Origin of the sequence: Hoyosella levis (genome assembly GCF_026008515.1) — a bacterium.
In the GTDB taxonomy this organism is placed as follows: domain Bacteria; phylum Actinomycetota; class Actinomycetes; order Mycobacteriales; family Mycobacteriaceae; genus Lolliginicoccus; species Lolliginicoccus levis.
In genome coordinates this window covers 53852-166778 of the sequence record NZ_BQYM01000001.1, presented here as the reverse complement: position 1 = coordinate 166778, position 112927 = coordinate 53852, and the positions used below count along the sequence as shown (strand labels likewise).

At 68.1% G+C, this 112927-nt stretch carries 109 protein-coding genes and 2 pseudogenes (1 of these 111 only partly in view); 52 read left to right on the top strand and 59 right to left on the bottom strand.

Features of this window, described 5'->3' with window-relative positions:
* The 3 genes in view from QC765_RS00850 to QC765_RS00840 are tightly spaced (each overlapping or abutting the next) and all read left to right on the top strand, a layout consistent with a single transcriptional unit that may run on beyond the window.
* Positions 1-248, top strand: partial view of an SDR family oxidoreductase gene (locus tag QC765_RS00850; protein WP_278312524.1) — the 3' end only. Its footprint begins 544 nt before the window's first position; the window shows 248 of its 792 coding nt (coding positions 545-792); the start codon falls outside the window, past its left edge; its stop codon occupies positions 246-248.
* Positions 245-718 carry a hypothetical protein gene (locus tag QC765_RS00845; protein ID WP_278312523.1) on the top strand — a complete coding sequence of 158 codons (474 nt, stop codon included), beginning with the start codon at positions 245-247 and terminating at the stop codon, positions 716-718. Before QC765_RS00850 ends, QC765_RS00845 begins: the two co-directional genes overlap by 4 nt.
* Positions 715-1362, top strand: a complete 648-nt coding sequence (locus tag QC765_RS00840; protein WP_278312522.1) for a pyridoxamine 5'-phosphate oxidase family protein — start codon at positions 715-717, stop codon at positions 1360-1362. Before QC765_RS00845 ends, QC765_RS00840 begins: the two co-directional genes overlap by 4 nt.
* 4 nt (positions 1363-1366) lie before the next feature.
* On the opposite strand, the gene QC765_RS00835 is transcribed toward QC765_RS00840, so the two are convergent.
* Genes QC765_RS00835 through QC765_RS00820 form a run of 4 tightly spaced genes read right to left on the bottom strand, consistent with a single transcriptional unit; the run spans position 1367 to position 6250 of the window.
* Complete coding sequence (locus tag QC765_RS00835) at positions 1367-1708, bottom strand: tRNA-binding protein (protein ID WP_278312521.1); 342 nt, start codon at positions 1706-1708, stop codon at positions 1367-1369.
* Positions 1709-1732: 24 nt separating this feature from the next.
* Positions 1733-2785 carry an NUDIX hydrolase gene (locus QC765_RS00830; protein WP_278312520.1) on the bottom strand — a complete coding sequence of 351 codons (1053 nt, stop codon included), beginning with the start codon at positions 2783-2785 and terminating at the stop codon, positions 1733-1735.
* Positions 2786-2834: 49 nt separating this feature from the next.
* The gene (locus QC765_RS00825) at positions 2835-4598 is read right to left on the bottom strand and encodes an ABC transporter ATP-binding protein (RefSeq protein WP_278312519.1); all 1764 of its coding nucleotides are present in this window, start codon (positions 4596-4598) and stop codon (positions 2835-2837) included.
* Positions 4595-6250, bottom strand: coding sequence for an ABC transporter ATP-binding protein (locus tag QC765_RS00820; RefSeq protein WP_373876635.1), 1656 nt, complete (start codon positions 6248-6250; stop codon positions 4595-4597). Before QC765_RS00820 ends, QC765_RS00825 begins: the two co-directional genes overlap by 4 nt.
* Before the next feature lie 454 nt (positions 6251-6704).
* Between QC765_RS00820 and QC765_RS00815 the strand changes: the two genes are divergently transcribed.
* Positions 6705-7175: a hypothetical protein gene (locus tag QC765_RS00815; protein ID WP_278312517.1), complete on the top strand. Its 471-nt coding sequence runs from the start codon at positions 6705-6707 to the stop codon at positions 7173-7175.
* A 13-nt stretch (positions 7176-7188) separates the two neighbouring features.
* Here the strand turns inward: QC765_RS00815 and QC765_RS00810 are convergent, their stop codons facing one another.
* Positions 7189-7809: a hypothetical protein gene (locus QC765_RS00810; RefSeq protein WP_278312516.1), complete on the bottom strand. Its 621-nt coding sequence runs from the start codon at positions 7807-7809 to the stop codon at positions 7189-7191.
* Between the two features lie 287 nt (positions 7810-8096).
* Here QC765_RS00810 and QC765_RS00805 point away from each other — a divergent pair, with 287 nt between their 5' ends.
* Together QC765_RS00805 and QC765_RS00800 are read left to right on the top strand one after the other, a co-directional pair.
* The gene (locus QC765_RS00805) at positions 8097-8981 is read left to right on the top strand and encodes an alpha/beta fold hydrolase (protein ID WP_278312515.1); all 885 of its coding nucleotides are present in this window, start codon (positions 8097-8099) and stop codon (positions 8979-8981) included.
* A 138-nt stretch (positions 8982-9119) separates the two neighbouring features.
* Positions 9120-12707, top strand: a complete 3588-nt coding sequence (locus tag QC765_RS00800; RefSeq protein ID WP_278312514.1) for a TM0106 family RecB-like putative nuclease — start codon at positions 9120-9122, stop codon at positions 12705-12707.
* Positions 12708-12917: 210 nt separating this feature from the next.
* On the opposite strand, the gene QC765_RS00795 is transcribed toward QC765_RS00800, so the two are convergent.
* The 6 genes from QC765_RS00795 to QC765_RS00770 all read right to left on the bottom strand — a co-directional run bounded on the left by QC765_RS00795 (position 12918) and on the right by QC765_RS00770 (position 19459).
* Complete coding sequence (locus QC765_RS00795) at positions 12918-13496, bottom strand: AMIN-like domain-containing (lipo)protein (RefSeq protein ID WP_278312513.1); 579 nt, start codon at positions 13494-13496, stop codon at positions 12918-12920.
* 199 nt (positions 13497-13695) lie between these two features.
* Positions 13696-14688: an L-histidine N(alpha)-methyltransferase gene (egtD, locus tag QC765_RS00790; RefSeq protein ID WP_278312512.1), complete on the bottom strand. Its 993-nt coding sequence runs from the start codon at positions 14686-14688 to the stop codon at positions 13696-13698.
* A gap of 58 nt (positions 14689-14746) precedes the next feature.
* Complete coding sequence (gene egtC / locus QC765_RS00785; RefSeq protein WP_278312511.1) at positions 14747-15505, bottom strand: ergothioneine biosynthesis protein EgtC; 759 nt, start codon at positions 15503-15505, stop codon at positions 14747-14749.
* Positions 15505-16854 carry an ergothioneine biosynthesis protein EgtB gene (egtB, locus tag QC765_RS00780; protein WP_278312510.1) on the bottom strand — a complete coding sequence of 450 codons (1350 nt, stop codon included), beginning with the start codon at positions 16852-16854 and terminating at the stop codon, positions 15505-15507. Before egtB ends, egtC begins: the two co-directional genes overlap by 1 nt.
* Entirely contained in the window at positions 16851-18083 is a 1233-nt protein-coding gene (locus tag QC765_RS00775; RefSeq protein WP_278312509.1) for a glutamate-cysteine ligase family protein, read from the bottom strand. Before QC765_RS00775 ends, egtB begins: the two co-directional genes overlap by 4 nt.
* Positions 18084-18226: 143 nt before the next feature.
* A complete protein-coding gene (locus QC765_RS00770) occupies positions 18227-19459 on the bottom strand; it encodes an alkane 1-monooxygenase (protein ID WP_278312508.1) in 1233 nt (410 codons plus the stop codon).
* A gap of 231 nt (positions 19460-19690) precedes the next feature.
* Between QC765_RS00770 and QC765_RS00765 the strand changes: the two genes are divergently transcribed.
* Positions 19691-21421, top strand: coding sequence for a SulP family inorganic anion transporter (locus QC765_RS00765; RefSeq protein ID WP_278312507.1), 1731 nt, complete (start codon positions 19691-19693; stop codon positions 21419-21421).
* On the opposite strand, the gene QC765_RS00760 is transcribed toward QC765_RS00765, so the two are convergent.
* The 3 genes from QC765_RS00760 to QC765_RS00750 form a co-directional block, all read right to left on the bottom strand.
* The gene (locus QC765_RS00760; RefSeq protein ID WP_278312506.1) at positions 21422-22075 is read right to left on the bottom strand and encodes a hypothetical protein; all 654 of its coding nucleotides are present in this window, start codon (positions 22073-22075) and stop codon (positions 21422-21424) included.
* Between the two features lie 123 nt (positions 22076-22198).
* Entirely contained in the window at positions 22199-23482 is a 1284-nt protein-coding gene (locus QC765_RS00755; RefSeq protein ID WP_278312505.1) for an alkane 1-monooxygenase, read from the bottom strand.
* 176 nt (positions 23483-23658) lie between these two features.
* Complete coding sequence (locus tag QC765_RS00750) at positions 23659-24204, bottom strand: NADPH-dependent FMN reductase (RefSeq protein ID WP_278312504.1); 546 nt, start codon at positions 24202-24204, stop codon at positions 23659-23661.
* Positions 24205-24446: 242 nt separating this feature from the next.
* On the opposite strand from QC765_RS00750, the gene rox reads away from it, so the two are divergent.
* Both rox and QC765_RS00740 read left to right on the top strand, forming a co-directional pair.
* On the top strand, positions 24447-25874 hold the full coding sequence (gene rox / locus QC765_RS00745; RefSeq protein ID WP_278312503.1) for a rifampin monooxygenase: 1428 nt from the start codon (positions 24447-24449) through the stop codon (positions 25872-25874).
* Positions 25875-25950: 76 nt separating this feature from the next.
* Positions 25951-26931, top strand: a complete 981-nt coding sequence (locus QC765_RS00740; RefSeq protein ID WP_278312502.1) for a patatin-like phospholipase family protein — start codon at positions 25951-25953, stop codon at positions 26929-26931.
* Between the two features lie 164 nt (positions 26932-27095).
* Here the strand turns inward: QC765_RS00740 and QC765_RS00735 are convergent, their stop codons facing one another.
* A complete protein-coding gene (locus tag QC765_RS00735) occupies positions 27096-28337 on the bottom strand; it encodes an MFS transporter (RefSeq protein ID WP_373876624.1) in 1242 nt (413 codons plus the stop codon).
* 85 nt (positions 28338-28422) lie between these two features.
* On the opposite strand from QC765_RS00735, the gene QC765_RS00730 reads away from it, so the two are divergent.
* Positions 28423-29310: a LysR family transcriptional regulator gene (locus tag QC765_RS00730; protein ID WP_278312500.1), complete on the top strand. Its 888-nt coding sequence runs from the start codon at positions 28423-28425 to the stop codon at positions 29308-29310.
* A gap of 18 nt (positions 29311-29328) precedes the next feature.
* Here QC765_RS00730 and QC765_RS00725 read toward each other — a convergent pair whose 3' ends face one another.
* A complete protein-coding gene (locus QC765_RS00725; protein ID WP_278312499.1) occupies positions 29329-30585 on the bottom strand; it encodes a bifunctional alpha/beta hydrolase/OsmC family protein in 1257 nt (418 codons plus the stop codon).
* A gap of 263 nt (positions 30586-30848) precedes the next feature.
* Between QC765_RS00725 and QC765_RS00720 the strand changes: the two genes are divergently transcribed.
* Positions 30849-31538 (top strand): FadR/GntR family transcriptional regulator, encoded by a 690-nt coding sequence (locus QC765_RS00720; protein ID WP_278312498.1) that lies wholly within the window; start codon positions 30849-30851, stop codon positions 31536-31538.
* Position 31539: 1 nt separating this feature from the next.
* Positions 31540-32394 carry a sterol desaturase family protein gene (locus QC765_RS00715; protein ID WP_278312497.1) on the top strand — a complete coding sequence of 285 codons (855 nt, stop codon included), beginning with the start codon at positions 31540-31542 and terminating at the stop codon, positions 32392-32394.
* On the opposite strand, the gene QC765_RS00710 is transcribed toward QC765_RS00715, so the two are convergent.
* Positions 32328-33497 carry a DUF2306 domain-containing protein gene (locus QC765_RS00710; protein ID WP_278312496.1) on the bottom strand — a complete coding sequence of 390 codons (1170 nt, stop codon included), beginning with the start codon at positions 33495-33497 and terminating at the stop codon, positions 32328-32330. The genes QC765_RS00715 and QC765_RS00710 overlap by 67 nt on opposite strands.
* A gap of 62 nt (positions 33498-33559) precedes the next feature.
* On the opposite strand from QC765_RS00710, the gene QC765_RS00705 reads away from it, so the two are divergent.
* The gene (locus QC765_RS00705; protein WP_278312495.1) at positions 33560-34228 is read left to right on the top strand and encodes a TetR/AcrR family transcriptional regulator; all 669 of its coding nucleotides are present in this window, start codon (positions 33560-33562) and stop codon (positions 34226-34228) included.
* Between the two features lie 8 nt (positions 34229-34236).
* On the opposite strand, the gene QC765_RS00700 is transcribed toward QC765_RS00705, so the two are convergent.
* A complete protein-coding gene (locus QC765_RS00700; protein WP_278312494.1) occupies positions 34237-35205 on the bottom strand; it encodes an NAD(P)/FAD-dependent oxidoreductase in 969 nt (322 codons plus the stop codon).
* A gap of 91 nt (positions 35206-35296) precedes the next feature.
* Here QC765_RS00700 and QC765_RS00695 point away from each other — a divergent pair, with 91 nt between their 5' ends.
* The 8 genes from QC765_RS00695 (at position 35297) to QC765_RS00660 (ending at position 43498) form a co-directional block, all read left to right on the top strand.
* A complete protein-coding gene (locus tag QC765_RS00695) occupies positions 35297-35887 on the top strand; it encodes a helix-turn-helix transcriptional regulator (protein ID WP_278312493.1) in 591 nt (196 codons plus the stop codon).
* A 132-nt stretch (positions 35888-36019) separates the two neighbouring features.
* Positions 36020-37120: a winged helix DNA-binding domain-containing protein gene (locus QC765_RS00690; RefSeq protein WP_278312768.1), complete on the top strand. Its 1101-nt coding sequence runs from the start codon at positions 36020-36022 to the stop codon at positions 37118-37120.
* Positions 37121-37203: 83 nt separating this feature from the next.
* Positions 37204-38373, top strand: coding sequence for an LLM class flavin-dependent oxidoreductase (locus QC765_RS00685; RefSeq protein ID WP_278312492.1), 1170 nt, complete (start codon positions 37204-37206; stop codon positions 38371-38373).
* 10 nt (positions 38374-38383) lie between these two features.
* The gene (locus QC765_RS00680; RefSeq protein WP_278312491.1) at positions 38384-38836 is read left to right on the top strand and encodes a MarR family winged helix-turn-helix transcriptional regulator; all 453 of its coding nucleotides are present in this window, start codon (positions 38384-38386) and stop codon (positions 38834-38836) included.
* Positions 38833-39513 (top strand): CE1759 family FMN reductase, encoded by a 681-nt coding sequence (locus QC765_RS00675; protein WP_278312490.1) that lies wholly within the window; start codon positions 38833-38835, stop codon positions 39511-39513. Before QC765_RS00680 ends, QC765_RS00675 begins: the two co-directional genes overlap by 4 nt.
* Before the next feature lie 156 nt (positions 39514-39669).
* Positions 39670-40530: an AraC family transcriptional regulator gene (locus QC765_RS00670; RefSeq protein ID WP_278312489.1), complete on the top strand. Its 861-nt coding sequence runs from the start codon at positions 39670-39672 to the stop codon at positions 40528-40530.
* Positions 40531-41029: 499 nt separating this feature from the next.
* A complete protein-coding gene (locus tag QC765_RS00665; RefSeq protein ID WP_278312767.1) occupies positions 41030-42133 on the top strand; it encodes a ferredoxin reductase in 1104 nt (367 codons plus the stop codon).
* Positions 42134-42145: 12 nt separating this feature from the next.
* Entirely contained in the window at positions 42146-43498 is a 1353-nt protein-coding gene (locus tag QC765_RS00660; protein WP_278312488.1) for a fatty acid desaturase family protein, read from the top strand.
* A 126-nt stretch (positions 43499-43624) separates the two neighbouring features.
* Here the strand turns inward: QC765_RS00660 and QC765_RS00655 are convergent, their stop codons facing one another.
* Together QC765_RS00655 and QC765_RS00650 are read right to left on the bottom strand one after the other, a co-directional pair.
* Complete coding sequence (locus QC765_RS00655; protein WP_278312487.1) at positions 43625-45859, bottom strand: sensor histidine kinase; 2235 nt, start codon at positions 45857-45859, stop codon at positions 43625-43627.
* A gap of 61 nt (positions 45860-45920) precedes the next feature.
* Positions 45921-46367, bottom strand: a complete 447-nt coding sequence (locus QC765_RS00650; protein WP_278312486.1) for a hypothetical protein — start codon at positions 46365-46367, stop codon at positions 45921-45923.
* A gap of 307 nt (positions 46368-46674) precedes the next feature.
* On the opposite strand from QC765_RS00650, the gene QC765_RS00645 reads away from it, so the two are divergent.
* Entirely contained in the window at positions 46675-47964 is a 1290-nt protein-coding gene (locus QC765_RS00645; protein WP_278312485.1) for a condensation domain-containing protein, read from the top strand.
* A gap of 22 nt (positions 47965-47986) precedes the next feature.
* Here the strand turns inward: QC765_RS00645 and QC765_RS00640 are convergent, their stop codons facing one another.
* Positions 47987-48901 carry a hypothetical protein gene (locus QC765_RS00640; protein ID WP_278312484.1) on the bottom strand — a complete coding sequence of 305 codons (915 nt, stop codon included), beginning with the start codon at positions 48899-48901 and terminating at the stop codon, positions 47987-47989.
* Between the two features lie 929 nt (positions 48902-49830).
* Between QC765_RS00640 and QC765_RS00635 the strand changes: the two are divergent.
* A pseudogene (locus QC765_RS00635) lies at positions 49831-50143 on the top strand (site-specific integrase); the annotation flags it as partial.
* Between the two features lie 118 nt (positions 50144-50261).
* On the opposite strand, the gene QC765_RS00630 reads toward QC765_RS00635, so the two are convergent.
* Positions 50262-50804, bottom strand: coding sequence for a TetR/AcrR family transcriptional regulator (locus tag QC765_RS00630; RefSeq protein ID WP_278312483.1), 543 nt, complete (start codon positions 50802-50804; stop codon positions 50262-50264).
* Between the two features lie 274 nt (positions 50805-51078).
* Here QC765_RS00630 and QC765_RS00625 point away from each other — a divergent pair, with 274 nt between their 5' ends.
* The 4 genes from QC765_RS00625 to QC765_RS00610 all read left to right on the top strand — a co-directional run bounded on the left by QC765_RS00625 (position 51079) and on the right by QC765_RS00610 (position 54666).
* On the top strand, positions 51079-52029 hold the full coding sequence (locus QC765_RS00625; protein ID WP_444979973.1) for an alpha/beta hydrolase: 951 nt from the start codon (positions 51079-51081) through the stop codon (positions 52027-52029).
* A gap of 506 nt (positions 52030-52535) precedes the next feature.
* Positions 52536-53096 (top strand): GrpB family protein, encoded by a 561-nt coding sequence (locus QC765_RS00620; protein WP_278312481.1) that lies wholly within the window; start codon positions 52536-52538, stop codon positions 53094-53096.
* Positions 53097-53227: 131 nt separating this feature from the next.
* Positions 53228-54154, top strand: a complete 927-nt coding sequence (locus QC765_RS00615; protein ID WP_278312480.1) for a trypsin-like serine peptidase — start codon at positions 53228-53230, stop codon at positions 54152-54154.
* A gap of 92 nt (positions 54155-54246) precedes the next feature.
* Positions 54247-54666: an MmcQ/YjbR family DNA-binding protein gene (locus tag QC765_RS00610; protein ID WP_278312479.1), complete on the top strand. Its 420-nt coding sequence runs from the start codon at positions 54247-54249 to the stop codon at positions 54664-54666.
* Between the two features lie 28 nt (positions 54667-54694).
* On the opposite strand, the gene QC765_RS00605 is transcribed toward QC765_RS00610, so the two are convergent.
* Positions 54695-55663, bottom strand: coding sequence for an NAD(P)-dependent alcohol dehydrogenase (locus QC765_RS00605; RefSeq protein ID WP_278312478.1), 969 nt, complete (start codon positions 55661-55663; stop codon positions 54695-54697).
* A 146-nt stretch (positions 55664-55809) separates the two neighbouring features.
* On the opposite strand from QC765_RS00605, the gene QC765_RS00600 reads away from it, so the two are divergent.
* Entirely contained in the window at positions 55810-56313 is a 504-nt protein-coding gene (locus tag QC765_RS00600) for a winged helix-turn-helix transcriptional regulator (RefSeq protein ID WP_278312477.1), read from the top strand.
* Between the two features lie 32 nt (positions 56314-56345).
* Positions 56346-56942 (top strand): dihydrofolate reductase family protein, encoded by a 597-nt coding sequence (locus QC765_RS00595; RefSeq protein WP_278312476.1) that lies wholly within the window; start codon positions 56346-56348, stop codon positions 56940-56942.
* Between the two features lie 10 nt (positions 56943-56952).
* Here QC765_RS00595 and QC765_RS00590 read toward each other — a convergent pair whose 3' ends face one another.
* Complete coding sequence (locus tag QC765_RS00590) at positions 56953-57303, bottom strand: thioredoxin family protein (RefSeq protein WP_278312475.1); 351 nt, start codon at positions 57301-57303, stop codon at positions 56953-56955.
* A 149-nt stretch (positions 57304-57452) separates the two neighbouring features.
* Here QC765_RS00590 and QC765_RS00585 point away from each other — a divergent pair, with 149 nt between their 5' ends.
* The 3 genes from QC765_RS00585 to QC765_RS00575 all read left to right on the top strand — a co-directional run bounded on the left by QC765_RS00585 (position 57453) and on the right by QC765_RS00575 (position 59908).
* On the top strand, positions 57453-58538 hold the full coding sequence (locus tag QC765_RS00585) for an ADP-ribosylglycohydrolase family protein (RefSeq protein ID WP_278312474.1): 1086 nt from the start codon (positions 57453-57455) through the stop codon (positions 58536-58538).
* Positions 58532-58894 (top strand): hypothetical protein, encoded by a 363-nt coding sequence (locus QC765_RS00580; protein WP_278312473.1) that lies wholly within the window; start codon positions 58532-58534, stop codon positions 58892-58894. Before QC765_RS00585 ends, QC765_RS00580 begins: the two co-directional genes overlap by 7 nt.
* A gap of 204 nt (positions 58895-59098) precedes the next feature.
* Entirely contained in the window at positions 59099-59908 is an 810-nt protein-coding gene (locus QC765_RS00575) for a pentapeptide repeat-containing protein (protein ID WP_309297283.1), read from the top strand.
* Positions 59909-60140: 232 nt separating this feature from the next.
* On the opposite strand, the gene QC765_RS00570 is transcribed toward QC765_RS00575, so the two are convergent.
* The 8 genes from QC765_RS00570 to QC765_RS00535 form a co-directional block, all read right to left on the bottom strand.
* Entirely contained in the window at positions 60141-60953 is an 813-nt protein-coding gene (locus QC765_RS00570) for a GIY-YIG nuclease family protein (RefSeq protein WP_278312472.1), read from the bottom strand.
* A 288-nt stretch (positions 60954-61241) separates the two neighbouring features.
* Positions 61242-62297 (bottom strand): hypothetical protein, encoded by a 1056-nt coding sequence (locus QC765_RS00565; RefSeq protein WP_278312471.1) that lies wholly within the window; start codon positions 62295-62297, stop codon positions 61242-61244.
* A 22-nt stretch (positions 62298-62319) separates the two neighbouring features.
* The gene (locus QC765_RS00560) at positions 62320-62946 is read right to left on the bottom strand and encodes an HD domain-containing protein (protein ID WP_373876623.1); all 627 of its coding nucleotides are present in this window, start codon (positions 62944-62946) and stop codon (positions 62320-62322) included.
* Positions 62947-63191: 245 nt separating this feature from the next.
* On the bottom strand, positions 63192-64112 hold the full coding sequence (locus QC765_RS00555) for a hypothetical protein (protein WP_278312469.1): 921 nt from the start codon (positions 64110-64112) through the stop codon (positions 63192-63194).
* Positions 64109-65443: a hypothetical protein gene (locus tag QC765_RS00550; RefSeq protein WP_278312468.1), complete on the bottom strand. Its 1335-nt coding sequence runs from the start codon at positions 65441-65443 to the stop codon at positions 64109-64111. Before QC765_RS00550 ends, QC765_RS00555 begins: the two co-directional genes overlap by 4 nt.
* Complete coding sequence (locus QC765_RS00545) at positions 65436-65666, bottom strand: DUF6403 family protein (protein ID WP_278312467.1); 231 nt, start codon at positions 65664-65666, stop codon at positions 65436-65438. The genes QC765_RS00550 and QC765_RS00545 overlap by 8 nt, the downstream gene beginning before the upstream one ends.
* Positions 65667-65834: 168 nt before the next feature.
* Positions 65835-66491 carry a response regulator gene (locus tag QC765_RS00540; RefSeq protein WP_278312466.1) on the bottom strand — a complete coding sequence of 219 codons (657 nt, stop codon included), beginning with the start codon at positions 66489-66491 and terminating at the stop codon, positions 65835-65837.
* On the bottom strand, positions 66488-67621 hold the full coding sequence (locus tag QC765_RS00535) for a sensor histidine kinase (protein WP_278312465.1): 1134 nt from the start codon (positions 67619-67621) through the stop codon (positions 66488-66490). Before QC765_RS00535 ends, QC765_RS00540 begins: the two co-directional genes overlap by 4 nt.
* Positions 67622-67732: 111 nt before the next feature.
* Here QC765_RS00535 and QC765_RS00530 point away from each other — a divergent pair, with 111 nt between their 5' ends.
* The 6 genes from QC765_RS00530 to QC765_RS00505 are packed head-to-tail and all read left to right on the top strand — an operon-like array spanning position 67733 to position 72226.
* Positions 67733-68431, top strand: coding sequence for an ABC transporter ATP-binding protein (locus tag QC765_RS00530; protein WP_309297282.1), 699 nt, complete (start codon positions 67733-67735; stop codon positions 68429-68431).
* Positions 68428-69186 carry an ABC transporter permease subunit gene (locus tag QC765_RS00525; protein WP_278312464.1) on the top strand — a complete coding sequence of 253 codons (759 nt, stop codon included), beginning with the start codon at positions 68428-68430 and terminating at the stop codon, positions 69184-69186. Before QC765_RS00530 ends, QC765_RS00525 begins: the two co-directional genes overlap by 4 nt.
* A complete protein-coding gene (locus QC765_RS00520; RefSeq protein WP_278312463.1) occupies positions 69183-70256 on the top strand; it encodes a serine hydrolase domain-containing protein in 1074 nt (357 codons plus the stop codon). Before QC765_RS00525 ends, QC765_RS00520 begins: the two co-directional genes overlap by 4 nt.
* Before the next feature lie 55 nt (positions 70257-70311).
* A complete protein-coding gene (locus QC765_RS00515) occupies positions 70312-71313 on the top strand; it encodes an alpha/beta hydrolase (RefSeq protein WP_278312462.1) in 1002 nt (333 codons plus the stop codon).
* Positions 71314-71336: 23 nt separating this feature from the next.
* Positions 71337-71999 (top strand): DNA alkylation repair protein, encoded by a 663-nt coding sequence (locus QC765_RS00510; protein ID WP_373876634.1) that lies wholly within the window; start codon positions 71337-71339, stop codon positions 71997-71999.
* Between the two features lie 17 nt (positions 72000-72016).
* Complete coding sequence (locus QC765_RS00505; RefSeq protein WP_278312461.1) at positions 72017-72226, top strand: hypothetical protein; 210 nt, start codon at positions 72017-72019, stop codon at positions 72224-72226.
* A gap of 36 nt (positions 72227-72262) precedes the next feature.
* Here the strand turns inward: QC765_RS00505 and QC765_RS00500 are convergent, their stop codons facing one another.
* The 4 genes from QC765_RS00500 to QC765_RS00485 all read right to left on the bottom strand — a co-directional run bounded on the left by QC765_RS00500 (position 72263) and on the right by QC765_RS00485 (position 76028).
* Positions 72263-72547, bottom strand: a complete 285-nt coding sequence (locus QC765_RS00500; protein ID WP_278312460.1) for a hypothetical protein — start codon at positions 72545-72547, stop codon at positions 72263-72265.
* 72 nt (positions 72548-72619) lie between these two features.
* On the bottom strand, positions 72620-74236 hold the full coding sequence (locus QC765_RS00495; protein ID WP_278312459.1) for an SGNH/GDSL hydrolase family protein: 1617 nt from the start codon (positions 74234-74236) through the stop codon (positions 72620-72622).
* Positions 74237-74289: 53 nt separating this feature from the next.
* Entirely contained in the window at positions 74290-75312 is a 1023-nt protein-coding gene (locus tag QC765_RS00490; protein ID WP_278312458.1) for a YdcF family protein, read from the bottom strand.
* Positions 75313-75503: 191 nt separating this feature from the next.
* Positions 75504-76028, bottom strand: coding sequence for a putative glycolipid-binding domain-containing protein (locus QC765_RS00485; RefSeq protein ID WP_278312457.1), 525 nt, complete (start codon positions 76026-76028; stop codon positions 75504-75506).
* 183 nt (positions 76029-76211) lie between these two features.
* Between QC765_RS00485 and QC765_RS00480 the strand changes: the two genes are divergently transcribed.
* Positions 76212-77210 (top strand): LLM class flavin-dependent oxidoreductase, encoded by a 999-nt coding sequence (locus QC765_RS00480; RefSeq protein ID WP_278312764.1) that lies wholly within the window; start codon positions 76212-76214, stop codon positions 77208-77210.
* Here the strand turns inward: QC765_RS00480 and QC765_RS00475 are convergent.
* Entirely contained in the window at positions 77179-77871 is a 693-nt protein-coding gene (locus QC765_RS00475; protein WP_278312456.1) for a hypothetical protein, read from the bottom strand. The two genes, QC765_RS00480 and QC765_RS00475, sit on opposite strands and share 32 nt — an antisense overlap.
* Positions 77872-78021: 150 nt before the next feature.
* Here QC765_RS00475 and QC765_RS00470 point away from each other — a divergent pair, with 150 nt between their 5' ends.
* A complete protein-coding gene (locus QC765_RS00470) occupies positions 78022-78708 on the top strand; it encodes a hypothetical protein (RefSeq protein WP_278312455.1) in 687 nt (228 codons plus the stop codon).
* Positions 78705-79202, top strand: a complete 498-nt coding sequence (locus QC765_RS00465) for a hypothetical protein (RefSeq protein WP_278312454.1) — start codon at positions 78705-78707, stop codon at positions 79200-79202. Before QC765_RS00470 ends, QC765_RS00465 begins: the two co-directional genes overlap by 4 nt.
* A 153-nt stretch (positions 79203-79355) precedes the next feature.
* On the opposite strand, the gene QC765_RS00460 is transcribed toward QC765_RS00465, so the two are convergent.
* The 3 genes from QC765_RS00460 to QC765_RS00450 are packed head-to-tail and all read right to left on the bottom strand — an operon-like array spanning position 79356 to position 82710.
* Positions 79356-79715 (bottom strand): DoxX family protein, encoded by a 360-nt coding sequence (locus QC765_RS00460; protein WP_278312453.1) that lies wholly within the window; start codon positions 79713-79715, stop codon positions 79356-79358.
* Positions 79716-79732: 17 nt separating this feature from the next.
* The gene (locus tag QC765_RS00455) at positions 79733-81811 is read right to left on the bottom strand and encodes an AMP-binding protein (RefSeq protein ID WP_278312452.1); all 2079 of its coding nucleotides are present in this window, start codon (positions 81809-81811) and stop codon (positions 79733-79735) included.
* Positions 81808-82710 (bottom strand): 1-acyl-sn-glycerol-3-phosphate acyltransferase, encoded by a 903-nt coding sequence (locus tag QC765_RS00450; RefSeq protein WP_278312451.1) that lies wholly within the window; start codon positions 82708-82710, stop codon positions 81808-81810. Before QC765_RS00450 ends, QC765_RS00455 begins: the two co-directional genes overlap by 4 nt.
* A gap of 137 nt (positions 82711-82847) precedes the next feature.
* Here QC765_RS00450 and QC765_RS00445 point away from each other — a divergent pair, with 137 nt between their 5' ends.
* The gene (locus QC765_RS00445; protein ID WP_278312450.1) at positions 82848-84806 is read left to right on the top strand and encodes a serine hydrolase domain-containing protein; all 1959 of its coding nucleotides are present in this window, start codon (positions 82848-82850) and stop codon (positions 84804-84806) included.
* A 19-nt stretch (positions 84807-84825) separates the two neighbouring features.
* Here the strand turns inward: QC765_RS00445 and QC765_RS00440 are convergent, their stop codons facing one another.
* The 8 genes from QC765_RS00440 to QC765_RS00405 form a co-directional block, all read right to left on the bottom strand.
* Positions 84826-85236 carry an ATP-binding protein gene (locus QC765_RS00440; protein WP_278312449.1) on the bottom strand — a complete coding sequence of 137 codons (411 nt, stop codon included), beginning with the start codon at positions 85234-85236 and terminating at the stop codon, positions 84826-84828.
* A complete protein-coding gene (locus QC765_RS00435; RefSeq protein ID WP_278312448.1) occupies positions 85226-85564 on the bottom strand; it encodes an STAS domain-containing protein in 339 nt (112 codons plus the stop codon). The genes QC765_RS00440 and QC765_RS00435 overlap by 11 nt, the downstream gene beginning before the upstream one ends.
* Entirely contained in the window at positions 85561-87522 is a 1962-nt protein-coding gene (locus tag QC765_RS00430; protein ID WP_278312447.1) for a glycosyltransferase, read from the bottom strand. The genes QC765_RS00435 and QC765_RS00430 overlap by 4 nt, the downstream gene beginning before the upstream one ends.
* Positions 87519-88763 (bottom strand): PP2C family protein-serine/threonine phosphatase, encoded by a 1245-nt coding sequence (locus tag QC765_RS00425; RefSeq protein WP_278312446.1) that lies wholly within the window; start codon positions 88761-88763, stop codon positions 87519-87521. The genes QC765_RS00430 and QC765_RS00425 overlap by 4 nt, the downstream gene beginning before the upstream one ends.
* A 1-nt stretch (position 88764) precedes the next feature.
* Positions 88765-89778 (bottom strand): glycoside hydrolase family 26 protein, encoded by a 1014-nt coding sequence (locus QC765_RS00420; RefSeq protein ID WP_373876622.1) that lies wholly within the window; start codon positions 89776-89778, stop codon positions 88765-88767.
* Between the two features lie 248 nt (positions 89779-90026).
* On the bottom strand, positions 90027-90920 hold the full coding sequence (locus tag QC765_RS00415; RefSeq protein WP_309297281.1) for a HEAT repeat domain-containing protein: 894 nt from the start codon (positions 90918-90920) through the stop codon (positions 90027-90029).
* Positions 90914-91585, bottom strand: coding sequence for a HEAT repeat domain-containing protein (locus QC765_RS00410; RefSeq protein ID WP_278312444.1), 672 nt, complete (start codon positions 91583-91585; stop codon positions 90914-90916). Before QC765_RS00410 ends, QC765_RS00415 begins: the two co-directional genes overlap by 7 nt.
* A gap of 97 nt (positions 91586-91682) precedes the next feature.
* Positions 91683-92147 (bottom strand): hypothetical protein, encoded by a 465-nt coding sequence (locus tag QC765_RS00405; RefSeq protein WP_278312443.1) that lies wholly within the window; start codon positions 92145-92147, stop codon positions 91683-91685.
* 166 nt (positions 92148-92313) lie between these two features.
* On the opposite strand from QC765_RS00405, the gene QC765_RS00400 reads away from it, so the two are divergent.
* Positions 92314-93165 carry a VOC family protein gene (locus QC765_RS00400; protein WP_278312442.1) on the top strand — a complete coding sequence of 284 codons (852 nt, stop codon included), beginning with the start codon at positions 92314-92316 and terminating at the stop codon, positions 93163-93165.
* Positions 93166-93206: 41 nt separating this feature from the next.
* On the opposite strand, the gene QC765_RS00395 is transcribed toward QC765_RS00400, so the two are convergent.
* On the bottom strand, positions 93207-93875 hold the full coding sequence (locus QC765_RS00395) for a hypothetical protein (protein ID WP_278312441.1): 669 nt from the start codon (positions 93873-93875) through the stop codon (positions 93207-93209).
* A gap of 153 nt (positions 93876-94028) precedes the next feature.
* Between QC765_RS00395 and QC765_RS00390 the strand changes: the two genes are divergently transcribed.
* From QC765_RS00390 to upp, 3 genes are read left to right on the top strand one after another with little or no spacing between them, the layout of a single operon-like run.
* Positions 94029-95309, top strand: a complete 1281-nt coding sequence (locus QC765_RS00390; protein WP_278312440.1) for a GTP cyclohydrolase II — start codon at positions 94029-94031, stop codon at positions 95307-95309.
* Positions 95302-96492 carry a URC4/urg3 family protein gene (locus QC765_RS00385; protein WP_278312439.1) on the top strand — a complete coding sequence of 397 codons (1191 nt, stop codon included), beginning with the start codon at positions 95302-95304 and terminating at the stop codon, positions 96490-96492. The genes QC765_RS00390 and QC765_RS00385 overlap by 8 nt, the downstream gene beginning before the upstream one ends.
* Before the next feature lie 13 nt (positions 96493-96505).
* On the top strand, positions 96506-97135 hold the full coding sequence (upp, locus tag QC765_RS00380) for a uracil phosphoribosyltransferase (RefSeq protein ID WP_278312438.1): 630 nt from the start codon (positions 96506-96508) through the stop codon (positions 97133-97135).
* A gap of 82 nt (positions 97136-97217) precedes the next feature.
* Here the strand turns inward: upp and QC765_RS00375 are convergent, their stop codons facing one another.
* From QC765_RS00375 to QC765_RS00355, 5 genes are all read right to left on the bottom strand, one after another.
* Complete coding sequence (locus QC765_RS00375) at positions 97218-97877, bottom strand: hypothetical protein (protein ID WP_278312437.1); 660 nt, start codon at positions 97875-97877, stop codon at positions 97218-97220.
* A complete protein-coding gene (locus QC765_RS00370) occupies positions 97874-98701 on the bottom strand; it encodes a class I SAM-dependent methyltransferase (RefSeq protein WP_278312436.1) in 828 nt (275 codons plus the stop codon). Before QC765_RS00370 ends, QC765_RS00375 begins: the two co-directional genes overlap by 4 nt.
* Positions 98702-98784: 83 nt before the next feature.
* A complete protein-coding gene (locus QC765_RS00365) occupies positions 98785-100431 on the bottom strand; it encodes a helix-turn-helix transcriptional regulator (RefSeq protein WP_278312435.1) in 1647 nt (548 codons plus the stop codon).
* Between the two features lie 173 nt (positions 100432-100604).
* Positions 100605-101747 (bottom strand): RNA polymerase sigma factor, encoded by a 1143-nt coding sequence (locus QC765_RS00360; protein ID WP_278312434.1) that lies wholly within the window; start codon positions 101745-101747, stop codon positions 100605-100607.
* Between the two features lie 6 nt (positions 101748-101753).
* Positions 101754-102161 (bottom strand): YciI family protein, encoded by a 408-nt coding sequence (locus QC765_RS00355; RefSeq protein WP_278312433.1) that lies wholly within the window; start codon positions 102159-102161, stop codon positions 101754-101756.
* Positions 102162-102312: 151 nt separating this feature from the next.
* On the opposite strand from QC765_RS00355, the gene QC765_RS00350 reads away from it, so the two are divergent.
* The 4 genes and pseudogenes from QC765_RS00350 (at position 102313) to QC765_RS16515 (ending at position 106729) form a co-directional block, all read left to right on the top strand.
* Positions 102313-103242 carry an SDR family oxidoreductase gene (locus QC765_RS00350; RefSeq protein WP_278312432.1) on the top strand — a complete coding sequence of 310 codons (930 nt, stop codon included), beginning with the start codon at positions 102313-102315 and terminating at the stop codon, positions 103240-103242.
* A 209-nt stretch (positions 103243-103451) separates the two neighbouring features.
* The gene (locus QC765_RS00345; protein WP_278312431.1) at positions 103452-104132 is read left to right on the top strand and encodes a response regulator; all 681 of its coding nucleotides are present in this window, start codon (positions 103452-103454) and stop codon (positions 104130-104132) included.
* A pseudogene (locus QC765_RS16520) lies at positions 104129-105139 on the top strand (HAMP domain-containing sensor histidine kinase); the annotation flags it as partial. The gene QC765_RS00345 and the pseudogene QC765_RS16520, both read left to right, overlap by 4 nt.
* A 45-nt stretch (positions 105140-105184) precedes the next feature.
* A complete protein-coding gene (locus QC765_RS16515) occupies positions 105185-106729 on the top strand; it encodes a DUF4153 domain-containing protein (protein ID WP_444979972.1) in 1545 nt (514 codons plus the stop codon).
* A 22-nt stretch (positions 106730-106751) separates the two neighbouring features.
* Here QC765_RS16515 and QC765_RS00335 read toward each other — a convergent pair whose 3' ends face one another.
* From QC765_RS00335 to QC765_RS00325, 3 genes are all read right to left on the bottom strand, one after another.
* Complete coding sequence (locus QC765_RS00335; RefSeq protein WP_278312429.1) at positions 106752-107216, bottom strand: hypothetical protein; 465 nt, start codon at positions 107214-107216, stop codon at positions 106752-106754.
* A gap of 28 nt (positions 107217-107244) precedes the next feature.
* Entirely contained in the window at positions 107245-108435 is a 1191-nt protein-coding gene (locus QC765_RS00330; protein ID WP_278312428.1) for a Fic family protein, read from the bottom strand.
* 185 nt (positions 108436-108620) lie between these two features.
* Positions 108621-109907: an RNA polymerase sigma factor gene (locus QC765_RS00325; RefSeq protein WP_278312427.1), complete on the bottom strand. Its 1287-nt coding sequence runs from the start codon at positions 109905-109907 to the stop codon at positions 108621-108623.
* A 149-nt stretch (positions 109908-110056) separates the two neighbouring features.
* Here QC765_RS00325 and QC765_RS00320 point away from each other — a divergent pair, with 149 nt between their 5' ends.
* Both QC765_RS00320 and QC765_RS00315 read left to right on the top strand, forming a co-directional pair.
* On the top strand, positions 110057-110428 hold the full coding sequence (locus QC765_RS00320) for a hypothetical protein (protein WP_278312426.1): 372 nt from the start codon (positions 110057-110059) through the stop codon (positions 110426-110428).
* Positions 110429-110477: 49 nt separating this feature from the next.
* Positions 110478-110705: an EF-hand domain-containing protein gene (locus tag QC765_RS00315; RefSeq protein WP_278312425.1), complete on the top strand. Its 228-nt coding sequence runs from the start codon at positions 110478-110480 to the stop codon at positions 110703-110705.
* A 4-nt stretch (positions 110706-110709) separates the two neighbouring features.
* On the opposite strand, the gene QC765_RS00310 is transcribed toward QC765_RS00315, so the two are convergent.
* Positions 110710-111129 (bottom strand): YciI family protein, encoded by a 420-nt coding sequence (locus QC765_RS00310; protein WP_278312424.1) that lies wholly within the window; start codon positions 111127-111129, stop codon positions 110710-110712.
* A 100-nt stretch (positions 111130-111229) separates the two neighbouring features.
* The gene (locus tag QC765_RS00305; RefSeq protein ID WP_278312423.1) at positions 111230-112693 is read right to left on the bottom strand and encodes a flavin-containing monooxygenase; all 1464 of its coding nucleotides are present in this window, start codon (positions 112691-112693) and stop codon (positions 111230-111232) included.
* Positions 112694-112927: the final 234 nt, after the last annotated feature.

Here is a 112927-nt window from a genome sequence, read left to right as displayed (position 1 = left end):
GGCCCCTGTTCGTCGATACCGCGATGATCACCACCGAGAAGACCAGCTCCATGAAGTCCCTCGGCGTGCACCTGGACCCCGAGGACGTGGCGAACAAGATCATCGCCGTCGCGCGGCCCCACCGGTGGCGAGTGCCGCGGGCCGTGCACGTACCCGTCGGCGCCCAGGCCTCCGCCATGCTCGCCAGCGCCCAGGTCACCCCGCTGCGGCTGCTGCGCGCCATTAATCGACGGATCGATCGCGCATGACCGGCCCCGATCCCACCGCCGGGAGCTCGCGGGGCAGGCGCCCGCACGGCATCGACGACGAGACGGTAGCCGCGCTCGGCAAGCTCTCCGAGGCCCTCGAGATGGTCGAGCGGGCCCGTGGCCACCTCTACTCGTTCCACCAGCTCATCGGCGGAGCGGACAAGCGCCTCAGCGATGCTGTCGAGCAGTTCGCCGATGCCGGGCACGAGCAGCTCGCCGAACGGCTGCGCACCGAGCTGATCGGGCTCAATGTGCTGGATGGCCGCTGGACCTTCCAGGTCGTCGAGGAGTTCGACGACGGCTACTGGACCACCTTCCGCGAGCTCGAGCAGCATGCCCGGGACACCCTCGCCGAGGGGATCCGCCACATCCTCGAGGCCGAGGTGAAGGAGAGCAACCGGACCCCCGGCAGGCCCGGGCACGAGCCCGCGCCGCCGCGCCGCGACGGTGCTGCGGATGATCCGCGATGATCAACAACCGCTACCACCATCTAGTCCTCGGCGAGCACGCCCTCGAGCGCCAGCACCGCAGCGGCTCCTACGTTGCCTACGGCACCCACCTCGAGCGCCCCGACGACGGCCCGCAGGATCTCGGCGACCGCGAGCTCGCCTTCCTCGCCCGCGCCTTCCAGTTCCACCTTGCCACCATCACCCCTGCCGGATGGCCCTACCTCCAGTACCGCAGCGGGCCCCGCGGCTTCCTCCAGCACCTCGGCGGCAATCGCATCGGTTTCGCGGACCTGCGCGGCAACGCCCAGTACGCCTCGGTCGGCAACATCGAGCACAACGGGCGCGTCGCGCTGATCCTCATCGACCACCCTCGGCGGCAACGCCTCAAGCTCCTCGGCACCGCCACCGTCATCGACCGCGACACCGACCCGGACCTGCTCGAGCGGCTCGTGACGATCGGCACCACCCGAATGACCGCCCAGGCCGAGCGCAGCATCATCCTCGACATCGAGGCGCGCGACTGGAACTGCGCGCGCAGCATCGTGCCGCTCTACGACCGTGACTACATCTCCGAGCTCTCCGGCCTCTACCAGGCCCAGATCGTGGAACTGCGCAGCGAGGTGCAGCAGCTGCGCGCCGAGATCGAGCGCCTGCGGGCGGGGTAGCCCGCTACGCCAGAACGCTGCCGTCGGGGCAGGGATGATCCACCGTCACCAGCGTCACCGCCCCATCCTCGCGATGCGCGCCGAGGGTGAGCACCTCCGACTTGATGCCCGCCACCCGCACCGGCTCGAGGTTGCACACGCACGCCACCTGCTTGCCGACGAGCTGCTCGGGCTCGTACAGATCGGTGATCTGCGCGCTCGACGTGCGGATGCCCAGCGGCCCGAGATCGATGCGCAGCACCAGGGCAGGCTTGCGGGCCCTGGGGTTGGCCCACGCCTCGATGATCGTGCCGATGCGCACCTCGACGGGCCCGAGGTCAGCCAGAGTAGCGCCACCGATCGCCATGCGAGCTCCTTCGTGGTCGGTGAATCACTCGCCGGGCGCGCGGCCGGACTCGGTGTAGGCGATCCCCTTGCCCTCGAGCGCGGCGAGCGCGGCCTCGATGCGGCGCGCGGTGAAGTCCGCGCACACCCGCCGCACCTGCTCGATGCTGCAGAACTGGGCGCCGCGGATCTCCTTGGCCTCGAGCACCATGCGATCGACGATGCTGCTGTCGTGGATCCCGCCGTCGAACACCAGGCACACGGCATCATCCCAGCCACCCCAGGGGGGCAGCCAGTCGGTGAGCACGAGGGGACCGGCGTCGAGGGTGACGCCCAGCTCCTCCTCGGCCTCGCGGCCCGCGGCGAGATGCGGGGACTCGCCCACTTCCACGACCCCGCCCGGCAGGTCCCAGTCCCGCTTGTACGTCAGCTGGCAGAGCAGAACACGCCCCTCCTCGTCGCGGACGATCAGCTGCGCGATGGCGCGCTTGCGGGGCAGGAACGCGTTGAGGATCTCCCGGAATCCGGCCGGGTCGTAGAGGGGACGGTCATCGGCGAGGCGCGCGAGCACCACCGCATCGCGCCGCCGCTCGGTCGGCTCGGTGTTCGCGTCCGCGCGGATCGCGCCCTGCCGCAAGGTTCCCTCGCGGCGCATCCCGGCGCGGGTGGCCAGGCGGATCGACCGCTCGTCGTCGGGATCGACGTGGGCCTGCAAGCGCGCGTAGCCGAGCGAGTCGAAGGCGTACTCGGCGAGCAGGGCGAGCGCACGGGTGGCCAGGCCCCGGCCCCGGTTCCCGGCGAAGAGCAGCCACGCTAGCTCCCCGGTGCGATTGGCGGCGCGCCGGACCTCCACGTAGCCCACGGGCAGTTCCTCGTGCTCGATGACGAGGCTGAGCAGCTCGCCCGTGCGGAAAGCCTCGGCAGCCTCGTGGGGCGCCTCGGCGATCCGCCGGGAATCGGGCGTGCCGATCCAGCGGTGCGCCTCGCCATCGTGTCCGCGCAGCGCCACCTCGATGTCGCTCTCGCGCCACGGTCGCAGCGTCACCACCCCATCGGTGAGCACCGGGGGTTGCTGCTGCTCGATCGATTCTGAGCCCACGGGTGCTAGCTTATCGTTCCGCGCGACCCGGGGGCCGCTCCGCGGTGGCTCACCGGGCGCTCGTCCCGGCATCAGCCCAAGCGGCCCACAATCGCGCGTACGTCCCGGAGCGGGCGAGCAGCTCGTCGTGGGTGCCCTCCTCGACGATGCGCCCCCGCTCGAGCACGATGACGCGGTCAGCGGACTGGGCCTGGTTGAGCCGGTGCGCGACGATCAGCGACGTGCGCCCCGCGCACGCCTCCCGCGCCGCCGCCTCGAGGGCGCGCGCGCCCGCGCTGCCCGCCTCCGCGGTGGCCTCGTCGAGCACGACCACTGGCGGATCGGCCAGCATGAGCCGGGCGAGCGCGAGCTGCTGGGCCTGCGCGGCAGTGAGCTGATGCCCACCTTCCCCGACCTCGGTGGCCAGGCCGAGCGGCAATGCCGCGATCCATTCCATCGCACCGGCGCGGGCCAGCACCGCGACGACCTGGTCCTCGGTGGCGGTGGGATCGGCGAGGCGCACATCGTCAGCGATGGTGCCGGTAAAGACGTGCACCTCCTGGCTGAGGATCGCCACCACCTCGCGCAGGCGGTCACCGAGGCTGGCGACGGGCTGCCCGCCGATGGTCACCGAGCCGCGCGTCGGCGGATGGCTGCCCGCGGCGATCTGCGCGAGCGTGGACTTGCCCGCCCCGGTGGCGCCGACGAGCGCGACCCGCTGTCCCTCGGGAATGACCACAGTGATGTCGTGGAGCACCTCGTGGGCGCCATCATAGGCGTGGTGGATCCCGGTCAGCTCGACGTCATGCCGGTCGGGGAGGCGTGCGGGAGCAGGCGCGCGCACGGCATCGGGGTGGGTGATCACGCCGACGAGGCGCGCGAGGCTCGCCGTCGCCGACTGCATGTCATCGAAGGTCCACAGCACCAGGCCGATCGGATTGAACAGCCGATGGAACAGCAGCGCCGCCGCCGCGGTCTGACCGACCGACACCTCGCCGGCATCGACGAGGAGGAACCCGACCGCGAGGATGGTGGCGAGCCCGGTGAACTCGGCCCGGTTGCCCCGGCCCACCAGGCGCGTGAAGAGGCCGAACACCGAGATCGATAGGTCGCGCGCCCGGGCGGACGCGGTGTCGATCCGCTCGATCTGGCGGGGCTCGAGCTGGTAGGCGCGGATCGTGCGGGTCGCGTGGATGCTGCTGACCAGCGCCTCGGAGCGCTCGCCCATCGCGATCCGCTCCGCCCGGTACATCGGCCCGGAGCGCGGCAGGTAGAACCGCAGCGCCAGCCAGTACATGGGGATCGCGACCAGGCCGGTGAGGCCGAGCCGCCAGTCGAGGCCGAACATCGCGCCGATGCTGAGAATGACCATCAGCAGCGCGGTCACGAGATTGGGCACCACCTGCGTGACGGCCTTGCCGATGGTGGCGACGTCATCGCCGGACCGCGACAGCACATCACCACGGCCGCTGGCATCGAGCGCGGCGAGGGGAAGCCTCAGGACGGTCGCGACGAACCGTTCGCGCAGGTCCGCGAGGATGGTCTCGCCGAGCCGCGCGACGAGGTAGTAGGAACACCCGGCGAGGCTTCCGGCCAGGAGCGCGGCGACGACAAGGACCGCGATGTAGGGCGCGATGCGCGTGCCCGGAGCTCCGTCCCGCACGGCGTCGACGAGGATGCCGAGCACGAGCACGGGAACGATGGCGGCGATGGTCGCGCCGAGGGACGCGAGCAGGGCGAGCGCCCCGGTCCGCCACCGCGCGCGCAGCTCGGCGCCCAGCCAGCGGGAGGTGGCGCGCGGGGTGGCAATGGGCAGGAGATGCTGCTCGCTCATCGGGCCACCTCGGCGCGGTACGCGGGGTCGTGCTCCATCAGCCAGGCATGCGTCGCGCTCGATGCAACCTGGCCGTCCTGCAGCGCGACCACCCGATCGGCCGCGGCGAGCAGCGCCGGGCTGCGGGTGATGGTCACCGTGGTGCGTCCTGCCCGCAGCGCCCGGATCCCCGTGGCGATGGATTGCTCGGTGACGGCATCGACGGCAGTGGTGGGGTCGTGCAGGACGAGGATCGGGGGCACGGCGTGCAGCGCGCGGGCGAGGGCGAGCCGCTGCCGCTGGCCCCCCGACAACGTCGCGCCGCGATCGGCAACGGCATGGTCGAGCCCATCGGGGTGGGCAGCAACGACATCGGCGGCAGCGGATGCCGCGAGCACCCGGTCGAGATCGCTGCCCGCCTGGCCGAGGGTGATGTTGTCACCGATGGTGCCGGCGAACAGCTCGGTGTGGTGCGGCTCGACGAGCAGGGCGCTGCGCGCCCGCGCGAGCCCGAGCTGGGAGATGTCCGTGCCGTCGATGAGAACGGTGCCGCGCTCGGGCGCATGGCTGGCGAGCACGGTAGCGAGGGCGTCGGCGTCGCCGGGGTCATGCGCGAAGACCGCGACATGCTCGCCCGCGCCGATGGCGAGGTCGATGCCGGACAGGCCCTGGTGCGAGACGCCGCGCAGCTCGAGGCTCGTTCCGGACGGGGGCGGAGCGCTGCCGGGGCCCGGCGCGGAATCGAAGGGGGCGTCGAGCACCAGCGCGATGCGGCGCGCGGACCCGCGCGCCGCGGCAAGCATCGGCGGGATCGAGGCGAGCAGCCCGAGCGGCTCGAGGAGGAACTGCGCGAGCCCCGCCACGATGATCAGCTCGCCCGGCGTGAGCGTGCCGGTCAGCGCCATCCAGCCCGCGCCGCCAACGACGCCGACCGCGAGCAGGGCGCTAGCGGTCACGCCGAGGGCGGTGACAAGGCTATGCGCCCGGGCAGCCCGCAGCCGTGCGGAGAGCGCCGCCTGGCTGCGCCGATCGAACAGGGCAGTCGCGCTGGCCTCGGCGCCGATGCCGCGCAGGGGGCGCATTCCCGTGACCACATCGGTGGCGGTGGACGTTGCCTGGCCGACGGAGTCCTGCTGCTGCTCGGTGCGGCGGATCAGGGCGGGGGAGCCGAGCTGGACGAGCCCCATGATCGCGGGCGTGCCGAGCAGCACGATGAGGCCAAGGGGCAGCGTGGTCACCAGTAGCGCCACGGAGATGATCGCCAGCGCGGTGAGGGCCGCGACGGCGCGGGGGATCAGGTCGAGGAACCAGGCCGTGTTGTCGGCATCGGTGGTGGAGATAGTGGTGAGCTCGCCAGCCTTGAGCGGCGCGCGGATGCCGCGCGGATCGAGGATCCGCCCCGCGACCTCGACGCGCAGCGCGTGCGACTCGCGCTGCACCGCGGCGACGACGATGCGCGCGCCGAACCGCCAGGAGTAGGTGAGCACGAGGAAGAGGGCGGCGAGGGCGGCGAGCGCGAGGACGAGGAAGCGGAGGTCGCCGCTGGCGATCGCGCGGTCGACGATGATGCCGATAGCGATCGGTACTGCCGCCTCGGCGGCCTGGTGGAGGCTGACGAGCACGGTGGCGCCCACGAGGGGCCGGCGGTGGCGGGAGAGGGCGCGCGCGAGCAGGCGGGATTCACCCCGGTGGGCGGGTTCCGTCTCCGAGGGTGCTTCCGTCTCGGCGAGGCTGGCCGCGGGGGCGGGCTGGGTGTCGTGCTGCGTGGTCGCCACAGTTAGGCAAGTCAACCCTAAAGCAGAAGATTTTGCATCCCTGCAGCGTGCTGCGGCGCGCAGCGCGCCGCGTCTTCCGGCAACGAGGTGATCAAGATTACGTACCAACACCCGACGGCCTGCCCGGAAGCGCCCTACGATAACCCTAAAGTAGACCTTTAGCCCTGGGAGGACGTGGAGCATGGATCGCCAACACCACCACGCCCCTGGTCGGCGCCGGACCGATGCCCGCGCGGCCACGAGCCGGCGCGCCCCCGCGCCGACCCAGCGCCATGGCCTCCCGCCCTTGCCGCCCCGCGTGAACCCGCGCGTGGCCAGTCAAAGGTCGGCCGGAAGCGGGACAGGTCGCGCCATGGCAGGGCGCAGCGGGAGAGGCGCGCGGCACCCGTCGCGGCCCATCCGTGTCGAGGAGTACCGCAGCGGTTACCGCGACACCGCTCGCCGCGAGCGCGGCACGAGGTCGGTCGGCACGCCGCGCTGGCCCTGGAGCGGGCGCGCGCGGCAAGCACGAGCCGCCGCGGATCCGCGCACGGCCGCCGCCGCGGCGGCGCTCGCCGAGCGCCGCGCCAAAGCACGCCGGGCCAGGTCCCGCAGCACCACGTTGCACCTCGACCTCCATGCGACCGGCCTGCCCGGCCGGCCGCATGTCAACCCCATCGGCCTCTCGGTCACCCTGATACTCGCGGTCATTACCTGGGTCGTCCTGCTCGCCCAGCCCTTCGGTGGGGCCATGCTGGGGCCGACCATGCCCTCGAGCGCGTTCATCATCATCGTCGGGCTCGGCCTTCTCGTGATGTGGCAGCTCGACAACAAGTACGACTAGCAAGTGGCCCGCGTCAGCGAACGAGCGTGCGGTACGCGTCGTAGAGCTGCTCGATCGTGGTATCGATGCACAGCCCCGGGCACTCCGGCTCATCCTGCAGCCCGGCCCCGGCCAGGGCTTCCGTGCCGAGGATGATGATGACGCCGGGCGCGTCCGCCTCGTCCGCCTCCACCGCGCCGTCCGCATAGGTATTGCTCAGCGGATTGCCGCCGCCCGCCACGAGGAAGCGGGCGTCCTGCTCGCTGGCCTCGGTGTGCACGGCGGACGCGCCGCCCTTGCCCGGGCTGGCGACAAACACGCGGATGCTCCCGGCAAGGTCGGTGAAGGTGCTCGTCGCCGTGGTGGCTCGATCGAGGATCGCGCCGGAGTCCGTGTCGGTGGTGTGCGCGCCCGTCGCGACGATCGTCGCGGTCCCTAGCTCCGCGGGAACCTCCAGGGCATGGCGGCCAGGCTCGTTGAACACGCAGGTGACCTGCTCGTCGTGGGCGAGGCATTCCTCCGGCAGCGCCGCCTCGGAGGGCATGGGGCCCGGTTGCGCGACGGGCTCGGCGAGAGCGAGCGCGGGCACCGCGAGTGCCAGGCCGCTGGCAGCGGCGAGCGCGAGAGCGGAACGGACGTGCGGGAAGTGCTTCATGGGATTCCATCCTTGGTGCTGCCGCGAGCGCGGTCGTCGAACGCCTGTGGCGCGACGTTAGAACGTAGAATGAAGGTGCAGGGCGGCGGCGGGCCAGGAGTTGCGCAACCGATGCCAAACGGTGGCCGGATCGCATGCGTGATTGCTCCGACACGCAATCAGTGAACACTTGTGCACTCAATGTGGGTCCAGGTACATTCGTTGACAGTGCAGCTAGAACACATGTCGCGCTTCAGGAAAGTTCACACCTGATCGTGCGCGACGGCGCAACAGGACAGGAACCCCAGATGAAGCACAACCTCAAGGCCGTGGCGTTCCACGGTGACGCCCTCCGCTACGTCGATATCGGCGAGGGCACCCCGATCATCCTCGTCCATGGCCTGCTCGGCTCGCATGCCTCCTGGGGCGAGCAGATCTCCTGGCTGGCCGAGGACTTCCGCGTGATCGCCGTGGACCTCTACGGCTGCGGCGCCTCCGACAAGAACCCCGGCGACTACACGCTCAGCGCTCACGCGGCAAGCCTCCGCGACCTCATGGACCACCTCGGCATCGACCGCGCACCCGTGGTCGGGCACTCCTATGGCGGCGGCGTCTGCATGCAGATGCTCTACCTCTTCCCCGAGAAGGTCGAGCGCCTCGCCCTCGTCAGCAGCGGCGGCCTTGGCCCCGAGGTGAGCCTCTTGCTGCGCGCGGCGAGCCTGCCCGGCAGCGAATTCGTCCTGCCCGTCCTTGCCTCGCCCTTGCTCCGTGGCCTCGCCAGCACCGCCGGTCGTCTCGCCGCCATGGTCGGCCGACCGATCTCCGCGAGCCCGAGCACCCTCGAGATCTGGCGGACCTTCGGCACCGTGGCCGACCGTGACTCCCGTCGCGCGTTCCTGCGCATCACCCGGGGCGTCATCGATCCGTTCGGCCAGACCATCTGCGCCGTCAAGCATTTCCCCGACTACCGGCACATCCCCGCCATGGTCATCTGGGGACGCCACGACAACATGATCCCGAGCCACCAGGCCGAGCGGAACCGCGAGGCCATGCCCCACGCCGAAGCAGTCATCCTCGAGGATTCCGGGCATTTCCCGCAGCTCGATGAGCCGGTCGCCTTCCATGCCGCGCTGCACCCGTTCCTCGCCGCCGCGGCGGATGCTGCCGGGCCGCGCGCGCAGATCGCGAGCTGATCCCTCCAGGCAGGCCCGGGGGCCTGCGAGCGGCGGCCAGAACGGGGGCGGCAGGAAAGCGGAAAATGTCGGCCAGGCCACGTAGGGTGGCCCCCGATCCCGCACCGCCTGCCCCCGTGGCCGAATCCTGGAGCCGCCGTGTTCATCCTCGACCGCACCATCCCGACCCGGGTCGTGTGCAGCGCCACAGACCTCGCGCTCGCCGCCACTAGCGAGTTCGACCTGCTGCGCACCCTCGATGCGAAGCTCGGCCGCTACACCCTGCCCGCGGCGGGGGAGGACGCGATGCTTGCCCGCGCGGCCGAGCTTGGCGACGAGCACGAGCAACGACTCCTCCAGCGCTACCGGGGAGAGCACGGCGACGCTGTGGTGGAGATCCCGCGCCCCCGGTTCGCCCACGAGGACCTCGTCGCGGCGCATGAGGCGACCCTCGCGGCATTGCGCGGCGGGGCGCCCGTCGTCTACCAGGGCACCTTCTATGATGGGCAGTTCGCGGGATTCTGCGACTTCCTCGTCCGGGCCGACGTCGCCCAGCTCGACGCTGAGAGCGACGACGGCGAGCACCACGACGGCCACGAGCAGCGCGGTGCCGACGGCCCCCGCTACACCGTCTACGACACCAAGCTGTCCCGCCACGCCCGGGTCACCGCGCTGCTGCAGCTCGCCGCCTACGCCGACCAGCTCGAGCACGCGGGCATCCCCACCACCGGTACGGCGCGCCTCGTCCTCGGCGATGGCACCATCACTCACCATCAGCTCGCCGACATCCTGCCCGTCTACCGGCAGCGCCGCGCCCGCCTCGACCACATCCTTGCCGAGCATCTCGCCGAGGACGGCCCCGTGCTGTGGGGGGACCCCCGCTACACCGTCAACGTGCACAGCGACCTCGTCGCCGAGGATGTGCTCGCGGCCCGCGACCCCAGCCTCGTCGCCGGGCTCACCAGCGTGCAGCGCGCCCGGCTGATGGCCGTGGGCATCACCACCATCGACGCGATCGCCACCCTGCCCGGCGAGGACCGGGTGCCCGGCGTATCGGTGCCCGCGCTCGAGCGGCTGCGCGCCCAGGCCCAGGCCCAGCTCATCGAGGAGGAAACCGGCGCCCCCTACTACCTCCTGCACGCGCCCGACGCGCTCGGCGAGCTGCCCGAGCCCAGCCCCGGAGATGTGTTCTTCGACTTCGAGGGCGATCCGCTCTGGGCGGACGGCGCGGACCCGGACTGGGGGCTGGAATACCTCTTCGGCCTCGTCGAGTCCCCCGACGAGGACCTCGACGCGCAGGAACCCGGCATGGAGACGACGTTCGTGGCGTTCTGGGCGCATGACCGCGCCGAGGAGAAGCAAGCGCTCATCGACTTCGTCGACTACGTCAGCAAGCGGCGCGCACGCTATCCCGACATGCACGTCTACCACTACGCGCCCTACGAGAAGACCGCGCTGCGCCGCCTCGCCGGTCGCCACGGCGCGTGCGAGAACGAGATCGACGATCTCCTGCGCGCCAACGTGCTGATCGACCTGTACCCGATCGTGCGCCGCGCCCTGCGCGTCGGCAAGCCGTCCTACAGCATCAAGAAGCTCGAGCCGCTGTACATGGGCGACCACCTGCGCGGCGGCGACGTCACCACCGCCGGCGACTCCATCGTGGAGTACGCGCACTTCACCGACCTGCGGGCACGCGGGGAGCTAGCCGAGGCCTCCGCCATCCTCGACTCCATCGCCGACTACAACCGCTACGACTGCGATTCCACCCTCCACCTGCGCAACTGGCTGCTTGGCCACGCCCTCGACCACGGCATCGAGCTCCGCGCCCCGACCGGGCTGCTCGGCCCCGACGAGACGCTCGACGACGACTCGACCACCGCGCTCGAGCAGTCCCTCCTCGCGCATTCCGGCGAGCGTCCCCGCGACGATGTGCGCCAGGCCGCCGCCATGCTCGCCGCCGCCCTGAACTACCACAAGCGCGAGCGCAAGCCCTTCTGGTGGGCACACTTCGACCGCCTCACCGCCGCGGACGCGGACCTCGCCGACGCCAATGATGCCCTGCTCATCGAGCGCGCCACTGTCATCACCGACTGGGACAAGCCCACCCCCCGGTCCAGCTACTGCCGCTACCTGCACCTGCGCGGCGACATGCCCACCGGATCCGGGGTCCGCGAGGGAGCCGACGTGCACACCCTCTACGCCCCGCCCGCCCCCGACACGCTCAACCAGCCAGTGCCCCAGGGACGGGCCGTGGGCAACGCGCACCTGTGCACCGAGGACGAGTGCGACGACGCCGGGATCCGCTACCCCAGCACGGGCGCGGTCCTGCGCGAGCGCGCCCCCCGCGGAGCCGGGCCGCACGAGGACCTGCCCGTCGCGCTCGCCCCCACCGCGCCGCCCGCCACCGCCAGCCTCGAGGCCGCCATCGCCACCCTCGCCGAGGAATGCGACAGCACCTGGCCCGGCATGCCCGCGAGCGCGGGGCTCGACATCCTGCAGCGCAACACCCCCCGCACCCGCAGCGGGCGCCCGCCCGCGCCCGCGAGCAACGGCGACACGGCCACCGCCATCACCGCCACCCTGCTTGACCTCGCGGACTCCTACCTCGCCGTGCAGGGCCCGCCCGGCACCGGCAAGACCTTCACCGGGTCCCGCGTCATCGCCGCCCTGGTCAACGATCACGGCTGGAAGGTCGGCGTGGTCGCGCAAAGCCACTCCGTCGTCGAGAACATGCTCGATGGCATCGCCGAGGCCGGTGTGCCCGCCACGCAAGTGGTCAAGGCCGAGAACCGGCTCCATTCCGAGCTATGGACCACCGTGGCGAAGAAAGCACTGCCGGGGCTGATCGATCAAGCCCACGGCGGCATCGTCGTCGGCGGCACGGCCTGGACATTCTCCAACCCCAACCAGGTGCCCGAGCAATCGCTCGACCTGCTCGTCATCGACGAGGCCGGGCAGTACTCGCTCGCCAACACCCTCGCTGTCACCGCCAGCACCCGGAACCTGCTCCTCCTCGGCGACCCGCAGCAGCTCCCGCAGGTCAGCCAGGGCACCCACCCCGAGCCTGTCGACCTCTCGGCGCTGGGCTGGATCCTCGCGGGCCGCGCCACGATGCCCGAGAGCCACGGCTACTTCCTCCAGACCACTTTCCGCATGCACCCCGCCCTGTGCGAGGCAGTCTCCACGCTCTCCTACGAGGGACGCCTCGGTTCCCAGGCCGCGGTGACCACTGCTCGCCATCTCGCGGGCATCGCGCCGGGCATCGCGGTAGAGGTCATCGATCACCGCGGAAACGCCACCTCGTCGATCGAGGAGGCCCACGCCGTGCGCGACACGATCAACAGGCTGCTCGGCATCGCCTGGACGCCTGCCCGCGATGAGCCCGACCGCCCCCTCGGACAGTCCGACATCATCGTCGTCGCCCCCTACAACGCTCAGGTGGACCTGATCGGGGCCGTGCTGCGCGAAGCCAGCCTCGGCGAAGTGCTCGTGGGCACCGTCGACAAGTTCCAGGGCCGCCAGGCCGCCGTCGCCATCGTGTCCATGACCGCCTCCGCTGTAGAGGACGTGCCGCGCGGCATGGGGTTCCTCATGTCCCGCAACCGGCTCAACGTCGCCATCTCGCGTGGCCAATGGCGCGCGGTGATCATCCGCTCGCGCGCGCTGACCGACTACATGCCCTCCACGCCCGATGGCCTCGCCGAACTTGGCGCGTTCCTCGGTCTGTGCGCCGCCGCGCCAGGCTGAAGCCCCGGCCGGGCTGGACCGGGGTAGGCCGGGGTGGTTTGCGGCCGCCGCCACAAGCGCAAACGCGATAGAAGCCGCGGAAAATCCAGGGTTGCTTCTATCGCGTTTGACTGCTTCCGGTGCTTTTGCTTCCACGCTGTCGAGCGACCACGCGGTCACGCCGACTCCTGGCCCCGGCCCTTGCCAGGGCCAGGCGCCGACCGCGGCAGGCTACTGCCAGTAGTGCGCCACGTCGATCACCACGCGGGACGACGTGCCGGGGCCCTCAAGGGTGAAGACCCGGAAGGGCAGCCGTGCCCGCACACCGAGGCCCACTGATGTCTGGCCCTCGAACGTTCCGGCGAACGCTGCCTGGCGGAACGTGTCGTAGCCCCGGACGTTCACCAGCTCGCTGCGATTGGCTGGCGAATAGGTGGGGTTGCCGTGCTCGTTGTAGGCGGGGGCGTGAACGATCACCTGCAGCCGGGCGCCCCCACGCAGCGGCACCTCGAAGCCGGAGCCCTGGGCCCGCACCACATCGACATAGCGGACGTTGTAGCCCGCGACCGGGCCCGCGACATCAACGACCAGACGGTCGTAGCAGGCGTGGCGTCCAGAGCGCACATTGGTCACTGTGCCGCTGGAATAGTGCTGCCAGGACTTGTCGAGCGAGCCCCAGGTGATCCCGCAGTACGGGGAGGCGCCCGCTACTGCCGAGCCCAGCACGCCTGGCCCTGCGACCAAGCCAATGGCTAGCAGCATCGAGCCCATCAACGACGCCAGAACGCGTCGAATTGTTGTCGTGCGCATAAAGCATCACCTCTGATCAGGTTGTTTCCCGACCTACCAGACATGGTAGTCCTCAAATCGGACATCCACGAGGGGTGCATTGCAACGTTCCCGCATCGGATGATCATGAAAGCCGAGCCACCTCCAGCGTGGCTGGATCTTCATGATCGGCACGCGCGGCGGTTCCCGGAGGCACGCGCGGCGGGCCAGGATCCGAGCCCTACTCCACGCGCGCGAGAAGCAGCGCGAACCGCGAGCCCGGATCCTGCCACGCGTGCACCACCGGCAGGCCCTGCGCGGCCATCTCCGCCTCGAGCGCGGGCCGGTCGAACTTCGCGGAGATCTCCGTGCGGATCTCCTCCCCGGCAGCAAGATCGACCTGCAGCCCAGCGCCGGGGATGCGGACGGTCATCGCGGACCTCGCGCGCAGCCGCATCTCGATCCACTTCTGGGTCGCGTCCCACACCGCGACGTGCTCGAACTCCTCGACGGGGAAGTCCGCGCCGAGCTCCCGGTTCATCACCGCGAGCACATTGCGGTTGAACTCCGCGGTCACCCCGGCGGAATCATCGTAGGCCGCGACCATGGCGGCCTCGTCGATGATCAGCCCCGCCCCGAGGAGCACATGCTCGCCGGGGCGCAGGGCCTCGCGCATCGCCGCGAGGAACGCGGCCCGCTCGGCGGGGTCGAGGTTGCCGATCGTGCCGCCGAGGAACACCATCAACCGGTCGGGGTAGCCGGGGACGAACCGCAGGCCGTCGCGGAACCCGCCGGCGGAGAAATCGCTGACCACTCCATGCACGGCCAGCCGGGGATAGTCCTGCTCGAGCTCGGTCATCGCTGATTCGAGCGCGGCGGGCGAGACGTCCTGGGCGACATAGGTGGCGAGCGTGCCGGACTGGCCGAGGGCATCGAGCAGCAGCCGCGTCTTCTCCGAGGACCCGGACCCGAGCTCGACGATGGTGCGTGCCCCGGTGATCGTGGCGATCTCGGGCGCGCGGTCGGTGAGCAGGGCCTTCTCGGTTCGGGTGGGGTAGTACTCGGGCAGGCGGGTGATCTGCTCGAACAGCTCGCTGCCGGTGGCGTCGTAGAACCACTTCGGGGGCAGGGCGCGGGGGCGCGCGGCGAGCCCGTCGCGCACGTCCGCGACAAGCGCCTCCGCGCGGGCATCGTCGGCGAGATGGACGTCGAGGCGCTGCGTGCTGTTCACCATGGTGCTCCGTGATCTTGAAATTGGGGTGGCTGCGAAGGGGGGCGTGCGGGAGGCTAGCTCAGGGCGGTGGGCTGGCCGTGCTGGCGATAGCGATGGTCTCCACGCCGCCGGGCCGGGCGACGAGCAGCTGGCCGTCGGGAACCCATTGCCATCCGGGCGCGTCATCAGTGGGCTCGCTGGCCACGACGATCTCGCCGCCGTCGCGCCACCAGGCGAGACTGTGCCCCCAGGCCGTGGCGAGGATGGTCGTGCCGTCGCTGAGCAGCAGGTTCATCCGCGAGCCGGGCGCGGCCTCGGCGACGCGGGAAACCAGTTCGAGCAGCAGCGCGGCGGGATCAGCCTCCGTGCGCAGGCGATGGCGCAGCCACGCCCACAGCACCGCCGAGTCCACCGACGCGTCGAGGGTCATCAGGTCCGCCAGCGGGATCTCCCCGGCGAGCGGCACGAGGCTGCCGGGCCAGCCGGTGGCATACCCGTTGTGGGAGAACGCCCACTGCTCGGCGGTGAACGGCGCGCAGGCGTGCTCGCTCAAGGGCATTCCCGTGGTGGCGCCCCGCATCACCGCCATGACGGCGGTGGCGGTGACCGCGCCGAGCACGGCCTCGCCGGACGGGTCCGCCCACGGTGGCACGGCCCGCCGGTAGCGCTGCCATCCCGCGCCGTTGCTCCAGGCCACGCCGTAGCCGTCGACGTTGAGGGTGCCGGTGCCGCGCATGTACCGGGGCGCGTGGGCCTGGTGCGCCAGCGAGTGCGCTCCGCGAGCAGGCACATCGCCCACCGTGATGGGCCCGCCGATGCGGGCGAGGTGGCGGCACATCAGCGCGGCCCGGTGCTGCCGGTGTCCCAGGCGAGGCGCAGGCCCGCGAAGATCTGCCGCCGGATCGGATAGTCCCAGTTGCGGAACGTGCCGCGGATCGCGACCTCGTCGGTTCCGAACGAGCCGCCGCGCAGCACGCGGTGGTCGCTGCCGAAGAACACCTCCGAGTACTCGGCATAGGGGAAGAACCGGAAGCCCGGGTAGGGCAGGAAATGGGAGGAAGTCCATTCCCACACGTCCCCGATGAGCTGCTGCACCCCGAGCGGCGACGCTCCGGCCGGGTACGCGCCCGCTGGCGCGGGACGGATGTGGCGCTGCCCGAGGTTGGCGTGCTCGGCGGTGGGTTCGGCATCCCCCCACGGGTAGCGTCGCGATCGTCCGGTAGCGGGGTCGAAGCGGGCCGCCTTCTCCCACTCATGCTCGGTGGGCAGCCGTGCCCCGGCCCAGCGGGCGAATGCCTCGGCCTCGTGGAAGCACACGTGCATCACGGGCTCATCGGCGGGGACCGGCTCTTCGCGGCCGAAGCGCCGCCGCCACCATTGCTCGCCCTCGCGGCGCCAGAACAGCGGCGCGGAGATGCCGGCCTCCTTCCGGTGCCGCCAGCCCTCGCCAGACCACAGCTCGCGGCGCTCGTAGCCGCCGTCGGCGAGGAATGCCATGTACTCGCCGCAGGTGACGGGGGAGCGGGCGATAGCGAACTCGTCGATCCACACGGTGTGGGCGGGACGCTCGTTGTCCAGCGCCCACGGCTCGTGATCGGTGCCGATCTCGCAGGGGCCCGCGGGCACCACTACCCGGCCGCTGGCGTCGATCCGGGCCCGGGGCGGCTCGGGATCGGCGAGGACGGGCGCGCCGCGGCGCAGCTGGTGGGTGGCGAGCATCGTCTCGTCGTGCTGCTGCTCGTGCTGGGCGATCATCCCGAACGCGAAGCCCCCCTCGATCAGGGGCGCGCCCTCGAGCGGCGTCGCATCGAGCACATCGAGGGTCTTCTCGCGGACCACGCGCACGTAGTCGCGCGCCTCGCGCGGCCCGAGCAGCGGCAGCCGGGGCCTGGTCGACCGGGGATGCTGGAAGGCGTCATAGAGCTCGTCGATGTCCGCGCGCAGCGGCTCGCGCCCGCCGACATCGCGGACGAGCCACAGTTCCTCCTGGTTACCGATGTGCGCGAGGTCCCACACCAGGGGGCTCATCAAGGGGGAGTGCTGCGCGACGAGATCGCCCTCGTCGACGGCATCGGTGAGCAGCGTGCTGCGGGCGCGGGCACGCGCGAGGGTAGTGGCGATGCGCTCGCGGACGCTGCCGGGCGAGCGCTGGTCCAGTGGAGCGGGGACGGACTCGTCGGTGGTCATGAAGCTCCTGCTCGTGCGGTCGTCATCTGCGGCCGGGCCAGTTGCTCGATGCGGGCCGCGAGGGTGGCGTCGTCGCAGTGGCGCGCGGCCAGCATCAGCAGCTCGCGCGCCGCGCGGGCCAGCTCGGGGTTGCTGGTGCCGAGCCGGGCGGCACGCGCCCACAAGGTGGATACGGGCTCGGCGATCGCGTGGGCCTGCTCGACGGTAGCGGGGGAGGAGACCAGTGCCGCGATAACGGCGACGGGAAGGTCCCACCGCTGATCGGGCTGCTGGTCGAGGTAGCGGATCTCGAAGAAGCCCTTGGGCCGCACGGGCGGGAAGAGCGTCGTCAAGTGGTAGTCGACGTCATCGACGGTGGGGGCGCGCCCGATCGGCGACCCGGCGCCCTGATCGATCCAGGTGCCCAGCGCCAGGCCCGGGGGAGCGCCCCAGTCCTGGCTCTCGGAGTGCACGCACAGCAGCGGCACCCCGAGCGCCCACGTGGCATAGCCCTCGCCGAGATCGCACCCTGCTGGCAACCGCGTGCGGGCGGGATCGAGGGTGAACCAGGCCCGCATCCGCTGCGAGGCCCACCGGCCCGCCGCGCCGCCCGCTACCCGCGGGGATGCCGCGAAAGCCGCGATCAGGGCCGGTCCGATGGCGTTGAGCATCTGCCATCGTGACTCCGATTCGGTGGCGGTGCTGCCCGGTCCCACGCAGGGCTGCACCGCAGTGGTGTTGTTCATCATGATCCGGCCCATTGGCCCGTTGCGGTCGAACACGGCCTCCATGGCGCGGTAGCGGGGCGCGTCGAGGATGCGCTCGGGCGCGCGGCAGGTGTCGGCGGCGGCGCAGCCGAGGACGAGGCCCTGGACGCTCAACCGGGCGGCGAGCAGGCGCGCGTCCTCGTGCAGCGCGGTGAGCAGTGCGCGCGCGGACGGCGCGGGCGCACTCGATAGCTCGATCTGGCCACCCGGCTCGATGGTGACCACCGAGCCGCCCGGCAGGGGAGCGGAGCGGCCGGCGAGCGGCGGTGCCCATGGGCCCAGCGCCGCCTGGATCTCCGGGAGCCGGGGCCTGCGCCGGGGATCAGCCGGGTCGAGGACGAGCCATTCGATCTCGGCGCCGACCGTCGGATCAGTGGCAGTGGCCGTGATGCGGGAGGTGATCAGCTCCCGCGCCGCATCGCGGGTACGCACGAGCTTCGCGGGTTCCGCGGTCCGCCTGGTCGCCGGTGGGGGTAGGCCCATGGTGTCGAAACTACCGGCGCCCAAGCGATCCGCGCCACACTTTGCCCTCAAGCGGATGGTCCCGGGCCGCGCGGGGCTGGTGGTGCAACGAGTCCGGGGCCAGCGCGGCGATGCGCTGGCCCCGGAGTTCGTCGGGTTGCTGGCTAGCTGTCCTGGCTTGTCGCGGCCCCGTACTTGGCGAGGTACTTGTCGCGCTTGCGGGGGTGGATGTTGGCCTTGGTGATGTCGCCGCCGTAGTGGGCGAGCACGCGCTTGTCCATGACGCGCCTCCACAGGGGCGGGAAGTACGCGAGCACGATCATGCTGGCGTAGCCGCTAGGCAGGTTGGGAGCGCCGTCCCAGGAGCGCAGGATCTGGTAGCGACGAGTGGGGTAGGCGTGGTGGTCGCTGTGGCGCTGCAGGTGGTACAGGAACACGTTGGTGCAGATGTGGTCGCTGTTCCAGCTATGCTGCGGCGAGCAGCGCTCGTAGCGCCCGCTCGCGGTCTTCTGCCGCACCAGGCCGTAGTGCTCGAGGTAGTTCACGACCTCCAGCAGCGAGAACCCCAGGATCGCCTGCAGGACCAGGTACGGGATGACCCCAGCGCCGAAGATCGCGATGGTGGCCCCGAACAGGACCACGGACATCAGCCAGGCGTTGAGCACATCGTTCTTGATCGTCCAGTGGCTCTTGCCCATGCGCTCGAAGCGGATCTTCTCGAGATGCCAGGCCGACTTGAGGCTGCCGAACACCGTGCGCGGCCAGAAAGCCCAGAACGTCTCGCCGAGGCGCGAGCTCGCGGGATCCTCCGGCGTGGCGACGCGGACGTGGTGGCCGCGGTTGTGCTCGACGTAGAAGTGACCGTAGAAGGTCTGCGCGAGGGTGATCTTCGACAGCCAGCGCTCGAGGTTCTCCTTCTTGTGGCCGAGCTCGTGGGCAGTGTTGATGCCGATGCCGCCGACGAAGGAGACACTGATGGCCAGGCCGATCTTGTCAACGAGGCCGAGGCCGTCGTCGAAGCCGAGCCAGCCTAGGTCACTGGCAGTGATCAGGTACATCGCCATGAAGAACGTGATGTACTGCAGCGGGATGTAGGCGTAGAGGATGTACCGGTAGTACTTGTCGTTGTCGAGCCGCTCCATCCATTCCTCCGGCGGGTTCTCGCCGTCGGGACCCAGGAAGATATCGATGAGCGGGATGAGGATGTACACGAGGATGGGGCCTGCCCACCACAACACGTGCGTGACGGACGTGAGCCCGATCTGGTTGAGCCCCCAGACGAGGCCGAGCACGATGACCATCGCGCCGGGAACGAGCATGCCCAGGGTCCACCAGTAGCGCTTCTTGTCGCGCCACTCGCTGACCGGGCTCTTGGGAACAACTTCTGCTGACGACACCTTTGTCCTCTCCAGCGAAACGGACACACGCAGACAAAAACGTGTGATCTGTATACATCGCTGACGATAGCGCGAGAACGTGCAGGATGCACAACAGTTCGGGCGTTTTGTCCAGAAGAAACAAGCTCCGCTGCTTGATGTGGGGGCCTCGTCAGGGGAGACCTGCCCGCACGCTGCCCGGGCATGGAAAGATCACGGATACGCCACATTTCTCGAGCCGGGAGTGTCGCCATGGCCACGGCTAACGGAGTGCCCCGCAACTACGTCGCGCTGCGCCACTACCGCCGACGCTGGCTGCGCGCCGACGTGCTCGCCGGCATCACCGTCGCCGCCTACCTCATCCCGCAGGTCATGGCCTACGCCGCTGTCGCCGGACTACCTCCGGTGGTGGGGCTGTGGGCCATCGGTGCCGCCCTCGTGGTCTACGCGATCCTCGGTACCTCGCGGCAGCTATCGGTCGGGCCCGAGTCCACCACCGCCCTGATGACCGCAGCAGCGATCGCGCCGCTCGCCGCCGGGGACCCCGCGCGCTACGCCGGTCTCGCCGCGCTGCTCGCGCTGCTTGTCGGCATCATCTGCATCCTGGCGTGGGCAGCCCGCCTCGGGTTCCTCGCGAACCTGCTGTCGCGCCCCGTTCTCGTCGGCTACATGGCGGGAATCGCGCTGATCATGATCGTCAGCCAGCTCGGCACCATCACCGGCACTCCCGTCAACGGCAACGCGGCGACCACGCGCGCGATGTCCTTCCTTGGCCTGATCGACGATATCCACTGGGCGACCTTTGCCCTCGGTGCAGCCACCACAGTGTTCCTGCTCGCCGGGCACGCGCGCTGGCCGCTGCTGCCGATCCCGCTCGTCGCTGTCGTCCTCGCCGCCACGGTGACCGAGGTGTTCTCGCTGCGCGGGATCGGCATCGCCGTCGTCGGGTCGGTGCCCGAGGGCCTGCCCGCTCCGTCCCTGCCCGCCATCACTGGCGGCGATCTTGGCACGCTGCTGCTGCCCGCTGTCGGAGTGGCCATCGTCGGCTACTCCACCAATGTGCTCACCGCGCGATCCTTCGCAAGCCGCCACAACTACCGGATCGACGCGAACAAGGAACTGCTCGCGCTCGGCAGCGCCAACCTCGGCGCCGCGGCCCTGAGCTCTTTTCCGGTGAGCAGCAGCGCGAGCCGCACCGCGCTCGGCGATTCCATCGGCAGCCGCACCCAGGTGCATTCCCTCGCCGCGCTGTCGATCGTGATCGTGGTGCTCTACGCGGGCGGGCCGCTCCTCGAGACATTCCCCACCGCCGCGCTCGGCGCGCTCGTCATCTTTGCCGCCACGAAGCTGATCGATCTCCGCGAGTTCCGCCGCATCGCCGCCTTCCGGTCCAGCGAGCTCGTCCTCGCCCTCGCCACCACCTTCTCCGTGCTAGTGCTCGGCGTGCTCAATGGCGTCATCGTTGCCATCGTGCTGTCCATCCTCGACCTGCTCCGGCGCGTCGCCCGGCCCCACGACGGTGTTCTCGGCCAAGTGCCCGGGCTCGCGGGCATGCACGATATCGAGGACTACCCGAACGCCCACCGGATGCCGGGACTCGTGGTCTACCGCTATGACGCGCCTCTGTTCTTCGCTAACGCAGCCGACTTCCACCGCCGCGTCGTCGCCGCCGTCGATTCCGCGCCCACCCCGGCCGAATGGCTCGTCGTCAACACCGAGGCGATGGTCGAGATCGACCTGACCGCGACCGACATGCTCGAGGAGCTGCGCCGCGAGCTCGAGAAGCGCGGCATCACCCTCGCCCTCGCGCGCGTCAAGCGGGAGCTGCGTGCCGACCTCGAGGCGGCGGGCCTGCTCGGCAAGATCGGCGAGGAGCAGATCTTCCCGACCCTGCCGACGGCCGTCGACGGCTACCTTCGTGCCTACAAGACGCGCCACGGCCACCCGCCGCAGGAGCGACCCAAAGGGCCAACCCCCCCGTGACTACACGGCATGTTCTCCGCGCGAAGGGCGGAGAAGCAGCGCCCCCGCTGCGACGAGCCACACCGGCCCGGTCACCAGCACCGCGTACCCCGCGGGCGCGAGCGACTCGACCGCAAACACCGCGATCGCAGTCGCCCCGCACGCGGCCGAGACGATGCCCAGCGCTCGTAGCCAGCCGGGCGCCCATGCGCCGGACCAGCCGAGCAAGGCGGGAGCGAGGCCGAGCAGCAGCGCCGTGGTGACCCAGTCGGCGCGCGAGGCCAGCCAGCCGAGAACGGTCGCTAGCTCCACGGCGTCCTCGTCGGCCGCAGCCACCACGAGGGTCATCACCAGCAGGTAGGTGGGCAGGGCCAGCGCGGCGGCGATCACCGTGACGGCTGCCCCCATGATGCTGGCGAGCGTCCGGCTCGCCACGGCCAGCGCGACCGAGCCAAGAGCGACGAGCAGCGCGGTGACGATCCACAGGCCGTAGTTGGCGACCAGCGCGGCACTGCCCGAGGCGGCATCGAGGTAGTCGGCCATGGTGCCAGCCCGGACGGCCTCCTCGAGGTCGATGCCGGTGCGCGCATAGAGCACCATGCCGCCAATCACCACCGCCGCGGCCAGCAGGTACAGGACCCCAGCGATGCGGTGCGCCCGCGCCAAGCCATTCATGCCTGCCATTGTGCCCCGCGGCGGCTAGCGCTGGTGCCCCGGGAACGACGCTGTCCTACGAACGGCGCTGCCCTCCCGGTCCGCAAGGACCAGGAGGGCAGCGTCAGCGCAGCGAGGACAGGGTCAGGATTCCCCTGCGTCCGACTTTCCTGGGTCCGGCTGCTCGGCGTCTGATGTGCCTGCGTCGGAATCTCCGGCGCCGTACTTGGCGAGGATCTTCTCCCGCTTGGGCGGGTAGATATTGGCCTTGGTGATGTCGCCGCCGTAGTGAGCGAGCACTCGCTTGTCCATCACCTTGCGCCACAGCGGCGGGAAGTAGGCGAGCACGATCATGCTGGCATACCCGCCTGGCAGGCTCGGCGCCCCATCCCAGGAGCGCAGGATCTGGTAGCGACGGGTGGGGTAGGCGTGGTGGTCGCTGTGGCGCTGCAGGTGGTACAGGAACACGTTGGTGCAGATGTGATCGCTGTTCCACGAGTGCGACGGCGCGCAACGTTCATAGCGCCCGCTCGCGGTCTTCTGCCTCACCAGGCCGTAGTGCTCCAGGTAGTTGACCACCTCCAGCAGGGAGAACCCCCACACTGCCTGGAAGATGATCCACGGGAGCACTGCCCAGCCGAAGATCGCGACCATAGCGCCCCACAGCACCACCGAGATCAGCCAGGCGTTGAGCACATCGTTCTTGATGGACCAGGGACTCTTGCCCATGCGGTCGAAGCGTTGCTTCTCCAGGTGCCAGGCCGACTTGAATCCACCGATCACCGTGCGGGGGAGGAACATCCAGAAATTCTCGCCAAACCGAGCGCTCGCCGGATCCTCCGGGGTGGCGACGCGGACGTGGTGGCCGCGGTTGTGCTCGACATAGAAGTGGCCGTAGAAGGTCTGCGCGAGGGTGATCTTCGACAGCCACCGCTCCAGCTGCACCTTTTTGTGGCCGAGCTCGTGCGCGGTGTTGATGCCGATGCCACCGATCATGGCCATTGTTGCCATTACGCCGACCTTGTCGATGAACGACAGCGGACCGTCGTAGCCGATCCAGCTCGGGTTGCTGGCCGTGACGAAATAGCAGGCAAGCACGAAGCCGGTGTACTGGATCGGGGTGTAGGCGTAGAGGATGTACCGGTAGTACTTGTCGTTCTCCAGCTTCTCCATCCAGTCATCCGGCGGGTTCGAGCCGTCCGGCCCGAGCGCGATGTCGATGATGGGGATGATCATGTATACGAGGATCGGTCCGATCCACCAGGAGACCGACGCCGCGGTCGTCCAGCCGAGGCTGTTGTACAGCGCGACAAAACCCATTCCCACAAGGAACAAGGCAGGGACCGCCATCCCGAGCATCCACCAGTAGCGTTTCTTGTCGTGCCACTGCGAGACGGGAGTCTCGTGCAGCGAATCCGATGAAGTCATTGGCCCTCCTTGGCTCACCACAAAGGCACCACAACTCTGTGTTGCCGCTACTTCCGACACTACGCCCAAATCGCCGATTTGGTGACGTGAATCACAGCAGGATGATCTTCCCCGGAGCGGCCCATGAGCCGTCATACCAGCACGGAAACGTCACGGTGAGGGAGAGGGTCCCAGCGTCAGGAGAGGCGCTCGGTCAACGACACGAGCTGGTCGAGGAGGGTCGCGAGCTCGCCTTCGCGGCGATCCTGCAGGGCCAGGCCTGCCTCGTCGAAATCGGTGAACAGGCCGAGCGCGACCTGCGCCCGAACGTCGTGCATCTGGAAGTTGGCGATGATCTGCCGCCAATGCTCGACCGAGCGCACGCCACCGTCCGCGCCGTAGGCGACGAACGCGACGGTCTTGCCCATCCACTCGGGGCCGATGCTGTCGAACGCGTTCTTGAAGCCACCCGGCACGCTGTGGTTGTACTCGGGCGTGACGAACACAAAGCCGTCGCACTCATCGATCGCCGCGCCCCAGGCGGTGACGGCCTCGGAATCGTACTGCCGGTTGGCCGCGCCGGGAACGGTCGCCGAGGTCAGCAAGGGAACCTCGAACTCCTTCAGGTCGATCACGACGAAGTCAGCATCACCGCGCGCTTTCGCGGCCCCGCTCACCCAGGAGCCAACAAGCGCTCCCTTGCGATCGTCGCGAATCGAACCGATGATGATGCCAATCTTCATTGCGCTCCTCGGGGATGCAGGGAGTCAGGGACTCCGCGCTGATCGTGGACGACCCCCACCGTAGTCCTCGTCGCGCGCTGATGCTCCCCGGAAACAGCAATGGCAGGAAACGCTTGACGTTCCCTGCCCCTTTCAACATATAGCGCATGGGGGGTCTTGCGGCAAGGCCCCGGTAGGGGAGCACAATCACCCTTCATGGTGCGGGCATGCGGTAGCGCGGCCCAGATGAGCAGGGGGATTCCATGCTTGATGTGATCATTGCCGGGGCGGGACCGACGGGCCTGATGCTGGCGCGCGAGCTGCGGCTGCACGGGGTCGAGGTGCTGGTCGTCGAGCGCGATGCCGAGCCGCCGCCGTACGTCCGCGCGCTCGGCCTGCATGCGCGATCCATCGAGATCCTGGATCAGCGGGGCATGCTCGGTCCGTTCCTCGCCAACGGCCAGAAGCATCCGCTCGGCGGCTTCTTCGCCGGCATCGCGCAGCCCGCCCCCGAGCACCTCGATACCGCGCACGGCTATGTGCTGGGCATCCCGCAGACCACCACCGACCGGCTGCTCGCCGAGAGCGCCAGCGAGCGCGGCGTGGAGGTGTGGCGCGGCTGCGCCCTCACCAGCCTGGAGCAGGACCAGGCAGGTGTGACCGTTGAGCTCGCTGACGGGCGCGAGATGCGTGGACGCTACCTCGTGGGCTGTGACGGCGGCCGGTCCACCGTGCGCAAGCTGCTCGGGGTCGGGTTCCCCGGCGAGCCCTCCCGGGTCGAGACGCTGCTCGGCGAGATGGAGCTCAGCGAGCCGATCGAGACCATCATGGCCGTGACGGCAAAGGTGCGCGAGACCGAGAAGCGGTTCGGCGCGATGCCGCTGGGCGACGGGGCGTACCGCGTCATAGTGCCCGCGGCCGGGGTGGCCGGGGACCGCTCGGTGGCGCCGACCCTTGACGAGTTCGCCGAGCAGCTGCGCGCGACCGCGGGCACCGATCTCGGCGCGCATTCGCCACGGTGGCTGTCACGGTTCGGTGACGCCACCCGGCAGGCCGTGAGCTACCAGGTCGGGCGGGTGCTGCTCGCCGGCGACGCCGCCCACATCCACCCGCCGGTGGGCGGGCAGGGCCTCAACCTGGGCATCCAGGACGCATTCAACCTCGGCTGGAAGCTTGCCGCCGAGATCAACGGCTGGGCGCCCGCGGGCTTGCTGGAGACCTACCACGCCGAGCGGCATCCGGTGGCGGCGGACGTGCTCGACAACACCCGCGCGCAGATGCAGCTGCTCTCCACCGAGCCGGGCCCCCAAGCAGTGCGGAGGCTGCTCGCGGAACTGATGGACATCGATGAGGTGAACCGCCACCTCACCGAGAAGCTCATCGCCATCGGGATCCGCTACGACCTCGGCGAGGGGCCCGAGCTCGTGGGCAAGCGACTGCGCGATGTGGAACTCGGGCATGGACGGCTCTACGACCGGCTGCACGACGGCCGCGGCACGCTCCTTGATCAGGCGGGCACGCTCTCGGTCGATGGATGGACGGACCGGGTGGACCGGATCGTCGAGACCAGCGCCGAGGTGGATGCGCCCGCGGTGCTGCTGCGCCCCGATGGGCACGTGGCCTGGGCGGGCGAGGATCAAGGCGAGCTCGAGCGCGCGCTGGGGCGGTGGTTCGGGGATGCTGCCGGATAGGCGGGGCCCGCAAAGTTCACGAGCGTAGTAACCGTCGTTACAGCGCGGTTGGTCGATAGGCGCTACGGTGCGTCTCATGCACAGCTCCTCCCGCCCGCAGGGCAGCGTCGTCGAGATCCTGCAGCGCCGCCGTGCGACCGCCACCACCGCCCACGATCGTGCGGACGAGCACAAGGTCGCGCTGGTCATCGAGGGCGGGGGAGCGCGCGGTGCCTACTCGGGCGGCATGGTCGCCGCGCTCGAGCGGCTTGGCTACAGCAATGCCTTCGACGCCGTGTTCGGAACCTCCGCCGGAGCGCTCAACGCCGCCTGGTTCCTCGCCGGGACCGCGAACGAGCACCTGTGGACCTGGTGGGAGCCCCGCGTGGTGCATCGCATTCTCGAGCCGCGCCGCTTGTTCACCGGTGGCCGCGCCTTCGATGTCGAGCATCTGGTCGAGACGATCTACACGACGATCGCCCCGATGGACTTCGCCGCGATCGGCGCGCACCCCACCACGCTGCACCCGGTGGCGACCGAGCTGGCCACCGGCGCTGCCGCGGACCTGCATCCTCACACGCGCACGCCCGCCGGGATCAGGGCCGCCCTGCGCGCGAGCTGCGCCCTGCCGCTGGTGGCCGGGCCGCCCGTGCACCTCGGCGGAAGCAGGTACCTCGACGGCGGGCTCGCCGAATCCGTGCCGCTCGATACCGCGCTCGCCTGGGGCGCCACGCACGTGCTCGTGCTGCGTACTCGCAGCGCCGCACATGCCATCGCCGGAAATAGCGGCTTCTCCGCGATGATGGAGCTGCTGGCCGTGCACGGATACCTCGCGCGGCAGTCCCGCGCCGCGGTCCACGCCTGGACTGGCCGTGCCGAGCGCGCGCAGCATCTCGAGGATCTCCTAGCGGTTCCAAGCCCGGGGCTCGCGGTCATCCGGCCACCCGATACCGCTCCCAGGGTCGGCACCGGCGAGCGCGACGAGAAACTCCTCCGCACCGCCGTCACGATCGGCGATGAGCAGGTCGAAGACGTTCTCGGAGATGATGCTCGGGCGCTCGATCCCGTCCAGGGCTAGCTAAGCCTTCCCGGGGGCCTCGTGGAGGTCGTGCCCGAGGCAGAGGTCCTAGTGGGACCTGCAGCTGCTAGCCAATGTCACGCCCGAGCCAGGGGTGTCGCGGCGTGTCGCGTGACAATCGCTAGCAGATCCCGGAGCGGTGGCCTGCCGGTGTTGCACCTTGCTCACGCACGACGAGCGACCGAGCCCGGAAGCGCGCTCATGACGACGACCAGCGCCAGCGTCACGCACACACCGACGTGAACCACCAGGCCTGCCCAGCCGCCGTGGTCGAACATGATGCCCGCGCCGCCACCGAGAACCGCGGAGCCGGTGTAGTAAGCCGCGAGGTACAGCGATGATGCCTCGGCCCGGTCGCGCTGGGCGAGCGCGCCCACCCAGCTCGAGGCGACCGCATGGGCGGCGAAGAACCCGGTGGTCAGCACCGCCACCCCGGCGAGCAGCGTGGGCAGCGTCGTTGGCAATGCGAGCGCGGTGCCGAGCAGCATCAGCGTGATCGCGGCGAGCAGCACCCGGCGCCGACCGCACCTGTCAGCGAGGCGACCCGCGCGAGGCGAGGAGAACGTCCCCGAGAGATAGAACAGGAACACCAGGCCCGCGAGGGCAGGGGCGAGACCGAACGGCTCGCCGAGAAGCCGGTAGCCGAGGAAGTTGTACATCGATACGAACGCGCCCATCAGCAGGAAGCTGACCGCGAACAAGGCGAGCATCCGCGCATCGCGCAGGTGCCCCCATACCTGGCTGGCGGTGGCGCGCAGGGAAACGGGCTGGGCGACGAACATGCGCGAGGGCGGCAGCATCCGCATCATCACGATGGCGCTGCCCGCGGCGACGAGCGCCGTCGCCTCGAGCGCCCACCGCCAGGTCGTGACGTCGAGCAACCCGGAGGCGAGGATCCGCCCGAGCAACGCGCCGACAGTGGTACCGGCGATGTAGCGGCCCATCGCCTGGCCCAAGGAGGCGCCCTCGATCTCCTCGGCGAGATAGGCCATCGCCACCGCGGGCACTCCGGCGAGGGCGATGCCCTGCAGGGCGCGCAGCACCAGGACAGTACCGAGCGTGGGGGAGAGCGGCACGAGCAGGCCGATCACCGCCGCGGCGATCGCGGAGATCGTCATCACGCGGGTGCGGCCGAACCTCGACGACAGCGCGCTCGCCGGGATGATCGCGAGCGCGAGCGTTCCCGTGGTCACCGACATCGCGAGCGCCGAGGTCGCGGGCGTCACCCCGAACGCGCGGGAAAGCTCCGGCAGCACGGCTTGGGTGGAGTACATGGACCCGAAGGTGGTGACCCCGGCGATGAAGAGGGCCACGGTGATCGCCCGGTAGCCGGGCGAGCCCACGGCATGCGGCACGGCGCGAGGCGAGGTCGTGGTTGCCGTGGTCGTCGGGGACATGCGGTCCATCGTCGACCGCTACCGGTGGTGAAGGAAAATGCATGAATCCGCTACAGTGCATGCATCAACGGCATACTAGCTGATAGGGGTGCTTATGCCAGCGAGCGCGAGTGACGCGCTTCACGAGTTCATCGCCATCGCCGAGCACGGCCAGGTCTCCGCCGCGGCAGACGAGCTCGGCATCGCCCAGCCGACGCTCTCCCGCAGGCTCCGCCGCCTCGAGGTCGACCTCGGCGCCGCGCTGTTCGATCGGCGCGGGCACCACCTCGAGATCACTGCCGCGGGGCGCATCCTTCTCGACCATGCCCGCCGCGCCTGTGCCGAGCTCGACACCGCACGACGCCGCATCGCCGACCTCGCCAACCCCGCGCTGGGCACCGTGCGGCTGGGGTTCCTGCACTCCTTCGGCTCCTGGCTCGTCCCGCGGTTGATCCGCGAGTTCCGCGCCACCGAGCCGCGCGTCACGTTCACCCTCGCCCAGGACGCCGCCTCCACCATCACCGATCGGGTCCTCGACGGCACCCTCGACCTCGGCCTCGTCTCCCCGCGGCCGCATGCCACCGGCGTCGCCTGGACCCAGCTCATCGAGCAACAACTAGCGCTGGCCGTCCCCGATGACCACCCGCTCGCCACCCGCCAGGCCGTGGACCTCGCCGAGGCGTCCGCCGAGCCGTTCATCACCATGCACCACGGCTACGGCATGCGCCGCATCCTCGAGGAGCATTGCGCCACCGCAGGTTTCCGGCCCCGCATCACCTTCGAGACCTCCGAGCTGCTCACCATCGCGGGAATGGTCGCCGCCGGGCTCGGCGTGGCCATCATGCCCGTCGAGCAGCATCCCCTGCTTCCCGAAGGGCTCGTCCAGGTGCCGCTCGCCGGTGCCCGCGCGACCCGAGACGTCGGCCTCGTCCGCAGCGCGGAGGCGCCCCTTCCACCTGCGGTGCGGGCGTTCCACGACTTCGTCATCGCGCGGCCCGGCTAGGCCGAGGCGGAATGGCGATCAGGTGGCCTCGCGCGTGGTCACGTGGATCTCTGAATGAAGGGTGCGGTGCACCGGGCAGCGGTCCGCGATCTCCATCAGGCGCGCCCGCTGCTCGTCGTCGAGGTCGCCGGTGATGCGGATGTCCCGCTCGATATGAGCGACATAGCCAGATGTCTTCTCGGAGTCGGCACAGTCCCGGGCGTGGACGCGAGCATGGCGCAGCGACACATGCACGCCGTCGAGCGGCCAGTTCTTGCGATTGGCATACATGCGGATGGTCATCGACGTGCACGCACCCAGGGAGGCGAGTAGCAGGTCATAGGGGTTGGGCCCGGTGTCGTCCCCGATCGGCGCGGGCTCATCAGCGCGCAACCGATGCTTGCCCGCGGCGATGTGCTGCGCGTAGGTGCCCTCGTTGGCCTCGGTGACGGTGACCGTTCCCTTTGGAGCGGCGAGATCGGGCTCGGCGGGCGCGGGCGCCTTCTCGGTGCGGGTGTAGCGCGACGACCAGGCCGCGATGATCGACGCCACGTAGGAGGCATCGCGGCGATCGGTGAGCAGGTGGTTGGCGCCGTCGATGGTGACGAACGACTTCGGGTGCCGGGCGGTGTCATAGAGCTGCCGGGCATTGTCGATGGCGACGATCTCATCGATCGGGGAGTGCAGGATCAGCAGCGCCGCGTCGAGGCCACGGATGCGATCGCGCTGCGGCTGCGACTCGATGTCATGGAGGAACTCGCGCCGGATCGTGAACTTGCGCCCGGCGAGGGTGACGGTGGCGTGCCCGCACTCCTCGATCTCCTCCCGCGACTCATCGAACAGGTGCGCGACGTGCGCGGGATCAGCGGGCGCGCCGATCGTGACGACCGCCCGCGCCTCGGGAATGCGGTGCGCCGCGCCGAGCACCGCGGCGCCGCCGAGGGAATGGCCGATGAGGATCGAAGGGGCCTCGTAGTGATCGCGCAGGAAGTTCGCGGCCGCATCGATGTCGGCGATGTTGGAGCTGAAGTTGGTATCGGCGAACTCGCCCTCCGAGGAACCGAGGCCAGCGAAGTCGAAGCGCAGCACCGCGATACCGGATTCGGTGAGGGCCCGGGCGATCCGCGACGGGGCGACGGTGTCCTTGCTGAAGGTAAACGCGTGCGCGAACACCGCGAACGCCTGCGCGGGCCCATCCGGCACATCGACATGGCCAGCGAGCGTCACACCATCGGGGCCGGGGAACTGCACCGCCCCACCGGTGATGACGCGTCCCTCGCGTGATTGTCCTTGCATCGGTGTGCTCCTTCGCTTCGTGCCTGGGCTGCCTGCACGCTACCGCGCCGACGCGGGCTGCCACTGCAGCGAGGGGGCTCGTCGCACACCGCGCTGTGATCCGGCCTGGCCTGGCGCCCTCGCTGCTGGTGGAAACTTTTCCCGTTGTGGCGAGGAAAAGTTTCCACTCGCGAGGGGCGAGCGGCCGCTGCTCCGCCTTGCCGCCCTACCCGACTGGTCCAACCAGTTGACACGTCGGGCATAGCTGGGTCATTCTTGACCTCATGGACATCGCCCCCGTCGCCCGCGCCGCCGTTTCCGACACGGTGTTCGCCACGCTCGTCGACGAGATCCTCTCCGGCCGCGCCGCGCCAGGTGACGCGCTGCCCTCCGAGCGCGAGCTCGCCGTCGCCTTCGCGGTCAACCGCCACGCCATCCGCGAAGCGCTCAAGCGCGTGCAGCAGGTCGGCCTCGTGCGCATCGCCCAGGGCGGCAAGACCCGCATCGAGGACTGGCGCCACACCGCCGGGCTCGAGGTGCTCCACGCGCTGGCCACCAGCGGCGCCGTGCCCGCCGACCGGGTGCTCCGCGACATCCTCGCCCTGCGCGCCACCGTCGCCGCCGACGCCGCCTTGCTGTGCGCCACCACCGCCACCGACGAGGAGCTCGCCCAGGTGCTCGCCACCGCGGACGGCTACCCGGCAGGACCGGCCTCCGTCGCCGAGCTCACCACCGCCGACCTCGCCTTCTGGACGGCCGTGATCGACGGAACCCACAACATCGCGTTCCGCCTCGGCCTCAACACCCTCGTCAGCGGGATCTCCGCCATCGGGGTGGAGCGCATCCCCGCGCTCGTCGCGGAGTACGCCGACCGCGACAACCACCTCGCCCTCGCCCGCCTGATCGCCGACCGCGACGGGGACCAGGCCAAGGCGCTCACCGAGCGACTGCTCGCACCGATCCTGGAGCCGTGAGATGTTCGATCTGATCCTGCACGCCGTACCGGTCTTCGTGCTGCTGCTGGCCATCGAGGCGTTCTCGTTCCGCTGGCGCCCCGACGAGGAGCAGCGCGGCTACGACCTGCGCGATGCCCGCACCAGCATCACCATGGGCCTCGGCAACGTCGTCATCAACCTCGGCTGGAAGCTCGCCGTCGTCGCGATCTACGCCGCCGCCTACCTGCTCACCCCGCTGCAGGTGGATCCAGCGAACCCGCTGACCTGGGTGGTGCTGTTCTTCCTCGATGACTTCCTCTACTACTGGTACCACCGCACCCACCACACCATCCGGGTGTTCTGGGCCAGCCACGTGGTGCATCACTCCAGCGAGTACTACAACTTCTCCACCGCCCTGCGCCAGCCCTGGACACCGTTCTCGTCGATGCCGTACTGGCTGCCGCTGGCGCTGCTCGGGTTCCCCCCGTGGATGATCCTGCTCGCGCAGTCCTGGAACCTGCTGTACCAGTTCTTCATCCATACCGAGCGGGTGGGGAAGCTTCCCGCTCCTCTCGAGCTCGTGCTCAACACCCCGTCGCACCACCGCGTGCACCACGGCTCGAACCCGCAGTACCTCGACAAGAACTACGGCGGCATCCTCATCATCTGGGACCGGCTTTTTGGCACTTTCGAGCCCGAGGGCGAGCGCGTGCGCTACGGGCTGACCAAGAACATCAGCACCCACAATCCGCTGCGCGTGGCCACCCACGAGTTCGTCGCGATCTGGCGGGACATCCGCGGCGCTCGGACATGGCGGGACCGGGCAGGCTACCTGCTCCGCGGGCCCGGCTGGGCCCCCGCCGCCACCGAGGACTCGGAACCGGCGCGGCCCTGACTCGCGCGGCGCACGACGCGATGCTTGACGAGCACGATGGCCAGCCCGATGGTCAGCACGGCAGGCGGGGCGGTCAGTGCTGCGCCATAGAACGCCTCGAACGTGGTGAACGGAATCGAATACACGAGCCATAGGGCGAGGAACATCGGCGGGGCGAGCGTGAGCGCCCTTCGATGGATGCGCCAGTCGGCGAGAGCCCGCTGATCGGCAGCCCTGCCCGCGATGTTCTCGGCGAGCACGAATCCGGCGAGGAACACCGCGAAGCTCACCATCAGCGTCACGGTCAGGATAGTGACGCCACCGATCCACCGGTGATGCAGAGCGATGATCACGCCCACGCCGAGCACGGTCGACGCCCAAGCGGCTGCATCCACCCATCCCATACCTGGGGCCGGTGTCCTGCCGGGTGCGCTGAATTGCCGGGATGCCAGGATCGCGCCGCTCACGACGGCGAAACCGAGCACGATCGCTGCCATCATGTTGGTGAGCTCCTGCGAGTAGCTAGGATCCATCGCCCCGTAGATCAGGTATTGCACGCGCAGAAGAGGGGCGCTCAGCAAGAGCGCGAAGGCGTAGGCCATCAGGCTCTGGTGGATCCAGAGCTGCCGTGCCCGGATCGCTACCACCGCTGCGATGGTGGCCGTGAGGGTTCCGATCGCGAGGAACCAGAGCTGCAGGTGGAAGGCCGGCCCGTCGAAGGTTCCCGCGGGGCCGACGCGGACGAGGTAGATCATCGAGGTGATCATGCTGATCACCACGAGCCCGACGAAAATGCGACCAGTGGCGCGGTGCAGGGCGAGGTGGCGGGCGCGGAGGCGGCTGCTGAACTGCGCGATGGCCAGCAGGATCGCCAGTCCGCCGGTCGTGGTGTGGAGCAGCAGGGCAATGCGGTTCGCGGTGTAGACGGCAGCCTGCTCGTGCTCCACCGATCCGGGGCCGGTGGCACGGTCCTCGCCGACGACCTGCGACAACGAGGTGATCCATAGCTGGGGGCTGCGCATGCCGAAGAACGTCCACATGTACTCGATCGCCATGGGGGCATAGACGACGCAGACGATCGCGAGGACGAGCCACGTTGCCCGGCCGGTGAAGGTCTTTCTCACAGTTGCTCCTAAACGCTTGGTATAACATCTGTTATACCAGGTGCGATGCAAGGATGGAAGACATGGCAGGAACACGGGATGGCCACCACATGCGCCAGAAGCTGCTCGACAGCGCCGCTCGGCTCCTCGCGGAGGAGGGACCGGCGGCACTGACCACCCGGCGCGTAGCCGCGGAGGCGGGCACATCGACAATGGCCGTCTACACCCACTTCGGCTCGATCGCACTGCTCGTCGAGGCCGTCGTCGAGGAGGCATTCACCAGGCTCGCCGAGGCCATGGCGCGCGTGGGCCGCACCGATGACCCCGTGGCAGACATCGCTGGACTGACGCGCGCCTACCTCGCCAACGCCCGGGCCAACGGCAATCTCTACGCCATCATGTTCGGCACCGCCTCGCTCGGCCCCTACCGCAGGCACGCCCCCGAGGAGCTACGGATCGGCAGGGCCGAGACCTTCGGGCTCGTGCTCGAAGCTGTCCAGCGGGCGCTCGATGCGGGCAGGTTCCGGCCCGCGAGCACTGTGCGCGTGGCGACCCAGTGGTGGGCGGCCATCCACGGCTACACCATGCTCGAGCTCGGCGGCTACATATCAAGCCCGGGAGGGGTGGCCAAGGTCCTCGCGCCGCTGCTCGAGAACCTCTTCACCGGCCTGGGTGATGAGCCTGAGGACACCGCGCGCTCGATCGCCCGGCTCGAGGGGGATTCGCTCGACGAGGCAGGAGTCGATGCCTGACGCTGCTGTCACATGACTAGCGCGTCATTTTTATCGGCGAGCATGGACCGCCTCCGGGACACTGCACCGCGAGCATCCTCGGCCACGAGATCCGCATTGAGCCCTGCCGCGACCGCCACGCCATCCCCGGCCGATGCGGTCACCATCGCCTTGAGGTCGCGGACATTGCCTGCCGCCCATACGCCCTCCACAGCGGTGCGGCCCATCGGATCGGTCTCGATGAACCGACCCATCGGATGCTCGGAAGCCGCGCCGCCAAGCTGCTCGTAGACGCCTGTCCGCGCCAGGAAGCGTGGCGCCACCGCGAGCGCGTCCACCTCGCGGCTGCTGCCGTCGCCGAGGCGAAGCCGCAGAGGGCCGTCGCCGCCCACCTCCAGCACAGGGCCTGGGATGACGCTGATTCCCAAGGCATCAAGCTGCTCGCGCTCCTCGGCATCGAAGCTGTCCCGCTCATGCAGGACCACCGTCACCGAATCACTGAGCTGGCGGAACAGCAGCGCCTGGTGCATGGCCATCGGCCCGGTCGCGAGCACCCCGATCTCCTGGCCGCGCGCCTCCCACCCGTGGCAGTACGGGCAGTGCAGCAGCCGGGAGCCCCAATGCGCTTGCAGGCCCGGAACGTCTGGCAGCTCATCGACGATGCCGGTGGCGATCAGCACCCGCCGCGCGGTGATCTCGCTGCCATCACCGAGCTGGAGGGCGAAGGTGTTGGGCGACGCTGCTGTGGGCCGCGCTCGCGTGACTGTTCCCTCCACGATGTTCGCGCCGTACCCGCGAGCCTCGGCGCGGCCACGCGCGAGCAGTTCCGCGGGCGCGATGCCTTCCTGGCCGAGCACGTTGTGCGCCCCCTCGGCGAGGGCGTTGCGGGGCTCGCCGCCGTCGATCACGATCACTGATCGCAGCGAACGGCCGAGGGTCACTGCGGCCGCGAGGCCTGCCGGGCCGCCACCCACGATCGCGACGTCGTACTTGGTCATGGCATCTCCTTGTGCGCTGGACGTGCTCTCATTCTGCGATCTAGTCTTCCGCAGTGGCAAGAGGAGTTGCCGGTATGGCAAACTGTCTGCTGTGGACGAGACCGTCGAGAACACCCTCACTGCCGTAGCGGGCCGCTTGCGTGCCGCCCGCACCCAGCGCGACCTCACCCTCGCCGACGTCGCCGCGCGGACCGGGATCTCCACCAGCACGCTCTCCCGCCTCGAATCCGGCCAGCGCAAACCCACCCTCGAGCTGCTGCTGCCGCTCTCGCGCATCTACAACGTGCCGCTCGACGACCTTGTTGGCGCTCCTTCCGCCGGTGATCCCCGGGTACACATCCGGCCCCTGCGCCGCGAGGGCCGCACTATCCTGCCGCTCAGCCACGGGTCCTCCGGCCTCCATGCCTTCAAGCACATCCTCCCCGGTGCCCCCGCCCACCCCGGTGCTGCTGCCGCGCCGCGCCTGCGCGTCCACCCAGGCCACGAGTGGTTCTACGTCCTCCGCGGACAACTCCGCCTGCTCCTCGGCGACAAGGAATACATCCTTGGCCCGGGCGAGGCCGCGGAGTTCGATACCCGCACGCCGCACTGGTTCGGCAGCGCCACCCCCGACGGCGTCGAGTTCCTCGGCATCTTCGGCCCCTCCGGGCAGCGCATCCACATCACGCCCCTCGAGGAGTAGCGGGTCCTCGGTCGTGTGCGGTTCCGCACCCTCTCGAGCAGGTGATGGGGTGCACAAGCGCACAGAACCGGGCTGGGGCAGCCCATCCGGCGGCGAATGTCAGGGCAGGGGAGTAGAACCAAACCCGTGGAGATGAAGCCCCGCGAGGTCCTAGCCCGACGCATGCACAGCCTGCTGCTCGCCCCGTCGTCCCCAGCGACAAGAACAGTCGCCGAGGTGGTCGAATGGTTCGGGGCCATGCAGGCCCAGGATCTCGGCAGCGGCCTGTGGTCGTTGGGCGCGCGACTGCCTGGCCACACCGTCGAGGACGTCCAGCAAGCGCTCGAGGACAAGCAGGCGCTGCGGACGTGGCCGATGCGCGGCACCGTGCACTTCGTGCCGTCCCGCGATGCCCGCTGGATGCTGGAGCTGACCGGGGCAAAGGTCCTGGGAGGAGCGGAGCGGCGCCACGAGCACCATGACCTCGACCGCCAAGCGATGACCAAAGCGGTCGATGTGCTGGGCGCCGCGCTGTCCGGAGGCGGGCGCATGACTCGGGCGCAGTGCCTCCAAGCGCTCGAGGAAGCCGGGATCGGCACGCAGGGGCAGCGCAGCTACCACTTCCTCTGGTATGCCAGCCAGATCGGCGTCACCTGCATCGCGCCCAGCATCGGCAGCGAGCAGACCTTCGTCCTTCTCGACGAATGGGCGCCCGATCCGGCGCGGCCCGGGCGCGGCGAGGCGCTCGCCACCCTTGCGATCCGCTACTTCCGCAGCCACGGGCCAACGACCCGCAAGGACTTCATGGGCTGGACAGGCCTGAACACGGCCGAGGCGAAGGAGGCGATCGCGGAGGCCGGCGAGGAGCTCGCCACGGTGACGTGCGAGGGCGTTGAGATGTACTGCCCGCCAGCGTTGCTCGATGCACCCGCGACACCGCCGCGGACGGTTCGCGCGCTGCCCGGCTTCGACGAGTACCTGCTCGGGTTCAAGGATCGCGCGCTGATGGTCGACCCGGCACACTCGCAGGCCATCATCCCCGGCAACAATGGCGTCTTCCAGGCGACGATCGTGCGCTCGGGGCGGGTGATCGCCACCTGGAAGAAGAAGTCCCTCACCCGCAAGGCGCAGCGCATCACCGTGTCCCCGCTCGTGCCCGTGAGCGACTCGGCCCGCGCGGCGATCACGAGCGCGTTCGCTCCCTATGAGAAGTTCCTCGGCACGCCGGTGGAGCTGCTGTGGCCGGAGTCGTGAGCCAGGCGCCGGGGGAGCGGGAATAGCCGCGCGCCGCCCCCGTTAGAATAGATGCAAACGCATTGATCTAGGGAGGCATCACGATGCAGTTCGGAATCTTCTCCGTCAGCGACATCACCCGCGACCCCACCACCGGCGCGACCCCCAGCGAGGCCGAGCGCATCAAGGCCTCCGTCGCCATCGCCCAGAAGGCCGAGGAAGTCGGGCTCGACGTCTTCGCCATCGGCGAGCATCACAACCCACCGTTCTTCTCGTCCTCGCCGACCACTCTGCTCGCCCACATCGCGGCACTCACCGAGCGGCTCATCGTCACCACCTCCACCACGCTGATCACCACCAATGACCCGGTGAAGGTCGCCGAGGACTACGCCATGCTCCAGCACCTCTCGGGTGGACGCATGGACCTCATGCTCGGCCGCGGCAACACCGGCCCCGTCTACCCCTGGTTCGGGCAGGACATCCGCCAGGGCCTGCCGCTCGCGCTGGAGAACTACAACCTCCTGCACCGGCTGTGGCGCGAGGACGTCGTCGACTGGGAAGGCCAGTTCCGCACCGCCCTGCAAGGCTTCACCTCCACCCCGCGCCCCCTCGACGATGTGCCGCCGTTCGTATGGCACGGCTCCATCCGCACCCCCGAGATCGCCGAGCAGGCCGCCTACTACGGCAACGGCTTCTTCGCCAACCACATCTTCTGGCCCACCTCCCACTCCAAGCGCCTCATCGACTTCTACCGGCAGCGCTTCGAGCACTACGGCCACGGCACCGCCAAGCAAGCCATCGTCGGCCTCGGCGGGCAGGCCTACATCGCCAAGCGCTCCCAGGACGCCTGGAACGAGTTCCGCCCCTACTTCAACGCCGCCCCCGTCTACGGCAACGGCCCGTCGCTCGAGGAGTTCGAGGACATGACGCCACTCTCGGTCGGCAGCCCCCAGGAGATCATCGACAAGACGCTGACCTTCCACGACGCCATCGGGGACTACCAGCGGCAACTGTGGCTGATCGACCACGCCGGGCTCCCGCTCGGCACAGTCCTCGACCAGCTCGAGCTGCTCGGCGGCGAAGTGGTGCCCGTCCTGCGCAAGGAGCTCGCTGGCCGCAAGGATCCCGAATCCGCCGAGGCCCCCACCCACCAGTCACTGATCAAGGCCAAGTACGGCGATCAGCCCGCCCGCCAGCCACGGCCCAACGCCAACCGCGGCGACAACCTCACCGGCACCTCGCCCTACCAGGACACCGCCAAGGCCGGGCAGTAGGGCCGCGACAGTGACACGCACTAGCAGCCAGCAGGCCAACGCCGCGTGGGAGGCACTGCTCACCGCCCACGCGGCGCTGATGAAGCGCTTCGCCGCGAACGACATCTGGGACGGCGCGACCATGCGCGAGTACGACGTGCTCTACGCCCTCTCCAAGTGCGAAGAACCCTTGCGGCTCGCGGAGCTCAACGACTACGTCCTGCTCAGCCAGCCCGCACTGTCGCGCATGGTCGACCGGCTCGTCGAGCGCGGCCTCATCCACCGCGCCCGCGACCCCCACGACAAGAGGGGAGTGCGCCTCGCCCTCACCGAGGACGGCAAGGCCACCCAGCGCAGCATCGGTGGGCGCCACGCCGTCGACGTCGCACGGGCCATCAAGAACCCCCTCACCGACGATGAGGTGCGCGAGCTCGAGCGACTCTGCCGCAAGCTCGCCGACCAGTACCAGGAGGACACCCCATGACCGCCACCAAGCCCTACCGACTCGTCGTTGTCAGCGGCGGCACTAGCGACCCGTCCTCGACGCGGCTGCTCGCCGACCGCATCGCCGCCCGCGCCGCCACCCTCGCCGAGCAGCACGGACACGAGACCACCGTCACCATCATCGACCTGCGCGAGCTCGCTACCGAGATCACCACCGCACTGGTCTCCCAGCTCACCGGCCCCCGCATGACGAAGGCCATCGAAGCCCTCGCCGCCGCCGACGGCATCATCGCCGCAGCCCCCGTCTACAAGGCTGCGCCGAGCGGGCTGTTCACCTCGTTCTTCCACGTGCTCGACAATGACCTGCTCATCGCCAAGCCCGTCATCCTCGCCGCCACTGCCGGAACCGCCCGCCACGCCCTCGTCGTTGACGAGCAGATGCGGTCGCTGTTCGCGTTCCTGCGCACCATGACCGTGCCCACCGCGCTGTTCGCCTCCGCCGAGGACTGGTCCGACAGCGACCTCAACAAGCGCATCGACCGCGCCGCCCGCGAGCTCGTCATCCTCATGGAAAGCGGCTTTGCCGAGAAGGTCCGCGACAATTCCTGGGGGCACTACCAGCACGAGTTCGGCAGCGCCGGGGGAGCGGAGACCGGGATCGACCTCGATACGGATCTGATGCGGCTCGCCACCGGTGGCAGCCTGCCCAAGCGCTAAGGCGGCTTCGAGGGTTCGCCGAGTGGAAGCTTTTCCCGGTTCGAGCGGGAAAAGCTTCCACCGCGTGGTCCCAGCCGACAGTTCCGGGCACAGCAAGTCGGGTGCACCGATGCGGCCCGACCCTACGGTCGAAGGCGAACAACAAAGGAGTTCGCAGTGCTAGATCGCCTCAACGACGCGATGGACCACATCGAGAACAATCTCGAGCATGTCATCGACGCCGCAGACCTGAGCCGCATCGCTCTCACATCCGAGTATCACCTTCGCAGAATGTTCTCGGCGCTCGCCGGAGTGCCGTTGTCGGAATACATCCGGCGGCGGAGACTCACCGTCGCGGGAGCCGCGGTGCTCGCCAATGAGGAAACCCTGCTCGACATCGCGGTGCGCTACGGCTATGGATCGGGCGAAGCCTTCGCGCGGGCCTTCAAGGCATTCCACGGCATAGGACCAGGCGAGGCACGGCAGAAGCGGTCAGCACTGCGATCACAGCCGCGAATGTCATTCCGGCTGATCGTAGAAGGGAGCACCGAGATGGACTACCGAATAGAGGACAAGCCCGCGTTCCGCATCGTGGGCAAGAAGGCGCGGGTACCAATCGTGCATGAGGGCGACAACCGGGCAATAATAGATTTCGTCCGCGGCATCGATCCGGCGGTATCGCAGCAGCTCGCCCAGCTGTCGGACCAGCAGCCGGAAGGGATCGTCGGAGTGTGCGCCAGCATCGCCGACAACCGCGCTGAGGGCAGCGAGATCGACTATTACCACGCGGTCGTCACTGGCGCCGAAGCGCCAGAGGGATTCGACTCGCTCGATGTTCCCGCCGGAATGTGGGCCGTGTTCGAGGTGTCCGGAGCGTTTCCGCACGCCATCCAGTACCTCTGGCGCGATGTGTTTACACAATGGTTCCCGTCGAACCCCTATCGCAGTGTCGCGGGTCCCGAGATCCTGCGAACTCGGATGTCTAGCGATGGCAATGGCGAGGCACAGTTGTGGCTACCAGTGGAGAGGACGGGCTAGCCCGGCGGCTTTGGTGTTTGGCTGGCTAGGCGGTTCGTGAGAGTGGAAGCTTTTCTCGGTGCGAGCGGGAAAAGCTTCCACTGCTCGCGTTGGGGCGGGTCGCGTGGAACATTCTTGACCACCGGGGGAACGCGGCGGGGGTTGCGGTGGAGCTACGCCTCGGCGCTGAGTCCGCTCGGGAGCTCTCCACCGGCAGGCCCCGGATGCGCTGGCCGGGCACTTTGCAGTCGACATCCGCTACGCCGCCCCTGGATCCTTCGTAGCCAGGCGCAACGCGGCGACGAGGCGGAACAGCACCGCCAGCAGGAATCTGCGAGCGGAAGTCAACAAATCGGCCCCCAGAATCGGACATCTGTTGACTTTCGCCCGCAGATCCGGGGGAGGACCGACTCTGCCAGTGGCCTCACTAGTAGGCAGTTCTGCCTACGTTTTCGCGAACTTGTGGCGTGAGCTGCATCACATTGTTACTGTCGAGCAACGGCGACGGAAGGTGCGCGACATGGTCGAACACGCGGCAATCCCCCAAGTCCCCCAGGTGCGCAAGCGCCTCCTGCGCGCGGGCCGGGTCCTGACGACTCCGCTGCTGCCGGATGACTACCTCGAGCTGGTCAATCCGCTGTGGTCGTCGCGGCAGATGCAGGGCAAGGTCGTCCAGGTCAAGCAGGAGACACCCCGTTCCGCGACGGTCGTTGTCAAGCCAAACTTCCCCTGGCCGGGCCACAAGGCGGGGCAGTATCTGCGGATCGGCGCGGAGATCAACGGCATCCGCCATTGGCGTGCTTACACCCTGACGTCGGATCCTGACCATCCGGATGGCCTTCTGAGCATCTCGGTGCGCACCGTCGAGGGCGGCCGGATGTCCACATTCTTCACTCGGCACATCCAGCCCGGGGCGCATGTCTTTCTCGGCGAGGTAGAGGGAACCTTCTGCCTGCCCCATCCGCTCCCGTCAAAGTTCCTGATGTTCAGCGCGGGCAGCGGGGTGACGCCGATATTCAGCCTGCTCCGCGAGCTCGCCCGCCGTGGCGCGCTGAGCGATGTGGTCCACCTGCACAGCGAGCACACGCCTGATGAGGTGATGTTCGATTCCATCTTCGAGCAGATGGAGGAAGCCTTCCCGGGCTATCGCCGCCATGTGCACCTGAGCGAGGAAAAGGGCATTCTCACGCCGCCCATGCTCGACGATCTCTGCCCCGACTGGCGCGAGCGCACGACATACCTGTCCGGCCCGCCGCCCATGCTCGATGCGATGAGCGCCCACTGGGACGCCGAAGGGGTCTACGACAAGCTCTCGATGGAGCACTTCCAGCCTTTCGCCGGCGATGGCGGCGCGGAGGGGCTTGGCGAGGGCGGAACGGTGCATTTCCGTGTCACCGAGATGCTCGCTGAGTGCGACGGTGCCACATCGATCCTCGTCGGCGGGGAGAACTGCGGCGGCGACTTGCCCTTCGGTTGCCGGATGGGCGTCTGCCACACCTGCATCGGCCGGCTCGAACATGGCCAGGTTCGCGATCTGCGCACCGGCAAGGTCTACGGATCACCCGGCGAGATGGTTCGAACCTGCATCAACGCGCCCGAAGGTCACGTTGAAATCGACCTGTGAAAGGACTTTTCCATGACCCAAACCGTTCTGAACGGTCACGCAAGCAAACCTACTGCCAATGCTCCCGCCAACGGCCACCCGCTGCACTCGCTGACCCCGGAACAGATCGAGGAGCTCGGCAAAGAGTTCGACGCCATCCACGAGCAGGTATACAGCGAGCTCGGCATCGATGACGCGCAATACATCAGGGGCATGATCAAGCTTCAGCGGCGCCTGCTCGCAGTGTCCCGCGGGGTGCTTATCACCTCGCGATTCTGGCCGACCTGGATTCTCGGAACCGCGGGGCTCTCTGTCGCGAAGATCCTGGAGAACATGGAAATCGGCCACAACGTGATGCATGGCCAATGGGACTGGATGAACGATCCCTACATCCATTCGTCAACCTGGGACTGGGACAACGTCTCACCGGCCGCAGCCTGGAAGCACTCGCACAACTACCTCCACCACACCTACACCAACATCGTGGGCCTGGACAAAGACGTCGGCTACGAGATCATGCGGGTCGACCCGAAGCAGCCGTGGCATCCCCGGTACCTGGGCCAGCCGCTCTACAACGTCCTGCTCGCGCTGCTCTTCGAGTGGGGTGTCGGGGTCCATGACATCGATGTCGAAGCGATCTTCAGCGGCACCAAGGACAAGCAGCAGCTCAAGGATGAGCTGAAGGTCATTGGCAAGAAGGTGCGGCGCCAGGCCGTCAAGGACTACGTCGCGTGGCCAGCGATCAGTGCGACAGCCATGCTGGTGGTCGAGCTCGGCGTGATCACCCTGTTCGACAGGAAGGCCGAAGGCGGCCTGAACCGGTTCCGCAACGCCAAGGCGCGTGCAGGCGGCGGCCTCAAGAAGGGCAATGTCCTGGCGAGGCTGATCGAGCGCCGGGCGTTCCGGGAGCCATTCTTCGCGACGCTCACGGCGAACGTCACCGCGAACCTCGTCCGGAACGTATGGGCGTACGCGATCATCTTTTGCGGCCACTTCCCGGACCAGACCTACACCTTCACGAAGGAAGAAGCCGAGGGCGAGTCCAAGGGCGGCTGGTACGTCCGGCAGCTGATCGGCGCGGCCAACATCGAGGGCAGCCCGCTGTTCCACATCATGAGCGGCAACCTGTCCTTCCAGGTCGAGCACCATCTCTACCCGGACATGCCAAGCTCCCGCTACAAGGAGATCGCGCCACAGGTTCGCGAGATCTGCGACAGGTACGGCTTGCCCTACAACACGGGGCCCTTCTGGAAGCAGATCGGGACCGTGCAGCGCACGATCCTGCGCCTGGCCTTCCCCGGAGGCTCCGAGCGGCCCAAGCCCGGGCCGCACCAGGAGCCGAAGCGCCTGAGCAGCAACGAGGGGGTCCTGCCAGCGTTCCCGTGATCTGCGTCGTTTGGCGTCGTTCCGCGGAATCTGCGAGTGAAAATCAACAAACCGGGTGCCTAATTCGGACATTTGTTGACTTTCGCTCGCAGATCGGATTCCGGGGGAGCGGGCGATCGCGGCACGCTACCTTGATCGAACGCCTTCACCACCCACCGGCACCTCGATGCGCTCCACCCCACGGGGCGAGTCCTCGACGATCGTGCACACCGACGGCCGTCCCGGGGGCAGGATCCGCACGGTGATCCGGCCTGCACGGATCTGCTCGAGCCGCGAGACAACCGTCGCGCGCACCGAACGGACCAGGTCGGGATCGCGTGCGTCGAGGCCACCGTCATCGAGGAGCGTCACCTCCACGCCTCGGGCACGTGCCCGCTCGGCCGCATCGAGAACCTCCTCCGACGCGAGCGCCCGTGCCCGGATGCGGTCGCGAAGCCGGGCCTCGACGAGCCGTGCCTGCTCCGCGAGATGGTCAACGCTGCCGTTCCCGCCCAGTGCTTCGAGCAGGGGCCGGGCCGTGGTGGCGAGGTAGGCGAGCTGCTCGTCCCGCTCGATACCCCGGGCTGCAGCGTCAGCCTGCTCCGCGGCGAGCTGGACGGTCAGGGCGCGGGTGGTGTTGATGCGTCCGACCTGGCGGCGCAGGGTCACCGCGAACAACGAGCACACCATCAGCAGGAGGAAGTGCCACAGCAACTCGGTGATGATGGAACGGACCAGGTCAATCTGGGGCTGGGCCTGCCAGTACCAGTAGAACACCCCGAGAGCGACGGAAGCTATCCACGCCAGGCCCACTCGCCCCCGAACGGCCACGAACGCCAGCACAACGGTGGAGAAGGTCCACGGCCACATGCTTGTCACCGAGTACGCCCCCGCCGCGTTCTGCGTGCCCACCGCTGCGAAGGCCGCGAGGAGGAGCATCGCCCCGCAGGCCACCGACGGTTGCACCGGGATGGGATCGCTCGATGGCAGCAGCAACAGGGCGAGCGCCACAGCGAGGCACAGTGCGGCAACGACCGAGCCGGAATGGAACTCCGCGTGATGCACGCTGGCGAGCGGTAGGGATGCCTCGGACAGCAGAAAGGACACGCCCAGCACCCACGCTCCGAGGCTGCGCAGCCCCAGGATGTCGCTTGCCGTCGTTGGCCGGGTCTCTGCGCTGCCACCACCAGGCTCCACCTCAACATGATCCTGGCCAGCCACCGACAACGGCGACTCCACCACGATCCGCGCTCCAGCACCAGGAGCGGAATCGATTAGCACCCGCGCGCCGGGAAGCTGCGCCACGCGCTGCAGGATGCTGACCGAGACCCCCAACCTGTTCACCGCGATCCGTGCCGGATCGAAACCCACGCCGTCATCGTGGATCTCCAACCTCGCGCCAGTGGCGCCAATGCCGATTGCCACGCGACGCCGCACGGGCCGACCATCGGGGCCCGCATGCCGGAGACTGTTGCGGACTGCTTCACCGAGGACCTCGAGCAGCGCTGCCGCGATCCGTGCATCGACCACGAGCGCGCGATCATCGACCACAGCGTGCACGGGTATCGATTCATCGAGATCACCGCATGCGTGCCGCAACCGCGCCACGACCTCATCTACTGCCAGCGACCCGTCGAGCACCGCTACCGACAACTCGTCGAGATCATCCAGGGCACGCCGAGCAGCACCACGCGCCACGCCCCGGTCCCTGCCAGCAAAACCGGCGAGCAGCGCCGAGAGCACGGAGTCGTGGATCAAGGCATCAATACGTCTGCGCTCGCCTACCGAGGCAGTGTCCCGAGCGCGCTCCGCCGCCGCCCGCCGCAACGATGCCGTGGCCAGATCACGTTTCGCGCCCCCGCGCAGCGCGCCCATCGCAACGGCTGCGAACACCAGCCCGAACACGGGCGCCGCGATCGACTCCCGCGCGACCCACACGAGCGTCGCATCGCGCGTAACCCACAGGAGGCAGGCCGAGTACGCCGCGCTGAACGCGGGGATGTAGGGGAGCATCAACCACGCTCGGCCCGTCACCGGCACTGCGGTGATCGCAGCGGCCGTGGTCGCGCCCGCCCAGATCCACCCCTGCTCGGTGACAAATACCTCGCGCTCGAATCCGACAGGCACGAGCGCGAGCACAAGGACGTGCCCCACGGCGTACAGCGCGGCCATCCACTGCAGCGCCCGGATCGGTAGCAGCGCCGCACCCACCGCCATCACAGCTGGCGGGAGGATCACCGAAGCAACCGCGAGCAGGTTCCACCAGGTATCAGCAAGCGGCCACTGCTCGGTCACGGGCGGAACGATGATCAGCAGGAATAGCACGCCCGTGCTCCCAATGACGAAGCACAGGACGCGGATCATCCGATCGCGGGCACTCATCGGGGCAGCGCGGGGCACGAGCCCAATCTAGACGTATCGGTCACCGTGGACCGTGGGAAAGTCAGGAACCGCTGAAACTGAGCTGTGGCGGCACGAACATCGAGCCCAAGCTGCCCAGCGAACCGAAGTCCAGAGAACCGAAGTCCAGAGTGCCGCCGCTTGTTTCCTTGCATCCTGGGACCTCGATGCTCTGCCATTCCTCGACATAGTCATTCGCCTCGGGCCCGAGGATCACCCGGTACTCGACGAGATATGTCTCCGTAGGCGGCTTGGGCGGATACCCCCGAGCCTCGAGATCCTCGGTCTTGGTGCTGGTGAATGGCGGTTCGATGTCATTGCGGTACGGGTTTCCGGGCCACGGCGGAGTGTCAGGCGCGATCTCGGAGCGCACGCTGCGCGGGCCGACAGGGCCCGTGCCGAAGTCGTCTGGCCCGAGCGGTTCATTGTCCACCCGGAAATCGAGCGTGAAGAACGTCGAGTTGGTGCGGTTGTCCATCTGGAACGTCACCAGGCAAGGGCCAGGGGATGAAGCTGAGACCTCGATGCCCGGCGAATCCTGCGCCGCGGCAACAGCGGGGACCGTCGCAGCAACCAAGGCGGCAGCGCATGCGGGCAAGGCAAGTCTGGAATATCGGTTCATGGCGGTCCTCGCTAGATCCTCGGCTTCACCTGCCAACGGTATCGCTCAGACAGCTATCTGTGACTGGAAAGCCAGATTCCTCGTCGAGCGCGGCGGAGCTCGCTTGCCGAATCACCTGCGCAGCCACCACCGCTTCTGCATACGATGGCACCAGCAAACCCGCAAGGAGACATCCATGGCGCAAACGCTCACGGTCACTTCGCTCGACGAGGCCTTCATCAACCTGGCTTCGAAGGTCATCATGTCGGTGCAGTTCGAGGTCCGCGTGGCAGGCAGCCTCGACGAGGAGCGATTGCGCCACGCGCTGCGGCAGGCTGTGGCGACGCACCCGATCGCGCGGGCGAGGCTCGCGCCGCCACGCCTGACGTCCACTCGCGTGACCTGGGAGATCGCTGATACTGCTGATCATCTCGCGCTCGAGGTGACCGATGAGCCGGTGGGCCTGGTCCGGGACAGGCTCCAATCGCGTGTCCCTGATCTTGCCCGCAGCCCGTTGTTCTTCGTCGCGCTGGTGCGGGACCCTGGCGGCGACTACCTGATGTTCAACTTCCACCACGCCGGATTCGATGGCATGGGTGCGGTGCGCTTCGTGACGTCGGTGGCGCGCGCCTATTCGGGAGTCGAGGACATCGCTGGTGGACCACCCATCGAGCAGGCCCGTGACCTGCGGGCCATCGCCGGTGCCCGTTCCATCAGCGACGTGATCCCACGAGCGCAGAAGCTCGCCCAGGACGTCGTGGACCGCAGGCGAGTCACCCGAGTCGCGAGCGATGGAGGTGACCCTGCCGAGCCCGGCTACACGCTCGCCGCCGTCACCCTCACCGCCGAGCAGACTGCCAGGATCGTGGCCAGCAAGCCAGAGGGGGCGACGATCAATGATGTCGCTCTCGCCGCGCAAGCACTGACCGTACTGCGCTGGAACGAGGCCCATGGTGAGAAGATCGGCGACTCCGTGTCGATCATGATGCCGGTCAACCTGCGGCCCGCGGAGTGGTCCACCGAAGTGATCTCCAACTACGCTAGCTTCCTGGCGATCGTTGTTCCCACCTCGGTGTCGCGTGACCTTGCCGAAGCCTCGAAGGTGGTGCGTGATCGCACGAAGAAGCTGAAGGAGAACGGCGCGGCGGGCTGGATCGTCGATGTGCTCGACCGCGGCAACATGTTGCCCGTACTGATCAAGAGGAACCTCGCCGGGATGCTGCCACTTGTGCAGCATCAGTTTATCGAGACAACGGTCCTGTCCAACGTGGGACGCATGAACATCCCCAGCTTCGGCGATGCGGGCGACGTCACCGAGGTGTGGTTCAGCCCACCCTGCTTCGGGGATCTCATGAGCCCCGGTGTCGGGCTCGCAGGCGTGGGCAAGGAACTATTCATCACGTTCCGCGGCATTCGGCAGTTCCTCAGCCCAGAGGCCGTGCAGCGCTTCGCCGACATGTATGTCGAGACGATCACCGGGCAGTGAGGCGCACTGGTTGCTGGTCGGGTCAGCTTGGCAGGTCGGCGAGCGCGATGCCTGTCAATCCCGGCTCGAGCGTGATGAGGGTGCGATCCTCGCCCGTGGCCACGTTGATCGCGCGGATCGTGCCGCCACGCAGGCTCGTCACGTAGTAGGTGACGCCATCCTCAGTCGCGAGCCCGATGGCCTCGGTGAATCCTCGCGCGAGGATCTCGTACGCCTGGATCTCTGGGGACGCAGCGGCAGAGGGGGAGAGGACCGCCCGGTTGAGCGTGTTGCCGTCAGGCTCGGCTCCCCGGTCCGTCCACACCAGCCGCAGGCCCGCGTTGGGATCACTGCGATCAAGGTGCAGGTCGATCGGCTCGGGCAAGCCGTCCCGAAGCACGATGATATCGTCACGATCCTCGGCCGAGCGGCCCCTAGGCATGTCCAGCGATGCGCGGAAGATCCGGCCCTGACCAGCTTTCGGGGCGCCTTTCTGCGTCCAGTACAACGTGCGATTGATCGTGTCGATGGTGATGCCGACGCAATGATGGCGCGGATCCCGCGCATCCTCGCCCCGGCCCGCGATGACCAGCGTCTCGACGTGCGATCCGTCGAGTTCGCAGCGCATCACCCGCATGCCCTCGCGGTCGCACCAATAGAGGTAGCCCGCCTCGAAATCGGCGGTGAGCTGCTTGCCTGTGGTGAGCGTGCCACGCGGCACGATGGTGCGCCGGTTCGAGCCGTCGAGATCCACGCGTTCGATCGAGCCGTTGCGCGTGGAGAACTTGGGTTCCTGGCCAGGTTGGGCGCCAGGATCGGGCGAGCCCATGTTCGTCCAGTAGATGTGGCCACGCGTCTGGTCAACGACGATGCCGTCGGGGGCCTCGGCCGTATTGTCTACGAGTACGCGTATGTTCGAGCCGTCGGGGGAGACAGCCACGATTTGTCGCTGCAACATGCTCAGCACCACGAGTTCCCGCACGATCACCCTTCCCGTCGCCTGCTCGAACCTGGATCGACACTACGCCGAGAAGCGTGGCGGTGCCGGGCTGGATCCGCTGGGCTGGTTCCGCCGAGCTGGCTATGCGGGGCGGCGTGGGTGGTTCGCTCATGGGGTTCGCTGGACGACTTCTGGAGTCCGCTAGATGAATTTGCTAGCTGATGTCACATGGCGCGCCGCGACACGAACGCCGACGCGTGACATTAGCTAGCAGATGCACGAGCGACTGGCGGCCAGTGGCCGACGGAGCGGGATCAACTGGGCGAGATCTGCGAGCGCATGTCAACAGATCAGGTCCCAATCGCCGCGATCTGTTGACATGCGCTCGCAGATTGCAGGGCGGCGCCCAGGGTAAAGCGTCACAGTGACGGATTGATCGTAGGGGCAGGCAAGGCTAGGAGGGGCTCAGGTTGGGCGGATTCAGTGGTGTTGGATGCTTGCCCGGCGTGCATTGCTTCCGGTCGATTGGAGCTCGAAAGGCTGGCGGCTCGATCGAGTGGTCGGTCGCAATCAGGGCGCTCACGAAGTCAACGAAGCCAAGCGGCGATGCAAGGCAGCATGCAAATCGGCCCGGTGCGCGACGCCTGCGACAGGCTGTCCGGTGCGCAGCATCCCAAGTCGCGCTGGTGCATCGTCATGCGGACGACTGGATGAACCGGCGAGCACAGAGGATGGCGATGAACCGAGCCGAGGGAACGCGCGTCGCAGTAGAATCGGCGCGGATCCAGACCCTAAGGGTTGGAACCGGGCGCGTGTTGCGCAAGAGGCGGTTCGGGCATCGGTTCGTCGTCGCCGTGGACCGCTCTCCGGCCACCCCAGATATATAGCCGATAATCTACATTATGTTAAGTAACACCGGGCGTGGTGCATCAGATCAGCTAGCCCCTGGACTGCGATTCAACGAGCTCCGGCACCTACAGGCCGTCGCCTTCGCACGTAACCCCTATGACCCCGAGTTCGGCCGCTAAGGATTGGTGAAAGTGCGGTACGGCGAGGCCAAACGAGGGGCACCACCGAAACGGCGCAGCGTCCTGACCGTGTTCGACTGGACATGCAATATCGTCGAGGACTGGCCTACCTCGATGCCGGACTCGACCTGTTCCCTCCGAACGAAGCGCCCTGGTCGCCGAGTCGACCCTGTTCCGCCGCTTCCGGGGATCCTGCATCGAGCTTCGGCTCTCCCCTGGCCTGGACCTGCACCTTGCTGCACACCTGCATTCTGGCCGCGCAGCCACGGGCGCAGTAACCGGCGCAGCGGAAGGAGATCAAGTGCTCGGTCCGGGCGAGTTGATCAACTGTGAGCACCGCCGGAGAGCGGTTAACGAGATATGGCTTTGACGAGTTGGTCGATCACCGCCCGGGAAGCTCCGGGCGGCGGTGCGTGCGTGAGAAGACCTTCGACGACGAATGTTCCGATGCGGATCATGGCGTCGGCCTCCGGTCCGGACAGGCCCGCGGCGGCAATATCGGCAGCGAATAGCGATTCGGCGTAAGCGTGAAATCCGTTGTGCCAGTTGTTGATTATCTCCGATTTGGCCGCGCGTTCGTGCACCGTGGAGACCAACGGCCCCACCCGCTGTAGACGGTCCACAAGCCATTCCAGCCGATCGGTCAGAGGGCGATCCGCCACACTCGCGTAGTGAGCCGCATCTTCGGTGACGATCGCGGAGAGAACGGCGACCAGAATGTCGTCCTTGTCCTCGAAATACCAATACAACGTGTTCGGGGTGATGCCGACAGCTTTGGCCAAGCGGCTGAGAGACGTGCGCTCGAAGCCGTCGGATAAGAACAGCTCACGAGCGGCACCGACAATGTCCGCCCGCTTTGCTTCCTTGTCGTGCAGTCCGCGGTTCCTGGGCATGCCCGACATCCTATCTTGAACGGCCTTCAAGAGCATGGTACCGTTCTTGATGACCGTTCAAGAGTGTGGAGGACGCGGGATGACGAAGGCTGGACGAACAGCGTTGATCACCGCCATCACCGAACTCGCCCACTTGACGGTCCCCGACATGGAGCTGCGCCCGTACGGGACCAAGGTGACCGCGGCCGCCGTCAAGCCGATTCCCACCATCGGGTACCACGTAGATCGACACAGGCGACCAGTGCCGCCGCTGAACAGAGGAGATCATTCACCCATGACCACGAACGAACATCCCGATTTCACGCGTACCGAAACATCGTTCACCTCGGAGGGAATACGGTGCGCGGCTACGGTCTTCCGTCCCGGCACCGCGGCCGCCATGCCGCTGCCAGCGATCGTGATGGCACACGGGTTCGGCTCTCCCAGGGCAATGCGCCTGTACGCCTACGCGGAAAAGTTCGTCGCGGCCGGCTACATCGTGTGCGTGTTCGACTACCGGCATTTCGGGGACAGTGACGGCGAACCACGACAATTGTTGAACGTACCCGCTCAACTCGTTGACTGGCGCAATGCTGTCGACTTCGCGCGGACGCTCGACGGAGTCGACAGGAACAGGATCGTCGGCTGGGGCACGTCCTTCGCAGGCGGCCACGTGCTGACCCTCGCGGGCAACGGCGTCGACTTCGCTGCTGTCATCGCGCAGGTACCTCATGTCGACGGCATCGCCGCAGTCCGCGCAGTTGGGTTGCGGCACACGCTGCGCGTGGCACCCTCGGCCATCAGGGACGGTATCCGAGCACTCCTCCGACGCCCACCTCACTACATCGACAGTGTCGGACTACCTGGGACGCGTGCGGTGATGGTCTCACCCGACGCGATCACCGGACGCGATCAACTGATTCGCGAGTCAGGCTTGTCCGACGGTGACTACCCCGAGACCGTTGCCGCCCGGATCCTGCTCAAGATTTGGCGCTACTCCCCCGGCCGAACAGTATCGGCAATCGAGTGCCCCACGTTGGTGCAGATCATGTCCGAGGATGCGGTGACACCTGCCGCGGTCGCGAGGCGTGCTGCAGAGAAGATCCGCAGGGCAACGATCCGCAATTATCCTGGTGGCCATTTCGATCCGTACGTCGATCCCCTCTTCCCGGCCGTGGTGGGCGACCAGTTGGCATTCCTCACCGAGAACGTGCCGCTGGCGCCGCGGGCTCTGCCCACCGCCTGACTGCCCGGTTCGCAGCGCTTCGTCTCAGAGTCGCGGTGGCCATTCTCGTCGTCAACGGTGCTGTCCTGTCGCTGTCGGCCTGCTCGAGTGCAATCTTGAAGTCCAATCGGGTCTACCTCTCCGACTCGATGACCGACCCTCTGACCGGTGTGTTGAACCGACGCCGAATCTGAGAGCGTTCGGCGCGAAGGTCAACGACGTGCGCCCCGCCGCCGACGAGGCCCTTTGCCGCGCCAAACAGAAGGGATGCAACCGCACCGCACTCGCACGCCCCACCAAGACCGAAACACCCTGAACAATTGGGCAGCGTGACATATGTGTGCCCACGGGCATCGCCGTCGAAGCGTGCGCAATACGGCCAGTTTGGAGAGGCAGCTGCCCGCGCCTACTGCTCATCGCATGTGTACCAAACTACTTCGGTCGCAGATATGTCCGCGGAGGCGAACAGGCCTCGAGCGCGATCTCAGATAGAGCACCCCCCGCGACCCGCTGCTAACGTTCAGCTTGTGACTGGCGAGGCGGAACTGATCGGTGGCATCGAGAAACGGGACATTCGTCTCGTTCCGCACGATTCAGTGTGGTTCAGCCACTTCGGACGTGAGCGTGACCGCATTGCCTTGGCATTGGGTGGCTTTGCGCGTCGGATCGACCACATCGGTTCAACTTCCGTGGCCGGTCTTGCGGCGAAGCCGATCATTGACATCAACGTCAGCGTCGTCGAACCGGAGGACGAGGACACTTATCTCCCCCAGCTTGAGGCAGTCGAGTATGTGCTCCGGGTTCGTGAGTTCGGCCACCGGATGTTCAGGACGCCTGACCTGGGGGTGCACGTGCATGTTTGCAAGGCCGGAAGCGATTGGGAGCGTCGGCACCTGCTGTTCCGTGATTGGCTTCGCCGTAGCGATTCCGACCGTGACCTGTACGGGAGCGTCAAGCATGACCTGGCATCGCGCGACTGGTCGGACATGAATGCGTATGCAGCGGCCAAGACCGACGTCATCGCGGCCATCATGCCGCGGGCCGAGGCGTGGGCGCGCACGATTGGCTGGTCGGTAGCGGGCTCGTAGTACTCGTTAAGAGGCTAGTCCTCGATTTTGCAACAATCACTCGCGTTATTCGGCCATACTGACAACGATGGTCGATCCGAAATCGACTGTGCGGCAATAATACTCGTCCACTTCCCGAATCGAGGACCCCCGTGAGATCCAGTCATCGCCTGCGCGCCGCTTCTGCCACCGCACTCGCAGCAGCCTTCGTGCTGTCCGCTGTTCCCGCGTCCGCGGATTCGGCAGATCAGCCGTCCCCAGAGGGGGCACCGCTGTCGGATCGCCTGCAGTACGACGAGCAGGGCGAGCTCCGCACCAATGGAACAGGCGGCTACTTCGTACAGACCCCATACACCGCGAACCCGATCTCGCAAAAGATCGGATCAATGTACGTCGGCGAGGAGTTCGGTCCGTCGGGATGCACCGCGTCAGTCATCGAATCGGCCACCCGCACCCTGGCAATCACCGCAGATCACTGCACCGTCAACATCAAGCCCGGCAGCACGGTGAAGTTCGCGCCAGCCGCCGAGGAAGGCCAGCAACCGTATGGCGGGTGGTTCATCGACAAGAAGTTCTCCTCCCCGGACCCGGTCGACGGATCTGTTCCGGATGCCGCCGTGCTGGTCATCCGCCCCCAGGACGGCAAGCGGATCGCCGATCTCACTGGCGGTGGGCTGAAGATTCATCCAGGGCTCGAGGCGGGGCAGGCGGTGCGCGGATCATTCATCGGCTACCCCGGCCCGTCCCCCTATAACGGCCTGCGCCAGTCCATCTGCGTCGGCGACTACACCTACCACCCCGGCAAGGGTCGCGGTGCGATCAGCCGGGTCTCTGACCAGACCGAGTGCTGGGTCGGTGGCGGCTCCAGCGGCGGCCCCTACCTGGCATTCTCCGATGGCGAGGCAAAGATCATCACGGTGCTCAACAGCAACGGCGGCTCGCGCATCAGCGATGTCGTTCCCGATCTGATCGACCAGGCCGATGCATGGGCGACCGCTGAGTACAACCTCGACGAGACCCCGACCGTGCCACCAGTCCCCACGCCCGGCACCGGAAGCCTCTCCGGACTAGGACGCTAGCGGAGATCCCTTGCACCGTTCCGGCTTTAGGCCGCAACGGTGCAAAGGCGGTCGGGGCGACGCGTGGTCCCGGATCCTCGTAGGCTGAGCGAATGACCGAGGACGACAGGCCGGCATCGGTGTCCGACGTTCACGACGTCGCAGGCGGGATGCCGCATGTCACGGTGGCTCAAGCGGGCAGCAACCCGGTCTATCAGGTGGGTGGCAAGTCGTTCGTCTTCTTCCGCAATGCTCGCCCCGACGCCGTCGATCCGGAGACTGGCGAACGGTATGACGATGTGATCGTCATCTGGGTGGCGAGCGAGAGCGAGAAGAAGGCGCTCGTCCAGGATCGCCAGCGCCCCTACTTCACGACATCGCATTTTGATGGGCACCTGTCCGTTCTCGTCAGGGCGTCGGAGCTGCACCAGGTACCTCGCGCAGAGCTCGTCGAGCTGGTCCAGGACGCGTGGTTGTGCCGCGCGTCGCGCCGACGTGCCCGCGTTTGGCTGGCGGAGCACGGACTGGCTTGAGCGGGGGCGACAGCGGGGGCGGGCGCTTCTAGTCGCGGACTTGCAGCACGAGCTTGCCGCGGGTGCGGAAGGTCCGGCTCTTGCGGTGCGCCTCGGCCGCCTCGGCGAGTGGGTAGACGCTGTCGACCACGGATCGGAGGTGTCCTTGCGCCATGAGCTCGGCGAGTGCGCTCAGCTCATGGCCGCGGGCTTTGACGGTGATGACTGATGCGCGTTGTCCTCCGAGCACGCGGGAGCGCAGGCTTGTCTGAGCCCAGCGTGCGATGGTGGCCAGGTTGGGCACGGTCGTGATGTAGATCCCATTGGGATTCAGGACGTTGCGGCAGCTGTCGAGGCTTTCCTTGCCGAGGGTGTCGAACACGACGTCCTGGCCGCGCACCACGTCGGTGAATCGCTCGGCGGTGTAGTCGACGACCTCGTCTGCCCCGAGGTCGCGGACGAAGTCGGCGTTGGCCGTGCTGCACACGGCGGTGACCCGTGCGCCGGCATGGTGGGCGAGCTGGACCGCGTAGTGCCCGACGCCTCCGGAAGCACCCACCACCACGACCTTGTCGCCGGGGCCGATCCGCGCGATGTCGAACAGGCTCTGCCATGCGGTCAGCCCTGCCACCGGTACGGCGGCCGCTTCGATGTGGCTGATCTCCTTGGGCTTGAGCGCCACGCAGGCGGCCTTGACCGCCATGTACTGGGCGTAGCCGCCCATGTGTCCGAGCTGGCTCTGCATGGCGAAGACCTCGTCACCGACCGTAAAGCCTTCCACCTTCTCGCCTACCTCGGCGACCACGCCGGAGACGTCGCTGCCCGGGATGATCGGCAATCGACCGGCGAGGGGGCGGCCGACGTAGGTGCCTTGCCGCAGCATCCAGTCGCGGGGGTTTACTCCTACCGCGTGGACCTCGATGAGGACTTGGTCGGGCGCGGGCCGAGGCGTGGCGCGCTGCCCGTAGCGCAGGACCTCGGGGCCTCCGTGGTGCTCGACGTACACCGCATCCATCATGGGATCTCCTTCTGCTCGGCTGTTCCCTGCTGATGCGCGCCGCGATTGCTGGCCGCGATCAGCGAACCGCCCGATGTGGTTCTATTTCGAGACTGAACGCTAGCACGACTAGTCTCGTTTTAAAACCAGGCAGGTAGGATCTACACATGCGCTACGACGACCTCGCCGACTTCCCCTGCTCGATCACCCGACCCCTGGTGATCCTCGGCGACCGCTGGACACTGCTGGTGCTCAAAGCCTCGTTCACCGGCATCCGGCGCTTCAACGAGTTCCAGCGCGCGCTCGGCATATCCCGAAGCCGCCTGCAGGACCGCCTCGACCGGCTCGTCGACCACGCGATCCTGGTCAAGCAGAAGGCGCCCGGTAGCGCGCACGAGGAGTACCGCCTGACCGCGAAGGGGCATGACCTCTACCCCATCCTCATGGCGATCAAGGACTGGGGCGACGACTACATGGCCCCACAGGGCCCGCCCGTGCACTACCAGCACCGCGGCTGCTCCGGCGAGGCGCACGTACGCCTCGAATGCGACTGCTGCGGAAGCGAGCTCACGGCGCGCGATATCGAGCTCGCGCCTGGCCCCGGATTGCTGGACGAGGACGCGGACCGCCGCGATCCGGAGCACCAAAGCCCGGGCGGGGCGCTATCCTGAGCTAGGTCGCCACCGCCGGTGAGGAGCAGGTCATGTCTCGAATCGTCGCGATCATGTCCATGTCCCTCGATGGCTTTGTCGCCGACGCCAACGATGGCGTGGACGAGGTCTTCGATTGGTACTTCAATTCGGGTGACGTCGAACTCCACACCGGCGGCTCGGATTCGATGAAGCTCAGCCTTTCCGAGCCGAGCGCCGCTTATGTCCGTGATCGCACGGCCGAGCTTGGCGCGGTCCTCACCGGTCGACGGACCTTTGAGGTCGCGCAAGGCTGGGGCGGCAATCACGCGTGGGGGCCCGCGTTCGTCCTGACCCACCACATCCCCGAAGGATGGCCGCGCCCTGGCTCGACCGTCCACTTCGTCACGGACGGCCTCGAGAGCGCCGTCAACCAGGCCAAGGCTGCCTCTGGCGGGAAGTCGGTCGCGGTCCACGGTGCTGACACCATCCAGCAGCTCCTCAACGCTGGCCTCCTCGATGAGCTCCAGGTCGACATCGCGGCGTTGCTACTGGGCTCCGGAGTTCGACTCTTTGACCACCTAGCCGGCGCTCCAGCTGTTCTCGGCGATCCGACGGTGGTTCAGGGTGTTGGTGTCACGCACCTGCGCTATCCCGTGCGCAAGGCCTAGACCGGGGGCACTACTCCCCCGCTGGCGCTGCTGGAACTCGCAGGAAGTCGGCGAGCTCGCGATCAAGCTCGGATCGGGACCTCACACCCTTGATGGACCGCACGACTTTGCCGTGGTGGAAGACCAGCGTGGTCGGCGTCGAGGTCACCCCGTACTCCCGCGCGATGTCCGGCTCGTTGCCGACGTTCACCGCGAATACCCGCAGCCTCGCGGCGTTGTCGTCAGCGAACTGCTCGAGCGTTGGTGCGAAGGCCCGGCACAAGCCGCACCAGGTGGCCCAGAACTCCACGACGGCAGGTTCCTCGCTGTCCCGGACCTTCGTCCAGAAGTCTGAGTTTCCTACCTGGGTGATGGCTGGCATTTGCAGGCCTCCTTTGCTGGGGCTCGCCGCTGTGCCATGTCGGCTGGAGCGGTGCGGCTGCCGCTCTGGCGGGGAGGGGCAGCCGCACCAACGATTCTACGAGCGCGAACAGGCATGGGTGAGTCGGTCGTCCATGTAAGACTGATGTCATGGATCTTGTGGATCACGCTGTCTACGCCTCGCGTGTGCGTGGCTGCTTGCTCGGTGGCGCTGTCAGCGATGCACTCGGCAACCCCGTCGAGTTCAGCACGACTGCCGAGATCCTCAGCGCGTTCCCGAACGGTGTCCGGGATTTCGCGAAACCCGTCGGCGAGATCACCGACGATACGCAGATGACGTTGTTCACCATGGAAGGGATGATCCGCGCGAACGTCCGGACCGAGCGCGGGCTCGGCTTCACCCTCGGTGTGATCGACCATGCCTATCACCGCTGGCTCGACACGCAGACGCTGGCAGGGCCCAGTGGCGAGCACGACGGCTGGCTCCAGGCACAGCGATGGTTGTACGCCCGCCGCGCTCCCGGCAACACATGCTTGAGCGCCCTGGCAGCGATGAGGGGGCAGGGCTACGGCAACGCGGCATCGAACAACTCGAAGGGATGCGGCGGCGTGATGCGCAGCGCCCCGTTCGGCCTGGTACCGCTGCATCTCGTGGACAACGGAAACGGCGAGTGGCCGTTCGACGCGGCCGCAACATGCGCCGGCTACACCCACGGCCACATCACCGGCCAGCTCGCGTCGGGCGCGCTAGCAGCGATGGTTCAGCACATTATCGCGGGTGCCAGCCTCGAGGACGCACTGGACGCGACGGCACGGATCCTGGCCACGCGGGACGGCCACGAGGAGACACTCGAGGCGCTCGAGTCGGCTCGGATCGCAGCCCGGTCGGGCGGGCCATCGGTCGCCACGCTGGAGGGCCTGGGTGGGGGCTGGATCGCGGAGGAAGCTCTCGCCATCGCCGTGTATGCCGCTCTGGCATTCCCCGATCCAGAAGAGTTCCTGGACGCGTTGTCCTTGTCGGTGTCGCACAGCGGAGATAGCGACTCCACCGGCGCGATCTGCGGGAACATCCTGGGGGCGTTGCATGGCCAGCTTGCTGTGCCCGCGGACCTGGCGGTTCGGCTCGAGGGCAGGGGAACGATGCTTGCGATCGCGGAGGATTTCATTGCCGAGTTCACCTCTGAGCGGGATGAGGATCGCGGCATTTTCTGGGGGGAACGGTATCCAGGATGGTGACGACGATCCACGACCTTCCCGAGGATGCCAGGGTTTCCTTGCTGGCGGGCTACGACCTCGGCGAGAGCGAGATCCGCGGCCTGCTCCACGAGGGCCTTGATGCCGCGAAGACCCAGCACGCCGATCCGCAAGCATTCGAGGACGGCCTTCGTCTCCGCGACGCGATCTATTTCATCGGGTGGGCTGACAGCGTTGACTTCGAAGCAGCCGAGAGCGAGTATTCCCAGATCGCGCGGGAAGTGAACGAGCGCTATGGCGATATTGTGATGGGGCTCGGAGAGGCATGGGCGGCTTCGAAAGCGGCTTCGACGAGCACTTCATTGGGCTTCATATTCGGGCTGCGCGGATACCAGTAGACCGGTCCTGGTCGTCGAGGCTCGCGACTGTGCGCGCCAAACCCTTGCGCGGCGTCTGCGAGAATGGCAGCAAGCTCGGAGCAGCGTGACCACGATGCTCGTCGCAAGTCAGGAGCATGCACGGTGTCGCCACAGCACGGAACTCCCCCTTCGCGGGGGCGCACGCGGACCCAGCCCGATGGCGCGAGCAGTCGATCGCGAGCCGTGTCCGGGCTGGTGGGAAAGGAGCTGCAAGCTGACTGTGCCAACTGCTTCGGCCTGTGTTGCGTCGCTCTCCCCTTCGCCCGGTCCGCCGACTTCGCCGTGAGCAAGCCCGCGGGCACACCGTGCTCGAACCTACGCTCGGACTTCCTTTGCGGCATCCACGGAGAGCTGCGCGAGAAGGGCTATCCGGGCTGCACCGTGTTCGACTGCTTCGGCGCTGGTCAGAAGGTGTCGCACGTGACCTTTGGTGGCGTCGATTGGCGCGAGGCCCCGGAGTCGGCGAGCTCGATGTTCGAGGTCTTGCCCGTCATGCGACACCTGCACGAACTGATCTGGTACGTCACTGCGGCGCTCGACCTGGCATCCGCCCGCACGCTTCACAGTGACCTGCGGCGGTGGCTGGCCGACCTCGATGGGCTGACCCGAGGCAGCGCCGAGTCGATACTCGAACTCGATATCAATGCCTTGCGCGGCGAGGTCAACACACTGCTTCTGCGGGCCAGCGAGCTCTGCCGAGCGACGGTGCGAGGCGGCAAGAAGGACTATCGCGGGGCCGATCTGATGGGTGCAAAGTTCTCGGGAGCCGATCTCCGGGGCGCGAGCCTGCGTGGAGCCCTCCTCATAGCCGCCGACCTGAGTGGGGCTGATCTGCGCTATGCGGACCTGATCGGCGCTGACCTGCGTGACACCAACATTCGGGGCGCCGATCTCACCGATGCCCTGTTCCTCACCCAGTCGCAGCTCAACGCGGCCAAGGGCGACTCGGCTACGACGTTGCCTCCTGCGCTCCACCACCCTGCTCACTGGTAGCCGGGGCGCGGCGCCAGCGGGCATATCCTGTGTCCATGCGTCGAACCTCGGTGTTGCTCGTTGCTGCGTTGCTGGTGGGCGGTTTCCGGCAGGTCGCCGAGAGTGCGGCTGCGGCCGTGTGCGGCCTACCTGCGCTACAGCCTGATCCGCAGGGCCGGGTCCGCTTTTCATGTTTTCCGGATGTCCGCGCACCGAGCGATCGGTGACAGCGCAGCGAGGTTCATCGTAGCTATCAGTTGCGGTTCAACCCGTGCCGCCGCGTATCGAGCGCCAACTTGAAGTGACTTTCCGCCTCGTCGATCACTCGCGTAGGAGTCGCAGGGTCGAACACACGCAGGAGCGAGAAGCGAAAGCTGACCGGGTCGATACTGCGCAGCTCGACGTTGCCGCCGTGGCCGTTGCTCGCGTAAGCGGTCCAGCGCTGGCGAATGCTCTCAGCTCCGTCGGCCTTGCCGACGTACTGGCGTCCGTCGCGGGTATCGGTGATTAGGTAGACGCCCACCACCGACGAGAGCGCCGTGCGCCACGAGGCGTAGCGATGGTCTCGTATCACCGCCTGTAGTTGCTCGTGGTCAAGAACGAGTTTGTCGAAACCGGGGAATGGAACGGGCTCCGCGTCCGCTATCTCCATGACCGGGTACTCGGCGGCCGTGGGGCCGTTCAGCCTCCATGTGCGTGGCGATCTCCAACCGATCACTAGCCGGTTTCTGAGGTCGGCCATGTGCTCCGCCTCGACGAGGTCGAAGACTCGGAGGGAGCCGTCATTCGAGATCTCGCCGCAGTTCTCCACCACTGACCAGAGCCGGGCCCGGTCGCCGCCCTCGCGGACGAAGACGACCCAGATCCTGGGCGGGACGACAGGGAAGATCCGTGAGTTCGCTGACTGGTGGCTCGTATATGCCAGGATCTGGTCGTCCGTGGAGTCGGCGTGGATGCCCTGAAGGCCGGTATCCTCGTGCTCCTTCACGTACGCATGGCGAATCACTAGTGCGTTGGCGGGGTCGATGCGGGCGCTGCGCAGGATCGGTTCGAGCGTCAGAGTCATCAGGATCGTCTTCCTCCACCTGGTTCGCAGTGCAACCTGTAGTGATAGCTGACCATGCGGGGGCTGGTCCGTTCAGTGCGATTGTTAAAGCGGGGTGTGTATTGAGCATTGCGCGGTGCTGCACGGAATTGGTCGAATTGCCCAAGGCGCAGCAATCTAGGGTTCGGCTGACCCGGTTGCTCAGTTGCCACGTGGCACAGCCCGTGCCGGATACCGGCTACCGAGGACCGTTCCAAGCGAGCACCATCTGCAGGAACCAGCGCGGTTGACAGCGACGTAGTGCGCTCCTCAAGTGCGCACCTTCTCCTTCACGTCATGCTCATCAACGGGTGCGACGAGAACGTCCTCGTCGTCGTCTCCCCCGTCATCGGTGCGAAAGATCTGCAGGAAGTAGGCGTCGTCGGGCTGCGCGCCGAGGTGCTCGTACGCCGCTTTCTCCAGCGCGCCAGCGATTGTCGGCAGACCATCGACGTGCCAGTCGAGTTCCTGGACGAGGTTGTTCTTCCATTCACGGCGGCTCTCGAAGTCCGTGTGGTTATCGGGGATCGAGTCAGGATCGATCCATCCGTCCGACATGGCAGCCCGCATCACGGCCGGTGGTTGCGCGCCGAACTCGATCAACCATGATGTCGGGTAGTACATGCCTTGCACATATCGGGAGTCCCCGTCGAAGGCGACGACAAAGACAACCCCCGATGGCCAGTCGGAAACGACGGCGTGCAGCACGGTGCGCATCGCGTCGCCGAAGCGTGTGAGGCCGCCGGGGCCTTGCGGGGTGACGGTCAGTTCTATCGACTGGATGGCCGGTGGGCGGTGCCGGGCCAGGTACGCTCCGAGATCCTCGGCGGGCAGGTAGTCAGTAGATTCCATAGCGGTCTCCTCGGGCTTGGGTGTGTTCTTCGCCTCTAGCTGCCGCTTGAGGGCGAGCCGTTTCCTGCGCAGCCAGGCGCGGTGCACCTTCCGATGCTTGTCGTCTGCCTCGTGGTACCGCAGGAGTTCTTCCTCGATCACGACGCAGCCAGGCGGCACTGGTGGCAGCGGCGGCGGATACCCGGAGTAGTTCACCGGCTCGGGCAGCAGCATGGCCACTAGATGGCCCAGGGCCAGGTGATCGTGGCGCGACTTAGGCTGGTAAGAGTAGGAGAAAGCGAGCTCGATCGGCTCCTGGTAATGCTCGGTCCAAACGCCATCAGTGCTTGGCAGGTACCTGTCGAACTGCTCGGTGGTCACGGCATCGGCGTGCCAGTTCCCTTCGACATCGACGGTGATCCATCGATTCGGGTCGACCGCGGAGCGTGCCTCCCAGAAGATCTCGTCGGCCCCCAGATCGCTTGGTGCTCCCATTATCCCCCCTAGAACGTGCTGGTCACTGACCGCCGAATTCCTTCATCCGGGAAACGAGGCGATGCAGTTCCGCGGCCCGCTGCTCATCAGCGCGACCGTCCTTCGCGTGGTCGGTGTAGGCCGCGGAGAGCGAGCTGTACCACCACAGCTGGTCCTCCACGCCAGCGTTGAACCTGTCCCACACCGAAGGGCCATCGGTCTCGAGGTCGCTGACGGTCGAGCGTGCGTTGTGGACCTTGTCCGCGAGGGAGACGCGCACGGTCCCTTCGTCGCGGGTGGTGGTGAGGTGATCAAGGTAGGCCTGCTTCCGTGTCCGGAAGTCGGGGATCTGTTCCTTCTTCGGGCCGGAGCATCCGATCACGATGTCGCGGATCCGCACGCAGAACCGCTGTTCGAGCTCGTCCGCCCCGTTCTCATCGATGTCCTCGATGTAGTCGTGCAGCAAGCCCGCGATGGCCTCGTCAGTGTCTCCGCCGTCCTCGATGACCATCCCGGAGACTGCCATCAGGTGACTGATGTATGGGATACGCGGACGCTGATCCCCCTCCGCGCGCTTGCGGGTCTGTTCACTGTGCTTTTCGGCCGCGAACGCCACTGCCTCGGCCAGCCGTACCGGATCGATCCTCTGGGTCTGCTCGGTCACAATCATCACCTTTCATCGGGATGGTCTGGTGTCGAGGAGAACGAGATCGAGCACTAGTCGGCGCGGCTGCCGATCAGAATGGCGGACCCATCGCGTAATGCTCGATGGGGCGGTGCGCATCGTGCCGGTGAACTCGGTGGAGGGGAGAGCAATCCCCGTCGGCTCCTGACAAGATTCATCGTGGCATAGGGGTACGACAGATTTTGGTCCTTCGGTGGTCAGGCACTACTGAAGGGGTGGATCGGGCCAGGTCACCGTGGCTTGTGCGCGAAAGGTGGGCGGCTTGCCCGCTCGAGCGCCCGGCAACGGTCCACGAGATCGTCTACTCGATCTGCCAGGTCCTCGACGGAGCCATGCTCTTCGGCCAGGTCGTCGAGGAGCGCGGTGTAGTCGGACACGATGGCGCGGTACTTGATGCCAAAGTCCAGGTGCGGGGCGCTTCCCGAGTAGCGCCGGTCGAGGTCGATGATCTGCCGCGCCAGCACTGCTGCTTGAGCATCGAGCGATGACTGCGCATCGTTGGTCATGGCGCGGCCCTGCGCGCGCTGCGCGGCGAGCTTGCCCGCGCGGCGCGCGGTCAGGTAGGCGAGGGCAGATCCGCCGAGGACGGCGGCGACGGCGGCGAGCGCGATGAGGTATCGCGGCAATGAGGGGCTGATGGTGCGCGCGTGATCTGGCACGATGTCAGCCTTCACCAGCATGTCGTAGTTGACGACGATGACCTTGATCGCTTCGAGCGGACGGTCGGCGAACACGTCGATGCCCTGCCTGATCTGGGACTCAGCGACGAATGCCTGGCCGAGGTTGTCATCGTCCGCGCCGGGCAGCTGCGAGCATCCGTAGGTGCCGTAGTCCTCGCCGCCGTCCTGGCTCAGCAGCAGCGCGAGCGTCCCTTTCGCGGGACCGGCGATCTGATCGCATGCGTCACCGAGGTCGGTGCCTGGCTCAAGGAAGCCCACGAAGAGCCTCCGGTTGCCGATGATCGTGGCGGCTTCTTCGGTATCGAGATCGACTCCGTCGGCGGCATGGACCGAGCCGGTTCGAGCTGCGCGCTGCAAGTCGTTGTCGAGGAGACCCGCGGTCCATAGTGCCCATCCCGTGAGCACAACCAGCGCGATGACCGCGATGCCGAACGGTGTGCGGAGGAAATCCTTGATCCGTGCAGTGCTCACACGACACCGCCTGCCACATAGTTGCGCGGGCGCAGATCTTCCCGTCCGATGTTGCGCGCGGTCTCGTCGAGCTCGGCTTCCGCCTTGCCGATGAGACGCTCGACGTGGGGCAATGGCAGCCCCTCGTCGAGAGCGGACGACGCGGCCTGGAGCTGCTGGATGCCGCGAGCCAGCGCTGGGTCAAAGGACAGGCCTGAGATCTCGATTGCGAGCGTGTTGAGGAGCGCGAGGCGAGCAGGCGCGGCGCGCGGCGGCCGTGCGCCTGGGCCGAGCACCTGGCGCGCTGACAGGGCGAGGAACATCAGGACGCTGGCGCCGAACAGCCACGGCATCGCGGGCATGGCCACGCGCATCGGGTCGAAGGGCTGGTACGGGAGCGGACGGTCGAACACACCGGAGTAGCGGATGTCGGTCACCCGGTTCAAGTAAGCATTGAGGATGTTCTGCTGCGGGTAGTCCCAGCGGCTCAGTCGGCTCCCGAACTGCGCGTAGAAGCTTGCGGTAGCGATCTCGGCGAACGCGTCGGCCTGCGGGCCGTGGTACTCGATCCAATTGCCGTGCATCACCACGATGGGCTGCCCGGGGAAGCGTTCGGCGAGCGCGGGGCCGTACTCGGGCATGGGTTCGCCGAACTCCTGCCGAGGGAACGCTGCGACCATGATCGCGCTGTCCGGGAACGCCCGGCGGGCACTCTCGGGCACCGCGTCCAGTGTCGTGCCGGCAGCGAGGTGCGGGCGTCCCGCGCTCAGATCGGCTATGACGGCGGCAAGCTCGGGACCGGTGGGCGCGCGGCGCTCGAGAACGTCGACATCGTCCGGGATGGTCTCGTCCTGCTCCACCGCGATGAGCGTCAGCATCAGGCTGGTGACGTCGCCGGTCGCGTACTCGCCGCGCCAGCCGGGGATGTCGTCGTGGCGCGCGCCGGTGATCCCGCTGACGACGCTGGTACCGATAATCTCGAAGTCGATGCCGTCGACCTCGCTGATCTGGGCCTTCTGGTCCGGGGTCAGGCCGGGCGGCGCGACTACGATCTTGGGCTCATTATCTCCGACAGCTTCCGAGACCAGCTTCTCGTCCCAGTGCGCGATCGCCCCCGGGAGCCGCACCACGCGTTGCTCCTCGGCCATGGCCTGGATCTCCGCGGTCGAGGGGATGGCGTGGTCGGTCAGCTCGACCGGGTCGCCGTCCATGACCCCGTCCTTCGCCGACGGTGACTGGCCGTAGCTGACATCCACGTTCTGGCTCTGGCGCTGCGCGACGAGGAAGACAACGAGAACCGCGATGGCGACGGCAAGGAATGCCCATCGGATCCAGGAAAGATGTTCACGCATCGGCCGCCGCCCGCCACAATCGGTCTGCGCGGACGGCGCATTGCTCTGCTTCGGATGCGGCCGTGATTCCGCCGCGGGCAGCGATGAGCAGCTCGGCCTTGTGGAACAGCTCCTCCGCCTCCACTACGGGGCGGCTTACAGCGTCGCGGCTGATGGCGGCGTAGTCGACCGCGGCGCGGGCGGCCGACCAGGCGGTGCGTCGGTGCGCTGCGCGCGCCCGCATCCGAGGAGCGTAGGCGGCTCCGAACCCCGCTGCCACGAGCAAAATGCCACCCGCCGCCCACAGCATCCATCCCACGGCAACCTCCCAGTGCTCTCCCAGGTATTGTGCCAGCCGCGATTGTGATCGCAAGTTGGGATCGAGCCCGTGAGAGCTGCGCGGAGGCAGCGATCAGCTAGTGAATCCTGTCTGGTAGGCGATGACGACGAGCTGGGCGCGATCGCGGGCGTGCAGCTTCATCAGCAGTCGGCTGACGTGGGTCTTGGCGGTGCCGATGCTGACGACGAGCCGCTCAGCGATCTCGGCATTGGATAGCCCATCGGCGACCAAGGCCAGGACGTCGCGCTCCCGCTCGGTCAACGATTCCAGCGCCTTCGGCGTGGGTCGGCGCGATTCTGGCGAGCGGACGAACTCGGCGATCAATGTGCGGGTGACACTGGGCGACAGCAGTGCCTCGCCCGCGGCGATCACGCGGACGGCATCGAGGAGTTCATGAGGGCGGGTGTCCTTCAGCAGGAACCCGCTGGCCCCGGCCCGCAGGGCCCCGTAGACGTACTCATCGAGCCCGAAGGTGGTGAGCATCAGCACCCGCACCGAGGACGTGGCCGAGGTGGCAGCGATCTCGCGAGTCGCCTCGAGGCCGTCCATCACCGGCATCCTGATGTCCATCAGCACCACGTCGGGCAGGTGGCGGCGGGCGAGGTCCACGGCCTCCTGGCCGTTGCTGGCCTCGGCGACGACGCTGATGTCGTCAGCGGAGGCGAGCAGCATGCTGAACCCTGACCGCACTAGCGCCTGGTCGTCGGCCACGATGACCCGGATCGTCATGACATCACCGCGGGCAGGGGAATGCGCGCGGTGAGGCGGAAGTCGCCGCCGTCGTCGCCATGCTCGAGCGAGCCGTCGAACAGCTTCACGCGCTCCTGCATCCCTAGCAGGCCCACGCCGGCACCGCCGACGCTTGCAGGACGGCCAGTCCGCGCGTTGCGCACCTCGATGTGCATCTCCCCCTCGTGGCACCCGATCGAGAGCTGCACGTCGGTGGGACCGGCGTGCTTGGCGACGTTGGTCAGCGCCTCCTGCACGATGCGATAGACCGTCAGGGCCAAGGCATCCGGGACCTCGCAACCGTCGAGGTCGATGGCGAGCCGCAACCGCAGCCCTGCTCGCTCGGCTTGCTCGATCAGCCACGGGAGATCGTTGAGGCCTGGTGCCGGGCGCAGCTGGTCCGGGCCCTCCTCGCGGAGGACGCCGAGCATGCGGCGAAGCTCATCGAGCGCCTGGCGGCTGATGTCGGAAATGCTGACGAGCGCCGCGCGGGTCTGTTCCGGGTTGGTGTCTATGAGGTGTGCTGCGACCCCGGACTGCACAGCGATGGCGCTGATGCTGTGGGCCACCACGTCATGCAGCTCGCGGGCGATGCGGGTGCGCTCCGCGGCCACCGCCTGCGCCGCCAGCTGGCTCTGCGCGTGCTCCAGCTGGGAGGTGCGCTCCTCGAGGGCGGCGATGGTCACCCGGCGCGCCCGGTGGCTGTCGCCGAGCATCCATGCGGCGAGCGTGACGACCCCGGCGACGAGGAGATCGATCAGCGCCCACTCCGTGAACGCCGTCAGGGCAGTCATCACGGCCCATGTCCCGACCAGCGCGGGTAGCGAGCGGCTTCGTTCAGCGTGCGCGCCCACGCTATACATCGCGAGGGCCACCGCCATGCCCAGGCCGGGATACGGGTAGCCGAGCGCCGCGTACAGCACTTCACCAGCAAGGACCGCGACGAGCACGACCAGCGGCGCCCGCCGTCGCACGATCAGCGGCAGCGGGATGAGCAGCGCCAGCACCAGCGCTGCGGGCGGAGGATCGGCCGCTGCCAGCGGGAGGACCTCGACGACGCCGATGAGCACCGCGACAACACCGTCGACCAGCAACGGGTTCACGCGCTTGAGGCGCCTGGTCCACTCCACGGCGATCATGTTACGACCACGATGCGGCGCGCACATCTGCCTGCAGGCGGACTCGCAAGATCGGTCTGGAGGCAGACGACGGCGGCGGCGGTTGACCGGATCGTGGAAACCATGAACGACACCATTACCGTCACGGGCCTGACCAAGCGGTTCGGGGACGTTGTCGCCGTCGACGACCTCACCTTCTCGATCGGCCGCGGCACCGTCGCCGGGTTCCTCGGTGCCAACGGAGCCGGCAAGACCACCACCCTTCGCGCCCTGCTCGGGCTTATCACACCGACCTTGGGCAGCACCGCCATCAACGGCACCCCCTACCGCGAGCTCGCCGAGCCGACCCGGACCGTCGGCGCCCTCCTCGACTCCGCTGGCCACCATCCGGGCCGCACCGCGCGCGACCATCTGCGCGGCCTGGCGATCGCGACGGGGGTGGATCTCGGCCGCGTCGATGACGTGCTCGCCGAGGTCGACCTGACGCATGCGGCGCGCCGCCGCGTCGGTGGGTACTCCCTGGGAATGCGGCAGCGCCTCGGCCTGGCCGCGGCGCTGCTTGGTGATCCCGAGATCCTGATCCTTGACGAACCGGCCAACGGGCTCGACCCGGAGGGAATCGCCTGGCTCCGCGCCTTCGTCCGGGACTTCGCCGACGCCGGTCGCACCGTGCTGATCTCCAGCCATGTGCTGACCGAGGTGGCACAGACAGTCGACCAGGTCGTCATCATCCGCCAGGGCCGCCTCGTCGCCCACAAGCCGATCGAGGCTGGCGAGAACCTGGAACGCACGTTCTTCCAATTGACAGGAGACCTGGGATGACCCGCTTGCTCCACGCGGAACTGTTCCGCCTGCGCACCACCCGGACCACGTGGGCGCTCCTCGCCGGTGCCGTCGGGCTGGTCGGGCTGGTTCTGTACCCGCCGCTCGCCAATGCCGGCATTGGCACCTACCCCTCCCTGGGCACCTCGCACAGCCTCGAGACGATCATCGGCGCCCCGCGCTACGCGATGTACTTCGCGGCGCTGCTCGGAGTGCTGGCGGTGTCCGGCGAGTACCGCCACCGCACCATCACCCAGACGTTCCTCGCCACCCCCAACCGCCTGCGTGTCGTCGTGGCCAAGCTCGCCGCGTACGGGCTCGCCGGTCTCGGGTTCGGCGCCGTGGCCACGGTCGCGGCATTGGGCACTGCTGCCGCGTGGCACGCCGCCAAGGGGGTACCCCTGGACCTGTGGCAGTCGGAGATCCTGCTGTCGGCCGTCGGACTGGTGGCCGTCGCCGGGCTGCTCGCCATGATCGGGGTGGGCGTCGGCGCGCTGGTCCCGAACCAGGCCGCCGCCCTGGTCGGTGTCATCGTCTGGCTCCAGATCATCGAGTCGGGGCTGCTCACTGGCTTCGCGCCCCAGCTCTACGGCTGGACCGTCAACGGCGCCGCTCTCGCGGTCGCCGGCATCGCCCCGCCCTCGCCGGCACTGCCCCTGCTGGCCCCGCTCCAGGGCGGGCTGCTGCTATCCGCCTACGCGCTCGTGATCGCCCTGGTCGCCACTCGCGTCACGCTGGAACGGGATCTGGCATGAGACGCCGACTCAGCGTGATAGTCCTCCTCGTGGCACTGGTGTCCGGATGCGCCCCGGACCCGGTCAACGCCGCGGACGATTTGCCGGAGCTGCTCGCCGCCTGGCACGCCCGTGCGGGCGCGGTCGGGGTGGCGATGGCCGTCGACGCACCCGGGCAGCCCACGTGGATCGGCACCGCAGGCCTTTCCGACATCGACGCCCAGGCACCGTTGGCCGCCGACGATCAGTTCCGCATCGGCAGCGTCACCAAGACGTTCACCGCGGTCGTGATGTTGCAGCTGGCAGAGGAGGGAAAGGTGGGCCTCGACGATCCCGTCGCCCGCCACCTCGACGGCTTCCCGTGGGGCGAGGACGTCACCGTGCGCCACCTCCTCGCTCACACCAGCGGCATCCCCGACTACCAGCGCGTGCACGGCTTCCTGGACGGGCAACGCACCGACCGCGACCGCCGCTGGACCCCCGACGAGCTCATCGGGCTCATCGCCGACCGCGACCTGGGGCACGCGCCGGGGAGCCGGTTCGCGTACTCCAACACCAACTACACGCTGCTCGGCCAGGTGATCGCGGCCGTCTCCGGCAATCCGTGGGCGACCGAGGTGCGCCGACGCATCCTCGAGCCCCTGGGAATGCACGAGACCTCGATCCCCAGCGTCGAGGGCGTCGCGGCCGAGCTGGTCGCGGGCTACGCCGACATCGATGCCGACGGGCAGCTCGATAATGTCGGCGGGGGTTCCTGGCCAGCGCTGGAGTCCGAGGGCGAGGCGGTGGGAAACATCATCTCGACCGTCAACGACCTGCAACGGTTCGCTGCTGCCCTGTTCCGCGGCCGCCTTCTGCAGCCCACGTCGATGGCGACGATGCTCGGCGAGGACGACGGGACGCCCCTGGGCGTGTACCGCCAGGCCTACGTCGATGACACCGCGATCGGGCACTCGGGCGCGGACCCGGGTTTCGCCGCCACCATGACCTACCTGCCTGATCGCGACATCACCATCGTCGTGCTGACCAACCACGGCTCGGTCGATCCCGTTGACCTCGTCTCAGTCACCGCGCGCTTGCTCCGCCGGTAAGCACCGCGCAGCTCCTGCCCCGCGCGGCCGGGCTCGCCTATGGCACTATCGAGTGATGCGCCCAGTGACTGCTACGAGGCTTGATGAACTGCGCCGCGCCGCGCTTGCAAGGGGTCGGTACGCTGCTGGCCAGTACGCCCGTCGCATGGGCTCGCGCGGAACGATCACGCTGGCCGAGGTGCGCGCCATGCGGATCATGCTCGACCGGTACTTGAACCGGCCTGAATTCCGCGCTCACGCGGAGACACGCGTCGAAACCGTCCACGCGCGCTTCCAAGGTGGTCAGGTACGTGGCGAGTGGGTGGAGCGCCCTGGTGCTGGTCCACGGGATGCCGCTGTCCTGCTGTATGTGCATGGCGGCGGGTTCGTGGTGGGGTCGCCGTTGTCGCACCGGGGACTGACCAGCGAGCTGTCGGCCCGCACGAAGCGACCAGTGTTCTCGGTGGACTACCGCAGGGCCCCCGAGCATCCCTACCCTGCTGCTGTTGATGACGTGCTGCGTGCCTACGCATGGCTTCTCGCTTCCGGAATGAGCGCCGAGCAGATCGTGGTGTGCGGCGACTCCGCGGGCGGGCATCTCGCTCTGGGCCTCTCCCCGCGGGCGCACCGGGCCGGGCTGCCGGTCCCAGGGGGCGTTGTCGCGCTGTCTCCGGTGGTTGATCCCACGATGGCGATGAGCCGCCGCTGGCTCGAGAGCAACCACCCGAAGGCTCCCCTGCACTACACCGATGCCGGGCGGGCACTGATGGAACCGCACTGGCGCGGCGTCGCGCCTGCCGACCCGGAGCTGTTGCTGACCAACGACGACCTGTCTGTGATGCCGCCCGTGCTCGTCCAAGCGAGCGACGCCGAGTTGCTGACCGGTGACGCCAAGCACTACGTCGAGAGCCTGAACTCGGTTGGCGGAAAGGGCCAGCTGACCCTCTACCACCGCCGGATCCACGTTTTCCAAGTAGCCCACCGGGTATCGAAGACCGCTTCACGGGCGCTCGACGAGATCGCCCGCTTCGTCGATTCCTTGAGCGCGATCCAGGAGCCGGACGGCCCACAGGACTGATCGAGGAGGCTGAGGTGAGTGACATGACGGTGGCCGAGGTGATGGCCGAGCTGGCAGACCTCGAGGACCCGAGGGTTCGCCAGGTCAATGAGAAGCATGGCGACGACCACGGCGTGAACCTCACCAAGCTGCGCGCGATCGCGAAGCGCATCAAGTCCCAGCAGGAGCTCGCGCGCGAGCTATGGGCCACGGGTGACACCGCAGCGCGATTGCTATCGTTGCTGGTCTTTCGACCGAAGGCGTTCGAGCGCGACGAGCTCGACTCGATGCTGCGCGAGTCCCGCACCCCGAAGGTTCACGATTGGCTCGTCAACTATGTGGTGAAGAAGAACCCGCATGCCGAGGAACTGCGCCAGGCATGGCTTGCCGATGCCGATCCTGTGGTCGCGAGCGCTGGCTGGGCCCTGACCATTGAGCGGGTCTCCAAGAAGCCTGAGGGCCTGGACCTCCCGGGGCTGCTCGACGTCATCGAGGCGGACATGCAGCAGGCCCCGGACCGGTTGCAATGGGCGATGAACCACTGCCTCGCCCAGATCGGGATCGACCATGCCGAGCATCGCGCCCGCGCTCTTGCGATCGGTGAGCGGCTCGAGGTGCTCAAGGACTACCCGACTCCCCCGGGCTGCACGTCGCCGTTCGCGCCCACCTGGATCACGGAGATCGTTCGCCGACGGTCTAGCGTGTAGGAGGGGGTGGGAGCATCATGGGTGCACTCGGTTCGCAGTACCTGGGTACAGCGATCACCTTTGGAATCTGTGCCGGGGTCCTGATCTTCGCGATAACGGGCAATGCGATCTGGATCGCGGTGGGCACTGCGCTGGGAGTGGTGGCTGGATCGGTTGGCAGCGGCATGAAGCATGACGACCATTCCGAGGATAAGCCTTCCCCTGCCGATCCGGATGACATGCTTTGAGCGACGCTGTAACGGCACGCACGCGGCCAGGCTCCGTCAGGCGCCGCTGAACCCGTTCAGCAGGAACCAGAAGATCCCGAGCCCGAGGATCGCCATGCCGACCCCCGTTGCCGCTCCGACCACCACGCGGCGGGTAGTCGAGGCGTCCTCGCGGGCCAATGGCAGGAGCGATCCCACTCCCGCGCCGAGCAGCGCCATCGCGCCGAGCTGCACGGGCATGATCCAGTTCTCGGTCCGTTCCCCATCGAGGAAGAGTGCCGAGACGGGCAGGCTGAGGATCCCCAGCGCGAGAAGGATCGCAAGTGCGGGCAGGCGCTTCACTCTCGCCAGACTAGGCGCTCCGCTTCCCCGCTGCCGCGCAATGGGCCCGGATGCGCCTAGGCCCGGATGCGCCTAGGCCTGGGTGCCGAGGACCCCTCCACCTATGGAGCTTCCGGTGAGGTCGAGGATCTCGTCGATCCAGCCGATGATGTCCTTCGTGGAGCCGATGTTCTGCGGTGGATGGCGGACGAGGGTGTCGCGCAGGATGAGCCGGTTGAAGTCCACGTGGATGGGATCGTTCCTCGGCGTTCCATCCGGGTAGCGGAAGGGCACTCCTGCGGCGCGCATGGTGTTGATGGCTTCCTGGGCGAGGATGCCGTAGCCGACCGTGGTGGGGTGCACGCCGTCGAGGGAGAACAGGCCCCCCGCAGCGCGCCCGCCTTGCCCATCGGCGGCGAGGAACCTCGTGGTCAGTGGCGGGTCGAGTGCTGCTAGCGCGCCAGGAAGCTCGTACCCGGTCCACCACTGCGGGCGCGCGGAGGGATCCTCGTGGAAGCGGCGGGAGGCGACGTTGTCGAGGATCGCGGCCGAGTCGAGCAGGAGCCAGTCCTTGCCGTTGGCCCGGGCCTCGCGGACGGTGGACTCGATGTGATCGTTGTAGGTGTCGATGGCGTAGTCGATCGCGCGCGCGTCGGCGCCGGTGAGGTGCTTGTCCTTCTTGCTGCTGAACGAGGATTCCGTGACCCAGGGATGCACGTAGTGGCTGAAGTACCGCGAGCGGGGGCCGATCTTGCCGCCGATGCCGTTGGTGATCGGTGCGATGGTCACGTGGGGCACCGTGCACAGGATCACGTGGCGCGCGTTGATCCTGTGCACCCGCTCGATGATCTGGTCGTATTCCTCGCGGAAATGCTCGGGCGTCCACACGGTGTAACGGCTCTTGGCGGACAGCCGCCGGAAACCCTCCCCGGACCACCTCACCTCGAGCTTGGTGGCCGCCTTCAACGCATTGTTCGCGCCGAGGAAGACAATGAGCGTCTCGATCCCGCTCTCCGACGAGCCGTCGCCCTGCTCCCCCAGTGCCCGGGCGGCGTCGAACAACGTCATCCCGCGCTGCTCCGCCGTCGCTCGCGGATACACCCGCAGCGCGGCCCGGAACGAGGCGTTCTCCACTCGCTGGTCGAGGAGATCGTCGCTTGGTGGATTGGCGTCCAGCACCCCGGCGCATCGATCAAACGTCCATTCGAGGCTGTCGCGCAGGTCCCAGCCGAACATCGACAGGTTGTGGTTGATCGGCGCGGGCGGCGGGGTGACGCTGCCGGGGCCGCGTTCCCAATAGTCCTCCACCTCCGCCATCCACGACTGAACGGTGAACGGCGCGAGCGGCAGGTCCCACCAGTCAAGCGTCGCGCCATGCCTTTCCTCGAGGGCGCGCAGCAGGTATTCGAGATTGAGGGGCAATCCGCCGTGGCTGCGGTAGCGGGGAATCCGGAAGGAGCTCGCCCAGCCCAGCTCGCGCGCGATGATCGCCGGGAACGAGAGGTCGGTGTTGTGGATGGCGAAGCTCTGGAATCCCTGCGACAGGGAATCACCAATCACAACGAGCCGGTGAGGCGGGGTGCCTGATCTCTTGGCGGCCACTGTCGCGGGCAGGGGCATGCCCAGCGTCGGGTCGGTCGCGGGCTCGCGCGGACCCCTAGCGGCACGGTCGATCACGGATCGAGGTGTTCCCTCGGGAAACAGGATCACGGCGGGCCTCCCGTCGGCTGGGACGGTTCTTCTCTCATTGTGCGCCCGGCGGGCTATTGCACGGGCTCGAGTGATCCACTGCTGCGCGTGAGCGTGGTGAGCAGGTCCGCGTCCGGGAATCCATCGGAGCCTGTGCCCGTGACGGGAGGGGGTGGGGCTTGCTTGCTCTTGGGGATCCCAGCAGCACGCGTGGCTTCGAGCCGGATGCCCGCTTGCTGCGCCTTGGTGTAGGGAGCGAGGAACGCCGCGAGCTCGGTGTCGGTGGTGGTGGTTCCGGCGACATGCGTCCCGGTTGCCGCGAAGTTGGCCGCGGCCCGCCGGACGTGGCTCGGTGACGTCACCAGGACCACATCCTCGATTCCTTCTTGCTGCAGCAGCCTGGTGGTGTTCTGCGCGTTGGCCACCGTCGAGGTGGAGCGGTCCTCGGTAGTGATCCTCGATGCCGGTACACCGTGGTCGAGCAGCCATTGCTTCATCGCGGCGGCCTCGGTGATCCCCCGCTTCGGAGCGCCGCCGGTGACGTAGATCGGGGCGCCGGGCGAGGCGTAGGACTGCGCGAGGCCAGCGGCAAGGCGCTTGACGAGCTCGGGTGCCATGGTGCCGTCATCGCGGAGGCCGTGGCCGAGGATGACGATCGCGATCGGTGATGCTTCTACAACAGCGGGCGAGGTGGAAGGAACGATCCGCGCGGCGGCATCGACGCCGTTGATGACATCGCGTGCCGCCTGCGCCGCTGCAGGATCGATGCTCGCGAGGCGGCCGAGCGCTGCGTCACGAGTGACGGCATCGTTGGCCTGCTCGGCCCAGATCGCTTGCAGCGCCAGCGCTTGCGCATCGTTTGGAGTGATCGCGAGAACCCGCTCGAGATCGGCAAGCCCGCCGATGGCATCGTGCGCCGCGAACTGGAGCTGCGCGGAGTTGTACAACGTGGTGGCGTCGGCCTCGGACGCGGTATTGACGACACTGACCGGGCCGCTGGGAGGCATCGAGGCGCTCGGCTGGGCAGCGATGGTGAGGCTGGCGGCGGCAGAGAGCACCACCATGCCGAGCGTGCTGGCGCGGGCGAGGGAGAACATGCCGGCAACGCTATTGCGGCAAGGGGCTGGCCGGGGTGCCTTGCAGCAGCGTCTCGATAACGATGTCGCGCTGTAGTTTTGTGGACGTGTATTCGGATTGGCTTGCCGAGGCGGGCATCAGTGACTGCGTCAGCGCGGGCCACCGCCGTGCTCTGCGTCGTCGTCGCCTGGTTGCGCAGATCGGACGCGCCCTAGCGAACTCCTCGAATGAATAACCCCGGGTATTCGATGACCAGACCCTCCCCGTCCACTGTGATGAATCGACGAAAATCGGAGTCGAGGGACTCATAGAGGTACTCGTTCGTGCCAGTGCGTGTGTACCGCTGCGGATCGGTCGCAACATCAAGCTCCGGAAGACGGATGTAGGCAGTGGTGATTTCGGCGCTCTCGCCAACAGCGAGGTCAAGTCGTCGGATCGGCAATGTGTTGCTCAGCGGGGACACCGAGATGTCGACCTCTCGCGCCGCTTGAAGGTCAGGGCGATCCTCCCCATTCACTTCCCATCCTCGTTCGGTGAGGCGCAGCTCGAGCTCGCGTCCGTTCGCGCGAATCACGAGGTCGATGAACTCCCAGGCCGCCGTCATCTGCAACCTGTACGAGCACGCGCCGACCCCGCCCTTGATATCGCTGACGGCGGTCACGCCATGCGGGTTGCTCTCGATCCGGCATGACTCGTGGGAGGGCTCTTCCAGGCCAGTCCACACGATCTCAGTCATCGTCAGCTCCTTGAATCCTCGGGGGCGGGTCAACCTTGCGGCAGACCAGTCACGCGCGAGAACAACTCTGGCATCGCTCTAGGGGGTGCGCAGTCGTCTCCGCCCGCCGCCTAGCTGAACGGGATGGTTCTCCCGCCGCTATGTGGCAGGCGCGGAAATACTCTGGCTAGCAGTGCCGTTGCACTGAGGGTGCCGCTATCAATATTTGACCTCGCGTCGATCTCCGAGGACGAAACAGCCAGTGACAGCTTCGCCGCCAGCGTAGAGATGGCGCAGCATGCCGAGAAGTGGGGCTATACGCGCATCTGGTACGCCGAGCACCACAACATGAAATCCATCGCGTCCTCCGCGACCAGCGTGCTCATCGGCCACATCGCGGCGCACACCTCGTCGATCCGCCTCGGCGCGGGCGGGATCATGCTGCCGAACCATTCTCCGCTCGTGATCGCCGAGCAGTTCGGGACGCTCGCGACGCTGCACCCGGGCCGCATCGACCTCGGGCTCGGCCGGGCGCCCGGGACGGACCAGAAAACGTTGCGCGCCCTGCGGCGGACCCCTGCTTCCGCGGACAGCTTTCCCCGTGACGTGCTCGAGCTCCAGGGCTACCTCTCCGACCAGTCCGTGATCCCGGACGTGGAGGCCACCCCGGGCAAGGAAACCCACGTTCCCCTCTACATCCTCGGCTCGTCCCTCTTCGGCGCCAGGCTCGCAGCAGCGCTGGGCCTGCCCTACGCCTTCGCGTCGCACTTCGCACCGGATGCGCTCGAGGCCGCGGTCACCGCATACCGGCGCGAGTTCCAGCCGTCCCAGCAGCTCGAGCACCCCTACGTCATCGCGGGGGTGAACGTGATCGCCGCGGACAGCCAGCGCGACGCGATGCGCCTGTTCGAGGATGCGCAGCGCTACCGGGTCACCCGGCTCGTGGGAAAGGGACGAACGTTCACCCGCGACGAAGCGGACCTGCTCCTCGATTCGCCAGCGGGCCAGCAAGTCCGGCAGATGGGCAGGTACTCGGCTGTCGGTACCGCCTCGGACGTCAAGCAGTACCTCGATGAGTTCACCGGCCATGCCGACGCTGATGAGCTGATCGTGCTCTCCGCCGCCACCGATCGTGATGCGTGGCTGCGCTCGCTCGAGATCGTGGCCGAGGTCAGCGAGCTTGAGCGTGGTGGTTCGCGGTAGCGAGCTCCTTGATGGTGAGCAGCATCTTCCGGCTCATCACGAAACTGATCGGCTCCAGCAGCATCCGGCCGAACGCCAGGCGGCTGCGTACCGAGTCGCCGTGAGTGCTGCCGCCGCGCTCGATGAGCCTCGTGCGGCCACCTGCTAGGGGAAGCAGGTGGAACCCCCAGACCGTCGCCTCGCCCGAGTCCGCATCCGAGGCGAACAGCACCAGGTGGCTCTGCGCTTCGATCAGCGCGACGGGCATGGGTGGCGCCTTCGGGTGCAGGCGGATCGCATCCCCCACCTCGAGGTGCTGGAACCGCGGCAGGATCTCGTGCGCGTTCGTGATGCGGCAGCCGACGAGATTCTCGAGCGCTTGATAGCTGTAGAAGCCGCCCCGGCCCTGCCCGAGCTGCACGATCCACGGCCACACCTCGCGCGGCCCCGCATTGATCGTCACGCCGTGCGTATAGTGCCACTTCGGCTCGGCGAGAAGCTCATCGCCCGGATACGCGCGTTGCCGCTCGGCCGCCGTGGTTCCCCAGGTGGTCCGCCACTTGCGGAGCGGTCGGCCCAGCAGCACGTGGATCTTCATCAGGGCAATAGCGCTGAACGTCTCGATGAAAGTCCGCGCCAGGCGGCGGACTAGGTCGAGCTTGCTGCGGCGAGTGGGCCTCATGCTGCAAGCCTTGCCGCAGCGAGCAGTTCGGGCAAGTATCGAGAGTCCCCTTTCGGTGGGTCGAAAGCCTGTTCCGTTGATGCCCGCACGCCCTGGCATCCGGCGCGCGTTCGGTCCACGCTGGATCCAGGGCCCACGATTGGACGAGCAATGGACGCACCGGCAAGTGGATCAAGTGCCGATCTCTACTGGCTACCACTGGGGGCGGGCGGTCGAGTCGTGCGCTGGAACGGGCGGGCCTACGAGGCGCTCGCCTCTCGGCTCAGCCATCGGCCTGCCGCGCAGATCTACCACTCCGCGCTCATCGTCACCTACCGCGGCACCGCGTTCACGATCGAGATGGGGCCGGTGTGGAACATCAAGGACGTGCAGCGGGGGGTTGTCGGGGTCGGTCCGGTGGGTTCGCGCTGGCTGGGACGTTTCCGGCTGTTCCGCTACGAGACCCGCTGCTGGAGGGACGGTCGCATCCCCGATATCACCGAGGCCGTTGATAGCCCACAGCGTCTGAGCAGCGATGACGCGCGCGCGGCTGGGATGCTGGAGCTCGTGCGGATAGCGCCGCCTCTGACGTGGGGCCGGGATGAATTGCGCACGGGCGAGATGTGGAACTCGAACTCACTGGTCTCCTGGTTGCTCGCGAGGACCGGGCATGACACTTCCGTCATAACGCCGCCGAGGGGAGGCCGCGCGCCTGGCTGGGATGCGGGTCTCGCGCTCGCGGTGTGGGTCCAGGCGAATGGGAACACCGGTCGAGGGAAGCCACCCGTCGGGCATGCGGCCGCCCGATGGTCGAGCGAGACCACGGCATGCTTTGACGACCTTGAAACGATGCCATGAGCGCGCCCAGGCCTGCGTTGTGGATGATCGAGGACCTCGAGCCGTTCCCGGACGCTCCGCGCGTGGGCGAGGTGTGCGAACCGTCCACCTACTGGGCCTCGCCCGGCATGGTGGAAGTGCCGGACGAGATGATCTGCGAGGTCACGGCTTCTGTCGAGGAAGTGACAGTGCACGGCCGGAGGGAACGCGTCGCGCATCTCGGCGAGGGGTTCACGACGGAGATCCCGGACGGTATCGAGGCATTGGGTGAAACGACACTCACGGGGTGCCTGGTGTGGGACCGCTACCTTTGGCTCGACTACCGCACGCAGCCGGCAGGCCGGGTCCTGGTGACCGAACGCGCATCCCTCTACCGGCGGGCAGTCCGCGTGCCAACCGGGGATCTCGGCTGGTACAGCGTGCACCACGTGGGTCCGGCGAGGCGGCTGCGTGGTGAACGCCTCCCGGAGAGCCACGACGTCGTCGCCCACGCGCTGCTCGTGGCACTCGTGTGACCCTGGCCCTGCTCCCCCGGCCTCCCTGCACCCACGCCCCCGGAAGTGTTACCAAATGCACCCACTCGCGGCCGCAATAGGGTGCAAAACCGCACACAACCGCGGCAACGAGGACGCGCCACCGCGGGCTCCCAACCCACAGCGCAAGCCCCGCTACACCAGGTAGGAGCCGACGAATACTGCCGTGGAGAGAGCGAGCATCCCGAGGCAGTTGAACCAGAAGACGCTGCCGAGGAATCGCGCCCGGATGTGGGAGTACGCAGCCGCGAGGAAGTATCCGATGACGGCGGCATTGGTGGCCGCGGCGATGCCTGGATACGCCAGGCCGACGACCAGCCCGGCCGTGGCCAGCAGCTTGATGAAGACCAGCGCCCACCCCCAGTCCAGCGGGAACCCGACGCCCTCGAGGCAGTCACGGACGAAGCGTGGTGGCCGTATCGAGATGAGGGCATCGCCCAGCAGGATGGCGGCGAGGAGCAAGGTGGGCCACACGGGGTCCGGTATGTCGAACATTGCTCAATGACCTCCCACTACGGTTGCGCGAGCTCGCTCTTGATGATCTTGCCCGTGGCGTTGCGGGGCAGCGCGCTGAGGAACTCGACGTCGCGGGGCACCTTGTAGCGCGCGAGCCGGCCGCGCACGAGTTCCTTCACTTCATCGGCGGTGAGCTCGTGGCCATTGCGCAGCGCGACGAATGCCCGCAGGCGCTGCCCGAACTCCTCGTCGTCGACTCCCACGCACGCGACCTCGGCGACGGCGGCGTGGCTGGCGATGACATCCTCGACTTCCCTGGGGTAGACGTTCTCCCCGCCTGACACGATCATCTCGTCATCGCGCCCGACCACGAGCAGGCGGCCTGCCTCGTCGAACTGGCCGAGGTCACCGGTCGCCATGAGGCCGCCGATGCGCTCCTTGTCGCCGCCGCCGGTGTATCCCCCGAAGAGCTGGGCGTTGCCGACGAAGATGCGACCAGTCTCGCCCTGCCGGACTTCCTTGCCGGACTCATCGAACAGGCGCACGGTCGTGCCGCGGGTCGGTCGCCCAGCGGTGCCCGGCGCCACGCGCAGATCCTGTGGGGTGGCGATCGTTGCGTAGGCGACCTCGGTGGATCCGTAGAGGTTGTACAGGTTGTCGCCGAAGGAATCCATCCATCGTGTAGCGAGGTCACCCGTGAGCGCGGAGCCCGACACCGCCACCACTTCAAGCGATGATGTGTCATATCGGTCGCGAACGTCCTTCGGCAGATCGAGGATGCGCTGGAGCATCACCGGGATCGCGATGAGCGCCTCGCACTTCGAGCGCTCGATCTCCGCGAGCCATTCCTCGGCGCTGAACCGGCGCAGCATCACGACCGTCGCTCCCAGTCCCAGGGCCATCACGAGGTTCGCGAGGCCCCAAGCGTGGAACGCAGGCGCGGCAAGACCGATGCGCATCCCGGCGCGAAGCGGGATACGGCCCAGGAGCGCGGCCGGTGCCTCGAGGGTGAGAGTGCCGCCAGCGGCGACGGCACCGCGCGTAGCGCCTCGAGGAGTGCCGGTAGTGCCGGAGGTCAGGATGGTGAGCTTGCCGGACCGTCCGGGGACCGGCGGGCGACGTCCGTGGTACTGGTCGGCGAGGGAGGCCAGGCTGAGCGCTCTGCCGCTTGGTTCCGCGTCGCTGACGATGCGCACCATGTGCTCGGGAGTGTCCCCCATCCGATCGTGGAACTCGCTGTCGTGGATGACGGCGAACACCGCTTCGCGCGTCGTCACCTCCCGCAACTGGGGCGCCGAGAACTCGGTGTTGAGCAGCAGGACGTCAGCGCCGACTTTCGCCACGGCCGTCACGGCGTCGAGGAAGCCCCGGTGATTGCGTGCCAGCACTCCTACGGTGTCGCTCTCGGTGACACCGTGCTGCGCGAGGCCGCAGGCGATAGCGTTGCTGCGCTCGTCCGCCTGAGCGTAGGTCTGCGTGCCGGAGTCGTCGATGATCAGCGGTGCGTCCGCGTTGCGGATCGCCCCCGCCGCGACGGCGGTCCCGAGGCTGAGTCCCCAGGTCCGGGCCGCCCATGCGATGCGGACGAGCGCGTCCGGCCTCATGGGTCGCACGATCCCGCTGCGCGCTAGCACGGCGGCGTGCTCGAGTTCCCGGAGGGCGCGGCGGGGCCACGAGGGTGGCGGGGGCCGCGGTGTGGTGTTGTGCTCGATCTCGAGCTTCGCGGCCTTGAGCGCATCGCTGAACATGGAGCGGATCCGGGGGTACGCGGCGAGGTCGGCGACCGCCCCCATCAGGCCGGGGGCGTCGTAGGAGTAGCGCAGCGTCAATGAGGTGCGGCCATTGCCACGGGGCCGGAATCTCAGGCGCAGGCGATGATCGACGCCGGTGAACGCGTTCCAGGCGAACTCGCGGGCCGGGGTGAAGTCGACGATGATGATGTCCGCCCCCACGAGCGCGGCGCCGAGCTTGATGTGAATCCGGTACTGCGCATCGAGAGCAGGTTGTTGTCCGCTGGCTTCTGGTGTCACGGTCATATCGGTGCCGACGAAGCGCGCGATCCGGGCAGGGTCCGCGCAGGCCTCCCACACAACCTCCGGCGGAGCATCGATCTCGACCACATGCTCGAACTTCATCCGATCACCGGCAGCTTCCGCTCGATCTGCAACGCCGTCAGCACATCCTGCATTCGTGCCAGGACCTCGTCGTAGACGGCGTCCCAGTCCGGGTCCTCGCCGTACTCGGCGCGAAGGTCAATAGGTCGCAGGTACTGGATGACGATCTTCGAGGGCAGCGGCACGAACGGCGCGAATGGCGGCGCGAGCCCGTAGGGAACCGCGACCATGATGGGAATGGTCTTGAGCCGGAATATCCGGTCAACGCGCAGCAATCGAGCGAGCCACTCCCCCCGGGAAAGGAACAGCGCGGTCTCCTGGCCACCGATCGTCACCTGCGGCACGATCGGCACGTTGTGCTTGTAGGCGAGGCGCAGGAAGCCCCTCCGGCCGCCGAAGTCGACGCGCGCTGACTCCCAGGTTGGCCGGAACACCTCGTAGTCGCCGCCTGGGAAGACTTGCAGCACAGCGCCTCCGGACAGGGCCAGGTCAGCATTGTCGGGATCCGCCTCGACCGTGCCGAAGCGGCGCAGCAGCCACGCGAACGGCGAGTTCAGCACCATCCGGTGAGCCAGTTGATAGAACGGCCGCTCGGTGCCCAGATAGGAGGAGATCGCGAGCTGGGAGATGAACACCTCGGGCGACTGCAGGCCACCGGTGTGGTTGCCGACGATGAGCACGGGGCCTTCGTCCGGTATGTGGTGCAGGCCCCGCACGTCTGGGCGGAACCACAGGCTCATCAGCAGCCACAACCCGGGCAGCAGCTCGCGGATCGAATCCGGATCGCGATCCTCCAGATCGCCGGGCCGGTACCGCGGGAGCAAGCCGGAGAGGGGCCGGGTGAACGTACCCGCTGTCCCCTGGGCCAGGGCCCGCGCAGTACCGAGCATCCGCCCAGCTACGGACTCGCCGAAAGCCATCGCGCTCCTCGATTCGATCAATGCGCACGCGGTGTAGCGATATCCCAAGTGTAGGGCGGGGGTGCACGAGGAGGCGGAGGGTTCGACGAAGCGGCACCGGTAATATAGGTACCTCTCGACCAATCGAAGGACTCGTGATGGTTGCCTTCCGACGTCACCGCAGCATGTTCATATCCGTCGCTACTGCCCTTGCGGTCCTCGGTGCCATGCTCGGTTCGAGCGCGGCAGCGGACGCCCAGGAGCCTGCTCCCCCAGCTGTCGAGCAGACCCCGCAGGCTGCTCAGGACTTCCTCGACGAGCGGCTGCCCGCGCTGCTCGACGAGCACGGCGCGCCAGGCATCGTGGCGGCGATCGTCTCGGGCGGCGAGCAGGCCGCGGCCGGCGGATATGGGTTTGCCAACGTCGAGCAGCAGCGGAGGATCTCTCCGTCGGACACGGTTTTCGAGACAGCATCGGTAGCGAAGTCGTTCACCACGATGGCGGTGCTGCAGCTCGTCGATCGTGGACTCATCGATCTACGCGCGGACATCAACACCTACCTAGGGCCGGGCGTGGAGGTAGCGGACACCTACCCAGGCCAGCCCGTCACGATGCATCACCTGCTGACCCATACGGCGGGCTTCGAGGATGCGCTGGGCGGAGATGGCGCGCGCAGTGCCGAGGAGGTGCCGTCGCTCGAGGAGTACGTGGCCCGGACATCGATGAAGCGCGTGCAGCCGCCGGGACGCTTCGTCGCCTACTCGAACTATGGAATGAGCCTTGCGGGCCTCGTCGTGCAGGAGCTCGCCGGGATGTCCTTCGAGGACTACACCGAAGCGAACATCTTCAGCCCGTTGGGAATGGTGTCGACCGAGTTCCTTCCCGCGGGCGAGGCGCGAGCCAGGGATGACGTCGCGACCACCTACTATGCGGATGGTTCACCAGCTGGGGCGATCCACCTCGCGGGGACCCCGGCGGGCGCGGCGGTGACCACTGCCGACGACATGTCCCGGTTCATGCGAGCGCTGCTAGGCGGGGGCGAGCTCGACGGCCAGCGCGTCCTTTCGCCTCGATCGGCGCAGCTGATGCTCACCCGGCAGGCAGGCATGGATCCGCGCGTGGCGGGTGCTGGCTATGGCACCTGGCAGTTCCAGCTCGGTCCGCCGTCGGGCTTCGGACACGGCGGTGACCTGCCCGGCATCCACACCCAGTACGTCGTGGTTCCGGAGCTTGATCTGGGCATCTTCGTGGCGGTCAACGGGGACGACGGCGACGACAGCACGGCCGTCAATCCCGTGGAGGACCTGAGGTCCTCCGTGGTCGAGGAGTTCCTCGACGCCTTTGCTCCCGAATCCGAGTGGCCCGGCGCGGCGCCGGACCCGAGCGTTGATCTCTCGCGCTATGAGGGCGCGTTCGTCACCACTCGGAACAGTGTCACTGACTTCAGCAAGCTTCGTGCGCTCATGGATAGCCTCAGCGTGAGCGCGAACGGCGAGGTCACGCTGTCGATAGAGGGCTCCGCCGCGCTCGACCAGACGTGGCTCCCGGCCGGTGACGGGCTCTTCGTCGCCGAGAACGGGGAGGACATGGCCGCGTTCGTCGAGGAAGACGGCCGTGTGATCGCGCTTGCGCTCAACAGCAATCCCACCCAGGCGTACGAGAAGGTCGCCTGGTACGAGCAGCCACGCCTGCACATCGTGAGCTGGGCCGCAGCGGCAGTGGTGCTGCTGACTGTTCTCGCCTGGCCCGTCGCCGCGGCCATCCGGCGGATCCGGGGGCGGTCGCGCCGCGACAGCCCGCGGGGCGCGTTCCTCGCCCGGTTGGTCGCTGCCCTCGCAGCCACCTCGAGCGTGGCGCTCATCGTGCTTCTTGCCTATGGGCTCGCGAACCAATCTGTGCTCGAGCAGTGGCTCTTCACCAATCCCGGTTGGCTGCTCGTTCCCATGACAGTGGGCGCGCTGGCGGCGGCTGCCACTGCTGTCGCGGCGGTGGTCGCGTGGCAGCGCGGGTGGTGGAGCGCGGTCGGGCGGGCGCACTACTCGCTGGTCGCGCTCGCGGCGATTGTATTCGTCAGCCTGGGCTGGAACTACAACCTCATGTGGACGCCATTCGGGTGACGGCGTGGCAGATTGTTCCTCAGAGTCGCACAGCTAGGTGCCACGTGTTCTCGCCAGGCTCGCGGCGATAGTGCAGCTCATCGAGCAATGCGCTAGCTATTGCCAGGCCACGCCCCGATTCCGCGAGGTCCCCAGGGAGCGAGGCTGTCAACATGTCGAGGTTCTGCTTCGAGCCATCGTCCTTGAACCGGGCTTCGAGCAGGCCTTCGCGGATCGTGACGGCGAGGGAGAATGTGCGGGTACCGCTGGCCCGCCCGTGGGTGACGATATTCCCGGCGATCTCGGCCACGGCGGTCTCGAACCGCATCCGATGAGTGTCGTCAGTGCTCGGAGCGCTCTCCCATAGCCGCGCGAGAAGATCATGCACCGCATCGAGTGATTCAGGCAGTGCCGCCGCGGTCAAAGCCAGGGGCCCTGCCTCATCGCCCACTGAATGCCTCCTCCGCCGACGCGTGCGCCTTGAGGACACGATTGAGGTTTGTCAGCTGGAGCACCGTCTCCACCTGAGTGCTCGGTCGCGCGATGCGCAGGTCGCCGCCAGCCTGTCGGGCGCACTTGAGGCCCGAGATGAGCGCGCCCAGCCCAGAGGAGTCGATGAAATCGGTGGCCTCCAGGTCGACGACGATCCGTTGGGCACCACCTGCGACAGTCGACTCGATGAGTTCCCGAAGGCGGGGTGCCGCGACCATGTTGAGCCGCCCTCGTGGCTCGATGATGGCGACGCCGCTGTCGGCGGTGCGGGTCATGAATTCGATCATGCTGCTCCTTCATGCTGCCTGTTCATCCGAAGCGCCTTGATGACCACGCTGAGTATGGCGAGATCGAAGGCTACCCAGAGGATATTCACCCAGAATCCCAGCGGCGAGATCAGTCCTGTCGCGAGATTGGCGGCGCCGATGAGCGACGCGACCGCGAGGATCGCCATGGCGAGCAGTTGGTACCGCACCAGGTGCCATTGCCTGCCCTGAGTATCTTGTCGGGTCTTCGGTGTGACCGCGAAGTCCAGCGGCTTGTTGAAGTAGACGTTGCGGAAGGCGGTGTAGCACGCTTTGATCCACACCGGGAAGAGTGCGAGGTTGTATTGCTGACCGCGCCAGGTCGGGGTGCCACGACTGACGACGAGGAACATGAGCTGGTTGACGATCAGGAACGGGATGAGCCGGATGAAGAAGTCGACGCTCCATGCCTGCACCGGCATGATGCCGAGGGTCAGGTAGAGCACCGGGGCAGCAAAATAGATGATTGCTGCGAAGCCGGCCAGATAGCTCCACATCGTGGCCCAGTACATCAGCCGCTGCGCTGCCGAGAGCCCGCGCTGGACGAGGGGGTTCTCCCGCAGCATGACCTGCACGGTGCCCTGCGCCCAGCGCAAGCGTTGGGTCAGCATGGTCTTCAGGTCCTCGGGCGCGAGCCCGTGTGCCAGGATCTCGTTGTGGAACGCGGTGCGCCAGCCCTGGGCATGCATTCGCATGCAGGTGGCCATGTCCTCGGTGACGGAGATGGTCGAGATGGGAAGCATTGGCTGTGCCTCCGCCTCGCGCCCCACGTCGATGGACCGGATGATCGCTCGCACCGATTCGATCGCGCCGAGTGGCGACCATTCGCGCTGCGTGAGCAGGCCGTGGGCATTCTCGTCCAGGAGGAACTCGTTCCCGGGGGCGAACCCATCCGCCAGTTCCGAGAGCTCAGCGATTGCTGCCAGGTCAGCCCGCATGGCCAGCACGTCCGAATCGACGACCTCCCGAGCGGCAGCGTCCACTCGTCGCTGGAAGTCGTAGGTAACCTCCGCGAACGGTCGCCCGCCGCGGAGGTCCTCCTGCGCAGCGCGGACCGCGGCGCGCACGGTGCCGAGCGCTGCCCGTGATTGTGGCGAGCTTCCGTCTAGGTCAGCACGTGCCTTCTCGATGACCTTGGCAGCCGCAGCCAGTGCACCGCGAATATCCTTCTCCACAGCCTCTACGTAGCCGGTGACCCCGAGCTGCATCAGCGCTTCGCGGCGCAGGACCGCATTGGATCCGCAAAAGTACGCGGCATTCCACCCATCCTTTCCCTCCTGGATCGGGCCGTAGAAGAGTGGTGCCTGGCTTCCCAGCGGGTCACCTTCTGGGACATTGATGAAGTACTGCGGTGTTTGGACCAGGGCCATCCGCTGGTCCTCGAAGTACCCGAGGGTGCGGTCCAGGATCTCTGGCTGCGGCACCTGGTCTGCGTCGAGGATGAGGATGAACTCGCCATCGGTGTGCATCAGCGCGTTGCTGAGGTTGCCCGCTTTGGCGTGCCGCGGCTTGTTCCTCCAGCCGCTCGCCCGTACGAGGTACTCGATGCCGCGCGCCTTGGCGATCTCGCCGAGCTCGGGCCTCGATCCGTCATCAAGAATCCATGTCCTGTGGGGATAGCGGATGCGCTGCGCGGCCTCGGCGGTGCGCAGAACAAGGTCGAGCGGCTCGTTGTACGTCGTGATGAACACATCGACGGTGGCATCCTCGGGCGGAAGGGGCGGCTCGCCCCTCCTTCGCAACCTCCACATGGTCAGGCCGAAAAGGAGCGAGTCGATCAAGCTATATGTTTCAGCGATGACCAGTGGGACAGCGATGTACCAGGCCGGCCACGCGACCGAGAACATCCACCGCCAGATGATGTAGTTCAGTCCCAGCAACGCTGCGATCAGGATGAGGACGCGGAGCGCGATGACCTGGCGCGTTAGATCTGCTTTCACGCCACGCTCCGGGTGCCGTGCGCGCGGCTGACGACGAGCACAGTGACGTCGTCAAGCGGCGCGGCCGAGATGGCCATGCTTCGGACCGAGGCAGCGAGCTGCCACGGCCCCTCGGCCTGGCTAGAGAGGAGCTGCAAGATAGCGCGCGCGTTCGTGCCCGACTCGTCGATGAGGTCGAGTACCCCGTCGGAACAGGCAACGAGCATGTCGCCAGGCTCGAGGGCAACCCTGTGCGACTGCCAGCCCCCATCCTCGGCCACTCCCAAAGGCAGGCCGCACGCGGCCAATCGCCGCACTGTGCCATCGGCCTTCCGTACCGCGGCGAGCCCATGGCCGGCGTCGACGTACTCCACGATTCCGGTTTCGGGGTCCAGCAAGGCATGGAACAAGGTCGCGAAGCGGGCTGTCCGGTCGAAGTCATCAGCAAGCTGGGTGGCGGCAGCGCCTACTGCCCACGCGAGGTCCGTTCCGGGCGTTGCTGCGTCCAGCGCCCGTGAAACGCCACGCAGGGCCGATCGTACTGACGCGGCCAGGATCGCAGCACCCATGCCCTTCCCCATCAGGTCGCAGACCGACACGATGACTCCGCGCCGGGTCCGGTAGTGATCGTAGAAGTCACCGCCGACCGCGTATGCGGGGATGCACGCGCCGACGAGGTCGTACCCGTCGACAGCGAGGTTGCCAGCGGGCAAGAGTCCACGCTGGACCTCGGCCGCGCGCATTAGATCCTCGGAGCGCTCGAGCTCGCGCTGCGCCCAGGCGGCCACATCCTTGAACACGTCGAGGTCCGCGGCATCGAGGGTGCGTGGCCGGGTGTCGTAGATGCAGAACACGCCGACTGGATGGCCGCCTGGCCCGTATAGCGGGTATCCCGCGTAGAACCGGATACCGTCCTCGCCACCTATGCCGGGTAGCGAAGCGAATTCAGCGACCTCGCTCGCGTCGGTCAGGATGAGCATGGGGTTGGCGGGCCTCGTGTAGCTGCGGGCGATCGTCGTCTGGCAGATGGTCATGTCGCGAGGCACCTCGACGAGATCGAGTCCCTGTGCTGACTTGAACCACTGGCGTTCGCGGTCCATGAGCGACACCGTTGACATGGGCACGTTGAAGACCCGTCTGGCGATCTTGGTGATCTGGTCAAAGCGATCCTCGCGGGGTGTATCGAGCAACTGGAGCTGCTCGACCGCTCGCACGCGTGCTCGCTCCACATCAGGGGGTATTTCTGTGACATAAGTAGTCATGTCAGCGGAGTCTTTCGGTGAGCGCTCCAGCGAATGCTGCTGCGGATTCTGGAGTACTGGCGAACCGCCAATCTGCTTCCTTGTCATGATCGAACCAGATGAAGGCCGCGACGGAGGCGGCGCTGTCCAGGAAACCCACTAGCTGGCGAATCCAGTCTGGTTTTGATCCGCCCAATTCGGCGCTGCCGACTTCGGTCACCGCGATGGGCTTGCCAGGCGCGATCGCGCGTAGCTCGTCGAGCGTCGGGCCGAACAGGCTAGCGGGATCGATCCAATGAGTCGATGGATTCGTCGTGCCCCAGTTATATCCATCAAGCCCGATCACGTCGACATAGGAGTCACCCGGGTATAGATCCGCGATCGGCGAGCTTCCGGGGAAGGAAACGTTCGGCGACCAGACCCATTTGACGTTGTACGCGCCCTTCGAAGCGAACAGGTCGTGGAGATGACGCCACGCTGCTACGTAGCTCTCGGCGCTGGTGCCATGCGCGACGCTCCACGGATACCAGGTCCCGTTCGCCTCGTGCGCGAAGCGCAAGTACACAGTTCCTCCCCATGCAGCGAGTTGATCGGCCCAGCTATACAAGTAGTCGTCATGAAGCCCGTCCGCGATGGTTTGCATGGAGAAGGCGGCGTCTTCGTACTCTCCATCGCTGAGCCAGCGCCAGGGCTCCCATGTCACGATCGGTTCCGCCCCGAGGGCGGTGATCGCGCTGAGTCCCTCGATCGGAGGCGGTGCCGTGAAATCGGTGAACGAGAGTACAAGCGTGGGGGCCTGTCCTGCGGACTGTCCCACGCGCTCTAGCTCGTCGAGCGCCATCGGCCCCCCAGGTGTACTGATGCCGAACCGCAAGCAGTCGTGGGCTGGGGAGTGCAGGCGCGCATCCGGGCAGGCGGTTCCTCTCGCCGGTGCCGCGCATGCGGACAGAGGCGTCAGCACCAGGATCGTTGCGGCGAGGAGCAGGCGCGCACCGATGCTCGTCCCCGGCCTCAGCGTTGAGCAGATAGGTCTCATCGACCCCTCTCTCCAGCGAAGTTTCAGTTTGTAACATTACCGGACGCCGCGATCGCGGCCGGAAGTGTTACCGAATGCACCCTCTCGCACGTGGAATGGGGTGCAAAAGCGCACACAACCGGCGGGGATCACGCGCCTCGCGGACGCCCATCGCGGCCTGCCAGGATCGACCGGGCTGTGAGCGCGACGGTGCGGTCGTTGTCCTTCGCCATCTGTTCCAGCGCGCCGGCAGCGGCGGGGCCGGGGATCTAGGCGAGAGCCTGGGCAAGGCGCAGCCGGGCACGCGGGTCAATGGCGCTGCCGAGCGGGCCGACCAGGGCTCGGACGATCGGCTCGGCGGCCTCGGGCCCCGCCGCTAGCATTCCCAGGCGCTCCGCGGCCTCGACGTCGCTTGCACCCTCGACAACCATGCTGATCAGCGTGGGCACCGCCTCCCCGTGGCCCCGCTCCCCGAGCTCAGGCGCCGCGCGCCTGCGGACCTTGTCGTCGGGGTCCGCGAGCGCGCCCTGGAGCAGTGCTAGCGCTTCCGGGCCCTCCCAAGCCGCGATGGCCGATACCGCGCGCCGCCGTGTTTCCGCATCCCGGGACGCCAATCCTGCAGCCACGTGGCCCAGTCCGTCAGCGCCCGCCCTCTCCAGGGCCCACATGAGGGCTCCGGCGACGTTCGGATCGGCTTCAGCAAGCGCTGCCTCGCCGAGGGCATCCAGGGGCAGGGGCTTGCTCGGGGCCGACGACAGGATCGCTTGCTGGCGCAGCGCCGCGTGCTCGGAGCCGAGAGCACGCAGCAGGCTGATGATGCTCAGCACATCCCCCCACTGCCCTGGTCCCGCTGCTTCGACCCTGCGCAGCCGCTGGAGCAGGTCCTGCTCGCGGTCGATCCGCTGTTGCGTCTGGCGGATCAGGTCCCCGAACAACGCAGAGGGCGCGAATCCCGGGTCGTCGAGCGCGCGCTGGATGTCGCGCAGCGGCAGGCCCAGCGATCGAAGGCTCTCGACATGCAGGATCCGCTCGATGTCGTCGCTGGAGTACTCGCGGTAGCCGCCCGACGTCCGCCCCGAGGGGCTCACCAGGCCGAGGGATTCGTAGTGGCGCAGCATGCGAGTGCTGACCCCGGAGCGTCGCGAGACCTCCCCGATCAGCATTCCGCCACCCTCGCTGCCGCGGCGCCCAGGCTCGTGACGCGCTTTGCGTACTCGAGCGCGGGGGCAAACTCAACGCCCGGGTCGCTCAGGAGCTGCTCGGTGGCGATGGCGTGGGCTCGCACCCGCGGGTCAGCATTGTCCTTGGCGGTGCCCAGGAGCGCGGCCACCGTCTCGCCCAGCGCGATGAGGGCACGGCTCAGGCTGCGCTGCGTGTCCGCATCCCCTCGGCCGAGCTCCTTCGCGAGCTGCGCGGCCAGGCCCGCTTCTCGTCCTGGGGGCACGAGCGCGACGGCGGCGCGCCAGGCGCTGCGCGCGACCTCGTCCTCCTCTTCATGCAGCAGCGGCAAGATCGACGGCCAAGCAACCGGGTCGCCGATCTTGGACAGCGTGTGCAATGCCTGGCTGCGTGCCTGCGCGGACGCCGAGCCGAGCTCCACGAGCAGCCGCGGCACAGTGGCCTCGGCGGGGTGCCGGACCAGCGCCCAGGTGAGCATGTCACGGACAAAGAAGTCTGGTTCGGTCGCGCAGCGCGCGACCAAGGGCTCGACGAGCCTCGCGCCAGGATGCGTACCGGCCATCAGCGCGGCCCTGAGCCGGGTGGACGAGCGCGCATCAGCAAGTGCCTCGATCAGGCGGGCGTCCAGTTCGTGGTGGGCAGTTGTCATGGCGGCCACCTCCTCTACTGGACAGTAGAAACCTTGCCATCGTGTCAAGGTCAAGCGCCGTCCCTGGCAGGCCGTCCCGTGTCCCGAGAGCCGCTCGCTACGGTGCGGTGAACGTCCCGAAGCCGGGTAGCGACGGCTGGCCAGCGGAGGGGCGGTAGTCCGAGCCAGTGATGCCGATGCTGAACACGACCGGGCCTGGACCGGTGTGCACGGTCGCGGTCTCCGGGGTGGGATCGAGGAAGTTCGGGCACGGGCGCACCATCGTCGTGCCCGCGGCGCCGGTCGCGACGTTGAGGTAATCGATCCGCACGAGCGCGCCGCCGTAGGTCGTGGCGCATGCCTCGGGCCGGGTGGGCGCGGCGAAGGTGACGTGGCCGGGTCCAGCGCTGGCGACGGTCACCGCGGCGCCGTGGATGCCGGGCACGACGAGGCCGGAGACCACGAGGCTGTGCGCGGGCAACTGGAGGACGCCGATAGGCTCTGCCGCTGCGGTCGTGGCGCCCACCGCGAGGGGCGCGAGAATGGCTGCGCCGAGGGTGGCGGCTGCTCGTGTGAGATTCATGGTTCCCCGGTTCGTGATCCCTGGTGTTTCTCTTGTCCTGAGGCTACGTGTCCATCGGGTGAATTGTCCTAGGCTCCGTGCGATCGGCGTGAGTGATCCGCGACATTCTTGTCGTAGCCCGGGTACAGAATGAATCCAGTCATCCAACGACGTGGAAGGAATCGCGATGAGCGCGCTTGATCGCTATATCCCGGGGGTGCCCTGCTGGGCCGACACCAACCAGCCTGATCCCGATGCCGCTGCCAGGTTCTATGGCGGGCTGTTCGGATGGCAGTGCGAGAACGTCGTGCCACCGGGCGCGCCCTCGAAGTACCTGATTGGCCGCCTCCCGGGTGGTGACGTCGCCGCGATCGCGAGTTCCGCGGACGGGCAACCGCCACATCCGGCGTGGAACACCTATGTGTGGGTGGAGAGCGCCGACGAGACCGCGGCCCGGGTCACCGATGCTGGTGGCACCGTGGTGGTCGCGCCCGACGACGTGCCCGGCCAGGGGCGGATGGCCGTATGCGCCGACCGCGAGGGCGCGCGTTTCATGCTCTGGGAGGCGCACGCCCACCGTGGTTCTGCCGTGGTGAACGAGCATGGCGCCGTGAACTTCAATGACCTGTACAGCCGGGACCTCGAGGCGGCCAAGCAGTTCTACAACGCGGTCTTTGGCTGGGAGAGCATCGATCTCGGCCCCGGTGGCCACATGTGGACCCTCCCCGGGTACGGCGACCACATCGACCAGCTCATGCCCGGCCATACCGAGATGATCGTCGAGATGGGCGGCCCCACCGGGTTCGAGAACGTTGTCGCGAGCCTCAACCCCATTCCTGCCGACGATGCGGACACCCAGCCGCACTGGGGCATCACCTTTGGCGTCGAGGACGCGGACGCCGTCGCCGCCAAGGCTGTCGAGCTCGGTGGCGCGGTCGTGCTCCCGCCCACCGATGCGCCGTGGGTCCGGATGTCGGTGCTGCGCGACCCCGCCGGGGCAGTCTTCGGTGCCAACCAGTTCGTTCCCGAGAACTCGTAGCCGCCGGGACGGCGCGAGGCTTGGGCGGATGGGGCCCCTTGCTAGTCCTCGCTCCTGCGAGCCTTGTCCTGCTTGCGGCGACGGCGCACCTCGGTTCGGGCAATGACAAACGCGAGGATCACCGGCCACACGTACTTCAGCTTGTCGAGCAGCCAGCGGACCCAGTCCGGGACCGTGACGTCCGGGAGATCGATGCTGGGCAGCGGGATCGTCGGCAAGGGAATCGATGGAAGGTCCGGGAGCGGGACGGAGGGCAGGTCTGGCCAGTCGATCGAGGAGAGGAGCTTCGCGAGCAGGAGCGCGATCAGCACCGAGGCGATGACCCCGGCCGCTCCACCGAGCGCCTGCAGCATGGGATAGAGCGTGGGATGGTCGCGCAAGCGATCCTCATGCTTGGCCGCTGGGGTTCCCGGATCCGGGATGAGATCGACTCCTGCCAGCCCGGCGGCCGCCTTGAGCGAGACGTCTGGTCCCGTGCTGCTCAGGTAGGTGGCCCGCTGGGGCGTCCCCATCGAGGAGAAGCGCAGGAACATCGTGCCGGCATCGTCGGCGGTGAGCCTCACCTTGTCGTTCCACGTTTTTTGCGTCGCCACCACCACGCCATCGATCTGCCACTCGATGCGGCGGCCAGCCGATCCCCACACATTGACCCGGTGGTGCTGGCCGCCCGCCTCCAGCGTCCACGTCTGGTCGGGGTGCTTCTGAGCCACGGGCCCGATCGTACTTGAACGTTCGAGCGGCGGCGTCGCTGCGACTGCCAGGTCCGATAGCAGAGGCATGCCTCGTCCTGCGCGTTGCCTCGTCCACCCAGTATCGTTGAGGCTTACCCGCCGCGCGTCCGGGATCGATGACCAGGGGGCACCATGTCCACTGACGTGAACAACCCACTCTCCGCTGGGGCGAGCACGGCCGGGCACATCCGGCTCACCTCGCATGCGGGAAGCGCGGGCGCGCTGGCGATCAGGTGGGGAGCGGCGACACCGGCCGAGCGTGGCCCTGTCATTGGCACGACCGCATCGCGCGCGCAGCGCAACGTCATCGGCACCCATAGTGGCTCGTACAGCGTGTACCGGGCCCTCGCGGTAGCCGCGGGAGCCTTGTCCCGGGAGCATCGCGCCGACCTGACGAACACCGCGCCGACCGTGCCGATCGGCCCCTATCCGCAGTGGAGGGGGCCGAGCACGATCGTGAGCCTGGATCCGTGGGGCGCGATGATCGCCGAGGCGTTCGCCGGGGAGATCGCTGCGGGCATGGACATCCGTCCCACCATCGCGGTGACCAGGGCGCACGTCTCCTTGCCGGAGATCGCCGACGCCATCGCTCAAGGGCGCCTGGTGCCCGACGGCCGGATCCTGCTGGCCAGTGGCGCGGCAGTGGTCACCAAGGTGGCCATCGAGCCTGTCTGGTACTTGCCAGGCATCGCGCACCGGTTCGGCTGCACCGAGACCGAGCTGCGCCGGGTGCTGTTCGAGGAGACCGGCGGCATGTTCCCGGAGCTGGTCACCCGCCCCGACCTGGAGGTGTTCCTGCCGCCGATCGGTGGGCAGACGGTGTACATCTTCGGCAAGACCGCGGATCTCGCGGATCCGGCGGTGGAGCTGACCGCGCGGGTCCACGACGAGTGCAACGGCTCGGACGTCTTCGGCTCCGATATCTGCACGTGCCGCCCCTATCTGACGCATGCGATCGAGGAGTGCATCCGGGGCACCCAGCGTGGTGGAGCGGGCGTGGTCGCGTACTCCCGAAAGGAGGGCCGGGCGCTCGGGGAGGTCACGAAGTTCCTGGTCTACAACGCGCGCAAGCGCCAGGAGGGCGGGGACACCGCCGACCACTACTTCGCGCGCACCGAGTGCGTCGCGGGCGTGCAGGACATGCGCTTCCAGGAGCTGATGCCCGACGTGCTGCATTGGCTGGGCATCCGGCGGATCCACCGCCTGGTATCGATGAGCAACCTGAAGTATGACGCGATCACAGGTTCGGGCATCGAGGTCGGGGAGCGGGTGAACATCCCGGACGAGCTGGTGCCGCTGGACGCGCGCGTGGAGATCGACGCGAAGATGGCGGCGGGCTACTTCACGCCCGGCGCGGTACCGGATGCGGAGCAGCTGAAGCAGGTCAAGGGCCGGGGGTGGACCGATGACTGACACTGTCGCTCGAGCGGCAGCGGCACTGCGCTCGACGACCGCCATCCGGGAGCGCGCCCATCACCTGCTGCAGCGGGCCCGCGATGGTCGCTCTACCTGGTTCGACGTCGATGACGACGCGCTCGAGATCGCCGCCGCCGAGGTCGCTTCCATCACCCGCGACCGCTACCCCAGCCTGGAGATCCCCTATCACAGCCGCTGGCGTCACTTCGAGGCTGGCGGGGTCGACCGCGCCGTGGTACTGCGCGAGCGCCTCGCTGGGTCCGATGCCTCGGCTAGCGCCGCATCGATGATCGACCTCGTTGTGGTCAGCGTCCTCCTCGACGCGGGCGCTGGCCCGGACTGGAAATACGCCGAGCAGTCGAGCGGCCAGGTCTTCACCCGGTCCGAGGGCCTCGGCGTGGCGAGCTGGCACGCGTTCACCAGCGGCCTGTTCTCCAGCGACCCCGCGAACCCCGGGCAGGTCGACGTCGTGGGATTGTGGGACCTGACCGCCGCGCAGCTCGCCGAGGCCTTCCAGGCCAGCACCGACAATCCTCTGGTCGGGCTCGACGGACGGGTGCGGTTGCTGCACCGTCTCGGCGACGCGCTGTCCCTCGTGGGCCGTCCCAGCGGACTCTTCGAGGGCATCACTGAGATTTCTGCCCACGACATCCTCGCCCGCCTGCTCGATGCGCTCTCGGGCATCTGGCTCTCCGGGAACACGCTCGGCAACGAGGCACTGGGCGACTGCTGGCGCCACGAGGCGGTCCCGGGAGCGGGCCTGACCCGGGGCTGGATGCCGCTGCACAAGCTATCGCAGTGGCTGACGTACTCGCTGCTCGAGCCGCTCGAGCAGGCGGGCGCGCGGGTCACCGGCATCGATGAGCTGACGGGCCTTCCCGAGTACCGCAATGGTGGCCTGCTGCTCGATACCGGGGTGCTCCGCCTGCGCGATCCGGAAGCGACCACCCGCACCTGGAACGTCGGGGACGAGCTCGTGGTCGAGTGGCGCGCGCTGACGGTCGCATTGCTCGACGAGCTCGCCCCGCTCGTTCGCTCCCGCCTCGGGCTGAGCGCGGATCAGATGCCGCTAGCGTGCGTGCTCGAAGGTGGCACCTGGGCGGCGGGACGTGCATCGGCGCAGCGCTTGCGCGGCGGATTGCCACCCCTCTCGATTGCCAGCGACGGCTCGGTCTTCTAGCAAGGAGCGCACCATGAGCACTGTCCATGTGATCGACCATCCGCTCATCGAGCACAAGCTGACATTGATGCGGCGCAAGGAGACCTCCACCAAGAACTTCCGGCAGCTGCTCGATGAGATCTCCATGCTCATGGCCTACGAGGTGCTGCGCGACTTCCCCGTCCAGCCGGTCGACATCGAGACCCCTCTCGAAGCGACCACCGGCAATGTCATCGACGGCAAGAAGGTCGTGCTCGTGCCGATCCTGCGGGCGGGCACCGGCATCCTCGAGGGAATGCTGCGCGTCGTGCCGGGGGCGCGCGTCGGCCACATCGGGCTGTATCGCCAGCCCAAGACGCTGGTGGCGGTCGAGTACTACTTCAAGATGCCCGACGAGCTGCATGAGCGCGACATCGTGGTGATCGACCCGATGCTCGCCACCGGCAATACCGCGCGTGCGGCGATCGAGCGGATCAAGGAGCTCGGGCCACGGTCGATCAAGTTCGTGTGCCTGCTGACCTGCCCCGAGGGCATCGACGCGCTGCACCGGGCGCACCCTGATGTGCCGATCTACACCGCCGCCATCGATCGCGAGCTCGACGAGCACGGCTACATCCGGCCCGGCCTCGGCGACGCTGGCGACCGGATCTTCGGGACGCGGTAGCCGGGCAATGCCCAGCGCGCGCTCGGGGTGGGTGGTCCACTGGCGAGCGCGCGCAGGAGCCTGCGAGATCACCTTTCCGTTGTCATAGCCTCGTCCCCGCCATCTGGTGCTCCTGGCGGTGCTCGGTGGCTGCCCACATCGCGGTGGCAATCAGCCAGAGCGCGACAGCAGCGGCCAGGGGCTGCACATAGAACTGCGCGACGCCGATGGGGATGATGCGGGACGCGGCGAAGACGATCAGCGCGATCGCGGCGATCGTGCCCTCCATCCGGCCGAGCGCCCCGGTGCGCTTGATGGCGGCCGCGAAACCAGCGATACCGAGCACGAACGCCACGCCGCTGAGGAGCAGCACCGGCTTGAACCACATCATGAGCGCGTCCTGGACTGCTTCGGCATCCGCCCCGGCCTCGTGCGCGGCGAGGGGGCCGAACTCCATGCCCGGCAGGAGCGCGTACCCCAGGCTGCCGAGGACGATGAATCCGAATCCGGCTGAACTGAGCCAGCGGTCCCCCGCATCACGCAGATAGCTGTGGATGGCGGCGAACGCGACGATGAGGAACGCGGAGGCCACGGCGAGCGCGATGTGCGATAGGCCCCACACAACCGGGTGCTCGGCTATGTGCTCGGCAACAGCCGCGCTGTCGGGCAGGCGCCCTGGGATTGGCGGGTGCCATAGCAGGGCTCCGGCGAGCACCACCGGGGCCACTGCCATCGCTGCCGCGCCGGTCTTGTGCTTGTTCATGAGAGGACCTCCTTGTGTTGTGAGCTGCGTCGTTCTCCCGGCCTGATGCCGGTCGCGACGTTGACGGGTGCATGCAGGACCGCGCCGCGCGATCCGCCCGAGCGTTCCCGCAGCATCCCGTCGAGCACCCGTTGCACGGTTTCACACTGGGATCGCGGAAGCCGCGAGACGAGCAGGGACACGTCCGCGTTGCTGGCGGTGAACGCCTTCCAGAGGTGGGCTCCCGACCTGAATCGCACGGAGCAGATCACTGCGTTCGCTCGAACATCCACCAGCCCGGCGACGCGCAGCAGGCTTGCCAGAGCCTGTGGGTCGCGCGCCTGGAAAGGCGGCCCCGGATCCATCAGAGAGGGAGCGACCCCAGGTAGCGCGGCTTGCAACGCCGCCGCGACAAAGGTCAGAACCTCGGATGCGCGCCGCGCGCCCCACGCGGCGACCAGGACAGTTCCGGCGGGCCTGGTGACCCGCAGGAGCTCCTCCACGCCCTGGCCCATGCCGGGCAGCAGCGGGTTGCCGTTCAGCGATGCCGTCACATCGAAGCAGCGGTCGGGCATCGGCAGGCCGGGTCCATCGCTGACGAGGGCATCGAGGTGAAGTCCTTCGCGTTGTGCCCAGCCGGTGAGCCACGCGATTGCCGCGGGATCAGCAGAGATAGCGGTGACCTGGGCACCCAGGCGCGCGGCCGGGATGCTGAGTGGGCCCGCACCCACGTCGAGGAAACGTGAACCGGGGCGAACCGCCGATGACACGGACAGGATCTCAGCGCCGAGCCGCGCGCGTTCCTCCTCGCGGATCTGGGCCGGATCGGCTATCGAACGGGTCATGCTTTCGAGCGTAGAAATACCGGGCGAGCGTCCGCATCGGGAAAGACCCGCGATCGGCCTCCCCCGGCGGCGAGGGAAATCCCCTACTGCACGATGCCGCGCTGGTACGCGTATGCGGTCGCCGCCGCGCGGTTGGGCACGCGCAGCTTCGACAAGATGCTGCTGACGTGCCGCTCGACGGTCTTCTCGCTCAGGACCAATGTTGCTGCGATGCGCTTGTTCGTCTTCCCCGCGGCAACGAGCGCGAGCACCTCGCGCTCGCGCGGGCTCAGATCACCCGGGTTCCCCGCGCCGGACAGCGATGCTAGGTCGCGCGCCGCCCCGAGCTGCCGGTATGTGCCGCGCGCTGCCTCGAGCTCGAGCTGCGCGGTGTCGGTGTCCCCGAGCGCCAGGCAGGCGCGGGCGAGCAGTGCATGGGCGTGCGCGGCCTCGTAGGGCACCTCGAGCTCCTGCCAAACCCGCTGCGCGGCCTGCAGTTCAGCACAGGCTTGCGCAGCCTTGTTCTCGGCGAGCAGTACCGCGCCATCCGACTGGGCGGCAAGCCCCGCCAGGAGCGGCGTTGCCACGCTCTCGGCGATCTCACCGAGCTCGACTACCGCGGTGCGAGCGCTGCTGGCCTCGCCCGCGGCGAGCAGCGCCTCGGCCAGCGCGGCCAGCAGCCGTGCCCGTGCTGGCGGGTCCTGGGTCTCGTCGAGAACACGCCGCAGGGATGCCGCCGCTGCGTCCGCGTTGCCCTGGGCTAGCCGCAGCAGCGCAAGCCCGGGCTGCGGCGAATGCCCGTGCTCGACAGCGTCGTGGTAGGCCTGCTCGGCGGCGGCATGCTCGCCGCGCAAGCGATACAGCTCGGCGAGCTGGTAGTAGGCCATCCCGGCCGCGGGCTGCCGCGGCCACGCCAACCGCTCGACAGCCCTGCGCGCCTCGGCCATCGCCTCGGCCCACTGTCCATGCCATTGCAGGATCTCCGAGCGGTGCACGAGGCACTGGCCCCGGTAGAGCACGAGATCAGGCTGGGCGCCGCACCAGCGTGACATCGCGGCCGTCCATTCCTGCGACCGGCGCAGGTCGAGAATCCGTCGGCATTCGATCAGGACAGCGCAGTAGATGATCCCCGACGCCACGATCGAGACGTCACCTGCGGTCACTGCCACCATCGCGGCGTCAAGATGCTCCACTCCCCGGCGTATATCGCCACGCTGGAGCAGCGCCTGTCCCTGGCCGAGGCTGCTCAGCGCCGCGAGGCCGGCATCACCGCACCGATCGGCGATGCGGGCGGCCTGGGAGAAAGCCTCGAGGGCAGCGTCGGAGTCCTGCTCGCTGAGCGCGTGGAGCCCAGAGGGCACCAGCAGCAGCCCGCGCTCGGCGCAATCGTCCGGCTCGTTGGCGAGCGTGTCATGCGCGCGCCCGAGCCAGCCGCCGCCGCGTGCTGGTTCGCCGCGCATGACGAGAGAGATCCCCAGCCAGAACGCGCACCGCGCTGCCCCGGGCGCGTTTCCCCGCTCGCTATGTCCCCGATACGCACGTTCTAGCGCCGCATCGCTCTCGGCATCCTTGCCCATGACGTATGCCGCTGTCGCGATCAGCTCGATATCACTGGGGCACAAAGTTTCCCGCTCAGCTGCCCTGGTGAGAACGGAGTAGGCATCAGCCCATGCGCGCTCGCGAAAAAGCATCCTGCCGCGCTCGATCTGGCTGGCCGTGCCGGTACTGTCCCGGGAGTCGCTGGTGGTCACGCTGGCACCTTCTTGGAGTCTCCTCATCCCCACCCTATCCCGATCCCCGGCCGGTGTGCGCTCGGCGATCTCACCCCTCGGAAGTGTTACCGAATGCACCCTCGGGCGGCCCGCGGAGGGTGCAAAACCGCACACAACCGGCGCGCTGATGCCGTCCGCACTGACACCCCCAGCTAGCGCTGCCCTGCGTTGAGCCGCGCCGCCTGCCGCATTAGGTGGTCGCGCTCGGGCAGGCTTGTCGCGGACCGGGCAGCCTCGGTGTATAGCCGTGCCGCGGTGGCCGTATCGCCGTCGCGCTCGTGGAGGTAGGCCGCGACGGCGGTGTGGCGGGGCAGTGAAGGGTCGAGCGGCGCGAGGTCGGCGAGCCCGGCGCGCGGTCCCTCTGCCTCGCCGACCGCGACGGCTCTGTTGAGGCGAGCCACCGGGCTGTTGGTGAGGCGCACCAGTTCGTCGTACCACTCGACGATCTGCGGCCAATCCGTGTCCGCGGGGGTGGGGGCATCGGCGTGGAGGGCGGCGATGGCTGCTTGTGCCTGGTACTCCCCCAGCCGGTCCCGGCGCAGGGCGGCTTGCAGCAGGTCGACGCCCTCGGCGATCATCCGGGTGTCCCATAGGCCGCGGTCCTGCTCGGTCAGCGGCACGAGGCTGCCGTCGGGCCGGGCGCGAGCCGGGCGGCGCGCGTGGTGGAGCAGCATCAGCGCGAGCAGGCCAGCCGCTTCCGGATGGTCGATGCCGCTGTGGAGCTGCCGGGTGAGCCTGATGGCCTCGGCGGCGAGGTCGACGTCCCCGGAGTAGCCCTCGTTGAAGACGAGGTAGAGCACGCGCAGCACCGTGGCGACATGACCAGGCTGGCCGAGGCGGGATCCGGAGATGGTGCGCTTGGCGCGGCTCATGCGCTGGGCCATGGTCGTCTCGGGCACGAGGTAGGCCCGCGCGATCTGGCGGGTGGTCAGGCCGCCGACCGCGCGCAGGGTGAGCGCGACGGCGGCGGCCGGGGCGAGGGCAGGGTGCGCGCACAAGAAGTACAGCGCGAGCGTGTCGTCGGCCACCGTGGCCGGGCCGGGAGCGGGCTGGGCGTCGAGGAGGGCCTCACGGCGGCGCCGGGACGCATCGGCGCGGGTGGCGTCGAGGAACTTGCGCCAGGCCACGGCGACCAGCCAGCCCTTTGCATCCCGCGGTGGTTCCTCCGGCCACCGGCGCAACGCCTCGATGAGGGCTTCCTGCACGGCATCCTCGGCCGCGGCGAAGTCAGCTCCGCGTCGGACGAGGATGCCAGTGACCGCGGGGACGAGCGCGCGCAGCAGGGTCTCGTCCACTGCCGGTCACTCCGTGATGGTGGGCGGCGCGGTGAGGAACGGGCGCAGCTCAAGCCATTCGTGGATCGGCTTGCCTCCCGCACCCGGGGCCGCGGATAGCTCGGCCGCGAGCTCGAGCGCACGCTCATGGGTCTCGACGTCGATGACCATCCAGCCGGCGATCAAGTCCTTGGTCTCGGCGAACGGTCCATCGGTGACCGGCGGGCGGCCCTCGCCGTCGTAGCGCACGAACGTGCCCTCCGGGGCGAGCGCCTGGCTATCGACGAACTCGCCGTTGCGCTCGAGCCGGTCGGCGAAGTCCTGCATGTACTGCACGTGGGCGGTGATCTCGTCGGGAGTCCACTTCTCCATCGGCACGTCATTGGCGGGCGCGGGAGCGCCCCGGTAGTGCTTGAGCAACAGGTACTTGGCCATGATGTCCTCCTTCGCGCGGTACAGCCCATTGTGGCTGCTTCACACCGGGGACGAAGCCATGCGCGGATTCTCGACATCGCATTTCGCTGGACCGTTCGGCGGGAGCTCGTTTCAGCGGCCAGGTCGGCGCGCGGGCGGTAGGTTGGGCCGCATGGACAATCCCCTCTCCAGGCTCCGTAGCGAACGCATCGATCTCGACGGGAAGGTCGTGTTCATCACCGGCGGCTCCCGCGGCATCGGGGCGGAGGTCGCGCGCCGGTGCGCGGCCAAGGGCGCCAGGGTTTTTCTCGCGGGCCTCGAGCCCGAGCTCATGGATGCCCTGTGCGCGGAGTTCGGTGACGCCAATGCCGCCTCCCTCGAGACCGATGTGGTCGAATTCGATGCGGTGCGCGCGGCCGTAGCGGCAGCCGTCGAGCGTTTCGGGCGCATCGACGTCGTGCTCGCCAATGCCGGCGTCGCTCCCTACGGCACGGTCGCCACGATCGGCAAGAAGACGTTCGACCTGGCCATGGCGATCAATGTCGGGGGCGTCTGGAACACCCTCAACGCCACGCTGCCGCATGTCACCGAGACGCGCGGGCATGTGCTGACGGTGTGCTCGGTCGCGTCGTTCACCCCGCTCGGTGGCCTGCACGCCTACACCGCGAGCAAGGCCGCGGCGGAATCGCTGACGCATGCGTTCGCCATGGAGGTGGCCCATCTCGGCGTCACGGTCGGCTCGGTGCACCCGAGCTGGATCGACACCGACATGGTCCGCGATGCCGAGAAGGATCTGCCGACGTTCCGCAAGCTCCGCGCCATGCTGCCCTGGCCCCTGCACTCCACGACCACCGTGGACAAGTGTGCAGCAGCGATCGTCGACGGCATGGAGAAGCGATCGTCGCGGGTGTTCAGCCCCGCCTCCGTCGGCACGGTGTACTGGTCGCGGGCGATGATCCAGGCGCCGCTCGCGGTGAAGCTCGCCCGTGGCATGTCGCGGCGGATCATCCCGGATCTCGAGCGCGAGGTCCGCTCCCTCGGTCGCTCGCTGAGCGCGCGGGAGGCCAAGCAGCTCCCCGGCGACGGCGAGTCCCGCGCCTAGCTCGACGATCCCAACCCGCACCCGTCGGCAGAAGCACCGGAAAGCGTCAAGCGCGAGAGAATCTGCCCTGGGTTTGTCGCAGCTTCTCTCGCGCTTGGCGTCGCTGTCGAGGCGCATCGGCCCGGACAAGGGCGCGGAAGCCTGGATCTTCACAGGATCTCCACGATTTGGCCCCGATCAGTGCAGGGGCGCCCGCATACGCTTGCGGCATGACATATCCAGTGGTGCTGGTGGTCGAGGATGACCCAGCGATCAATCAAGCGCTGAGCGATCGCCTCGTCGCCGAGGGCTTCCAGGTGGTGCGGGCCTTCGATGGTCCCGGGGCGGTCGCTGCCCACGAGGCGCACGCGCCCGATGTGGTGGTGCTCGATGTGATGCTGCCCGGCTTCGACGGTCTCGAGGTGTGCCGGCGCATCCAGGCGGCGCGCCCGGTGCCGGTGCTGATGGTCACCGCGCGGGACTCGGAGACCGATGTGCTGATCGGGCTCGGCGTGGGCGCGGACGACTACGTCGCCAAGCCGTTCCGGATGCGCGAGGTCGTTGCCCGCGTGCAGGCCCTCCTGCGGCGGGTGGAGCGATCGCGGGAGGCCGTGGCCACGGCCGCGGTGACCGTCGGTGGCCTGAGCATCGAGCCACGTACCCGGCAGGTCCTCGTCGCGGGATCGGCCGTGCACCTGACCCCGCTGGAGTTCGATCTGCTCGTGGCGCTGGCGACCGAGCCGGGAGTGGTGCGCTCGCACGTCGAGCTGATGCGCGAGGTGTGGGGCTGGTCGGAGGCGTCGGGAACCCGCACGCTGGCCAGCCACGTCAAGGCGCTGCGCGCGAAGATCGGGGCGCACCGGGTGCGCACCGTTCATGGCGTGGGCTACGCGCTGGTGGTGGCGGCATGAGCCGGGCGCGGCCGCTCGATGGCTTCCGGTCGATCAAGGCGAAGCTGGGCATCCTCGTGGGCGCGAGCGTCATCGTCGCTGTCCTGGTCGCGCAGGCAGGATCGCGGGCAGGCGTGCCGGGCTGGCTGACGATGCCGGTGACCGTGGTCGTGGCCTTGCTCTTCACGCAATGGCTGGCGCGCGGCATGACGTCCCCGCTGCGGGAGATGACCGCGGCCACCGCGGTGATGGCGACCGGCGACCATTCGCGGCGGGTGACGGCGACCTCGCTGGACGAGGTCGGTGAGCTCGCTCGGGCATTCAATGTGATGGTTGGCGATCTCGCGGCAGCGGACCAGCAACGACGCCAGCTCGTCGCGACGGTGTCCCATGAGCTGCGCACCCCGCTGGCAGCGCAGCAGGCCTTGCTGGAGAACCTGGTCGATGGCGTCGTATCGCCGGATTCCGAGAGCCTGCGAACGGCTCTGGCGCAGGCCGAGCGGCTGAGCGGGCTGGTGACGGACCTGCTGGACCTGAGCAGGGTCGATGGTGGCGTCGCCAGGCTCGATATCGGCCTCGTCGATGTCGAAGCGGTCGTCGGGCAGGGCGTGGCCGAGGCGCGCGCGCAGGGTGGCGCGCAGCGCGGCATCCGCATCGAGGTGGCGATCGCCGACGGTGCGCGGGAGGTCGAGGCCGATGCCGGACGGCTCGCGCAGGTCGTGGCGAACTTGCTGGACAACGCCGTCCGCCACTCGCCGGAGGGCGGCATCGTGACGGTGCGCGCGGACGCTCTCGACGGTGATCGGTGGGCGCTGGAGGTCAGCGACGAGGGCCCGGGCATCCCGCCGGATCGGGCGGAGCGGGTCTTCGCGCGCTTCGGCTCGTGGGACAACTCCGGTGGCGGCACGGGGCTGGGCCTGGCGATCGCGAGCTGGGTGTGCGAGCTGCACGGCGGCTCCATCGCCGTCATCGGCGGCACGGATGAGGATTCCGGGCGGGGCGCGCGCGTTCGCGCTGTCCTGCCCAAGGCACCCCGGCTGCCAAGCGCCGGGGACTACACGGAGGAGAAGATCATGCCTGATGAACCAGGGCCCGCGGGCGCGGGAACGCTCACTGCGAGAGAGACGCCCAGCGGGCCAGTGCCACCCATGCGGCCAGTACAGCCGGTGGCGGATTCGACGGTGGCGCAGCTCTTCGGCCGCGCGTGGCCCGAGGAGGATCAGCGCCCCCGCCCCGGGCTCGTGATCGGCAGCGTCGCGGTAGGCGTGCTCGCGGCCATCATCCTGCCCGCCCAGTCGAGCATGGGGCTTGGCCTGCTGCTGGTGCTGCTCGCGGCAGGAGGGGTGATCCTGGCGGGCTCGGTTCGCCGGCGTGATCCCTGGACGATGATGCTGGCGGTGGCGAGCCTGGCCCTGGCCTCGTTGCTGGTGCTGCGCGCGGCGGAGTGGGTGACGGTCCTCGCGGTGCTGGCCGCGGCGGTGCTAGCGATGGCAGGACTGACCGGGGCGCTGTCCTTCGGGGCGATGGTCGCAGCGATGGCGGCGTGGGTGCTCGCGGCGATCCGGGGGTTGCCACTGCTGGGCCACACCTTGAACGTGCTGTCACGGCGCTCCAGCGTCTGGCCCGTGGTGCGCACGGTCGCGGTCACGCTGGTGGTGCTCGTGGTCTTCGGCGGGCTCTTTGCCTCCGGTGATGCGATCTTCGGCTCGTGGGCGGACCGGTTCGTCCCCGATATGCAGGTCGATGGGTTCATCAACCGGGCGTTCGTCGGCTTCTTCGTCGGAGGCATCGTCCTCGCCGCGACGTACGTGGCCGTCAATCCCCCACCGGTGGAGAAGGCGACCCTGCCGCCGGCAACCCCGGTGCGCCGGAGGTTCGAATGGATCATTCCGCTCGGAATGCTCATCGCGATCTTCGTGGCATTCGTCGCCGCCCAGGCCACCGCGATGTGGGGCGGGCACGATTACGTGCAGCGGACCACGGGGCTTACCTACGCCGAGTACGTGCACCAGGGGTTCGGGCAGCTAGTAGCCGTGACGTTCCTGACGCTGATCACCGTCGCGATCGTGGCGCGCAAGGCGCCGCGTGCGACATCCGTCGATCGCGCGCTGCTTGCCACCGCGCTCGGCCTGCTGGGCAGCCTGGCCCTCGCGGTTGTCGCCTCGGCGCTGTATCGCATGCACGTCTACCAGGAGGCCTACGGGTTCACTGTCATGCGGCTGCTTGTTACCGGCTTCGAGCTGTGGTTGGGTTTCCTGCTCGTCCTCGTGCTGATCGCCACGGCGGTGCGCACGGGGCGCTGGATCCCGCGGGCAGCGCTCGTTTCTGGCGCGCTGCTGATCCTGGGCATCGGGCTGATGAACCCGGAGGCGTGGGTGGCGGAGCACAATATCGAGCGCTACGCGCAGATCGGCAAGATCGACCTCGATTACCTGCGGTCGCTCGGTCCTGATGCCACCCCCGCGATCATCGAGGGGCTGCCCCGGGAGCTTGCGGAATGCATCATCGCAGCGCCCGAGCAGAGTGGCAGCCTGATTGATTGGAACCTGGGTCGGTCGCGCGCCGCGCAGGCCGCCGAGGGATTCCCCGAGGCCGTTCGGCTGGGCTGCGAGGGCTGATCTGCGAGGGCTGGGCGCGGGCTCAGCCCTGGGGGAAGTAGCTGCGCCCGCTGGGGTGGATATACCCGATGATCGGGGTCCCCGGCGGGCTAGCCGCTAGCCGCGCGCCAGCAACGATCACCTGCTCGAATCGTTCGGCGCCCGTGCTATCGCGGTAGCGCACCCGCAACGTGTCGTGCCGAGTGCTGGAGAACAGGTTGAAAGCGCGGCCATGCCCGGTCACCTCGCCCTCGACGGTCCTGCCGGAGGCGAGCGCGTCGAGACGGAACCGGCGGGTGCGGTAGAAATGCCGCAGGAACAAGTAGCCGATGCCGCCGAAGAAGAGCGTGGGCATCACGATGGTGATCAGGCCCGCGCTCGGGCCGGTGGTGAACACGCTCACCACGACCGCGAGCACGACCATCCCGAGACAAGCCCATCCGGCGATACCGAACACGATGATGCCGTGGGTAACGCGCGGGGCGGAGTGCGTGTGTGTGCTTGCCATGCTTCCATTATGCGGTGCCGCAGGGGCATTACCGTGCTCGTCGGCCCGCCCTGTCGGCGAACTCATCGATGGCGCCAAGCACGTCGCGGGCCTGCCACATGCGGTTGCGCTGCTGCGCGGTGAACTCGGTCAGGACACCGGCGTCGACGAGCGGGCCGATGGCGCGCAGCGCGTTCTGCGGGGCGATGCCGAGCTCTGCCGCGACGGTTCCCGCATCAACGACCGGCTGGCGGAGCAGCAGGTCGGCGAGCCGCCAGGCGGATGCGCCCCGGCGCGCGGCGATGGCGGTGCCCCAGCGGTCCCGGATGGCGCGCAGGTCCGCCACCAGGGCGCGGCCATTGGCGGTGGCGGCGAAAGCGGCATCGGCAAAGGTGGCGACGATGCGCTCGGGCTCGCCGTCGCGGTAGGCGGTGAGGGCGGTGAAGTAGCGGCCGGTGTCGGTGAGCAGGCCCGCGGAGATGGGGATGGTGACGTTGCGCGCGAGGCCGCGGCCGCGCAGCAGCGAGTGGACGAGCGCGCGACCTGTGCGGCCATTGCCGTCGGTAAAGGGATGGATGGTCTCGAACTGCGCGTGGGCGATCGCGGCGAGGACGAGGACAGGCAGGTCCGTGCGCTGCAGGAACGTCGCGAGGTCGTCGATCAGCGCGGGGACGTGTTCGTGGTGGGGCGGGATGAAGGTGGCGTCGTGCGGCCCGTAGGTGGTGCCGCCGATCCACACCTGTTCCTGCCGCCAGCGCCCTGCCCCCGGGTCGACGCCGTCCATGAGCGCCCGGTGCATGTCGAGGATCGCGTCCGGGGAGAGGCGGTCGGCGAGGTCGAGGGCGGCGCGCATGGCGCGGGTGTTCGCGACGATCGAGGTGGCATTGCGCTTGCCGGTCTCGCCGAGCTCGGCGAGGGCGATCGCCTTGGCGCCGGATGTGAGGTTCTCGATCATCGATGACGATGCGGACTCCGAGCGCAGCAGCACCGCGGCGAAAGGCGCGATGTCGGCTCCGAGCTCGGCGTCGAACCGGGCGAGCTCGGTGGCGGCCTGGTCGGCGAGGGCGAGCACGTCGCCCGGCAGCAGGAGCCGCTGGTGCGCGATGGCGGGCACGAGAGCGGCTTGGTAGGGGCCCGCGTGGCGGTGGCGGATCGCGGCGGCGACAAGATCCGGCGGGATGCGGGGCACCCAGGGCCGCGTTTCCGCCCGGAGGATCGGCCAGTCGGCTTCTGATGCCATGGCTCCACACTAGCTTCAGTTACGCGGTAAGTGATAACAAGAGTAGGTGTTGTGCTCGGATCGTCGCCCCGGGACCGCGCCTGCCTCCCGCTGTCTCCCGCTGGCGACCCGCGAGTGTGCAAGAAACGACAGCTCCAGCCAGAAATCCAGTCGCTTTTCGCACACTCGCCGTGGAGCAAGGCCAACTACCCGAGCGCCGCGAGCTTGTCCTCGAGCACGCCCCGCTCCTGCTCGTTGCCGCACAGCTCGATGGCCCGGGACAGCTCCGCGCGGGACTCCTCGTGACGACCGAGGCGCGCGAGCAGCTCGCCGCGCACGCTCGGCAGCAAGTGCGAGCGCGCGAGGCCCGGATCAGCGGCGAGGGCATCGACCATCGGCAATGCTTCCGCGGGCCCGCGGGACATCGATACCGCGACCGCCCGGTTGAGCTCGACGATCGGTGACGGAGCGAGCCGCGCGAGCGTCTCGTAGAGCTCGACGATCCGCTCCCAATCCGTATCCTCGACCGATCCGGCGTCCGCATGGCATCGCGCGATGGCGGCCTGCACGCCGTAGGGGCCGAGGCCGCGACCGAGTCCCTGGGCGCGCTCGAGGGCCGCACGGCCCCGGTGGATCGCGCCCTGGTCCCACCGCCGACGATCCTGCGCGTCGAGCAGCACGGGCCGGCCATCGGGTCCAGTGCGGGCGGGAAAGCGTGCCGAGGTGAGCTCGAGCAGCGCGAGCAGGCCGTGCGCTTCGGCGGAGCCAGGCATCAGCCGGGCCACCATCCGCGCGAGGCGCAGTGCCTCGCTGGCCATGTCCAGGCGGATCAGCGAGGCACCGGAGGTGGCCGACGACCCCTCGGTGAAGATCACGTAGATGACGTTGAGCACCGAGCCGAGCCGCTGCGCCCGCTCCTGCGCCGGGGGCACCTCGAAGGTGGCCTCGGCATCGGCGAGTGTCTTCTTCGCGCGCGTGATCCGGGCCTGCACGGTCGCGGTGGGAACGAGGCAGGCGCGGGCGATCTCATCGCTGGCCAGGCCCGCGACCACGCGCAGGGTCAGCGCGATCCGAGCCTCGCGGGACAAAAGCGGATGGCAGGAGATGAACATCAGCGCGAGGACGTCATCGTCGATCTGGTCGGGGTCCCACAGTATTTCCCCCGCTTGCCCGCTGCGCGTCTCCTCCCCGATCTCGTGGGCGAGGAGGGCGTAGCGATCATCGCGGGCGGCGCGGCGCCGGAATCCGTCGATCGCGCGCCGCCGCCCCACAGTGAGCAGCCATGCGGCGGGATTGCGCGGCACCCCATCGCGCGGCCAGGTGACCAGGGCCTCGGCGAGGGCTTCCTGCGCGAGATCCTCGGCGAGCGCGAAGTCACCGGTGTAGCGGGCGAGCGCGCCCACGATCCGTGCCGATTCGATCCGCCACACCGCCGCTACCGCGTCGCGGCTCGCCCTGCCCCCGACCGCCGTGTCCCCGACCGCTTCGCTCATTCCGCGCGCCTCCTCGCCGTGGGGCCGCCGCTCGTGCAGCCTCACGGCCATTGTCTCCCGATGAGGGCAGGCAATGGGTGCCACGGCACGCCGGTCGCCGGTAGGATCCTCGTGTCTCCCGCCCCCGTTCCAAGCCTAGGACGTGCCCCATGCCCGCGCCCGGTCTCGATGAGTACCTCGACGATCTCGTCATCGCATTGCAGGTGCGAAAGGTGCCGCACGCCACGATCCACGAGGTCGTCGCGGACGTGGAGGGCAAGGCGTCAGCCACGGGCAAGCCGCCGACGGAGCTGTTCGGCACCGCGCGCGCTCATGCCGACAATTGGGGCAAGGACCCGCGCTGGCCGCTGTGGGCGAAGGCTGCCGCGGTGGTGCTGGCGCTGGCGTTCGCGGCAGGGTCGATCTGGCTCGCGCAGCATCCTGATCTCGTGGTCATCGGCACGCTCGTCGCGTTCATCGCGCCGTTCCTGATCTTCCTCGCGTGGGCCTACTCGCACCGCGCGCAGCCCGGCGAGGACTGACCCCGGCATTCCACCAGGAGCAGGCTCGTGCGCTGCTAGTGTCGCTCGCATGGCGAGCAACGAGGATGGAACGACCAGCGAGCTGCGCGAAGCCTTCGACCAGTTCGACAAGGACGACAACGGCCAGATCGACAGGGGCGAGTTCGCGCAGCTCGTCGCGAACCTTGATCCCGGGATGCCGGAGGAGCAGGTCTCCATCGGGTTCGGCGAGATCGACAGCGACAGCAATGGCGCGATCGATTTCGCCGAGTTCGCCGAATGGTGGGAGAACCTCTAGCCCGTCAGAGCTGGCCGGTGGCCTCGCGCCAGGCAAGCTCGCGCTGGATCCATTCGTTGTCCTGGGGGAACTCGTCGATGGTGGGCACTCGCCGGATCTCGGTCTTGAAGCCTGCGCCGAACGAGGGCATCCGCGTGGCCCACTCGACCGCTTCCTGCTTGGACGAGACGTTGAGGATGTAGAAGCCGTTGAATAGCTCCTTGGTCTCGCCGTAGGGACCGTCGGTGACCACCGGGGGCTCGCTGGAGTAGTCCACGATGACGCTGTCCGCGGCGTCGTCGAGGCCTTCCGCCGCGACGAGGACCCCGGCACGGATCAGCTCGTCATTGAACTTCCCGACGGTCTCGAGCATCTCGGCGAAATCAAAATCGGCCATCGACTGGGCTGCCTCGTCGGTGGTGCGCATGATCAGCATGTACTTCATGGGGGTGTTCCTTTGCTGGAGGGCCCGGGCCGGTGCGCCGGGCTGCATCCCTAGGTCGAGCGGGCGTGCCCCGGATCGACACGGCCGCGCAAATTTTCTCTCACGCGTCCCGCTTGGCCGGGATCGCCTGGTAATCGGCGGGGTCGAACTTGGCCTCGCGCTTGTACTCGATGCCCAGCAGCGGCCAGTTGGTGGTGACCCGGCCCGAGGCGGTGCGGTACCAGGACTCGCACTGGCTCCAGACGCTTCCGGCGAGCTTGTCCTGGATGCGCTGGTCGTAGGCACGCTCGACGATGGCCTTGACGGTCAGGGGCGCGCCGCGCTCGGCGATGGCGTTGACGAAGTCACGCAGGTAGGCGGCCTGGACCTCGAGGAAGTAAATAATCGATCCACCGCCGGTATTGGTGTTGGGCCCGTACATGATGAGCATGTTGGGAAATCCCGTGACCGTCATGCCGTAGTAGGCGCTGGCACCATCGGCCCACTGCTCGTGCAGGTCGCGCCCGCCGAGCCCGGTGATCTTCATCGGTGCGAGGAACTCGGTGGCCTTGAAGCCGGTGCCCCAGATGATGACGTCGGCGGGGTGCTCGGTGCCGTCGGACGTGACAATGCCCGTGGGTGTGATCTCGCGGACACCAGCGGTGACGAGCTCGGTGTTGGGCTGGGCGAGGGCGGGGATGTAGTCGCTGGAGAACAGGACGCGCTTGCAACCGATGGGGTAATCGGGCCAGACCTTCTCGAACAGGCCGGGCTTGGCCTTCGCCTGGCGCTTCATGTGGCCGCGGGAGATTCGGCGGACCAGCGCGGCGAGCGGCTTGGAGTACACCCAGGCGACGCTGAGCGCCTCGACGAGGCCGTACCAGGTGCCGCGCTCGGCGAGCTGGGTGGCGGGCAGCAGCTTGAAGACCTTGTGGTGCAGCTCGGTGAACGCGCGGTCGGGGCGCGGCAGCAGGTAGGGGGCGGAGCGCTGGAAGACGTCGAGGTGCGCGACCCGGGGCTGGATCTCGGGCACGAACTGGATGGCGCTCGCACCGGTGCCAATGACGGCGATGCGCTTGCCGTCGAGGTCAATGTCGTGGTCCCAGCGCGCGGAGTGGAAGGACTCCCCCGCGAAGCTGTCGCGACCGGGGATGGGCGGTGTCGACGGCCGGGAGAGCTGCCCGACGGCGTGCACGAGCACATCAGTGGTGAGGGTGTCGCCAGTGCTGAGGTCCAGGACCCAGTGGCCGGCCGCCTCGTCGAAGCTCGCGGCGGTGACCTCCACGCCGAAGCGGATGTGGCGTCGCACGTCGTAGTTGTCGGCGACGTCGCTGATGTAGTCGAGGATGGCGGGTTGCTGCGAGAACCGCCGGGGCCAGCGCGGGTTCGGCTCGTAGGAGTAGGAGTAGAACGGCGACGGCACGTCGCACGCCGCGCCGGGGTAGGTATTGTCCCGCCACACTCCCCCGACATCGCTGGCCTTCTCGAGGATGGTGATGTCGTCGTGGCCAGCCTTCTTCAGCTCGATGGCCGCGGCGATGCCACCGAGCCCGGCTCCGATGATCGCGATGGATGGGGCTTTCATGGGTGGCGTTCTCCGATCTGGGTTCGCGATGTGTCTTGCTTCACAGTAGTGCAGCCGGGAGGGCGACGCGCTCGGCTGCCGGCCTGCTCCCCTGCGCCGGTGCGCCGTGGCCTCGCATGGACAATGGAATATTCATGCGTGTAGATTATTCCTACGCATGTGTAGAAAGTGTGCGGTCTGCCGCCAGCCCCGGTGGCGCAGCGCCTGCCACGCGGCGACCATCCCCTGCAAAGG

Bases quoted from the DNA above. Each gene is read 5' to 3' on its own strand.
- QC765_RS00310 (WP_278312424.1), bottom strand. From the start codon at position 111,129: ATGAAGTACATGCTGATCATGCGCACCACCGACGAGGCAGCCCAGTCG.
- QC765_RS00605 (WP_278312478.1), bottom strand. From the start codon at position 55,663: ATGATGGATGCGGTGTACGTCGAGCACCACGGAGGCCCCGAGGTCCTG.
- QC765_RS00375 (WP_278312437.1), bottom strand. From the start codon at position 97,877: ATGAACAAGCACAAGACCGGCGCGGCAGCGATGGCAGTGGCCCCGGTG.
- QC765_RS00465 (WP_278312454.1), top strand. From the start codon at position 78,705: ATGAGCGCGCCCAGGCCTGCGTTGTGGATGATCGAGGACCTCGAGCCG.
- QC765_RS00410 (WP_278312444.1), bottom strand. From the start codon at position 91,585: ATGACAACTGCCCACCACGAACTGGACGCCCGCCTGATCGAGGCACTT.
- QC765_RS00405 (WP_278312443.1), bottom strand. From the start codon at position 92,147: ATGAATCTCACACGAGCAGCCGCCACCCTCGGCGCAGCCATTCTCGCG.
- QC765_RS00735 (WP_373876624.1), bottom strand. From the start codon at position 28,337: ATGGACCGCATGTCCCCGACGACCACGGCAACCACGACCTCGCCTCGC.
- QC765_RS00525 (WP_278312464.1), top strand. From the start codon at position 68,428: ATGACCCGCTTGCTCCACGCGGAACTGTTCCGCCTGCGCACCACCCGG.
- QC765_RS00390 (WP_278312440.1), top strand. From the start codon at position 94,029: ATGTCCACTGACGTGAACAACCCACTCTCCGCTGGGGCGAGCACGGCC.
- QC765_RS00660 (WP_278312488.1), top strand. From the start codon at position 42,146: ATGACCCAAACCGTTCTGAACGGTCACGCAAGCAAACCTACTGCCAAT.
- rox (WP_278312503.1), top strand. From the start codon at position 24,447: ATGCTTGATGTGATCATTGCCGGGGCGGGACCGACGGGCCTGATGCTG.
- QC765_RS00610 (WP_278312479.1), top strand. From the start codon at position 54,247: ATGACCGAGGACGACAGGCCGGCATCGGTGTCCGACGTTCACGACGTC.
- QC765_RS00330 (WP_278312428.1), bottom strand. From the start codon at position 108,435: ATGGCATCAGAAGCCGACTGGCCGATCCTCCGGGCGGAAACGCGGCCC.
- QC765_RS00630 (WP_278312483.1), bottom strand. From the start codon at position 50,804: ATGCCCAGGAACCGCGGACTGCACGACAAGGAAGCAAAGCGGGCGGAC.
- QC765_RS00835 (WP_278312521.1), bottom strand. From the start codon at position 1,708: ATGGCGATCGGTGGCGCTACTCTGGCTGACCTCGGGCCCGTCGAGGTG.
- QC765_RS00370 (WP_278312436.1), bottom strand. From the start codon at position 98,701: ATGACCCGTTCGATAGCCGATCCGGCCCAGATCCGCGAGGAGGAACGC.
- QC765_RS00655 (WP_278312487.1), bottom strand. From the start codon at position 45,859: ATGAGTGCCCGCGATCGGATGATCCGCGTCCTGTGCTTCGTCATTGGG.
- QC765_RS00665 (WP_278312767.1), top strand. From the start codon at position 41,030: ATGGTCGAACACGCGGCAATCCCCCAAGTCCCCCAGGTGCGCAAGCGC.
- egtD (WP_278312512.1), bottom strand. From the start codon at position 14,688: ATGGTGAACAGCACGCAGCGCCTCGACGTCCATCTCGCCGACGATGCC.
- QC765_RS00385 (WP_278312439.1), top strand. From the start codon at position 95,302: ATGACTGACACTGTCGCTCGAGCGGCAGCGGCACTGCGCTCGACGACC.
- QC765_RS00565 (WP_278312471.1), bottom strand. From the start codon at position 62,297: ATGGGAGCACCAAGCGATCTGGGGGCCGACGAGATCTTCTGGGAGGCA.
- QC765_RS00520 (WP_278312463.1), top strand. From the start codon at position 69,183: ATGAGACGCCGACTCAGCGTGATAGTCCTCCTCGTGGCACTGGTGTCC.
- QC765_RS00325 (WP_278312427.1), bottom strand. From the start codon at position 109,907: ATGAGCGAAGCGGTCGGGGACACGGCGGTCGGGGGCAGGGCGAGCCGC.
- QC765_RS00435 (WP_278312448.1), bottom strand. From the start codon at position 85,564: ATGATCGAATTCATGACCCGCACCGCCGACAGCGGCGTCGCCATCATC.
- QC765_RS00765 (WP_278312507.1), top strand. From the start codon at position 19,691: ATGGCCACGGCTAACGGAGTGCCCCGCAACTACGTCGCGCTGCGCCAC.
- QC765_RS00305 (WP_278312423.1), bottom strand. From the start codon at position 112,693: ATGAAAGCCCCATCCATCGCGATCATCGGAGCCGGGCTCGGTGGCATC.
- upp (WP_278312438.1), top strand. From the start codon at position 96,506: ATGAGCACTGTCCATGTGATCGACCATCCGCTCATCGAGCACAAGCTG.
- egtB (WP_278312510.1), bottom strand. From the start codon at position 16,854: ATGACCACCGACGAGTCCGTCCCCGCTCCACTGGACCAGCGCTCGCCC.
- QC765_RS00400 (WP_278312442.1), top strand. From the start codon at position 92,314: ATGAGCGCGCTTGATCGCTATATCCCGGGGGTGCCCTGCTGGGCCGAC.
- QC765_RS00315 (WP_278312425.1), top strand. From the start codon at position 110,478: ATGGCGAGCAACGAGGATGGAACGACCAGCGAGCTGCGCGAAGCCTTC.
- QC765_RS00540 (WP_278312466.1), bottom strand. From the start codon at position 66,491: ATGACGATCCGGGTCATCGTGGCCGACGACCAGGCGCTAGTGCGGTCA.
- QC765_RS00335 (WP_278312429.1), bottom strand. From the start codon at position 107,216: ATGGCAAGCACACACACGCACTCCGCCCCGCGCGTTACCCACGGCATC.
- QC765_RS00475 (WP_278312456.1), bottom strand. From the start codon at position 77,871: ATGAGGCCCACTCGCCGCAGCAAGCTCGACCTAGTCCGCCGCCTGGCG.
- QC765_RS00510 (WP_373876634.1), top strand. From the start codon at position 71,337: ATGACGGTGGCCGAGGTGATGGCCGAGCTGGCAGACCTCGAGGACCCG.
- QC765_RS00470 (WP_278312455.1), top strand. From the start codon at position 78,022: ATGGACGCACCGGCAAGTGGATCAAGTGCCGATCTCTACTGGCTACCA.
- QC765_RS00625 (WP_444979973.1), top strand. From the start codon at position 51,079: ATGACCACGAACGAACATCCCGATTTCACGCGTACCGAAACATCGTTC.
- QC765_RS00420 (WP_373876622.1), bottom strand. From the start codon at position 89,778: ATGAGACCTATCTGCTCAACGCTGAGGCCGGGGACGAGCATCGGTGCG.
- QC765_RS00600 (WP_278312477.1), top strand. From the start codon at position 55,810: ATGCGCTACGACGACCTCGCCGACTTCCCCTGCTCGATCACCCGACCC.
- egtC (WP_278312511.1), bottom strand. From the start codon at position 15,505: ATGTGCCGCCACCTCGCCCGCATCGGCGGGCCCATCACGGTGGGCGAT.
- QC765_RS00805 (WP_278312515.1), top strand. From the start codon at position 8,097: ATGAAGCACAACCTCAAGGCCGTGGCGTTCCACGGTGACGCCCTCCGC.
- QC765_RS00445 (WP_278312450.1), top strand. From the start codon at position 82,848: ATGGTTGCCTTCCGACGTCACCGCAGCATGTTCATATCCGTCGCTACT.
- QC765_RS00730 (WP_278312500.1), top strand. From the start codon at position 28,423: ATGCCAGCGAGCGCGAGTGACGCGCTTCACGAGTTCATCGCCATCGCC.
- QC765_RS00350 (WP_278312432.1), top strand. From the start codon at position 102,313: ATGGACAATCCCCTCTCCAGGCTCCGTAGCGAACGCATCGATCTCGAC.
- QC765_RS00740 (WP_278312502.1), top strand. From the start codon at position 25,951: ATGCACAGCTCCTCCCGCCCGCAGGGCAGCGTCGTCGAGATCCTGCAG.
- QC765_RS00560 (WP_373876623.1), bottom strand. From the start codon at position 62,946: ATGATTGTGACCGAGCAGACCCAGAGGATCGATCCGGTACGGCTGGCC.
- QC765_RS00675 (WP_278312490.1), top strand. From the start codon at position 38,833: ATGACCGCCACCAAGCCCTACCGACTCGTCGTTGTCAGCGGCGGCACT.
- QC765_RS00320 (WP_278312426.1), top strand. From the start codon at position 110,057: ATGCCCGCGCCCGGTCTCGATGAGTACCTCGACGATCTCGTCATCGCA.
- QC765_RS00755 (WP_278312505.1), bottom strand. From the start codon at position 23,482: ATGACTTCATCGGATTCGCTGCACGAGACTCCCGTCTCGCAGTGGCAC.
- QC765_RS00725 (WP_278312499.1), bottom strand. From the start codon at position 30,585: ATGCAAGGACAATCACGCGAGGGACGCGTCATCACCGGTGGGGCGGTG.
- QC765_RS00550 (WP_278312468.1), bottom strand. From the start codon at position 65,443: ATGCGTGAACATCTTTCCTGGATCCGATGGGCATTCCTTGCCGTCGCC.
- QC765_RS00750 (WP_278312504.1), bottom strand. From the start codon at position 24,204: ATGAAGATTGGCATCATCATCGGTTCGATTCGCGACGATCGCAAGGGA.
- QC765_RS00580 (WP_278312473.1), top strand. From the start codon at position 58,532: ATGGTGACGACGATCCACGACCTTCCCGAGGATGCCAGGGTTTCCTTG.
- QC765_RS00685 (WP_278312492.1), top strand. From the start codon at position 37,204: ATGCAGTTCGGAATCTTCTCCGTCAGCGACATCACCCGCGACCCCACC.
- QC765_RS00585 (WP_278312474.1), top strand. From the start codon at position 57,453: ATGGATCTTGTGGATCACGCTGTCTACGCCTCGCGTGTGCGTGGCTGC.
- QC765_RS00590 (WP_278312475.1), bottom strand. From the start codon at position 57,303: ATGCCAGCCATCACCCAGGTAGGAAACTCAGACTTCTGGACGAAGGTC.
- QC765_RS00640 (WP_278312484.1), bottom strand. From the start codon at position 48,901: ATGTTGCAGCGACAAATCGTGGCTGTCTCCCCCGACGGCTCGAACATA.
- QC765_RS00485 (WP_278312457.1), bottom strand. From the start codon at position 76,028: ATGACTGAGATCGTGTGGACTGGCCTGGAAGAGCCCTCCCACGAGTCA.
- QC765_RS00690 (WP_278312768.1), top strand. From the start codon at position 36,020: ATGAAGCCCCGCGAGGTCCTAGCCCGACGCATGCACAGCCTGCTGCTC.
- QC765_RS00705 (WP_278312495.1), top strand. From the start codon at position 33,560: ATGGCAGGAACACGGGATGGCCACCACATGCGCCAGAAGCTGCTCGAC.
- QC765_RS00815 (WP_278312517.1), top strand. From the start codon at position 6,705: ATGGCAGGGCGCAGCGGGAGAGGCGCGCGGCACCCGTCGCGGCCCATC.
- QC765_RS00715 (WP_278312497.1), top strand. From the start codon at position 31,540: ATGTTCGATCTGATCCTGCACGCCGTACCGGTCTTCGTGCTGCTGCTG.
- QC765_RS00515 (WP_278312462.1), top strand. From the start codon at position 70,312: ATGCGCCCAGTGACTGCTACGAGGCTTGATGAACTGCGCCGCGCCGCG.
- QC765_RS00595 (WP_278312476.1), top strand. From the start codon at position 56,346: ATGTCTCGAATCGTCGCGATCATGTCCATGTCCCTCGATGGCTTTGTC.
- QC765_RS00795 (WP_278312513.1), bottom strand. From the start codon at position 13,496: ATGCGCACGACAACAATTCGACGCGTTCTGGCGTCGTTGATGGGCTCG.
- QC765_RS00505 (WP_278312461.1), top strand. From the start codon at position 72,017: ATGGGTGCACTCGGTTCGCAGTACCTGGGTACAGCGATCACCTTTGGA.
- QC765_RS00460 (WP_278312453.1), bottom strand. From the start codon at position 79,715: ATGTTCGACATACCGGACCCCGTGTGGCCCACCTTGCTCCTCGCCGCC.
- QC765_RS00720 (WP_278312498.1), top strand. From the start codon at position 30,849: ATGGACATCGCCCCCGTCGCCCGCGCCGCCGTTTCCGACACGGTGTTC.
- QC765_RS00645 (WP_278312485.1), top strand. From the start codon at position 46,675: ATGGCGCAAACGCTCACGGTCACTTCGCTCGACGAGGCCTTCATCAAC.
- QC765_RS16515 (WP_444979972.1), top strand. From the start codon at position 105,185: ATGCCTGATGAACCAGGGCCCGCGGGCGCGGGAACGCTCACTGCGAGA.
- QC765_RS00810 (WP_278312516.1), bottom strand. From the start codon at position 7,809: ATGAAGCACTTCCCGCACGTCCGTTCCGCTCTCGCGCTCGCCGCTGCC.
- QC765_RS00450 (WP_278312451.1), bottom strand. From the start codon at position 82,710: ATGGCTTTCGGCGAGTCCGTAGCTGGGCGGATGCTCGGTACTGCGCGG.
- QC765_RS00760 (WP_278312506.1), bottom strand. From the start codon at position 22,075: ATGAATGGCTTGGCGCGGGCGCACCGCATCGCTGGGGTCCTGTACCTG.
- QC765_RS00455 (WP_278312452.1), bottom strand. From the start codon at position 81,811: ATGAAGTTCGAGCATGTGGTCGAGATCGATGCTCCGCCGGAGGTTGTG.
- QC765_RS00355 (WP_278312433.1), bottom strand. From the start codon at position 102,161: ATGGCCAAGTACCTGTTGCTCAAGCACTACCGGGGCGCTCCCGCGCCC.
- QC765_RS00415 (WP_309297281.1), bottom strand. From the start codon at position 90,920: ATGCTGATCGGGGAGGTCTCGCGACGCTCCGGGGTCAGCACTCGCATG.
- QC765_RS00840 (WP_278312522.1), top strand. From the start codon at position 715: ATGATCAACAACCGCTACCACCATCTAGTCCTCGGCGAGCACGCCCTC.
- QC765_RS00845 (WP_278312523.1), top strand. From the start codon at position 245: ATGACCGGCCCCGATCCCACCGCCGGGAGCTCGCGGGGCAGGCGCCCG.
- QC765_RS00570 (WP_278312472.1), bottom strand. From the start codon at position 60,953: ATGACTCTGACGCTCGAACCGATCCTGCGCAGCGCCCGCATCGACCCC.
- QC765_RS00345 (WP_278312431.1), top strand. From the start codon at position 103,452: ATGACATATCCAGTGGTGCTGGTGGTCGAGGATGACCCAGCGATCAAT.
- QC765_RS00545 (WP_278312467.1), bottom strand. From the start codon at position 65,666: ATGCGGGCGCGCGCAGCGCACCGACGCACCGCCTGGTCGGCCGCCCGC.
- QC765_RS00425 (WP_278312446.1), bottom strand. From the start codon at position 88,763: ATGACTACTTATGTCACAGAAATACCCCCTGATGTGGAGCGAGCACGC.
- QC765_RS00700 (WP_278312494.1), bottom strand. From the start codon at position 35,205: ATGACCAAGTACGACGTCGCGATCGTGGGTGGCGGCCCGGCAGGCCTC.
- QC765_RS00825 (WP_278312519.1), bottom strand. From the start codon at position 4,598: ATGAGCGAGCAGCATCTCCTGCCCATTGCCACCCCGCGCGCCACCTCC.
- QC765_RS00490 (WP_278312458.1), bottom strand. From the start codon at position 75,312: ATGTTCTCCCTCGCCCGCGCCAGCACGCTCGGCATGGTGGTGCTCTCT.
- QC765_RS00530 (WP_309297282.1), top strand. From the start codon at position 67,733: ATGAACGACACCATTACCGTCACGGGCCTGACCAAGCGGTTCGGGGAC.
- QC765_RS00775 (WP_278312509.1), bottom strand. From the start codon at position 18,083: ATGGGCCTACCCCCACCGGCGACCAGGCGGACCGCGGAACCCGCGAAG.